At 41.5% G+C, this 115,343-nt stretch carries 92 protein-coding genes (2 of these 92 only partly in view); 41 read left to right on the top strand and 51 right to left on the bottom strand.

What is annotated here, in order from left to right; translation table 11 throughout:
• The 7 genes from ACN222_RS19215 to ACN222_RS19185 form a co-directional block, all read left to right on the top strand.
• On the top strand, positions 1-368 hold the final stretch of the coding sequence (locus ACN222_RS19215; RefSeq protein WP_010997982.1) for an NADH dehydrogenase subunit K. Its footprint begins 370 nt before the window's first position; only the last 368 of its 738 coding nucleotides appear in the window; the start codon falls outside the window, past its left edge; its stop codon occupies positions 366-368.
• Complete coding sequence (locus ACN222_RS19210; protein WP_010997981.1) at positions 361-888, top strand: NAD(P)H-quinone oxidoreductase subunit J; 528 nt, start codon at positions 361-363, stop codon at positions 886-888. Before ACN222_RS19215 ends, ACN222_RS19210 begins: the two co-directional genes overlap by 8 nt.
• 200 nt (positions 889-1,088) lie before the next feature.
• Complete coding sequence (locus ACN222_RS19205; RefSeq protein ID WP_044521952.1) at positions 1,089-2,381, top strand: ATP-binding protein; 1,293 nt, start codon at positions 1,089-1,091, stop codon at positions 2,379-2,381.
• Complete coding sequence (locus ACN222_RS19200; RefSeq protein ID WP_010997979.1) at positions 2,371-4,503, top strand: tetratricopeptide repeat protein; 2,133 nt, start codon at positions 2,371-2,373, stop codon at positions 4,501-4,503. Before ACN222_RS19205 ends, ACN222_RS19200 begins: the two co-directional genes overlap by 11 nt.
• Before the next feature lie 206 nt (positions 4,504-4,709).
• On the top strand, positions 4,710-5,540 hold the full coding sequence (locus ACN222_RS19195; RefSeq protein ID WP_010997978.1) for an Rpn family recombination-promoting nuclease/putative transposase: 831 nt from the start codon (positions 4,710-4,712) through the stop codon (positions 5,538-5,540).
• A 92-nt stretch (positions 5,541-5,632) separates the two neighbouring features.
• On the top strand, positions 5,633-6,442 hold the full coding sequence (locus tag ACN222_RS19190; protein WP_010997977.1) for an SDR family oxidoreductase: 810 nt from the start codon (positions 5,633-5,635) through the stop codon (positions 6,440-6,442).
• Positions 6,443-6,468: 26 nt separating this feature from the next.
• Positions 6,469-6,999, top strand: a complete 531-nt coding sequence (locus ACN222_RS19185) for an alpha/beta hydrolase (RefSeq protein WP_010997976.1) — start codon at positions 6,469-6,471, stop codon at positions 6,997-6,999.
• On the opposite strand, the gene ACN222_RS19180 is transcribed toward ACN222_RS19185, so the two are convergent.
• From ACN222_RS19180 to ACN222_RS19150, 7 genes are all read right to left on the bottom strand, one after another.
• Entirely contained in the window at positions 6,996-7,193 is a 198-nt protein-coding gene (locus ACN222_RS19180; protein ID WP_010997975.1) for a hypothetical protein, read from the bottom strand. The genes ACN222_RS19185 and ACN222_RS19180 overlap by 4 nt on opposite strands.
• 6 nt (positions 7,194-7,199) lie before the next feature.
• Positions 7,200-7,811 carry a low-complexity tail membrane protein gene (locus ACN222_RS19175; RefSeq protein ID WP_010997974.1) on the bottom strand — a complete coding sequence of 204 codons (612 nt, stop codon included), beginning with the start codon at positions 7,809-7,811 and terminating at the stop codon, positions 7,200-7,202.
• A 191-nt stretch (positions 7,812-8,002) separates the two neighbouring features.
• A complete protein-coding gene (gene infB, locus ACN222_RS19170; protein ID WP_010997973.1) occupies positions 8,003-11,122 on the bottom strand; it encodes a translation initiation factor IF-2 in 3,120 nt (1,039 codons plus the stop codon).
• 489 nt (positions 11,123-11,611) lie between these two features.
• Entirely contained in the window at positions 11,612-11,881 is a 270-nt protein-coding gene (locus tag ACN222_RS19165; protein WP_010997971.1) for a YlxR family protein, read from the bottom strand.
• A 148-nt stretch (positions 11,882-12,029) separates the two neighbouring features.
• Positions 12,030-13,307: a transcription termination factor NusA gene (gene nusA / locus ACN222_RS19160; protein WP_010997970.1), complete on the bottom strand. Its 1,278-nt coding sequence runs from the start codon at positions 13,305-13,307 to the stop codon at positions 12,030-12,032.
• 158 nt (positions 13,308-13,465) lie between these two features.
• Complete coding sequence (gene rimP, locus ACN222_RS19155; RefSeq protein WP_010997969.1) at positions 13,466-13,927, bottom strand: ribosome maturation factor RimP; 462 nt, start codon at positions 13,925-13,927, stop codon at positions 13,466-13,468.
• 163 nt (positions 13,928-14,090) lie between these two features.
• The gene (locus ACN222_RS19150) at positions 14,091-15,509 is read right to left on the bottom strand and encodes a hypothetical protein (RefSeq protein ID WP_010997968.1); all 1,419 of its coding nucleotides are present in this window, start codon (positions 15,507-15,509) and stop codon (positions 14,091-14,093) included.
• A gap of 253 nt (positions 15,510-15,762) precedes the next feature.
• On the opposite strand from ACN222_RS19150, the gene ACN222_RS19145 reads away from it, so the two are divergent.
• Complete coding sequence (locus tag ACN222_RS19145) at positions 15,763-16,488, top strand: peptidoglycan-binding protein (protein WP_010997967.1); 726 nt, start codon at positions 15,763-15,765, stop codon at positions 16,486-16,488.
• A 30-nt stretch (positions 16,489-16,518) separates the two neighbouring features.
• Here ACN222_RS19145 and ACN222_RS19140 read toward each other — a convergent pair whose 3' ends face one another.
• The 3 genes from ACN222_RS19140 to radA all read right to left on the bottom strand — a co-directional run bounded on the left by ACN222_RS19140 (position 16,519) and on the right by radA (position 19,930).
• Positions 16,519-17,412, bottom strand: a complete 894-nt coding sequence (locus tag ACN222_RS19140; RefSeq protein ID WP_010997966.1) for an SDH family Clp fold serine proteinase — start codon at positions 17,410-17,412, stop codon at positions 16,519-16,521.
• Between the two features lie 93 nt (positions 17,413-17,505).
• Positions 17,506-18,306, bottom strand: a complete 801-nt coding sequence (locus tag ACN222_RS19135) for a Uma2 family endonuclease (RefSeq protein ID WP_010997965.1) — start codon at positions 18,304-18,306, stop codon at positions 17,506-17,508.
• Positions 18,307-18,406: 100 nt separating this feature from the next.
• On the bottom strand, positions 18,407-19,930 hold the full coding sequence (gene radA / locus ACN222_RS19130) for a DNA repair protein RadA (protein WP_010997964.1): 1,524 nt from the start codon (positions 19,928-19,930) through the stop codon (positions 18,407-18,409).
• Positions 19,931-20,106: 176 nt separating this feature from the next.
• On the opposite strand from radA, the gene rpaB reads away from it, so the two are divergent.
• The 4 genes from rpaB to ACN222_RS19110 are packed head-to-tail and all read left to right on the top strand — an operon-like array spanning position 20,107 to position 22,934.
• Entirely contained in the window at positions 20,107-20,835 is a 729-nt protein-coding gene (gene rpaB, locus ACN222_RS19125; RefSeq protein WP_010997963.1) for a response regulator transcription factor RpaB, read from the top strand.
• Positions 20,836-20,895: 60 nt separating this feature from the next.
• Positions 20,896-21,537, top strand: a complete 642-nt coding sequence (locus tag ACN222_RS19120) for a cofactor assembly of complex C subunit B (protein ID WP_010997962.1) — start codon at positions 20,896-20,898, stop codon at positions 21,535-21,537.
• A 21-nt stretch (positions 21,538-21,558) separates the two neighbouring features.
• Positions 21,559-22,077: a DUF456 domain-containing protein gene (locus tag ACN222_RS19115; protein ID WP_010997961.1), complete on the top strand. Its 519-nt coding sequence runs from the start codon at positions 21,559-21,561 to the stop codon at positions 22,075-22,077.
• Between the two features lie 11 nt (positions 22,078-22,088).
• A complete protein-coding gene (locus ACN222_RS19110; RefSeq protein WP_010997960.1) occupies positions 22,089-22,934 on the top strand; it encodes a DUF4351 domain-containing protein in 846 nt (281 codons plus the stop codon).
• 184 nt (positions 22,935-23,118) lie between these two features.
• Here ACN222_RS19110 and ACN222_RS19105 read toward each other — a convergent pair whose 3' ends face one another.
• The 13 genes from ACN222_RS19105 to ACN222_RS19045 all read right to left on the bottom strand — a co-directional run bounded on the left by ACN222_RS19105 (position 23,119) and on the right by ACN222_RS19045 (position 43,243).
• Entirely contained in the window at positions 23,119-23,889 is a 771-nt protein-coding gene (locus tag ACN222_RS19105) for a hypothetical protein (protein ID WP_010997959.1), read from the bottom strand.
• A gap of 470 nt (positions 23,890-24,359) precedes the next feature.
• On the bottom strand, positions 24,360-25,112 hold the full coding sequence (locus ACN222_RS19100) for a hypothetical protein (protein WP_149028800.1): 753 nt from the start codon (positions 25,110-25,112) through the stop codon (positions 24,360-24,362).
• Between the two features lie 157 nt (positions 25,113-25,269).
• Positions 25,270-25,983 carry a hypothetical protein gene (locus ACN222_RS19095; RefSeq protein WP_044521948.1) on the bottom strand — a complete coding sequence of 238 codons (714 nt, stop codon included), beginning with the start codon at positions 25,981-25,983 and terminating at the stop codon, positions 25,270-25,272.
• A gap of 848 nt (positions 25,984-26,831) precedes the next feature.
• A complete protein-coding gene (locus tag ACN222_RS19090) occupies positions 26,832-29,321 on the bottom strand; it encodes a pre-peptidase C-terminal domain-containing protein (RefSeq protein ID WP_010997956.1) in 2,490 nt (829 codons plus the stop codon).
• Positions 29,322-30,241: 920 nt separating this feature from the next.
• Positions 30,242-30,904: a phycobilisome degradation protein NblB gene (gene nblB / locus ACN222_RS19085; RefSeq protein ID WP_010997955.1), complete on the bottom strand. Its 663-nt coding sequence runs from the start codon at positions 30,902-30,904 to the stop codon at positions 30,242-30,244.
• 84 nt (positions 30,905-30,988) lie between these two features.
• A complete protein-coding gene (locus ACN222_RS19080; RefSeq protein ID WP_010997954.1) occupies positions 30,989-31,447 on the bottom strand; it encodes a CBS domain-containing protein in 459 nt (152 codons plus the stop codon).
• A gap of 147 nt (positions 31,448-31,594) precedes the next feature.
• Complete coding sequence (gene mutT, locus ACN222_RS19075; protein ID WP_044521944.1) at positions 31,595-32,026, bottom strand: 8-oxo-dGTP diphosphatase MutT; 432 nt, start codon at positions 32,024-32,026, stop codon at positions 31,595-31,597.
• Positions 32,027-32,430: 404 nt separating this feature from the next.
• A complete protein-coding gene (locus ACN222_RS19070; RefSeq protein ID WP_044521941.1) occupies positions 32,431-32,775 on the bottom strand; it encodes a DUF760 domain-containing protein in 345 nt (114 codons plus the stop codon).
• Between the two features lie 272 nt (positions 32,776-33,047).
• Entirely contained in the window at positions 33,048-34,004 is a 957-nt protein-coding gene (locus tag ACN222_RS19065) for an RNA polymerase sigma factor, RpoD/SigA family (RefSeq protein WP_044523203.1), read from the bottom strand.
• A gap of 908 nt (positions 34,005-34,912) precedes the next feature.
• Positions 34,913-38,227 carry a carbamoyl-phosphate synthase large subunit gene (gene carB / locus ACN222_RS19060; protein ID WP_010997950.1) on the bottom strand — a complete coding sequence of 1,105 codons (3,315 nt, stop codon included), beginning with the start codon at positions 38,225-38,227 and terminating at the stop codon, positions 34,913-34,915.
• A 676-nt stretch (positions 38,228-38,903) separates the two neighbouring features.
• A complete protein-coding gene (locus ACN222_RS19055; RefSeq protein ID WP_010997949.1) occupies positions 38,904-39,458 on the bottom strand; it encodes a Dps family protein in 555 nt (184 codons plus the stop codon).
• Between the two features lie 667 nt (positions 39,459-40,125).
• Positions 40,126-41,940, bottom strand: a complete 1,815-nt coding sequence (locus ACN222_RS19050) for a tetratricopeptide repeat protein (RefSeq protein ID WP_010997948.1) — start codon at positions 41,938-41,940, stop codon at positions 40,126-40,128.
• A complete protein-coding gene (locus ACN222_RS19045; RefSeq protein WP_010997947.1) occupies positions 41,891-43,243 on the bottom strand; it encodes a P-loop NTPase fold protein in 1,353 nt (450 codons plus the stop codon). The genes ACN222_RS19050 and ACN222_RS19045 overlap by 50 nt, the downstream gene beginning before the upstream one ends.
• A 196-nt stretch (positions 43,244-43,439) precedes the next feature.
• Here ACN222_RS19045 and fabG point away from each other — a divergent pair, with 196 nt between their 5' ends.
• Complete coding sequence (gene fabG, locus ACN222_RS19040) at positions 43,440-44,135, top strand: 3-oxoacyl-ACP reductase FabG (RefSeq protein WP_044521940.1); 696 nt, start codon at positions 43,440-43,442, stop codon at positions 44,133-44,135.
• 232 nt (positions 44,136-44,367) lie between these two features.
• Here the strand turns inward: fabG and ACN222_RS19035 are convergent, their stop codons facing one another.
• Entirely contained in the window at positions 44,368-45,519 is a 1,152-nt protein-coding gene (locus tag ACN222_RS19035) for a homospermidine biosynthesis protein (RefSeq protein WP_010997945.1), read from the bottom strand.
• Positions 45,520-45,728: 209 nt separating this feature from the next.
• Positions 45,729-46,118, bottom strand: coding sequence for a DUF6508 domain-containing protein (locus ACN222_RS19030; RefSeq protein WP_199315744.1), 390 nt, complete (start codon positions 46,116-46,118; stop codon positions 45,729-45,731).
• Positions 46,119-46,402: 284 nt separating this feature from the next.
• Here ACN222_RS19030 and cobO point away from each other — a divergent pair, with 284 nt between their 5' ends.
• Entirely contained in the window at positions 46,403-47,086 is a 684-nt protein-coding gene (gene cobO, locus ACN222_RS19025) for a cob(I)yrinic acid a,c-diamide adenosyltransferase (protein ID WP_044521937.1), read from the top strand.
• 15 nt (positions 47,087-47,101) lie between these two features.
• On the opposite strand, the gene ACN222_RS19020 is transcribed toward cobO, so the two are convergent.
• The 4 genes from ACN222_RS19020 to ACN222_RS19005 form a co-directional block, all read right to left on the bottom strand.
• Positions 47,102-47,743: a hypothetical protein gene (locus tag ACN222_RS19020; protein WP_010997942.1), complete on the bottom strand. Its 642-nt coding sequence runs from the start codon at positions 47,741-47,743 to the stop codon at positions 47,102-47,104.
• 654 nt (positions 47,744-48,397) lie between these two features.
• On the bottom strand, positions 48,398-49,381 hold the full coding sequence (locus tag ACN222_RS19015) for an RNA polymerase sigma factor, RpoD/SigA family (RefSeq protein WP_010997941.1): 984 nt from the start codon (positions 49,379-49,381) through the stop codon (positions 48,398-48,400).
• A 554-nt stretch (positions 49,382-49,935) separates the two neighbouring features.
• Entirely contained in the window at positions 49,936-51,675 is a 1,740-nt protein-coding gene (locus tag ACN222_RS19010) for a helicase HerA domain-containing protein (RefSeq protein WP_010997940.1), read from the bottom strand.
• Between the two features lie 89 nt (positions 51,676-51,764).
• Positions 51,765-52,556, bottom strand: coding sequence for a glutathione S-transferase family protein (locus tag ACN222_RS19005; protein WP_010997939.1), 792 nt, complete (start codon positions 52,554-52,556; stop codon positions 51,765-51,767).
• A gap of 616 nt (positions 52,557-53,172) precedes the next feature.
• Between ACN222_RS19005 and ACN222_RS19000 the strand changes: the two genes are divergently transcribed.
• Entirely contained in the window at positions 53,173-53,958 is a 786-nt protein-coding gene (locus ACN222_RS19000; protein ID WP_010997938.1) for a fasciclin domain-containing protein, read from the top strand.
• A 156-nt stretch (positions 53,959-54,114) separates the two neighbouring features.
• On the opposite strand, the gene ACN222_RS18995 is transcribed toward ACN222_RS19000, so the two are convergent.
• Together ACN222_RS18995 and ACN222_RS18990 are read right to left on the bottom strand one after the other, a co-directional pair.
• Positions 54,115-54,273 (bottom strand): YqaE/Pmp3 family membrane protein, encoded by a 159-nt coding sequence (locus ACN222_RS18995; RefSeq protein WP_010997937.1) that lies wholly within the window; start codon positions 54,271-54,273, stop codon positions 54,115-54,117.
• 157 nt (positions 54,274-54,430) lie between these two features.
• Positions 54,431-54,778, bottom strand: coding sequence for a translation initiation factor (locus ACN222_RS18990; RefSeq protein ID WP_010997936.1), 348 nt, complete (start codon positions 54,776-54,778; stop codon positions 54,431-54,433).
• Between the two features lie 195 nt (positions 54,779-54,973).
• Here ACN222_RS18990 and trpB point away from each other — a divergent pair, with 195 nt between their 5' ends.
• From trpB to ACN222_RS18970, 4 genes are all read left to right on the top strand, one after another.
• The gene (gene trpB, locus ACN222_RS18985) at positions 54,974-56,215 is read left to right on the top strand and encodes a tryptophan synthase subunit beta (protein WP_010997935.1); all 1,242 of its coding nucleotides are present in this window, start codon (positions 54,974-54,976) and stop codon (positions 56,213-56,215) included.
• A gap of 287 nt (positions 56,216-56,502) precedes the next feature.
• A complete protein-coding gene (locus tag ACN222_RS18980) occupies positions 56,503-57,207 on the top strand; it encodes a CAP domain-containing protein (protein ID WP_010997934.1) in 705 nt (234 codons plus the stop codon).
• A gap of 406 nt (positions 57,208-57,613) precedes the next feature.
• The gene (locus ACN222_RS18975; RefSeq protein WP_010997933.1) at positions 57,614-58,165 is read left to right on the top strand and encodes a CAP domain-containing protein; all 552 of its coding nucleotides are present in this window, start codon (positions 57,614-57,616) and stop codon (positions 58,163-58,165) included.
• Positions 58,166-58,247: 82 nt separating this feature from the next.
• Positions 58,248-58,877: a ribonuclease H-like domain-containing protein gene (locus ACN222_RS18970; RefSeq protein WP_010997932.1), complete on the top strand. Its 630-nt coding sequence runs from the start codon at positions 58,248-58,250 to the stop codon at positions 58,875-58,877.
• A gap of 84 nt (positions 58,878-58,961) precedes the next feature.
• Here ACN222_RS18970 and ACN222_RS18965 read toward each other — a convergent pair whose 3' ends face one another.
• The 3 genes from ACN222_RS18965 to ACN222_RS18955 all read right to left on the bottom strand — a co-directional run bounded on the left by ACN222_RS18965 (position 58,962) and on the right by ACN222_RS18955 (position 61,808).
• Positions 58,962-59,417: a rhodanese-like domain-containing protein gene (locus ACN222_RS18965; protein WP_010997931.1), complete on the bottom strand. Its 456-nt coding sequence runs from the start codon at positions 59,415-59,417 to the stop codon at positions 58,962-58,964.
• Between the two features lie 90 nt (positions 59,418-59,507).
• Positions 59,508-61,214, bottom strand: coding sequence for an NACHT domain-containing protein (locus ACN222_RS18960; RefSeq protein ID WP_237087502.1), 1,707 nt, complete (start codon positions 61,212-61,214; stop codon positions 59,508-59,510).
• Between the two features lie 9 nt (positions 61,215-61,223).
• Positions 61,224-61,808 (bottom strand): hypothetical protein, encoded by a 585-nt coding sequence (locus ACN222_RS18955; protein WP_237087501.1) that lies wholly within the window; start codon positions 61,806-61,808, stop codon positions 61,224-61,226.
• 553 nt (positions 61,809-62,361) lie between these two features.
• Between ACN222_RS18955 and ACN222_RS18950 the strand changes: the two genes are divergently transcribed.
• The 13 genes from ACN222_RS18950 to ACN222_RS18890 all read left to right on the top strand — a co-directional run bounded on the left by ACN222_RS18950 (position 62,362) and on the right by ACN222_RS18890 (position 77,133).
• Positions 62,362-63,078, top strand: a complete 717-nt coding sequence (locus tag ACN222_RS18950; protein WP_010997929.1) for a response regulator transcription factor — start codon at positions 62,362-62,364, stop codon at positions 63,076-63,078.
• Between the two features lie 412 nt (positions 63,079-63,490).
• Positions 63,491-65,041, top strand: coding sequence for a YcjF family protein (locus ACN222_RS18945; RefSeq protein ID WP_010997928.1), 1,551 nt, complete (start codon positions 63,491-63,493; stop codon positions 65,039-65,041).
• Between the two features lie 165 nt (positions 65,042-65,206).
• Entirely contained in the window at positions 65,207-66,202 is a 996-nt protein-coding gene (locus ACN222_RS18940) for a hypothetical protein (protein ID WP_044521933.1), read from the top strand.
• 136 nt (positions 66,203-66,338) lie between these two features.
• On the top strand, positions 66,339-67,925 hold the full coding sequence (locus ACN222_RS18935) for a CPBP family intramembrane glutamic endopeptidase (protein ID WP_010997926.1): 1,587 nt from the start codon (positions 66,339-66,341) through the stop codon (positions 67,923-67,925).
• Between the two features lie 1,052 nt (positions 67,926-68,977).
• Entirely contained in the window at positions 68,978-69,253 is a 276-nt protein-coding gene (locus ACN222_RS18930) for a TM2 domain-containing protein (protein ID WP_010997925.1), read from the top strand.
• Between the two features lie 113 nt (positions 69,254-69,366).
• Positions 69,367-69,537, top strand: coding sequence for a hypothetical protein (locus tag ACN222_RS18925; protein ID WP_199315745.1), 171 nt, complete (start codon positions 69,367-69,369; stop codon positions 69,535-69,537).
• A gap of 198 nt (positions 69,538-69,735) precedes the next feature.
• Entirely contained in the window at positions 69,736-72,207 is a 2,472-nt protein-coding gene (locus ACN222_RS18920; protein WP_096637176.1) for a heavy metal translocating P-type ATPase, read from the top strand.
• A gap of 193 nt (positions 72,208-72,400) precedes the next feature.
• A complete protein-coding gene (locus tag ACN222_RS18915; protein WP_010997922.1) occupies positions 72,401-72,859 on the top strand; it encodes a hypothetical protein in 459 nt (152 codons plus the stop codon).
• Positions 72,860-72,931: 72 nt separating this feature from the next.
• Positions 72,932-75,115: a tetratricopeptide repeat protein gene (locus tag ACN222_RS18910; protein ID WP_044523200.1), complete on the top strand. Its 2,184-nt coding sequence runs from the start codon at positions 72,932-72,934 to the stop codon at positions 75,113-75,115.
• Positions 75,116-75,475: 360 nt separating this feature from the next.
• Positions 75,476-75,793 carry a PIN domain-containing protein gene (locus tag ACN222_RS18905; RefSeq protein WP_010997920.1) on the top strand — a complete coding sequence of 106 codons (318 nt, stop codon included), beginning with the start codon at positions 75,476-75,478 and terminating at the stop codon, positions 75,791-75,793.
• Positions 75,794-75,818: 25 nt separating this feature from the next.
• On the top strand, positions 75,819-76,010 hold the full coding sequence (locus ACN222_RS18900; protein WP_010997919.1) for a hypothetical protein: 192 nt from the start codon (positions 75,819-75,821) through the stop codon (positions 76,008-76,010).
• A 120-nt stretch (positions 76,011-76,130) separates the two neighbouring features.
• Positions 76,131-76,373, top strand: coding sequence for a hypothetical protein (locus tag ACN222_RS18895; RefSeq protein ID WP_010997918.1), 243 nt, complete (start codon positions 76,131-76,133; stop codon positions 76,371-76,373).
• A 295-nt stretch (positions 76,374-76,668) separates the two neighbouring features.
• The gene (locus ACN222_RS18890) at positions 76,669-77,133 is read left to right on the top strand and encodes an FHA domain-containing protein (protein ID WP_010997917.1); all 465 of its coding nucleotides are present in this window, start codon (positions 76,669-76,671) and stop codon (positions 77,131-77,133) included.
• A 287-nt stretch (positions 77,134-77,420) separates the two neighbouring features.
• Here the strand turns inward: ACN222_RS18890 and ACN222_RS18885 are convergent, their stop codons facing one another.
• A complete protein-coding gene (locus ACN222_RS18885) occupies positions 77,421-77,768 on the bottom strand; it encodes a hypothetical protein (RefSeq protein ID WP_010997916.1) in 348 nt (115 codons plus the stop codon).
• A gap of 284 nt (positions 77,769-78,052) precedes the next feature.
• Positions 78,053-78,748, bottom strand: a complete 696-nt coding sequence (locus ACN222_RS18880; protein ID WP_010997915.1) for a rhomboid family intramembrane serine protease — start codon at positions 78,746-78,748, stop codon at positions 78,053-78,055.
• 124 nt (positions 78,749-78,872) lie between these two features.
• On the opposite strand from ACN222_RS18880, the gene ACN222_RS18875 reads away from it, so the two are divergent.
• Complete coding sequence (locus ACN222_RS18875) at positions 78,873-80,996, top strand: serine/threonine-protein kinase (RefSeq protein WP_010997914.1); 2,124 nt, start codon at positions 78,873-78,875, stop codon at positions 80,994-80,996.
• A gap of 461 nt (positions 80,997-81,457) precedes the next feature.
• The gene (locus ACN222_RS18870) at positions 81,458-82,393 is read left to right on the top strand and encodes a hypothetical protein (protein WP_010997913.1); all 936 of its coding nucleotides are present in this window, start codon (positions 81,458-81,460) and stop codon (positions 82,391-82,393) included.
• A 21-nt stretch (positions 82,394-82,414) separates the two neighbouring features.
• Here ACN222_RS18870 and ACN222_RS18865 read toward each other — a convergent pair whose 3' ends face one another.
• From ACN222_RS18865 to ACN222_RS18855, 3 genes are all read right to left on the bottom strand, one after another.
• A complete protein-coding gene (locus ACN222_RS18865) occupies positions 82,415-83,911 on the bottom strand; it encodes an aldehyde dehydrogenase family protein (protein WP_010997912.1) in 1,497 nt (498 codons plus the stop codon).
• A 411-nt stretch (positions 83,912-84,322) separates the two neighbouring features.
• A complete protein-coding gene (locus tag ACN222_RS18860) occupies positions 84,323-85,036 on the bottom strand; it encodes a cyclase family protein (RefSeq protein ID WP_044521926.1) in 714 nt (237 codons plus the stop codon).
• A gap of 258 nt (positions 85,037-85,294) precedes the next feature.
• A complete protein-coding gene (locus ACN222_RS18855; protein ID WP_010997909.1) occupies positions 85,295-86,017 on the bottom strand; it encodes a response regulator transcription factor in 723 nt (240 codons plus the stop codon).
• Between the two features lie 440 nt (positions 86,018-86,457).
• Between ACN222_RS18855 and ACN222_RS18850 the strand changes: the two genes are divergently transcribed.
• The 4 genes from ACN222_RS18850 (at position 86,458) to ACN222_RS18835 (ending at position 91,374) form a co-directional block, all read left to right on the top strand.
• Positions 86,458-87,984 carry a PAS domain-containing sensor histidine kinase gene (locus ACN222_RS18850; protein ID WP_044521924.1) on the top strand — a complete coding sequence of 509 codons (1,527 nt, stop codon included), beginning with the start codon at positions 86,458-86,460 and terminating at the stop codon, positions 87,982-87,984.
• Positions 87,985-88,221: 237 nt separating this feature from the next.
• Complete coding sequence (locus tag ACN222_RS18845; RefSeq protein WP_010997907.1) at positions 88,222-88,653, top strand: response regulator; 432 nt, start codon at positions 88,222-88,224, stop codon at positions 88,651-88,653.
• Positions 88,654-88,903: 250 nt separating this feature from the next.
• Positions 88,904-90,235 (top strand): hybrid sensor histidine kinase/response regulator, encoded by a 1,332-nt coding sequence (locus ACN222_RS18840; RefSeq protein ID WP_010997906.1) that lies wholly within the window; start codon positions 88,904-88,906, stop codon positions 90,233-90,235.
• A gap of 29 nt (positions 90,236-90,264) precedes the next feature.
• The gene (locus tag ACN222_RS18835; RefSeq protein ID WP_419756868.1) at positions 90,265-91,374 is read left to right on the top strand and encodes a hybrid sensor histidine kinase/response regulator; all 1,110 of its coding nucleotides are present in this window, start codon (positions 90,265-90,267) and stop codon (positions 91,372-91,374) included.
• Positions 91,375-91,612: 238 nt separating this feature from the next.
• Here ACN222_RS18835 and ACN222_RS18830 read toward each other — a convergent pair whose 3' ends face one another.
• The 4 genes from ACN222_RS18830 to ACN222_RS18815 all read right to left on the bottom strand — a co-directional run bounded on the left by ACN222_RS18830 (position 91,613) and on the right by ACN222_RS18815 (position 99,553).
• On the bottom strand, positions 91,613-91,789 hold the full coding sequence (locus ACN222_RS18830; protein ID WP_158303719.1) for a hypothetical protein: 177 nt from the start codon (positions 91,787-91,789) through the stop codon (positions 91,613-91,615).
• A gap of 151 nt (positions 91,790-91,940) precedes the next feature.
• Positions 91,941-93,707, bottom strand: coding sequence for a peptide ABC transporter substrate-binding protein (locus tag ACN222_RS18825; RefSeq protein WP_010997903.1), 1,767 nt, complete (start codon positions 93,705-93,707; stop codon positions 91,941-91,943).
• A 739-nt stretch (positions 93,708-94,446) separates the two neighbouring features.
• Positions 94,447-99,099 (bottom strand): GAF domain-containing protein, encoded by a 4,653-nt coding sequence (locus ACN222_RS18820; protein ID WP_010997902.1) that lies wholly within the window; start codon positions 99,097-99,099, stop codon positions 94,447-94,449.
• A 37-nt stretch (positions 99,100-99,136) separates the two neighbouring features.
• Positions 99,137-99,553, bottom strand: a complete 417-nt coding sequence (locus ACN222_RS18815; protein ID WP_010997901.1) for an ATP-binding protein — start codon at positions 99,551-99,553, stop codon at positions 99,137-99,139.
• A gap of 149 nt (positions 99,554-99,702) precedes the next feature.
• Between ACN222_RS18815 and ACN222_RS18810 the strand changes: the two genes are divergently transcribed.
• A complete protein-coding gene (locus tag ACN222_RS18810; protein WP_010997900.1) occupies positions 99,703-100,893 on the top strand; it encodes a SpoIIE family protein phosphatase in 1,191 nt (396 codons plus the stop codon).
• A 24-nt stretch (positions 100,894-100,917) separates the two neighbouring features.
• Here the strand turns inward: ACN222_RS18810 and ACN222_RS18805 are convergent, their stop codons facing one another.
• The 5 genes from ACN222_RS18805 to ACN222_RS18785 all read right to left on the bottom strand — a co-directional run bounded on the left by ACN222_RS18805 (position 100,918) and on the right by ACN222_RS18785 (position 109,567).
• Positions 100,918-101,256, bottom strand: a complete 339-nt coding sequence (locus tag ACN222_RS18805; protein WP_010997899.1) for an STAS domain-containing protein — start codon at positions 101,254-101,256, stop codon at positions 100,918-100,920.
• 334 nt (positions 101,257-101,590) lie between these two features.
• On the bottom strand, positions 101,591-103,582 hold the full coding sequence (locus ACN222_RS18800; protein WP_044521920.1) for a glycosyltransferase: 1,992 nt from the start codon (positions 103,580-103,582) through the stop codon (positions 101,591-101,593).
• 55 nt (positions 103,583-103,637) lie between these two features.
• A complete protein-coding gene (locus ACN222_RS18795) occupies positions 103,638-106,457 on the bottom strand; it encodes a DUF3131 domain-containing protein (protein ID WP_010997897.1) in 2,820 nt (939 codons plus the stop codon).
• Between the two features lie 241 nt (positions 106,458-106,698).
• Complete coding sequence (locus tag ACN222_RS18790) at positions 106,699-108,186, bottom strand: DUF3131 domain-containing protein (protein WP_010997896.1); 1,488 nt, start codon at positions 108,184-108,186, stop codon at positions 106,699-106,701.
• A gap of 79 nt (positions 108,187-108,265) precedes the next feature.
• Complete coding sequence (locus ACN222_RS18785) at positions 108,266-109,567, bottom strand: BCSC C-terminal domain-containing protein (protein ID WP_010997895.1); 1,302 nt, start codon at positions 109,565-109,567, stop codon at positions 108,266-108,268.
• 686 nt (positions 109,568-110,253) lie between these two features.
• Here ACN222_RS18785 and ACN222_RS18780 point away from each other — a divergent pair.
• The gene (locus ACN222_RS18780; RefSeq protein ID WP_010997894.1) at positions 110,254-111,045 is read left to right on the top strand and encodes an SDR family NAD(P)-dependent oxidoreductase; all 792 of its coding nucleotides are present in this window, start codon (positions 110,254-110,256) and stop codon (positions 111,043-111,045) included.
• A 107-nt stretch (positions 111,046-111,152) separates the two neighbouring features.
• Here ACN222_RS18780 and ACN222_RS18775 read toward each other — a convergent pair whose 3' ends face one another.
• Together ACN222_RS18775 and hemH are read right to left on the bottom strand one after the other, a co-directional pair.
• On the bottom strand, positions 111,153-111,704 hold the full coding sequence (locus ACN222_RS18775; protein ID WP_010997893.1) for a DUF2808 domain-containing protein: 552 nt from the start codon (positions 111,702-111,704) through the stop codon (positions 111,153-111,155).
• 272 nt (positions 111,705-111,976) lie between these two features.
• Entirely contained in the window at positions 111,977-113,143 is a 1,167-nt protein-coding gene (gene hemH / locus ACN222_RS18770; RefSeq protein WP_010997892.1) for a ferrochelatase, read from the bottom strand.
• A gap of 93 nt (positions 113,144-113,236) precedes the next feature.
• Between hemH and ACN222_RS18765 the strand changes: the two genes are divergently transcribed.
• Positions 113,237-113,860 (top strand): class I SAM-dependent methyltransferase, encoded by a 624-nt coding sequence (locus ACN222_RS18765; RefSeq protein ID WP_010997891.1) that lies wholly within the window; start codon positions 113,237-113,239, stop codon positions 113,858-113,860.
• A 177-nt stretch (positions 113,861-114,037) separates the two neighbouring features.
• On the opposite strand, the gene ACN222_RS18760 is transcribed toward ACN222_RS18765, so the two are convergent.
• On the bottom strand, positions 114,038-115,343 hold the 3' portion of the coding sequence (locus ACN222_RS18760; RefSeq protein WP_010997890.1) for an amidohydrolase. It continues 95 nt past the right edge of the window; the window shows 1,306 of its 1,401 coding nt (coding positions 96-1,401); its start codon lies beyond the right edge, outside the window — the gene reads right to left on this strand; it ends in the stop codon at positions 114,038-114,040.

The raw sequence follows: 115,343 nt of genomic DNA, 5'->3' as shown, positions 1-115,343 counted from the left end.
CAATTACAGGCGGTATGTTTAGCGTTGATTCGCCTACGGCTGTGCGGGGAGTTGATAAGTTAATTCCCGTGGATGTCTACTTACCTGGTTGTCCTCCCCGTCCGGAAGCAATTATCGACGCAATTATTAAGCTGCGGAAGAAGATTGCTAACGACTCTATGCAGGAACGGAGTCTGATTCGGCAAACCCATCGTTTCTACAGCACGACTCATAACTTGAAGCCAGTACCAGACATCTTAACTGGTAAGTATATGCAGTCAGAGACTCGCTTCAACCCACCAAAAGAGTTGACAGAAGCGATCGGTCTTCCTGTTCCCCCAGCACTGCTGACATCACAAACCCAGAAGGAGGAACAAAAACGTGGCTGATGAAGAATTACAACCAGTACCCGCAGCAGAAGCCGCTATAGTTCCATCTGGGCCGACTTCCCAGTGGCTAACGGAAAATGGCTTTGCTCATGAATCTTTGGCAGCCGACAAAAACGGCGTGGAGATAATTAAAGTGGAGGCAGATTTCTTGCTTCCCATCGCTACAGCCCTGTATGCTTACGGGTTTAATTATCTCCAGTTTCAAGGTGGTGTTGACCTTGGGCCAGGACAGGATTTGGTTAGCGTGTATCACTTGGTGAAGGTGAGTGACAATGCTGATAAGCCTGAAGAAATCAGGGTGAAGGTGTTCTTACCACGGGAAAATCCGGTAGTTCCTTCGGTGTACTGGATTTGGAAAACCGCAGACTGGCAAGAACGCGAATCTTACGATATGTTCGGCATTATCTACGAAGGACACCCCAATTTGAAGCGGATTTTGATGCCGGAAGATTGGGTAGGTTGGCCTTTGCGGAAGGATTACATTTCGCCTGATTTCTACGAATTGCAGGACGCTTATTAGGCTGAGTACTAAGTGTCAGCTTGTGAGAATTTTCATATCTCATCTTTAACCCCTTTCCGGCGGCGGAGAGGGGTAATGTTTTTTATACGCAAAGTGGCGCGGAGGTTGGCGCAGAGTTTCGCAGAGAATAGTTCTATTTTTGCGAGGATGGGTGATGATATAAGTAAGTATGAAAAATGTTATGTTGCCATAGTTTGTTTATGTCTAAGGAATTATTAAAATCTTTCCAGGAAGCTTATAGCAATCTCGAATTGTTTCCATTGATGGGAGAGAAATTAATGGAGCAGTTTCGTGTAGATTATGGTGATGATTTAATAGCAGATTTGCGGCAATTAGTTGAAGATAGCCCTAATGGTGATGGCAAGTTTGTATTTACTGGACATCGAGGATGTGGAAAGTCTTCTTTATTAGCCGAATTTAGTAGACAAGTTCAGGATAATTTTTTTGTAGTTTTATTTTCTATTGCTGACACTATTGAAATGTCGGCTGTTAATCATGTCAATATTCTGTTTGCGATCGCTCTTAATTTAATGTACGAGGCAGAAGCACGCAAAGTACAAATTCCTCAAACTACTAAAGATAAACTTTATGGATGGTTTGCAACTCGTACTCGGACTACAGAGGCAGAGTTGGGAGGTGGGATTGAAGCTAGTGTTAATTTGCTCACTTTCCTGAAAGCTCAATTAAAGGCTGACGCAAAAGTTAGAGAGGAAATTACACAGGAATTTGAACGGAAAATATCAGATTTAGTTGCCCGAATTAATGAAATTGCTGCATTGATTCAATTTGCTACTAAACAAGAAGTTATAGTCATCATTGATGATTTAGATAAACTAGATTTGGGAAGAGTTAATGATATTTATCGAGATAATATTAAAGCTCTGTTTCAACCTAATTTTCGGATTATCTATACTATCCCTATTTCGGTAATGTGTGACACTTTTCTCTGGCCACTTATTGGTGCAGAAACTAATTATCAAACTGTGGTGATGCCTGTTATCAAGATTTTTGCTAAGGGTGACAATCGTTTGCCTGATGCCCAGCCTCGAAGTGAAGCCAAAAATATTTTATGTGAAATCTTACAAAAACGCATTTCTAGTGAATTAATAGACAAATCAGCAGCAGAGAAGATTGTTGTTTACAGTGGTGGAGTGCTGCGTGAATTAATTCGTCTGGGTAATGTGTGTTGTCGCATTTGTTTGCGGCTTATCAGGCAGAAACCAGGAGAGAAAATTGTTATTAATGACCAAATTATAGAAGAAGCCATTAAGCAAATTCGTAATGATCTTTCTCTGCGTCTAGGAAGAGACGATTTTGAAATTTTGAAAACTACTTATGAGCAGTTCGAGCCGGAAGATGTACAGCAACAGGAGTTTTTAGAATTACTGCATGGGTTGTATGTTTTGGAATATCGTAATGATGAAACTTGGTATGATATTCACCCCATTCTTGTAGAGACTCTGAGACGCAGGGGGTTAATTAATGGTGAATGAAGACTTATTAGCAGATGGAGAAAATCGAGATGCTTATGATGATTTAATGGTTTCTATTGAGGCTAAAGCACATCGATTAAATTTGCTAATTGCCGTTTGTGATGATGCCAGTTTCCGAGATGAGATTATTGCTCAGTATGAGGCAGAATTACAGCCAGAAATTCGTTGCTATCGGGTGACATTAGCGCGGGGTGAACCGAGTTTGAGGGCTGCTGTTGCTCAATTGGTGGAAAGAGAAGAATATTTGCAGCAACATAACCCAGCAGTTATTACTGTAACTGGTGCAGAACAGCTTTATTTTCTCAAGCTGGGGAATGAGCGTTCAGAACAAGAGATTTTTTTCGGTTACTTGCAGTGGACTAGAGAGGGGTTAAGGGAATTTCCTTTTGCTATAGTTCTCTGGGTGACTAATCAAATATTGGGTGATTTGAGGAAGAAAGCACCTGATTTTTGGAGTTGGCGCAATGGTGTTTTCCGGTTTGTGTCTAGAAGAAAAAATACTATTTCTGGTAGAGATATAGAAGCAATTCGTTTTGCTTTCAGTGACGATGAGATTTCAGGTTTTGATGATGAAAATGATTATTTATTACCCATAGAAGATTTGCAAGGATTTATTCAAGATTTAGAACAGCGCGGTGTGAAAGATGCAACTTTAGCGACTTTATACTTTAGCTTAGGAGATATTTATAGAAAAAGACTCAACCGGGGAGAGTTTCAAGATTATCAGCAAGAGCAAGACTTAGGCATTAAGTATTTAAGCAAGGCTGTTGAGTTGCAAAAAGAGTTAGGTTTAGATCAAGACTTAGCCACCAGCCTTAATAACTTAGCATTGCTTTACCGTTCCCAAGGCAAATACAGCGAAGCTGAACATTTGTACATAGAAGCCTTGGCACTCACACGCAAACTACTGGGTGAAGAACATCCCGATGTTGCACAAAGTCTCAACAACCTAGCAGTACTCTACCGCTATCAAGGCAGATATAGTGAAGCTGAACCTTTGTATAGCCAAGCTTTAGCACTATACCGTAAACTGCTGGGTGAAGAACATACAGAGGTCGCACACAGTCTCAATAATCTTGCCAGACTATACCAGTCCCAAGGCAGATACAGTGAAGCCGAACCCTTATACATCCAAGCATTAGTACTGTACCGTAAACTGCTGGAGGACGAACATCCTGATGTCGCTGTCAGTCTCAACAATTTAGCCGCACTCTACGATTCCCAAGGTAGATACAGTGAAGGCGAACCTCTGCACATCCAGGCTTTGGCATTGTGGCGTAAATTGCTGGGGGAAGAACATCCCAATGTTGCCATCAGCCTCAACAATCTAGCAGTACTATACCAGTCCCAAGGCAGATACAGTGAAGCCGAACCTTTATACATCCAAGCCTTAGTACTGTACCATAAACTGTTTGGTGAAGAACATCCAGATGTCGCCACCAGCCTCAACAATTTAGCAGGACTCTACAAATCTCAAGGTCGATACAGCGAAGCGGAATCTTTGTACATTCAAGCTTTGGCACTGAGTCGCAAACTCCTGGGTGAAGAACATCCCGATGTTGCACAAAGCCTCAACAATTTAGCTGCACTCTACCGTTCCCAAGGCAGATACAGCGAAGCGGAACCTTTGTACATTCAAGCTTTGGCAATGAGGCGCAAACTCCTGGGTGAAGAACATCCCGATGTTGCACAAAGCCTCAACAATTTAGCTGCACTCTACTTTTTTCAAGGCAGATATAGCAAAGCGGAACCTTTGTACATTCAAGCTTTGGCACTGTGGCGCAAATTGCTGGGGGAAGAAAATCTTTCAGTCGCACAAAGCTTCAACAATTTAGCCACACTCTACCACTACCAAGGCAGATACAGCGAAGCCGAATCCTTTTACATTCAAGCTTTAGCGCTAACGCGCAAACTATTAGGTGAAGAACATCTTTCAGTCGCACTTAGTCGTCGCAGTTTAGCATTACTCTACGATTCCCAAGGCAGATACAGCGAAGCGGAACCTTTGTACATTCAAGCTTTAGATATTTTAGAGAGAATTTTAGGGGCAAACCACCCAGATACTGTTACTATGCGTGAAAATTTAGCAGAGTTGCGCGATCGCCTCTCCTCAGAACAATAACAGCGATCACCTAAACATAAAGTTTTATGTTTTGAGGTGGAATGATGGGGTTGTGGAGGCGATCGCTCACCCTTTTTACTTGAAGTTTCGTGTTTTGAGGTGGAATGATGGAGTTTTGGAGGCGATCGCTCCAGTTTAAAACTTGAAGTTTCGTGTTTAGAAGTGGAATGATGGAGTTGTAAGAACGAAATTACGAATTATTCCAGGTGCAAACAGACAAAATATTCTACAGCTTGTTTCAAGCGTTCCCCAGCATATTTTTTGCCATCATTGGGGAAACAGATATTAATCCCAGTACCTATGAGTTTGTCTCAGTGGAACTAAAGGAAACTGCTTTTCGCATTGATGGGGTATTTAAACCTGTTAATGAAAGCACAGAAGAACCCCTATATTTTGTTGAAGTTCAGTTTCAACTAGATCCTAAATTTTATAGACGCTTCTTTGCCGAAATCTTTCTTTATCTCCGTCAAAACCCATCTGTTAACTTTTGGCGTGCTGTTGTCATTTATCCCCAACGCATCATAGAACCGGATGATCAACAACCTTATCGTTTGATTTTGGATAGTTCCCAAATACAACGCATTTATTTAGATGAGTTAGGGACGGCTAGCGAAAACTCTCTGCAATTAGCGATCGTGCAACTAATTATTGCCAGTGAAGCAACAGCTATTGACCAAGGTAGACAACTGATTATACAGGCAAGGCAAGAACTGACCGATGAAGCAAACAAAAAACAAATTGTAGAATTAATAGAAACTATCTTGTTGTACAAATTCACCAACTTAAGCCGAGAGGAGGTAGCAGCTATGTTGGGTATAGATGATGAATTCAAAAAAACTAGGATGTATCAGTCTATTAAGGAAGATGGACTAGAAGAAGGTAGACAAGAAGGTAGACAGGAAGGTAGACAAGAAGGTAAGTTACAAGCAAAGTTAGAGGCTATTCCTCGGTTACTGGCCTTGGGGTTGAATGTAGAACAGATAGCAGGTGCTTTGGATTTGACGATTGAGCAAGTTCAGGAAGTTGTAGAAAATTAGTAGATTTTTACTGAATATTTCTCATCAGAGATTCGTCACTTTCCAGTCACATTTGCTTGTAACCCTAGCAATGTAGGCATTCCCAAACTATTATGAACGGGTTAAAAGGTAAAAACACTCTGATTACGGGTGCTAGTTCTGGTATTGGGCAGGCGATCGCTATCCGTCTGGCTCAAGAAGGTTGTAACATTGCTATTAATTACCGCAAAAGTCCCTCAGGTGCAGAGGAAACTGAAGAAATGGCTTTGCAGAAGGCTTGTAAAAATGTTGAAATTTGCGGTGTTAAGTCTTTGTTAGTACAGGGTGATGTTTCTCAGGAAGAAGATGTTGTCGAGATGGTCAACACTGTAATTGAGGAGTTTGGTAGTCTCGATATTCTCATCAATAACGCCGGGATTCAAACTGAATGTCCATCCCACGAAATCACAGCAGAAGACTTTGATCGCGTAATTGGAGTCAATCTGCGGGGTTCTTACTTGTGCGCGCGTGAAACTATTAAACACCTGCTGACTCAAAATCGTTCAGGGGTAATTATTAATATTTCCAGTGTCCACGAAATTATCCCTCGACCAATGTATGTCAGCTATTCCATCAGTAAAGGTGGAATGGAAAATATGACCAAAACTCTAGCTTTGGAATATGCTCATCGGGGTATTCGTGTCAATTCTGTAGCGCCTGGAGCGACAATTACACCTATCAATGAAGCTTGGACTGATGACCCGGAAAAGAAAGCAGTTGTAGAAAGTCATATTCCCATGAGGCGTGCTGGTACTTCCGAGGAAATGGCGGCAGCAGTAGCATTTTTAGCATCAGATGAAGCAGCATACATCACGGGACAAACTTTGTTTGTAGATGGTGGTCTGTCGCTGTACGCTGACTTTAGAGAACCTTGGTCAGCTTGAGTTCCCAGTATAGAACTTCAGAAAATATGAGTCTTATCAGGCTGTATCGCACCTCAATATTGGTAGTGAGTGTCTGCATCCTACTGGCTAGCAACTCTGCTTTAGCTGCTGAAAGAGTAGTACTGAAGTACAAGGTCTTCCGTGAAACTATTGTTGTAGAAGAATTGTCAACCTTTGCTCAAACTGGCGCACTCTCAAGTTCACTACGAATTAATTTAGCTTTGGCTCGACAAAACCCTAAAGTAATTCGTCAATATTTAACAACACCAATCAAAGTCAGCCCTGTACTTTTAGATCGGGTTTTAAACAGTCCTGTTGGTAACATTATTCTTGATGAGCTAAGTCAAGTTATCCACACACCATCCCGCAGTGCTGATAGACAAGCTTTGCGTTCCGCTTTGGTACTTTCCGCTAGTGGTGATGGACAAGTGACTTTAATAGAAATCATCCAAAATTATCCTACTCCAAACGTAGAAATTGACGGAGAGCGTTTGGGGGATGCTTACCGTCAACTTCGTAGCTTACAAGCTAGGTTAGAGAATTTATTCAGTTTTTAATAAGCTAAAGTTTCTAAAGTTTCCCGCAAATAACGTTGTACTTGCTGTTCTAAACGCAATTCCTTAAGTTGAATATTACTTTCTAGCTGCCAACGCTGGAAACCAGAAGTAGTGGCGATCGCATATTGGAGATTGCTCCAAATATCAGGATCACGAGAAAATTGATAATTACTGGTAGCTGTAATCTTAGCCATAGTCCCTCATTCCTCAGTTTTAACTTTGACAGGCAACTGGGGCAAGATTTTATTAACCCGCACCCCTAAAATTGTGAAATCCTGGTTAATCTTCTCTAAAGGTAATGGTTCTATCGCTGCAAATTCTGTGTCATTTGTGACCAAAACCCGCGCTACGCTCACGGGAATTTGCAGAAACAAATTACTTGCCAAAAAGGTTAAAGCCGCAAGTGCTAACCCCAAGATACGCCACTGGGGTAATTGACTTGTAATGTTGACAACTAAAGGCGCAGCTTGATATAGCTGCCACAATACAAAAATAGATAAAATTGCTGACAATAGAGCCAGCACACGATTTAACTTGGTATTAATTAAACAAAGGATTTTTCTTTGCTGCTCAGTCAGATTTTCTGGCTTGAGGGCAATTCCCAAAATGGCAAATATATAAAAAGGGCGACGCAACTGCATCCATAAAAGTGGAATAAGACCAGTTGCAGCTACTAACAAAAGTTCCATCCAGACTGGTAAAAGTGGCTCACCAACAGAAAGGAACAATAAGCACAATAGCAAAAAAATTGGTAGTGTCGCCAATCCAGCGACGTGAATCCACAATATTGGTTCAGAGCGAAATGAGCGCATAAAAGAGTCCTGAGTTTTGAGTTTTGAGTGCTGAGTGTTGAATTTTAAGTTTGGATACCAGCAAGAAAGTCAGGTTTAAATCTCTCCCAGGTTTGTTTCCAACTGGTATGAGTTGTGAGTTGTCGCAGTTAAAAACTGTTTTCAACTCTTTACTCTTAAATTACTTACCACTCAGCACTCGTTACTCAGCACTATCTTGTTAGTGCCAGGGTACGGCGTTTTGTGACCATTTGATAGGATTCGATGATGTCACCTTCAGCCCAATCATGGAATTTATCAACACCAATACCGCATTCATAACCAGCGTTGACCTCACGCGCGTCGTCTTTCATCCGTTTGAGGGAGTCAAGCACGCCTTCATAGATCACCTTACCGGCACGACGTACCCGCACTTTGCAGTTGCGGACTAGTTTGCCAGACTGAACGTAACAACCAGCAACAGCACCACGACCAACTGGGAAGACAGCGCGGACTTCTGTTTGACCAAGGGGTTCTTCTACCAACTCTGGTTCTAACAGACCTTCCAATGCGCCTTGGATATCTTCGATCAGTTTGTAGATGATGTTGTATTCCCGCACGTCTACTCCTGCTTCATCAGCAGCTTGTCTGGCTCCACTGGCGAAGGTGGTGTTGAAGCCGATAATTACAGCTCCACTGGCTGCTGCTAAGTCGATATCTGTTTCGGTGATTTCGCCAGCCGCAGTTAACAGCATCCGAATCTGTACTTCGTTTTGGGGGATTTGTTTGAGTGATCCCACAATTGCTTCTACAGAACCTTGTACGTCGCCTTTCAAGATCAGGTTGAGTTCTTTCAACTCGCCTTCTTGAGCTTGCGCCGATAGGGTTGTGAGGGTGACACGTCCTTGTAGTAGACGAGATAGACGTTGCTTGTCGGCACGATCTGAGGCCAGCGCTCTGGCTTCTTTTTCGTTGTCGAATACCTCAAATTCATCACCTGCGGCGGGTACGTCACTTAAACCCAGTACCTCAACTGCAAATGAAGGCCCAGCTATATCTACTCTTCTGCCGCGATCGTCAACCATTGCCCGGACTTTACCAAATGCTGAACCAGCAAGTAGTATATCTCCTACATGGAGTGTACCGTTCTGAATCAATAGGGTAGCAACTGCGCCCTTGGCTTTATCCAGGTGGGCTTCAATGACTGTTCCTCTGGCATTCCGGTCTGGGTTGGCGGAGAGTTCACCAACTTCTGCTACTAACAGAATCATCTCTAGAAGGGTATCGAGATTTTCACCCCTGATGGCGCTCACGGGAACCATGATTGTTTCACCACCCCACTCTTCTGAGGTCAAACCATACTGAGTGAGTTCTTGTTTCACTCGGTCTGGTTGTGCGCCTTCTTTATCAATTTTGTTGATAGCAACAACAATTGGTACTCCGGCTGCTTGAGCGTGGCTAATTGCCTCCACTGTTTGGGGACGAACACCATCGTCTGCGGCCACAACTAAGACGGCGATATCTGTTACCCTAGCGCCTCTTGCTCTCATGGCTGTGAAGGCTTCGTGACCGGGGGTATCTAAGAAGACAATCTGCTGTTCTTTACCGTCATGGACGATATCAACGTGGTATGCGCCTATATGCTGGGTAATCCCGCCAGCTTCACCGGCTGCTACTTTGGTTTTGCGAATCGAGTCGAGGAGGGTAGTCTTACCGTGGTCTACGTGACCCATGATTGTCACTACTGGCGGACGACGCAGGAGATGTTCCAAGTCGCCAACTTCGATCATTTCCGTGACTTTACGGGCTTCTGCTTCTGGTTCAGCAGTCTCGACTTCTATCTCTAGCTCTTTGCCTACCAAGGTAATTGTCGGAATATCCAGATTTTGGGTGATACTCACTGCCATGCCTTTCATGAACAGGATTTTCACTATTTCTGTGTCAGCAACTGCCATAAGGTCAGCTAACTCTTGCACTGTCATTGCCCCTGTGACCGCAACTTTTTCTGGCCGCTCACGTTTAACTTCTGTTTCTTGGCGGCGGTTTTGGTCACGGTTGTTATGACTAGACCTCTTACCACGAGTGGTAGGACTACTAATTGGTGCTGCCGTTGCTGCACTGGCGGATCTGGCTGCTTTGGGTTTGGGAGGACGAGCAATGGAAAGACTAACTTGGACGGTTGCGGGTATTTCTAATCCCTCTTCATCTAGTAAATCTTCATCTTCAAAATCATCTTCCACCAATGGCTTGACGCGTTTGCCTTTAACGCCAGCCTTGCCAGCTTTTTCTTTGATTTCGTCGATGATTTCTTCTTCCTGCCACTTCTTGCCACCTTTGGCGAGACGGGGTGGTGTCGGGCGTTTCAAATCGAGTAGGTCTGGGGCGATCGCTGCTGTATCACCTGCCTCTCCTCTGCCGCCGCCGGGAACTCCTCTAGGTGGGGTGGCAACTGGTGCGGCATCTGCTGACGGGCGGACTGGTCTTTGGGGACGTATGCCGTCACCCGATGGAGCGCCTGGTCTGTTGACACGTTGCTCTGGTTTGACTAGACCTTGGGCGGGGCGAGCCTGTTTTTGTACAGGAGCGGATGAGGTTTCTCCCTGTGCAGGTTTGGCGACTCTTGGTTTAGCTTGGTCGCGCTCATCTTCACGGCGTGGGCGATCGCGTTTGAGAATTGGTTTTTCGCCCGGCGCACCTGTTATTTCAGATAGATCCAGTTTTTCTGCTGTAGGTCTACTGGGAGGCGCTACCAGTTGAGGTTTTGGTTGTCTCTCTGGTTTACCTGGTCTGGGCTGAGCTGATTTTTCTGGCTTCTCTACTGCGATTTTCGCTGGAGCCTGTGATTGAGCTTCCGGCTCTGCTTCTGGTGCAGCAGGTTTTTGCGGGGTCTCAGATAGATTCCTTGGTACGGGTCGAGATGGTGCCGTCGGCTTCATGGGCGAGACTGGTGTAGCGAAGGGCCGTGGAGGTGCTGGAGAATTGGCTTCAGAAGAAGCAATCTGGTTATTAGCAACTGACGCTTCAGGAGCGTTGGAGGTAGTGTTTCTCAATATTTTGGGTTTACGGATTTCCAAAATTTGTTGTTGTTTTTGTGGGGGCGCAGGTCGGTTGCGCGAGCCAGCAGGTGCTGAATTTGGTTTATGGCTGGTTGCGTTTAATTCTTTTTTAGATGTTCCATTTGTAGCTGCAAGTTTTTCCGCAGCTGCCCGGATACTTTCTGCCTCTGATTCTGAAATTGTACTGCTATGGCTTTTGACCGCAATATTGAGCTGGTCGCAAATTGCTAATAGCTCTTTGTTATCCAAATTCAATTCCTTTGATAATTCGTAGATTCTAACTTTGCCGTTGTTCATCCACTCTTCCCCTTTAATTTACAGTTTTTTTGCGGATGGTTGCCTGGAAGTGCGACATCTCCATCCTTTGATTACTGTTTTAGGTTGCCCTTGGTGATTTTGCCGGTGCCTCCAATCAGGAAAGAGAGATGTTTCGGGTTAATGCTGGCATCTCCACCAAAATCGATGGTTAGCGAACATCCTTAAAAGTTTGTTAAATAAAACGTTTTTCTGATGTTCATTGATGCCGAACTGCGCCTGAGCGCTACCAGGTTGCCATTTTGTCGTTTTTTGTTTTGCTGTTTCTGAGCCTTCCACAACACAATGAGAGTGAATTTGTTGGGAGTAATGCTTCGCTCCTCTTAATATTTTGTCAGAGCCGCTTGCTAACTACACCCATTTACTATTTTGGCACTAACCCCAAAAATTGCAGAGGGTGTGGTCATAGCTCAAATGTTTTGGCTGTCACCACTATTCCCCTGAGGATTACCACCATGAATGTTTTGTAGCCTAATTTTGATTTTGGGGATCGTTTTGGGCTAGATTTTGCCACAATGTTTGGTACAGTGTGTCTGGCACCGATGCTTGTAGCGATCGCCCTAATCGATTTTTTTTCTGAGCCACTTGTAGGCAACTCATCTGCGGACAAATATAGGCTGAACGCCCCATGCCCTCATTCAATTGTACCTTTCCCGAAGGAAAGACACGGACAATCCGCCAAAAGTCTTGTTTTAGTCCTACTTTACGGCAACTAATACAACGTCGGTAGTTGGGTTGCATCTGTCTTCTGTAACTTTAACAGAACTATTGATGGTGACAACCAAGTTAGACTTGCCAACTCTGATTGATTTTTATGTTGCCTGATTTTTAGTAATAATTAAGACTAATACTAATGTCTATCTTACCAGAAATCCTTAAGGCTAAGAAATTACTCTTCATAGTTGGGGTCAAAAGATTCGTCTTCTAATTCTCCTTGTTGATTTTCTTCATAGTCTAGCTCGTCTGATTCGATGTCATCTTCCTCTAGTTGATATTTTGCACGCGCCGCCACAAATTTAGCATCTTCGGCTACTTGGTCATACTTGGCTTTATCTTTAATATCTATTTTCCAGCCAGTCAATCGGGCAGCTAATCGCACGTTTTGCCCTTCTTTGCCAATAGCCAAACTCAGTTGGTCTTCCGCGACTAATACGTGAGTTTGTCGAGTTTCTGGGTCCATGAGGCGCACTTCATCGACTCGCGCCGGGCTGAGGGCATTCGCAATATATGTTGCCGGGTCTGGAGACCAGCGAATCACGTCAATTTTTTCGCCGCGTAATTCGTTGACTACTACCTGAATGCGTGATCCCCTAGCACCAATACAAGCTCCTACGGGATCTACATCACGATCAAGGGTATCTACTGCTATTTTAGTCCTTGGGCCTACATAGCGGGAAGGGGGGTTTGCCTCCCTGGCTACGGCAACTATCCGTACCACTTCGTCTTCAATTTCTGGTACTTCGTTGGCAAATAGATAAACTACTAAACCTGCATCAGCACGGGATACTAATAACTGTGGCCCTCGTTGCTGACCTTGAGAAACTTTTTTGAGATAAACCTTAAATGTGGCATTTGCCCGATAATTGTCATTGGGCAATTGTTCGCGCTTGGGTAATTCGGCTTCTACTTCTGGTTGTCCAAAGGTGCTGCTAACTGCCAGAATTACTGATTGGCGCTCAAATCGCAAAACTCTGGCCTGGAGAACTGTGCCTTCTAAGTCTTGGAACTCTTCTTGCACCATCTGGCGCTGTTGATCTCGTAGTTTTTGTGCCAGTACTTGCTTGGTTTGCATGGCAGCCATGCGCCCAAATTCACCTTGGTCTGGAGTGACATCTAGTACCACTGAGTCCCCCAATTGGGCTTCGGGAGCTACTTGCTGCACTTCATCTAAGGAAATTTGATGGTCAGAATTATTAACTTCTTCAACAATGGATTTTGTGGAAAGAACGCGAAATCCTTCCTCATCAATATCTAGCTCGACTTCAAAGTTATCAAAATAATCTTCATCAAACTGTTTGCGCTCGATGTTTTGAGCGCGACGATAACGTTCATAACCCTTAAGTAATGCTTCTCTAATAGCAGCCTGAACCGCTAATCGGGGCAAATTCCGCTCACGACTAATACTTTCTATTAAATCTTTTAATCCTGGTAAACTAACCATTGACATAAGCAATCTCCTTTATATATTCGGGACTGGGGATTGGGTATTGAGTACTGGGCATAGGGAAAATAAAAAGATAGGGTAACAAGGGAGTCGGAGGAAAATTATCCTTCCTTACCTCCTTCCAGTCCCCAGTCCCCAGTCCCTAATCTCTAGTCCGTCGTCTATTCGCCGTCATATAGCAACACCCTAGTAATTAGGGGGCGAGGAATTTCAATGACGCGACCTTTTTGATTTATGTAAACTTTTGTCTCGTCCCGGCGAATCAACTGACCAATCCACTCTTGTTGTTCTTCGTGGGGTGGGGAAGTGGAAACAATTACAGGAAACCCTTTAAAAGAGATAAATTCCCGATCAGTTACCAGTTGCCGCGAAATACCAGGACTCGACACTTCCAAGACATAGGCATCTGGAATGATTTCCGTTGCATCTAAGGCAGCTTCTAAAGCACGGCTCATGCGCTCACAATCATCCAGACCAGTATCCTGTTGAGGATTACGGATATCTATCCGCAATACTGGTGGTCGTTGGTTGGTGTGAAAAACGATGCCAACGACTTCCAATCCCAGTTGTTCTGCCACTGGTATTGCCAAATCTGTAATTGGTGGAACTAAAGGATGAGTCATGTGCAAATACAATAAAAAAAGTGGGCATTAACCCACTTCCTGCGATAGGTATATCTTCCAAGAAGTCTTGTGACGAACCGATGATGGTTCGCCGCTAACATGAGTGTAGCGCATTTCTTTATTAGTCAATACTCATTTAGTCAGTGGTGATTGGTTGTTTCCTCTACTCTCTACTCCTCAGCATCGAATTGGGAATTGATTTGATTTGTCTAGTTTGTTCGATAATTTGGTCGATGTCTTCTTGGGATAAACGCTGGACGTAGTTGAGTTTGACTTCTTCTAGGAAGTCAACTAGTAAACTTTGGATTTCGGAGAGTACGTGCTTTTGCTGTATTTCGTTGCCTAAGGCTTGGGTAAAGCTATTGGCAAGTTGGCTGGAGAGTTTTGCACCGACGGGATCTTTGATAGCACTGGCTAGGACGTTGTAGAGATTTGTGGTAATTTGGGTGGCTAGTTGTTCGCTGAGTTGGCTTTGAGCTTGTCCAACTCCGGGTAAGGCTTGTAGGTTCTTGTAGATGGGGACTTGGTGAAAGGCGCTGTTGATACTGTGCTGTAATAAGGCAATGAGTTCTGGTTGGATTTTTGGCAAGACTTGATCAACGATAGTTTGAACTAAAAGACCAGCGATCGCTTCCACTTCATTGATATCGTTAATGTCTATGTAGGGACGCAATTTGTCGTTTTGCAGCAACCAGCGTGTAATTTCACCCTTTTGAATTGATCCCTGAATCTGGTTAATGACGCGAATGATGACAATTTCTGTGAGTTCTTCAGCAAAATTAGCGACAACTACTTGGTGAATTTGTTTATTTATGGGTTGTAGGTTTATTAAATGGGCATGATCTAGGCGAATCGCTACAGGTATTATCCGCAACCAGCGCCAGAAGGGAATTAATAGGAATAAATCATACCATCGCCACAAAATAGCATTTAACCAGCTGAACCCTGGATGCCTACCTCTGATATAAATTACGCGTCCTAGTAACTCTAAGCCAAATAAGCAAACAAATGGCAAATCTATCAGCCAAAAATAATTAATGAATTCGTTGTTTTCCCCGATTTGGCGGTAATAATTTGTAGCAATTAAAGGACTGATTTTCTGGTTAAAAAAGGTAATTTCTTGTAACCAGCCTTTTTGAGATAGGTATGGCTGGCTCCAAAAGGTAGCAAATGATTGTTTGGCTGAATCATTACCGATGCGATCGCGCATTCGCTTTTTGATTCTTTCTAAAGTCCCACTTTTACCTGCGGCGGCAAATGGGTTACCTTCAATCATCTCGTTGCTAAGACGACTGATCTCTTGTAATTGAGTTTTTACTGCTGGTGATGTAATACCTGTTTGACTTACCTCTGCTTTTAAAAGGTTGATTTTATTTAAATAATTTTGCGTTTCTCTGTGCTGTTCAATACCCTTAATGGGGTCATAAATTTTAGTTATTTCTGGTACTTTCCGTAAGTAAAAATCCCGCCACGGCACATAGCTCAAATCAAATAAAACTAAGAATAAGTTTAATGTGGCAATAGTTGCCATCAATCTTTCAAAGTATAAATTCTGCTTTTTCGGTAATTTTCGATTAGCCATTTTTAGTTTTAGATTATACAACTTCCTATAGCTAAACCATTTTTAATTCTTATACATTGCATAATAATCCAACTAAGATATTTCCTGTGGCTGAGGAAAAACTTTCTATTATATGTTAGTTAGATTAAGACTAAAAAGCGTTATCATTCGTCAAAAATTATGAACAACTTAGACAAATACTGTAAAGCAAAGTAAAATTGTCCTCTTGTTTACGTCTATCAATTTTTTGGTTTAACTCAAAGGAGTTTTAAATATGTGGTGTGGGTTTGGAAAATCAAGTGCAGTAATTGCTACAGCTTGTGTAATTAGTGCTAGTTTTGTAATTTCAAATACAACTTTTGCAGATCGTCAGCGTAATTATACGCCACAGGAATTTCGTACAGTTTTACGAGGTTTAGGCTATAACGTCAAGGTGACAAACACGCCTCTCAGCGACGCAGAAACTAAAAAAGCTATCAGTGAATTTCAAAAAGGTTACAAGCTTACCCCAGTTGATGGGATTGCAGGGCCAAAAACCCAAGACTTTGCTGCAAATATCGTTCAAATCTTGCAAGCAAACTTAAATGCAGTCCTAAAAACAAATCCCCCTTTACCTCGTGATCAATTTTACGGCCCCAAAACTGAAGCAGCTATTAAAGAATTTCAGAAAAAACATCAGCTAGAAGCAACTGGTATTGCTAATTTAGCTCTTCGTCAAAAGTTGGACGAAGAAGCCAAAAAAGTCATCAGTAAACCGAGTACTCAACCAACGGTGAAGCCGTCGCCATCACCGACAGCCAAACCTACAGCATCACCGACAGCTAAACCAGCAGCATCGCCAACATCTAAACCTACAACATCACCTGCGCCAACGAAATCGCCGGCAACTACACCAACAGTATCACCCTCACCAACGGAATCGCCAACAGCTAAACCGGAGGCATCACCCTCGCCAACGGAATCACCCTCACCAACAGCATCGCCGACAACTACACCTTAAATAACGCTAAAAACCCCCTATACCCAAACCTCAGTTCTTTTGATTTGGTTCTTCGAGGGGTCTACCTTTTGGTATAGGTAAGATTGGACGGCGATCATCATAAGGCATAGGAATATACTGAACGCTGGGTCTTCCTCCTTGGGATTGGGGATATAAATCCATTAGTTCGTAGATAGAACGGGGCAGTCCTACAGTTATGGGCAGCCCCATTTCTGTAGCTTCTTCGACGGTGATGGGGTAGTCATGGGTTACTCGCCCAGTGGTCAAGGCTTCGATGATAGATTCGATATTTTCAGGGTTAACTTTTTGTTTGGGTATATTATCTTTGAGCAGAGTTCGCACGAAGCGTTGTACTTGCTGAATAGCTTTGCCAGCTAGGTCTGCCATGATTAAAGTCTGGTCATCAATCTCCCCGATTGGTTTATCTTTGACAACTTTAAGAATGCTGGCGGCGGGGAAATTACCCAGTTGGGGATCAACTGGACCTAAGACAGCATTGGCATCCATGACGATTTCATCGGCGGCGAGGGCAAGCATGGTACCGCCGCTCATGGCATAGTGGGGTACAAATACGGTAACTTTGGCAGAGTGACGAATTAAAGCTCTGGCTATTTGTTCGGTAGCTAAGACTAAACCCCCTGGTGTGTGTAGAATCAGGTCTATGGGTACATCTGGGGGTGTGAGGCGAATTGCCCTAAGTATTTGTTCTGAGTCTTCGATAGTGATGTAGCGTGAGATGGGAATACCCAACAAACTGATGGACTCTTGACGGTGTATGAGTAAAATTACCCGGCTTTTACGTTCTTGTTGAAACTCTTGTAAAGCCCGGATGCGGCGATATTCTACTTGGCGTTTTTGCCAGAGGGGTTGTAGAGAAGAAAGGAGGAGAAAAATCCAGAATAAATCACCAATACCAAAACCCATAGTATTTATTGTCCCAAAATTGCGATCGCAATATATTGTGACAAGTTTTAGGCGATCGCAATTCTATCTACAGGTTTATCTGAAAAGCATAGTTTACACTAGCTCATCAGGATTCACTCCTAGTTGTCGCAGACGTTCTGCTAGTTGTTCTGCTTTTCTTTTTGCCTTTTCAACTTCCTGTTCAGCAATCATTGCTCGTTCCGTAGCTGCAACAACTTCTTCTGTCGGCTCAGAAATTAATTCCCCTGTTAAGGTGAACCAACGTAGCCACAACCTGTTAATATCTCGAAACGCTCCTTGCCATACACCCAAACTTAAACCCAACTCTGGCATGAGTATACGTCCCTCAGTTAAATTTATCGCTTCATAATGACCACCTACTAACTGAAAAGCTCTCAGTTCATTGGTGTAGCGACTAAACACAATATAGTAAGGGATTCGCAAAATTCGCTCGTAAACTTCCCATTTGCTAGGAGGTTTAGCTGTTGGCTTTTGAGTAATGCCTAAATCTTCATCTTCTGTACCTGGGGATAATAATTCCACGACGACAAAGGGATTTGCGGGTTCTTGCCAAGTGACATAACTTAAACGCAAATCTTCACCTTTGTAGAGTTTTTGTACTCCCACAACGCCAAACCAATCAGGGCGTTTGTACCATAGTGGATGATCAAGATCGTAATAAAGATTCAGGTCAGCCGCACTGTAAACTAATTCGGGATTCCAGTTAATTGGTTGAAAGGTTAAGTATAAAAGTAAGGGCTGTAAAAAATGGAAATCGTCTGGCAAGCCTGGCTCCTCTGGGTTGTCGCTAGGTAAATCATACATTGTTGGTAGGGTTTCCCACGGAGGACGCGGCGGGTCAGATTGGGGGACGTAGTTAGAGAAAGTAGTCATAGTCAAAAGTCTACTCTTGTGGTTCAATACCTGCTGCTCGTAGTTGCGCTGCTAATGAAGTAAGGGTGTAAAGGAAATTTTGTCACCTGTCCCCTGTTACTTATTCATCCTCATCTGGGTTGAAGTCCTCTTCTGTTAGTTCTTGGTGAGGGATGGCGGCAATAATTGCATCTATGACTTTGGCAACTGGGATAATTTCTATGTCAAAGTCGGGAAATTTTTGACCTTTAGGAACGATCGCTTTCTTGAATCCCAGTTTAGCTGCTTCTTTTAATCGGAGTTCCATCTGGGAAACCGATCGCACTTGTCCACCCAAGCCGACTTCCCCAATCAAGACTGTACCGGGATCAACAATGCGATCGCGGAAACTGGCAACGATAGCAATGGCTATCCCTAAATCTACGGCTGGTTCTTCTACGTTTAATCCTCCAGCCGAAGCGACGTAAGAATCTAATTTGGACATGGGGATTCCCACGCGTTTTTCTAACACAGCGAGAATTTGGACTAATCGGTTATAGTCTATACCTGTACCTGCACGGCGGGGAGAGGGGTAGCTGGTGGGACTGACTAAGGCTTGTAATTCTACGACAATAGGGCGTGTACCTTCACAAGCCACAACAATGGCTGTACCAGGAGCAGGATCATCACGATTACCTAGAAATAGCTCACTGGGATTAGGTACTTCTCGCAATCCATTCGCCACCATTTCAAAGATACCGATTTCGTGAGTTGCACCGAAGCGGTTTTTAACTGTACGTAATAACCGATGAGAAGCAAAGCGATCGCCTTCAAAATAGAGTACTGTATCTACTAGGTGTTCTAAAACTTTTGGCCCGGCGATCGCACCTTCTTTGGTGACGTGTCCGACAATTAACATGGTGATGTCTTCGTGTTTTGCCACTTTCATTAAGGCGGCTGTACATTCCCTGACTTGGGCGACTGAACCAGGCGCAGAGGTCAGGGCGGGAAAAAACACGGTTTGAATACTATCAATCACTGCCACATTGGGCTTGAGAGAATCCACCTCTCGTAATATTTCTTCTAAATCTGTCTCTGGAAGAACATATAAATCTGCACCTACACTTTCAGCTATTGATACTGGAGACGTCTGTTCTGACTCTTCTTGCTGATCATCTCCTACAACACTTAGGCATTTTGCCACACCTAAGCGAGAAGCTCTTAACTTTACCTGTTGCCCAGATTCTTCGCCAGTTACATAGAGAATCCGATATCTCTGCGCCAATTGATTTGAAACTTGTAGTAATAAAGTAGATTTACCGATACCAGGATCGCCACCAATCAACACCATCGAACCCGGAACCACACCACCACCAAGTACCCGATCCAGTTCCCCATAGCCAGACTCCCAACGTGCAATTTGGCGATCGGTAATTTGGTCAAATGTTAAAGAAGCTCGTGCTTTTGGCGGCTTAACAGGTGCTTTGCCATTATTCTGAGAAGCGTGCCAACCACTAACTCCCCCCTTAGGTACATCTACGGAAGATTGAATGGTAATCTGTTCTTCTAAGGAATTGTAAGTACCACAAGCTGGACACTTACCAAACCATTGGGGAGATTCTGCTCCACATTCGTTACAAATGTAAAAAGTTTTGGGCTTTGCCATTATTAAATGTTAACTAATATGAAATATCTTAATTTTTCCTTAAGTATTGCTCAAATTGAAAATCCGATTAATAGCAAGAGTTAGAGCATTTTCCAAATCATTTGAAGGAATGATATCTTAATATTATGGTATTAAAAATTAATCATGAAAAGTTTAGTTAAGGAGCATTGAAAAACTTGGAAAGTCATAAAGAAAAAATCCTGGTAGTAGACGACGAAGCTAGCATTCGCCGAATTTTAGAAACGCGCCTTTCAATGATTGGCTACGATGTAGTCACAGCAGGGGATGGCGAAGAAGCTTTAGACACATTCCGCAAATCTGACCCCGATTTAGTGGTTTTGGATGTAATGATGCCAAAACTAGATGGTTACGGTGTTTGTCAAGAACTACGTAAAGAATCGGATGTCCCCATAATTATGCTAACAGCCTTAGGGGACGTTGCCGATCGCATCACTGGTCTAGAGTTAGGTGCTGATGACTACGTAGTTAAACCATTTTCACCCAAAGAACTAGAAGCAAGAATTCGCTCAGTATTACGACGGGTAGATAAAACTGGTGCCTCTGGTATTCCCAGTTCTGGAGTGATTCACGTTGGCAATATCAAAATTGATACCAACAAGCGCCAAGTTTACAAAGGCGATGAGCGTATCCGCTTGACAGGTATGGAATTCAGTTTACTAGAGTTGCTAGTCAGCCGTTCTGGAGAAGCTTTTTCCCGTTCGGAAATTTTACAAGAAGTCTGGGGTTATACTCCCGAACGCCATGTAGATACCCGCGTGGTGGATGTGCATATCTCCCGCTTACGGGCAAAATTAGAAGATGACCCCAGCAACCCAGAATTAATTCTCACAGCAAGGGGTACTGGTTATTTGTTTCAACGCATAATTGAGCCAGGAGAAGAATAGAGGAACAAGTGTTAACTGTTGACTGTTAACTGTTGACTGTTGACTATGGACTAACGACTAATGACCAAACCTGATCCCAATCGAGTTTTGCGGCGCTTACCCTTAGTAGTAGGTGGGTTAGGCGCTATACTTTTGCTAATTAACCGTTTATTGACACCAGAATTGACAAACTCTCAAGCCCGTGGTGATGTGCTGGGAGTGATTTTGAGTGCTGTGCTAATTTTAACGGGTTTAATTTGGCAGCAGGTACAGCCGCGATCGCCTGATTCTGTAGAACTCATTGGCGAAGAAGGTTTTGCTTTAGCAGCAGATTTACCAGAAGCCGTGAAAACAGAACTAGCCTGGGCATCTCATTTATTGTTGACTAACACAGTAACGCGATCGCTGGTGGTTTACTATCAAGGTAAGGTTTTGTTACGTCGCGGTATTCTGGCACCAAAGGCAGAAGTTACACCAGGCGCGATCGTTAAACGAGTTTTGGAAAAACAACAGCCTGTTTATTTAGTAGCTTTATATGTCTACCCAGGACGAATTGAATTTGATTATTTACCAGAAAATACCCAAGGCGTAATTTGTCAACCAATTGGTAATGAAGGGGTATTAATTTTAGGGGCAAATGCTCCTAGAAGTTACACCAAACAAGATGAAAATTGGATAGCAGGAATTGCTGATAAATTAGCTGTAACCCTCAAATCTATATAAAATTTTACAAAAATATCAATCATGCAAATTCTTTATTGGCTACTCATTGCCTTAATGCTGGTAGGTGTTGTTGGTGCAGTAGTTCCTGCTATCCCTGGAACCAGTTTAATTTTAATTGCCATTATCATTTGGGGAATTGTTAGTAGTTCCTTTGCAGCGATTAAAATTCCCTTGATTGTGACAATTATTGTCTTAATTTTAAGTATTGGAGTTGATTTTCTAGCTGGATACTTGGGTGCAAAACAAGCAGGTGCTAGCAAGTGGGGTCAAATTGGCGCATTTGTGGGTTTGGTTTTGGGATTTTTCGGATTATTACCAGCTTTGCCTTTTGGCGGCCCATTGTTGGGGATTTTATTTGGGCCGTTGTTAGGGGCGATTGTGGGTGAGTATATTTACCGAAGGGAATTTTGGTTGGCTGTGAAGGCTGGTATTGGTATTGTTGTCGGTACGTTGGTAGGAAATTTAATTCAAGGAGTTTTGGCGATCGCTACAGTTGCAGTATTCTTATTTACAACTTGGCCACAAGTATTTGGTAGCTAAAATTATCATCAATGTCATTTGATAATCTCTGCAAGCTGTTATCAGAAAAATATCCCGAAAACTTTGCTAGTTGGGTTCTCGGAACACCTCAAACAACTGTCAAAGTCCTCAAAACCGAATTAAGCATTGAACCAATACGCGCTGATTACGTTACCTTCTTACAATTAGAAGGACGTATCCTCCATCTTGAATTTCAAACCAAACTCGAATCTAACCCACCACTACCTCTGCGGATGTTGGATTATTGGGTGAGGCTATATCGATTGTATCGTTTACCAATCACTCAAGTTGTGGTTTTATTGCTTCCTCCCGCACCAGGGACAGTGATTGAAACTGTTTTTTCAGTAGAAAATACACGTCATGAATACAGAGTAATTCGGATGTGGGAGGAAAATCCAGAATTATTTCTCAATGACTCGGCTTTGTTACCTTTAGCACCACTTACAGCAACAAATCAGCCACAAGTTTTACTACAACAAGTTGTCGAACAAGTTAATCAACTAGAACCTACACAACGCTCAGAAATATCGGCTTATACTCAAATATTAGCAGGGTTAAAATATAGAAAAGAATTGATTAAACAACTATTCCGGGAGGGAATGATGCGCGAGTCAGTGATTTATCAGGAAATTTTGGCTGAGGGTGAACAACGAGGTGAACAAATAGGTGAACAACGGGAGCGATCGCTCGTTCTCCGACTATTAACACGACGAGTAGGAGAATTACCCCAAGATATGGGCGATCGCCTAGAAACTCTCTCCCTAGAACAATTAGAAAATCTGGGCGAAGCGCTGTTAGATTTTACTAACTTGGCTGATTTATTCTCGTGGTTAGATACGCATTCGGAGAGGGAATAATGCGCGAGTCAGTGATTTATCAAGAAATTCTGGCTGAGGGTGAACAAAGAGAGCGATCGCCTGTAGGGAATTTAATTTAAGGACTGTTGGCGATCGCTACACTTGCAGATTTCTTATTTACAATCTGACCATAAGTATTTGGTTCTTAGGGTATGTCTGAAAATCAAGATCTTTTAATTACAAATTATTTTATTTCATTCACATTGGTAATTTTTAATTTCAGCTTTTTCCCTATTACCATCAGTCCCAAACCGCCCAAAGTAACAAGCCCCGGAACTTGACTCGGTTCGGGAATCGATATACATCCACTGCCACATAAACCGTAGAAAGTGGTTTGATCTAAAAATGAGATACTTGCTTCTCCAGATGTGTCATTCCCACTCAACACAAGATCCTTACGAACTGATAGAGTAGTAAGACCTGGCACACCAAAAGCTACCGAAGTAGGGTTCAGGTTGGGAGTACCAATCGTATCACTTGCAGTCCGAGTTGTACTATCGGGAAGAGTAAATGTATCTGTAACTACTATACTTCCAGGAGGACGTGCGGCAGCACCAGTGAGTTCTATGCCAGCACCAGCAATTTGCAAGGTAGGATTAGTCGCTGTAACATCATACGCAAAGCTGGCGCTGATCGTCTGGTTTCCTACAACATCCAACAAGCCAGACTGAAAAATTAGTCTGTAACTTAATGGATCATCTTGCACTCCTGTGACGAAAATGTCACCAATACTAATAGTATCAGCACCACCAGTTGAGTTACTGAGAAAATTCCGGAAGTTAGTGAAATCTTTGTCACCTATTCTATAAATATTACCTGCAACGAATAAATCAGCCAGAGAGACTGTCCCACTTAAAATCGCAGCTTGAACAGATCCGGAAAGCATACCGAGACTAGTAATAACTGTTGCAGTCGCGCCCAATGTCATGGATTTGATTTGACTGTTGAATTTCATAATTCGGCTACTTTTGATTTTAGTTATGTACGCCAGGAAATTTTATGATGAAAACTGTCTCTTCCTTATTTCAAGGGAAGAATTTGCTTCATTCACAATAGTTTTTTGCACATATCCTGATTAATCACTTAATTGATGGTATTTTAAAACCATTACAGTTCAGAACAATAAAAATTCAGAACTCTGGCTTTTTTAAAAAACTTAAGTTTTTCTACACCAAAGTACTTTTAAGTAAATTTAGGACTTTATCTGACGTGCGTCTAAATTTTACATTTTCACATTAATATTTTTCTTTTTTCTTTGTACTTTGAAACACAAACAATAAATAACAAAAAAGTCCTGAGTTCAATTCAGGACTTTTCAGTAGTGATTTTGAGCAATTTTGGCTAGGATATAAAATATTGATGGGTAGACTTTATTATCTACTTTTAAGATACCCAGCAATTAAGGCTCAAGACAGTTACCAGTGTTTAGCCGACATTGGTAGCTCTTGACTTTAGTTTTTTACCTGCTAGTGTCAAGCCTACACCGCCTAGAGCAAGAACACCCAAGACAGAACCAGATTCAGGAACTTGTTGTTGACGAATACTTTGAAAGACAGTTTGATCTAAAAATGAGATACTTGCTTCTCCAGATGTGCCATTCCCACTCAACACAAGATCCTTACGAACTGATAGAGTAGTAAGACCTGGCACACCAAAAGCTACCGAAGTAGGGTTCAGGTTGGGAGTACCAATCGTATCACTTGCAGTCCGAGTTGTACTATCGGGAAGAGTAAATGTATCTGTAACTACTATACTTCCAGGAGGACGTGCGGCAGCACCAGTGAGTTCTATGCCAGCACCAGCAATTTGCAAGGTAGGATTAGTCGCTGTAACATCATACGCAAAACTGGCGCTGATCGTCTGGTTTCCTACAACATCCAACAAGCCAGACTGAAAAATTAGTCTGTAATTTAATGGATCATCTTGCACTCCTGTGACGAAAATGTCACCAATACTAATAGTATCAGCACCACCAGTTGAGTTACTGAGAAAATCCCGGAAGTTGGTGAAATCTTTGTCACCTATTCTATAAATATTACCTGCAACGAATAAATCAGCCAGAGAGACTGTCCCACTTAAAATCGCAGCTTGAACAGATCCGGAAAGCATACCGAGAGCGGTAATAACTGTTGCAGTTGCTCCCAATGTTAGGGATTTAATTTGACTGTTGAATTTCATAATTCGGCTACTTTTGGTTTTGGTTGTGTACACGGGGGGATATTTCGGTAAAAATTTGCTTTTCCTAATTTCAAAGGAAGAATGTTCACCAATCATTACGTTATTTTTATACGTATCCCAATGGAAAACTCAACGTAATAACGCTACTTTCTACTGTTTAATTCAGAATAGTAGTTTTTAACTTGAGCTTTTTCCCCACTACGGCCACCCCTATACCACTGACAGCAAAAAGCCCCAGAAGATTTCCGGATTCAGGAGTTCTCTGAATAACAGATTGAGTCACCCGTCCAAGATTTGCAGTGCCTGTACCTCCTACAATAGCAATATCCTTAGCAACAGATATTTTAGTTTGAGGAGGTAATAAAGCTACTTGCTCAGAGTCACGTCCGGAAACTGAGCGAACCAGTATATTCTCACTACCAGCAACAAATGGATCAAGTAGCCTAATAGTATCGGTTACAACGACTCTGCCAGTACCAGTGACAGTATACGCATCTTTGATGGATACACCAGCACTAGTGATGGCTTGTGCTGGGTCAGTGACAGTAACGTCATATCGAAAACCAGTATCAATAAATTGACCTGCGGTTACATTCCATCTGTCGCTTTCAAAAAGAAGATCATATGAACTTCCGTTGATAGCTCCCGTGACAAATATTTCAGCCGCAGTGGGAGCAACCGCCCCACCTGTTGCGATGCGAACGAAATCACGGAAATTATCAAATAGTTTGTCACCTAACACATAGGAATTACCAGCAAGTAAATCGCTGAGAGATACTCTACCGCTTAGAACCGCAGCTTGAGCAGAAGCAGAGAGCATACTGATACCAGCCATAACGGCTGCCGTAGCTCCAATAGCGAAAGATTTCATTTGCCTGTTCAGTATCATAATCAGGTAGCTCTTGAATTTGGTTATGTTGAATGAGAAAAGTTTTTTTGAAAATTTGCGCCCTCTGAGTAGTAAGAGGGAAAATTTTCGTCTGAAACTTAAGGATTCAATCAGAGAATCACTAATCGCCAGAAACAGCAATCAAAAAGTAAAACTCAGTACAGATATGTTTATGTATGTACTGACTAAGAGTTAAGCCAAAATTAGTGTAGTTAAAATGCTTTTAAAAGCATTCCAGCTTGTGTGTAACTTCTAGGTTACAGGATTCAATTAATTTTGCAAGTATTTACTTAACTAAATCAGGTAATCTTTACCTAAAGTTCAAGTATTTGAGTACAAAAATAAACATTGTGTTAAGTAATTTCCACTTTAAAGCATTCAAAGATTTTTGTAAGTATCGATTTAATTAAATCAAGTAATCTTTATCTAAACTTTAATTATTCGAGTAAATAAAATTTAATAAATCATAAAGCGACTCACGCCAAGTCGGGGAATTTGCACAATGCGCTAGGTCACAAGATATCATGAAAAAACTGCGTCTATGTCTTTTCCTGTGCATCGTTACACTGAGGATCAAAACTTAAACGCAGCTTAAAAATATCTATCAATGGTTTGATGGAATTTTGATTCCTAAACGAGAAGAGGAGATAAGTTCTAGCGTGTCAGACTTGGAGTAAAGAAACCTCTCAAGAGTTGTCTTAAGATTACTGTCAGTTAGGAAATAAACACTACAACCCCTATTGTCCGGTTTTGTCTAGACCTTAGTAATTTTGGATAGCTTTTACAGAACAGAGTCCGCTAGTTATCAAAATCGCGATTGGTTAGCCTAGTTATGCAGAAACAATACTAACCCCATAATTAAAAGACTGTTTGAACTCGTCTAAGGATACGTCAATAAATCCGTCATTAGCTCCGCGCACGCTTCGCCCATCAACACCCCAGGGGTTACGCACTACAAATCTTTTTTCACCGCTACTATTTGTGTAAACATTTGTTACAGAATAGGCATGACCACCTATGGCTAGACTATCAGTACTACTTATTCTTGCTGTGGCTACAGCTCTACCGTTCGCTAAAGCAGTCTCAATAGCAGAGTAAAGATTAGTGCTACTAGAGCTTACATATGTGCTTGCTTGGCCTGTAATAAATCCAAGTGGGCGATTAAGGGTATCGCCATTACCAATGAGGTTATAACCAGGAGTATTTTCTCTCCATTCCCGCCATTGGGCATAAGCTTTTTCAACTAAAGCAACCCAAATAACACCATCATTTCTTTTAGCAGATATGCTGGTAGCAATACGACGGTCAACAGTAACATATTCTGCTACACCATTCTGATAAAAGCGCATGGTGTATGTATTGTCACCATTATCTGTAATCATACTGTTAATTACAGAACTAGAAGTGTTACCTGCATCATTAAACTGACGACCAAAAGTTGCACCTAAAGCAGCTAAAAATGCACAATCACCTAGCCCTCCTTGGTCAATATCACCAATTCGCGCTTCGCTAGCGCTACCGAAAAGATTACCTGTAACTGTGGTGTAGGTGAGAGTCTTACCATTAAAGACGGGTGTTGGTGCTATTGTACCTAAGAACCAGCGACCAACTAAACTAGATTCAAAATTACTAGCCGCCATATCTACAAACGCACCATTAGCAACCTGTGTGGATAGCCACTTCACAGGGTCTTGCATACTAAAACGAGTGCTAGCACCCACCAATGTTCTGAGGTCTTTTACTTCATTAGCATCAACCTTAGAATCATCTTGAACATTTCTGAAGATATCCAGCATATCCTGGCGGCTTAAGTTACCGTCAGATGCTAAGTTGCGGGTTAATGTAATGAGTTGTTGGTCGAGAAGATTTTGGCTGAACCAATCTTGAACAGTCGTTGGTGTTGTGGTGATTGGTGTTGTTGTGGTTGGTGTGGTCGTTACTGTAAATGTCTGGTTGACTGTATTACTAGCAGCACCGGTCTTGTCGTAAGCTATTCCTTGGAGAGTATAAGTACCAACTGCCAGATTCAAACTGCTTAAAGACAAACTGTAGCTGAAACTTGCCTTATTTGCATTGCTAGAATCAGGAGTAAATTTAGTAGTATCAGCTACATTTATCCAACTTCCGTCTGCTCTTTGAATGCGGAAATCTACTTTGGAAAGGTCACTCGCACCGTTGCTATCCGATACCCAAGCACTATTGATACTGAGGGTGTCTGTTGGTTTGAGGCTGGTGTTATTCAGCTTAAAATCTAGTGCAGTTGGGGCAAAATTCTCAAATACCTTGAGATTGTAATTAGTATTGCCACTTTGTGAATAGACTCTAATGAAATAATTTCCAGCATCTAGAGTTCTGCGAATGGATTCACTACCGCTTCCAGTTTTGTAAGCACCAGTAACAACTTCACCACCATCAAACAAACCATTGCTGTTGGAGTCTCTAATAATCTGTACATCTGCATTGGCACTCAAACCATCGACAACGAGATTCAAGTTACCACGAGCAGACAAACTGAAACTGTAGAAATCGTTGATATTTGTTGAATCCACCCTATCTGCAAAAGTCTGGGTCTTTGCAGATAAAGTTATTTTTTTCGCATTAGTTAACGTGAGTTCAGGATTCTCAATTGTCAGGCCTAACCGTACTGTATTACTAGTAGCACCAGTCTTGTCATAAGCTATACCTTGGAGAGTATAAGCACCAGCCGCTAAATTCAAGCTGTTGAGAGACAAATTGTGGCTGAAACTTGCTTTATTTGTATTGTTAGGATCGACAGTAAATTTAGTAGCATCAGCTACATCTATCCAACTTCCGTTTGCTCTTTGTATACGGAAATCTACCTTGGAAAGATCGCTGACACCGTTGCTATCTGATACCCAACCGCTATTAATGCTGAGTGTATCTGTTGCTTTGAGGCTGCTGTCATTCAGCTTAAACTCTAGTGCAGTTGGGGCGAAATTTTCAAATACCTTGAGATTGTAGTTAGTATCGCCAGTATTGGAATAGACTCTGATGAAATAATTACCGGCATCTAGTGTCCTGCGAATTGATTCACTGCTGCGGCCAGTTTTGTTAGAACCACTGATAACTTCGCCGCTATCAACTAAACCATTGCTGTTAGTATCTCTAATTAACTGCAAATCTGCATTAGCACTCAACCCATCAACAGCAATATTAAGACTACTACGAGCGGACAGACTGAAACTATAAAAATCATTAGGATCTGTCGAATCCACTCGGTCTGCAAAAGTCTGGATATTAGAGGATACAGAGAGTTTTTTAGCAGTAGTTAATGTGTTACCTGCATTATCAAGAGTCATAAGCTATGCCTGATTATACCTGGTTCAAAAAATGTCGCCATGAGTTTCCGTAGGGACACAAAGCATTGCATCCTTACATTTCATTGAATTGATATGTTGTAAAAACTTTTTGATTTGTTATTTATTTGCTAGTCAAGACAATTTGGTAAAACACACCCTGATGAATAATTTAAAAGTTCAATCCCAACCAATATTTAGATAGAGTGCAACTTAATGTTGCTTTCAAATATTCGTGTTTAGCTAGGGTGCATTTACCCAATGTAAAATTACAGTACAAACACTGAATTTAAGAATAAATATGTAATTAAGTTAAAATAAATATTTTTAAGTAAAGAATAATTACTTATTACGGAGAAGTAGCTTTTTCTGCGTGAAGTTTTAGCTGTTTGTAACATAGGGAAACCTTAGCCGAGTAGTAGTAGACGGGAACTTAGTTAGCAGCAAAAAAGACTTGGATAAACCATCCAAGTCTTTTCTTTCGATATTCAAGAGAAATATTAAAAAATATTTCAGGGATATAATAACACCAAACGCGGATAATCTAGGTTTTAATGCCTTCTGGAGTAATATTTTTCTGAAATAAATAAAAAACCTGTGATTTTCAAAGGTTTTTTCTGTCTAGGGCTTACGTAATCAATTAAGAACCCTGATCTCTCCTCACCTTCCGGCCTCCTTATCCTAGAGGTGGGATAGGGAAAAATGGAGGTTTTATTCTCCTTTGTCACTAACAGAAGGTGAGTTTGACGGAACCTAACCCCAACAGTATCCGACACGGGGAGAGGTACTCTACGAGAAGCGCTCCGCGCTATGGAGAGGGGTTGTTCTCAGGTCACCTTAACAGGGATGTTGAAGATGAGGCTACAAGCGGCTGATGTCTACACTTTATCCTGACTAAAAAATGGTCTAGGGCTAATCGCCCATTAAACTGATTGCAAAGATTGTTGAGCTTCCAGAGCGATCGCCTCTACTTCATCATTAACCAAAGTCTCTAAAATAGATTTAGCTTCTGCACCACCCAAACGAGCTAAGGCTTGTGTGACTCGATAACGAATTTGCCAATCGGAACTGCTGGCGTAGGGAACTAACAGAGGGACTGCTTGCAAATCTCCCAACTCACCCAGAGAACTAATAGCAGCAGTTTGGACTAATTCCACCTCTGAAGATAGTGCTTCTTTGAGTAGTTCAAACGATCGCGGATCTCCCAATTCTCCCAATGCAGCAATAATGCTAAATTGCACCAACCATTCAGGAGTGTTGTGATAAAGCTGTTGTAGGTCTTCAAAAGCAGCGTGTAATTTCAACGCACCTAAACAATCTGCGGCGGCTGCTTGTACATCAGCTTCCGGATCACTTAATAAACCCCGCAATATATCTAACGATAAATCTAAATCCTGAGTGCCAAGGGTATCAAACTGACTTACTGCTGAGTACCTAACACGGGAATTACCATCAGTAATAGCAATTTGTACTAATTCAAAAGCGATCGCTTTATCTAATTCCCGGATGTGATTTACCGCACGTAGGCGATCGCCCAAATGTTCTGAACTGAGTGCTTCTCTTACAGACTCAGGAGTAATACTCATTTAATTATCCTAATTTACAAAGGGTTTTAAAAAACTCATTAGTCTATAGTCAATAGTCCAAAGTAAAAAACTGTTGACTGTTGACTAACTAGTAGCCATTGCTCGGATAATATCACCACGGGTGAGGATACCAATCACTTGACCCGCATCATCTAATACGGGTAGACGGTGAACGTTGCGATCGTGCATCAATTGAGCAGCTTGTTTCACAGACTTTTCAGGGGAAACGGTAACAGGATTTTTACTCATCACTTCGCCCACAGTCTGTCCTAAAGCCTTATGCAAATCGCGTTCATAAACAGCAGGATTCTGTAAATAGATGACACTATCTAAAAACATGATGTACGCAGGAGGAGTCACACCAGTTTCTTGCCACATCAAATCAGTCTCTGAGATAATGCCCAACAATTTACCGTCATTATCCACAACAGGTAAACCACTGATGCGTCGTTCTGCCAGAATCTTAATAGCTTCTTGTAGCGGCGTTTCTGGCTTGACAACAACTGGGTTGTGACTCATTACATCGGCAACGGTTTTAGGCATTGGTTTACTGACACTCTTTTCCAAAGTCTCTGCGATTATTGTAGAAAATTCAGGTACTCTACTGAATTTGGTTAATAGATTGTTACGGTATTGGACAGTTAACAGTTAACAGTTGACGGTTGACGGTTGACGGTTGACTGATGACTGTCAACCGTCAACAGTCCTCATCTCCCCCACTCCCTTCAATGCAGCAATAATTTCACTATTCGCCTCAGGAAATGTAAAGTCTTCTAGCTCATCTACAGTTACCCAGCGAACTTCGTCACATTCTAGAGGCTGAGGAATACCTTTCAGTAAGCGACAATGATGCACTGTCAAAGTAACACGCAAGTGAGTATAAGTGTGATCAATAGTTATGAGACATTCACCCACTTCAATAAATATCCCTAGCTCTTCATAAATCTCTCGTTGAATACACTCTTCCACGGTCTCCCCTGGTTCGATTTTCCCGCCAGGAAATTCCCACAAACCCCCCATCACCCCCCCTGGACGACGGCGGTCAATTAATATTTGCTGCTGGTCGTTCCAAATGACAGCAACACCGATAATTTTGTGTGGTGGAGTAGTGGTTGTGTTCATATTGTTTGGTGATGGAGAGATTGGGGAGTGGGGAGGTGATGACTGATGACTGATGACAGTTAACTGTCAACTGTTAACTGTCAACTGACCAATAACAAAACTCGGCAGATTTGTTGGCTATCTACCGAGTTTTTACTTATTAAAAATATAACTTAAATACTGCTCATATATAGCTGTCGCCAGTAGTGTTAGGACACCAATAGATAATACAACCTAGACATAACAAGACTTTTAACCCAGTCCCCAGTCCCCGTTACCCAGTCCCCAGCCCCCAGCTATAATTTGCCTGTTTGTAGTTGACCCTACGAACAAAGTAAGTTCGCGCCAGCTTTTCGTAGGGAACAGGGAATTTATCCTTGTCTATTTAATTAAGCACTGAGGTGCTGACTACAAACTAGACAACCTTATTCGGCTTCGTTGTGGTTACTCTCAATTCCTTGTAGGACTGTTTCAAAGCTCATTCTCTGTTCAGCGTTCCGCAAGAAGTAACCACTAATCATTGCTGAGGCTAGCAATCGTCCCAAATGTTCGCGGCTGGTAGTAATGGTGACTCCAAAATGTTCTGGAGGTAGGTTGCCCAATAATCCGATGATATTGCGTTCCATTACCTGAAAAACTTCTGGTGATGTGGGTTTAGAGAGTTGGGTAACAGTTTCTGGACTTAATGACTTAACATACTGCCACAGCAGATTGGCTGTTTCTGAGTCGCTATTAAAAAATTCTGAAACTCGGTTAGATTGATTACTCACTTTTTCCTCCTGCAATAATACTGGTGGGTGTGATGATAATGGCTTTAAATATATGATTGATATATGTCTGTTATCTGACTGCTTTAACCATTTGGTGTTCCTGTCAAATAATGTAACAAACTCATTCATACATCAAAGTGGGCGTAACCGTACCATAAGCAGGGGATTTTCTCACCTGTTAGTCAATAGTAAAAAGTCAGCAGTCAGATGTAAACAGAGGATTTACATCTGACTACTGACCAATGTACAGACGCGATTAATCGCGTCTCTGACTAACTTGCCAAATACTCACCCATGTTGGCTTTAGACTTACGCAATTTGGTAAGCGCTTCTCTTTCGATTTGTCTGACTCGTTCGCGGCTGATGTTAAGTATTTCGCCGATTCTTGCTAGAGTTAGGGCTTGCCCATCGATTAAGCCAAAGCGGAGTGTGATTACTTCTTTCTGCTGGGGCGTTAATTGCTCCATCAGTACCTCTAGGTCGTTGGATAGGGAAGATTGCATAACAAAGTCTTCCGGAGAAGCGCCTGGATCTTCCAACATTTCTCCTAGTTCGGTGTCGTAGTTGTCCCCTAAGCGTAAATCTAAGGATAAGGGGAGACGGGCTTTTTCTAAATATTCCCTAACTTGTTTGGGTGTTAGTTCTAATTCGTTGGCTAGTTCACCGGCTGTAGGCGCACGTCCCAATCTCTGGGAGAGCTGACGCTGGGCTTTTTTAATTTTGTTCAGCTTCTCGGTGATATGGATGGGTAGGCGGATAGTACGCGCTTTTTCAGCGATCGCCCGCGTGATGGCTTGACGTATCCACCAGTAGGCGTAGGTAGAAAATCTATAACCCTTGGTGGGGTCAAATTTCTCTACACCCCGTTGCATTCCAATACTACCTTCTTGGATGAGGTCTAATAAATCGACGTTACGTTTAATATATTTTTTGGCAACGGATACCACTAGCCGCAAGTTGGCTTCTACCATTTTGCGCTTGGCTATTTCGCCATCGGCGATCGCTTCCAGCAAATCTGCTGGGTTGAGATTGGCCGCTTTTGCCCACTCTTCTACGCTTGGTTCACGCCCTGACTGGGTTGCCAATTCCTCTCGCATTTCTTGCAACGTTGTGGAACGCTGTACCTGTTTACCATAACGAATTTCTTCTTCATGACTTAAAAGTGGTACACGTCCTATCTCACGCAGGTAAGTCCGCACGAGGTCTGTGGCTGTTGGAGCGGTCTTCATGGCGCTACTCTTTGGTGATGATGTTTCTGTTGGTAGGGTCATTAACTGAATAGATGCTCTTTGCCGTTGCTACCCAGTTAACCTGGGATGTTGTTGTTTGATCGTTTAGGGTTTATACATCCGATGATGTCGGCTGTTATAGGAGTTTCAATAGGTCTTTAACTGCTAGACGTTACAGTTATTCCGTATTTCGCACAACTATCTTTAGTTAGATAAAAGGTGTCGAAAATAACATTTTTGCGTTGAACCTTGTATTAACAATTGTAACATTTATGAGAAAAAATGGTTAATTTGGAGACTAAAAACTTTATAAATTCAGCAAATTGTAGCTTTTGTTACCTAAAATTAAAAAGAATTACAGTTTCGCTCATTCATAATTCGACAACACCTTGAGATTAAGATTTGGTTATGGAAAATTTTTAGCAATAGCAATTGCTATCAACAGCTTTCTAGCAGATTGTTCAGGGACTGAGTAGAATCGTTTAACTCTTGACAGAAGGCTTTTTCAAGACACAAAAGAATATCCTGTTGCTATTTGTCTAGCTTTCTAGAAGTATATTCGATTAGCTTTTTCGCAGAGAATTACTATTGCCTCATATTTGTTAAAATATCTCAATGAAAACCATAATTATTTTTCTATAATAATTACTTAATTTTTCTTGTAAATACTGCTTAATGCAGATTTCGGATCTTGGGGATTGGGGACTGGCGAAAGTTAGGAATTGGGGCAGGGGGCAGGGAGAAAGTTTTTGATGAAGTACCTAACCCCCCCAACCCCCTTCCCTACGTTCGCGCAGCGTGTCGTTCGCGTTAGCGTTGCGTAGCAAAGACAGGGAAGGGGGAGCCAAACTCACCTCTCCTTGTAGGAGTGGGGGGAGAGGTTCTTTCAAGATTACTGAATTGGTGTTCTAGAAGTTCGGGCAATACTCTTGGATTGTTTTTACGTCCAAGGTGGTATTCTGCATGGAACGGATGGCCGCGACAGTTGCTTTAGCCCCAGCGATAGTTGTAATGATGGGGATTTTATAAGCTAGACCTGTCCGGCGGATTAATCTGGCATCGGTTTGTGCTTCTTCTCCAGAAGGTGTGTTAATAATCAGTTGGATTTTTTGGTTTTTGATGGCATCAATAACGTGGGGACGGCCTTCATGAAGTTTCAAGACTAATTCCACATTCAAGCCGTTTTCTAACAAAACTCGACGCGTACCAAAGGTAGCCATCACTTTAAAGCCTAAGTCGATAAATTCCCTAACTACGGGTACGGCGGCGGATTTATCGCGATCGCTCATCGATACAAAGACAGTTCCTGTTAGTGGCAGACGTTCTCCAGCACCTAATTCTGCTTTGGCGAAGGCGCGACCAAAGTCGCTGTCGATTCCCATAACTTCGCCAGTGGAACGCATCTCCGGGCCTAATATTGTATCAGTTCCTGGGAATTTATTAAAGGGTAATACAGCTTCTTTAACGGCAATGTGACTGGGGATAACTTCTTGGGTAAAGTTTAACTCTTCCAAGGTTTTTCCCGACATAATTAAGGATGCCAATTTTGCGAGAGGTACGCCAGTAGCTTTGGATACGAAAGGTACGGTACGGGAGGCGCGGGGATTGGCTTCTAAAATATACACTTGGGGTGAATAAGAGCTAGCACCAATGACGGCGAACTGAATATTCATCAATCCAACCACAGAAAGCTCTTGTGCTAGTTGTACTGTCCAAGTACGGATTTGATTGAGAACGGCTGGTGGTAGGGAAATTGAAGGTAGAGAACAGGCGGAATCCCCTGAGTGAATCCCCGCTTGTTCGATGTGTTCCATGATGCCACCAATTACGACTCTTCCTGTATGGTCGGCGATCGCATCCACATCGACTTCAATGGCATTTTCCAGGAACTTGTCAATTAAAATTGGGTGTTCTGGTTCCACCTGTACCGCAAAGGTCATGTACCGTTCCAATTCTGTATCAGAGTAGACAATTTCCATTGCCCTACCACCCAACACATAACTTGGACGTACCACCACCGGGTAGCCAATACGCTTGGCAACAATCAGTGCATCTTCGTAACTCCGGGCAATTCCGTTTGGTGGTTGGGAAATATTCAACTTCTGGAGGATTTTCTCAAATCTTTCCCGGTCTTCGGCACTGTCGATTGAGTCGGGGGAAGTACCCCAAATCTTGGTAATTGGTAATTGGTCATCGGTAATTGCTGTTTCTTCATTCCCATTACCTATTACCAATGACCCGTTACCAACCTGCCTGAGATAGTCCTGTAAAGGCAATGCTAACTTCAACGGTGTTTGTCCACCAAACTGGACGATGATACCTACGGGGTTCTCAGCTTCGATGATGTTGAGGACATCTTCTTTGGTTAATGGCTCGAAGTAGAGGCGATCGCTGGTGTCATAGTCGGTGGATACTGTTTCTGGGTTGGAGTTGACCATGATTGTTTCGTATCCAGCCCCTTTGAGTGCATAGGCGGCGTGACAACAACAATAGTCAAACTCGATTCCCTGACCGATGCGGTTGGGGCCACCGCCCAAAATCATTACCTTGGGTTTGCTCGCGGGGATAACTTCGGTTTCTTCTTCGTAGGTGGAGTAGTAATAGGGTGTAAACGCTTCAAATTCAGCCGCGCAGGTATCGACGGTTTTGTAAACTGGTGTGACTCCTAGTTCTTTGCGGTAGGCGCGGACTTCATCTTCTGTGGTTTTGGTGGCAAAGGCAATTTGGCGATCGCTATATCCATCCCGTTTAACTGCATACATCTGCTCTCGCGTCAACTGTTTTAGAGGTGTGCGTTTGAGGAATTTTTCCACCTCCAACAGTTGCTGCATTTTATCTAGGAACCAGGGGTCAATAGCTGTGAGTTCGTAGATTTCTTCCGGACTCATCCCTAATTGCAACGCATGACGCACTGCAAAAATCCGGTCTGGGTTTGGTGTCCGCAGTTGGGCGCGAATTTGTTCACCACTGGGTAATTTTTCGGCTTTATCGCAACCCCAGCCGGCGCGGCCTGTTTCTAGAGAACGCAGGGCTTTTTGGAAGGATTCGTTAAAAGTCCGACCGATAGCCATTGCTTCCCCGACGGATTTCATTTGGGTAGTCAGGACTGGTTCGGAACCGGGGAACTTCTCAAAGGCAAAGCGGGGAACTTTGGTAACTACATAATCAATAGTCGGTTCAAAGGATGCGGGGGTTTTCTTGGTGATGTCGTTTCTAATTTCATCTAAGGTGTAGCCCACAGCCAACTTAGCCGCCATCTTGGCAATAGGGAAGCCGGTAGCTTTGGAAGACAAAGCCGAACTGCGAGAAACGCGGGGGTTCATTTCAATGACAACCACATCCCCATTTACCGGATTGACTGCAAACTGGATATTAGAACCACCAGTTTCTACGCCAATCTCACGGATGATTTTAATCGCCATGTCCCGCAGGCGTTGGTATTCCTTATCGGTGAGGGTTTGGGCGGGGGCGACGGTAATTGAATCGCCGGTGTGGATACCCATCGGGTCGATATTTTCGATGGAACAGATAATTACAACGTTATCTGCAAGGTCGCGCATCACTTCCAACTCGTATTCTTTCCAGCCGAGTAGGGACTGGTCAATAAGAATCTGGGAAACGGGACTTGCATCTATCCCGACTTGCGCCATTTCCTCAAATTCTTCTTGGTTGTACGCAATACCACCACCCGTACCACCCATAGTAAAAGCTGGGCGAATAATTAAAGGATAAGTGCCAATGCGACGGGCGATCGCTTTCGATTCATCCAAAGATGAGGCTGTACCACTGGGGCAAACTTTGACCCCAATCTTATCCATTGCTTCATTGAATAATTTTCTGTCTTCGGCTTTCTCAATTGCCGGCAACTTAGCACCGATTAATTCAACATTATACTGATCCAGTACGCCATTTTTTGCTAAAGCAACGGCGATATTCAAGGCAGTTTGTCCGCCCATTGTGGGTAGTAAAGCGTCTGGACGTTCTCTAGCGATGACTTTCTCTACTAATTCCGGTGTTAGTGGTTCAATGTAAGTGCGATCGGCTGTTTCCGGATCGGTCATGATGGTCGCAGGATTGGAATTCACCAGCACTACTTCATAACCTTCTTCTCGCAGTGCTTTACAGGCTTGAGTCCCAGAGTAATCAAACTCACAGGCTTGTCCGATCACAATTGGGCCAGATCCCAATAATAATATCTTCTGGATGTCTTGACGGCGGGGCATAGTCGTTGGGTTGGAGTACGAGAATACAAATCCTGATTATTTTAAGGGTCTTTCCCCCTATTCATGTTGTTTATTATCAAGTTTTCTAGGTTTGATAACACAATAGCTGCCAGCTAGTACAACAAGGCAAAAGTCAAAATGATCATATCTCTATATAGTGCGCTGGTTAACGATTTCAACGCGTCTGTATATTTTTGCATCCATCACGCTGAATTATATACTCATCCTTTAGTGGTATCCCAATACTAATCCTTGGGGAGATACGTAAATTTCATCAGTACTATCAGTAATAAAATTTTTCTATTTTCTTTGCTTAAAAACCTTGATGCTTTACCTTATTCATCGCATAGATAAGAAACCTTAATTATTCCGTAGTCTCGCATTGGCGACGTAAATTTAGATTAATACAAAAACCCCAACTTACTGACTATGTCCTTCACTGCATGATACTTAATTAAACGAATAAAAATAATTTAAAAAACTCTTTCATTTTACGATGGCTGACAATGCCCACCATATCATGATTTGACTGTGTATTGTCTAATCTACATATCAATAAAAAATGGCAGATGAGTATCAACTCTCTCTGCCATTTTTCACATTTTCTTAAGATTCCTTCTTGTTAAGACGACATTATCTCTAAAGCAGAATTAACTACATTGAGATTAAGCCAAGGTTAATTCTGAGCAGGCTGAACAAATCCTAAGGTTAAGCTATCTTTAGCTAAGAAGTGAGCTAAATGATAAGCTCTTTCTTCGGTTTTTAACAGAATTTTTTCGTAGAGGTAGCGTGTACCGCGATCGCCTAAACTTTCAGCCTGAGCCGCTTGGCGACGAATAACGTTGATAATCGCCTGTTCTGCTGCTAGGTCGTTTTCTACCATCTTACGGGAAGAATATACGCCATCAGATTCTTGTTCAAAACAGGTTAATTCTGCTAACTTGCTGAAAGATGCAGCCGGTACGCCACCCAATCCATTCAACCGTTCGCCAATTTCATGAACGTGGTCTTGCACTTCATTGTAGCTGGAGTTAAAAAACTCATGCAGTGAGTAAAATTCTGCGCCTTCAACTACAAAATGATGTTTTTGGTATTGCAAATAAAGTGCTTGAAAGCTAGCTAGAAGAACATTTAGTCCTTCTGTGACTGGAGCAGTTACACTCCGATCCAGTAGCACTGGATTGTCGTATACCTGACCAAAATTTTGTAACAAAGTTTGTGTATCAGCCATTGTTCTCCTCGCTTTTGGGCAGTTATATTTGCTAACTGCTTAGTTACTACATATTAACATCTAAAAAATTAAAGCAAGCCTAATCAATACCACAAATTTCTGATTTTTCTGTTGTGAAAATGCCAATTTTTAGCTTTTAGTATAGTGAATTTATACTCATTATTTAACGTTTAGTTACTACTCTTATTGCAATAATTTCTAAACATTACTTTGCTATCTCAGAGTCGCTCCGCCTTGCTAGTAGAGGAAAGAGGTCTGATTCATCAAAGATTGGCTACAAACTAGAAATAAAACAGAAAAATTGTCATTTCCTAGACATCACACTCTACTTGTAAATAATGGTGTTCTCAGGAAAAATTATCAGAAAATTTCCCTCACAAGGTATAGAAGGGTTTTCATTTCATAGGAAAGCGATCTGATGAATAAGAGAAAGTGTTAAGCAAAGGTGGAAATAAAAACGAGCAGCGTATAGTGCTTGGTGCGATCGCACTAGTAGCATAACCGGACTAAACTAGTACATTAAGATAGGATAAAACCCTGACAACACAAGGCTTTTAAGTCTGTTAACAGTCAACAGCCAACAGCCATATCAGGGTATTGGGTTACGCAAAGCCTCTACCCAACCTAAATTTTAGGCTTGTCACACCACTGCTTTTACATCTCACCATCATTCTGGTAATTCGTCTAAAATTTTTCTTGCTATCCCTGCCCAATGTTCATCTTTATACTCAACGTATATTTCTAAAGCTGTCTGCAAATTCAGCCTCGCCTCTACATAATTTTCCTGCGCTTCTGCAAGCGTTCCTAATTGTCCATAGGTGCTGGCTTGGCTATAGCGATCGCCAAATTCAATTTTGAGATCCAACGCTTGTTGGTAATAGGTTTTGGCTTGTTCCCATTCCCTTAAATTTTGGGCTACTATTCCCAACTGGTGGTAAGTGCTTGCTTGGCTATAGCGATCGCCAAATTCGATTGTGATATCTAAAGCTTGTTGATAATAGGTTTTGGCTTGTTCCCATTCCCGTAAATTTTGGGCTACCATTCCCAACTGGTGGTAAGTGCTTGCTTGGTTATAGCGATCACCAAATTCAATTTTGAGATCCAAAGCTTGTTGATAATAGGTTTTGGCTTGTTGCCATTCTCGTAAATTTTGGGCTACGATTGCCAACTGGTGGTAAATTCTGGCTTGGTTATAGCGATCGCCAAATTCGATTGTGATATCCAAAGCTTGTTGATAATAGGTTTTGGCTTGTTCCCATTTCCTTAATTTTTGGGCTACCATTCCCAACTGGTGGTAAGTGCTTGCTTGGTTATAGCGATCGCCAAATTCGATTGTGATATCTAAAGCTTGTTGATAATAGGTTTTGGCTTGTTCCCATTCCCGTAAATTTTGGGCGACTCTTCCCAATTCGTGGTAAGTGCTTGCTTGGCTATAGCGATCGCCTATCTCTTGCTCAATGTCTAAACACTGCTGATAAAATTTAGCAGCTTGTGAAAATTGCCTCAAATCTAAATAAGCATTACCTAGTTTAAATAAAGCATTAATTTCACTAAGGCGATTCTCTAAGCGTCTAGCAATTAGTAATGATTTCTCATAATACTTGATTCCTAGATTAAATTGCCTTTGTAGAGAGTAGGTATCGCCTAAAGTGTTAATAACTTCTGCTTGAAATAACTCATCTTGTAAATTTTCAGAAATTCTTTCTGCTTCTTCTAAATATTCCCTAGCTTTTTCTGGTTTTATATGACTTAAATAAGCCTGTCCAAGTTGATGTAAAATATTACTATAGCTGCGGAGATTACCATCTGTTACCTGTTGTCCAGTTGGTTTTTCTTCCATTAACAGGCGGTGTAATAAATCGATGCGTTCTTGCTTCTCCGGCGGCTCTATCCTGTCTAATATCTCGCTATTTTTAACCTGATTAATAGCATTTTCTTTTGTTATTGCTGGTGTTTTAAAACGAAATATTCCTGAACGCCAAGCCCAAAAATCTGGTGCGAATTTAGCTAGGCGAGTGATGGCATAATCTGGCAGAATAAATAATATGGGATGAGGGACAGTTCTTTTATACGCATCCCGCACAAAGTTTAAGTCTTGTAATACTGGGGGATATTCACCGAACACCCCAATGGCGTTTTCTAAACCTCTGACAATCAAGACTAACTTTTTATTAGATTCTAATTCAATCTCAGATAATCTTTTAATAATTTCATCTCGCAGAAACCGCAGATTAGCATCGACACATTTAAGAATAAAAAATTGAATATTCTCACAGTCCGGGTTGTTTTGTAACGCCGCAATTAATAAATCCACATCGGGAGGAAAGTTAACTTCCACCAAACCAAGGGTAAACTTTTCTGCAAAGTCGATGAAAGTCAGTAACTCAGCAAAAGCTTCTTGATTTAGGCTGATAAATTGCCCAATTTCTGCACTAAGATTTATCTGCGAGGGCTGCTGTGAGGGCTTTTTGGAAGAACTCATTTTGTTTTACCACGGGATTGGGGTAATTCCAGCGTTTATTGCCGTTATATTCTAAAACTGAAGTGTTAAACAGCATCAATTGACCAATTTCATCTTTGCTCACATCTTTATTGATGCACACTTGAGCTAAATAATGATAATGTTCTTCAGGGATAAACCTCTCAAACCCAAATTGCTGTTGTTTGATAGCATATTCCACATCTTCAGCCGTAATTTTTGGATGTTTTTTAGTGCTAGCAGTTTGACAAGCACTCCGCATCATCTGCATCAATTGACGGACATGACCACCACTAGCTTTAGTTAACTCTAGCAATTCTTGGCGAGAAGTAAATACAGCATCAACATCTACTCGCTTCTCAATCAAACTAGCAACCGCATCTAGCCCAGCTTGATTGTAATTTAAATGGCAGACATCACGTTCAAATTCATAAATATTCACCATTGGTACAATATGAGGATTCCCATCAAATTGACAAAGGGGATTTTTGGGTGAACAAAGAATAGAAATTGGGACTGTATAAATAATTGTACAGTGCAGTTCTTGTAGCTGCGCCGCATAATCGAAAAATAAGTGGTCTGCAACCGCAGGCGGAACTCGGTCTAAATTATCAAAGATAACTAATAGGCCTTTAAACTGGGGAAATTTCTTTCTGAGTTTAATGTAAGCATCACCCAGTAATAAATTAATATCTGCCTTCAGGCGCGATAAGTCCTTTTCTAATGTTTGGCGAATTGTAGTTTTCTGTTTATCAGAACCTTTAATCTGAGCCAGCAATTTCACCATTAATTTAGCAATAAATGGCGCTTGGGGCTGTAGCGTTGCTTCTCCCTCAATGCTGACGGATTTTTCTACACTTTCCTCAGTTTCTTTCGTAATTTCCTTAAACCAAGACTCAAAACTTTGCAATAGTTGTTTATCAAAGCTTAAGTCTAATTTTCTCAGTTCATATTCTACTTGTTTAATAACTATTAAATATAAATCTGTATAACTAGCATCATTAATATCTGTTTCTTCATTCACTTCTAAATAAATCACATGATAATTTTCTTGCCAAAGCTTTTGGATTCGTTTTAACTCTGTGCTTTTGCCACAACCACGATGTCCAGTAAATAAAATCGTGGTGAAATCCGCAGGTTCTTGAAAGTCTAAAATTGTACTAACATTATCAACGGCTGAAGTTTTACGGACTGCTGATAAATCAACATAGTATTTTTCAATATCTTCCCCTTCCAAGGGTTCCACACTACAAGCTTGAAAGGCTGATTTCAAAGTGTTAGCACGTTGAAAATTAAGTGTAGTCATATTTGATGTTTAGTTAATTAATATAGATTCATCTCTTAAGAATTGTAGGCGATCGCCGTACCAACTAGAAGCGACTGGGGAAGTAAGTATTATTCCCCTACACCCCTAAACCCCTACACCCCTAAATTTTACTCCGATGCAAGCAATACGCCCACGCGTTATCTTGAATCATGAAGCTCTCTGGAGTTCATACATCATGAAAGGTAGACAAGTTCTACTTACAGGCGGTACTGGTGGACTAGGTTTAGGAGTCACACCAGTCGTCCTCGCCCAAGGTGCAAATCTGACCATTACTTACCGCAATCTCAAGGAAGTTGAACGCCTCAAAGAGGTTCTCCCGCCGGCGGATTTTGCCAGAGTTAACTTTCTTCCCGCTAATTTGGAAGAAGAATCTTCTGTTGATAATCTCATCACCCGCATCGGTAGGGTAGATGTATTAATTCATCTTGTGGGTGGCTTTTCGATGGGCAAAACTCACGAGTACAGTTATTACAGTTGGAAACGAGAATTTGAGATCAATTTAAATACAACTTTTTTGGTTTGCAAATATAGCCTCAAAAGTATGTTAGACCACGGCTACGGACGTATTATCACTATCGGTTCTAAGGCTGCTGTGGAACCATCCGGAGGATTAGCCGCCTATTCTGCGGCGAAGGCGGGTGTGGTAGCTTTCACAAAAGCGATCGCTGATGAAACGAAAGGTACAAACATCACCGCTAATGTTATCCTCCCCACAGTTATTGATACCCCCGCTAACCGTCAAGCAATGGGTACAGAAAATGCCGACAAATGGGTAAAGCCTGAGTCTATTGGCGAATTAATCTGCTTTTTAGCCTCGGAAAAAGCCAAAGATATTCGCGGCGCGGCTATTCCGATATATGGAGGGGTGTAGGGGTTTGGGGGTGTGAGGGTGTAAGAGAACAATTTTTTACTCCTCACTCCCTACTTCCCAGGACTTACGCACAGAGGTTATTTGTTCAGAAGGGGTATAAGGGTATGAGGGTGTAGGTGTGTAAGGGTTTTGAACACCTACACCCCTACACCCCTATACCCCTATACCCTCGCCCAAACCCTTGATTCTTCGTATCACTGCGTAAGTCCTACTTCCTACTTCCTACTCCCTACTATTGCCTAATAGGTGTACCGCAGGGATAAGTAGCAACTTCTCCATTAGTTGCTACTTTTTCTACTGGTTTATCTTTCGCCGCTAGGTAGTCTGTGCGGAGTTTATCGTATAGTTCTTCGCGTCTGTCATACAACCGCTTCAGGGGACGGGGCGGACATTGGTTGAGGACGTATGCTGTTACCAAAGGTAAGGCGATCGTGCTATCTGTGTAACAAACAATGGTGCTGGGTAGTTCGTCTGGGTCGATCTTACCCCAGCTTACTGCCTCTGCTGGTGTCGCCCCAGATAAGCCACCAGTATCAGGACGCGCATCTGTGAATTGAACGAAGAAATCATGTCCCCGTTCTTCTAAACCCAAAACCTCGTGAATTTGCGGTTGGGTTTGTAGCAAAAAGTTTTTCGGACTACCACCACCGAGAATTACAGCCGCGCTTTTGCCTTCTCCTTCTCTGGCATTGTAGGCGATCGCAGCTGTTTCGTTCACGTCAATGGCTGGATCTAATATCAGTTGTGAACCTTCTAACGCTAACGCCGCTACGTTCATCCCGATGGAACTGTCACCAGGGGAAGAGGTGTAAATGGGTACACCATACTCATAAGCTGTAGCCAGCAAGCAGGAATGTTTCACCCCTAATTGCTTTTCAACTTCCCTCACATACTTACCCAACAAATAATGAAACTCCGCCGTTCCCATCCGTTTTTGAAAGGGTTCTGCTTGCAAAATCTTGCGGATGAAAGCATCAGTTTCTAGCAGGACATCATAACCAAAGATGATGTCGTAAATCCTGATAGTTCCTTCTTCACGCAGCTTGACATCATCTAAAAACGGGTTCCCGGCGAACAACTCAAAACCTAACCCATAGTGCATATCATGGTAAAGATTTGCACCAGTGCTAATCATCCAATCAATAAAGCCATTGCGAATTAGGGGTGCAAGTGCAGACACCCCAAAACCAGCAGGTGTCATCGCACCAGAAAGACTCACACCAACAGTTACACCATCTTTGAGGATATCACAAGCCAACAATTGGCTGGCTTCCCGTAAACGCGCCGAGTTGTAGGCGGTGAAGTAATTATCAATCAAATCCACCACACTGATATCGGTTGACATCGGTATAGGTGCAATTTTCTTACCCAAATGTTTTGCCATTTTCAGACTCCCGAATCGTAACCTTGCCGAATCTAATGTTAACTATGTTTCAGCAATTTCTCGCATCCCCTGAATGTACGAATCGTACGCGCTTTGTGCAGAACATAGGAAAACTACGAATTTTTTTTAACTTGCACAATCCATAGTGATGACTGTTGACCGTTGACAGTCAACAGCCCTTATTCGTAGTTATGCAATTTAGACGTGCATTAGCTTATGCGAATTGCTTGTAGTCGCTGCAATATTGTCAACAAATGACCATTATCTATCATTTGCGCTAGATGACCACTACAAAAACGTTCTTTACGAACGTGGCTAGTCAATAATTTCTGTATTGTAGAAATATCAGCTAAATTTAATAGTTCCGGATTAGTTACAAAACGATTAGCCTCATCCTGCCAATTTGTCCAATCAAAAGATATGACAAAATTTCCTGCGTAAAGTGCTGTTATGAATCTATTAAATTCCTTAGAATAGTAGTAAGGGTCTAAGGTTAAAGGTTCAGTTTGTATGTCATATAGTTGGCAATTTTGACTGGAAAATAATGTTAAAAAAGTGAGTACATTATCAATGTTCTGTAGCGTAACTGAACTGGACATAACCACAACCTAAAGACTGTATAAATTGCGTGCTAGAAAGCAATTAGAGAGATTTACTAGATATATTTTTATACACATTACAACGCTAAATCATTCGCGCAACATTGTTCATAGAAGAAGATTTAGTCAAGTATCAAACTCAATAGGTGAAAACATTAGTCTTTTTCACCAACTCTTTTTATTTTCTCTGCCAGATTCCCCTCAACTTCTCATCAATCTAACCACAAGTTTTTCTTGGGTTTGTTCGTTGTAACATTTATTTTCTGTATTTCCTGATGAATTTGATGACAAGCGATACACCAGAAGCATTAGAATCAGATAAGGAAATTGAGCGTCTCATTGATGAAATAATGGCATCAACCCAAAACCTTTCTGATGAACAATACCGCACCAAAATGCAGCGCCGCAAGGAAGTACAGGAGCGCCGCATATCTCAAGCTGTGCCAGAAAAAGGGTTAATTATTGTTAATACTGGTAACGGTAAAGGCAAAACCACCGCAGCACTAGGTATGGTATTACGATCGCTCGGTCATGGGTATAAAGTAGCGATCGTCCAGTTCATCAAGGGTGCTTGGGAACCTTCAGAAAAAAGCGTATTTAGCTATTGGGAAGACCAAATCGAGTTTCACGCAATGGGAGAAGGTTTCACTTGGGACACCCAAGACCGCGATCGCGACATTGACAAAGCTCAAGCCGCATGGGAAAAATCATTAGAATTCATCCTTGACCCCCAGTACCAGTTAGTCCTACTAGACGAAATTAATATTGCCCTGAAAATGGGCTATTTAAGCATAGATGAGGTTCTGGCAGGCTTGGCACGTAAACCCGCTAGTAAACACGTAATTCTCACAGGTAGAGGCGCACCAGCCGCCCTCATTGAACGCGCAGACCTAGTTACAGAAATGACCCTGATTAAGCATCCTTTCCGTGATCAAAACGTTAAGGCACAACCAGGGATTGAGTATTAGTTGTGTACAATGTCTCTATTGACTACACATTTGCAGAATGCGGCGATCGCCAGGACTTATTCTATTGATGGGATGATAATCTTGCAATGCTAGAGAGTAAGCATAGCTCATTGGCGCATCTTCAGAAAATTTGGGTAATGTACTAGCTGTAGCTACTTCAGGTGAAATACCAGCATCTGGTGTGGCTGTAACAGTCATTGCCAACTCTCCAGATGTATCAAGTTTGCCTTGAAAACAACTAAACTCAGAATTAGGCATATACAATGCGCCTACTAGTCTACCTTGCTGTTTTTTAAACAGAACATAACCTTGTCCTATTTGGTCTGGTTGTGGCGATTGACCATAAAGATAAATGCCATCTTTTTTTGGTAAACTAAATTTCGGCGCGATCGCTGTTTCTTTTTCGGCTTTCTGATTCTTTGTCTGTGCTAAAACGCTTTCTTTCTCTTCACTAACTGGGGTTAAGCTCATCAGACGAGGAGTCAGGGAACTATGTGGCTCGTCATGCGTCGATAGGGTTGTAGAAGTAGGTACCGATACTTCCTTACTCTGTACAGGACTGATTTCTGCGCCCACGATGGAAAGAGTAAAAAGCAGACCAATCGCGGGAATTCTTAACTGACGCAATGGTGAAAATTTAGAAATATTGTTAAGCACCCGACTCCTCCTGTGACAAACTTATACGACTGCCTCGGCAACTTGTCTTAAACCATAAGTAAATTTGCAACCTTTAAGTCTCGGTCAAAGGTTTGATATATAGTCTCTAGAAAAAATATTTTTTAAAAACTCAGGTTTTCTAGATTTTTTCGCAAGTGATCTTAAACTATCAGTGATTATGAAACTTTTGCTTCCCCCAGCAGATTCATCCTAATAGGTGATGTAAACTGCAATTTAATCATCGATAAAGATTAAAGTCTTGCTGTGACATTTCTCGGTCAGAGAAATTCATCTTGCTAGGTACATAGAGATATACAACAGCAAGTATTTTCATTTCGGAAAAGTCATACCAATTCAAAATTCACTCATAGCCTACGGTAAGACTTCGTCAACAAAATTCAAAATTAAGAATCAAGACAGGACAAGCCTTTGGGGCATCAAAATGTTTTTGTCGGTTCTCAAAATAGGACTTACTCACTCAGGTTATTTGTTGAGACTGGGTGTGAGGGTGTGAGGGTGTAAGGGTGTAAGGGTTGCTAGCATTTATACCCCCTAAACCCCTAAACCCACACACCCATAAAAAAAATCGCCCCCTGAGTGAGTTCAGGAGGCGCTGGGATTTGCACAGACGTAGCACCGCTACGTCTTGATAATTTAGCTAGCGACGTATTCTTTAACATTGGCTCGACGGCGACGCAGATGAGCTAGTGCTTGATGTTCTAATTGGCGGACGCGTTCACGACTGAGGTTCAATCGTTCACCGACTTTCGCCAAGGATAATTCGTTACCGTCTAACAAACCAAAGCGTAAGGCTACGACTTCTCGCTGTTGGGGTGTGAGTTCTGCCAAGAGGGTATTCAGGTCTTGGCGCAAGAATTCTTGAGTGGTGTAATACTCAGGGGATGGCCCATCATCTTCGAGCATTTCTTGCAGTTCTGTATCCTGGTTGTCACCAACTTTCACATCTAGAGAAACTGGTTGACGCGCCATGTTTAGATACTCACGAATCTGAGCAGGTTCTAGTTCTAGTTCTTTGGCGATTTCTGCCGGTGATGGAGAACGCCCCAAAGTTTGAGCCAGTTCGCGCTGAACTTTTTTGATTTTGTTCAGTTTCTCGGTAATATGGATAGGTAGCCTGATAGTCCGACCTTGTTGAGCGATCGCACGGGTAATCGCTTGGCGAATCCACCAGTAAGCGTAGGTTGAAAATTTATAACCCCTCATTGGGTCAAATTTCTCTACGCCTCTTTCTAGTCCTAGAGTTCCTTCTTGGATTAAATCCAGGAACTCCATATTCCGCTTTTGGTATTTCTTGGCAATCGCCACTACCAAACGCAGGTTCGCTTCAATCATTTTTTGCTTGGCTCGCTTACCCTGAGTTACAGTCTGTTTCACCTCTGTTTCAGACTTTTGAACGTGGTCAGCCCACTCTGGTAAACTCGGTTCCCGATCCAACTTTTTCGCTAAAGCCTCTTTAGCGTCAATCAGCGACATCATTTGCTGCACCTGCTTCCCGTAAACAATCTCTTGCTCACGGGTGAGCAGGGGTACACGACCAATTTCGCGCAGATAGGTTCGCACCATATCAGCCGTGAATTTGGTGTTTGTGTCTTCTGTGTGGGTGTTAACAGTAGGCATTGGTGCGTTGTCCTCTACTCCGTAAACACAATCAATATTGAGTAACAAATTTAGCTAGTAAACATCGTCCGCATCTCACAGAACTCAAGGCGCTACCAAACTTAAACAATGTTATGTATCCGTTTTCTAGAAGGCGCTGCCTTGAGATAGGTTCCCCTACCATCCGACAATGTTTTAATGTCTTACAAGCACAGTGGTTGATTTTCCAGAATTCTTTCTCTATTTCAGTTACTGGCAGCAACTGTTCAATACGAAGTCAGTATGAGTTCCACTTAGTTTTATATTAAGACAAATCAGGTGGATAGTAAAGTAGCCAAAAGAAGGATATGGATTATAGTGTAAAATTGCTTTTTTTATAAAAAGATTTTTAAGTTCCTTAGAAAAGCTAACTATACCTATAGTGACGCGAAAACTCCCTCTTCTGTTGCCTGCCAGTAGGGAGATAACCGAACTGTATGGGGTAAGACTTTACTACTTACGTAGTTAGTTGTCGGTTGTCAGTTGTTAGTTGTCTTCCCCTGCACCCCCTGCATCCCTGCTCCCTACTTCTCACACTAAAATCCCAAATCGGCTTTGGCTAGTTCAGCAGCCGCGAATACTTCTGCGTCTGGTTTTTCTTCCCAGGCTGTATCACCAATTTCTGCGTAAAAGGTTGAATCATAGGGACGGGTTCTGACTACCACGGGCATAGGTACGGCATGACCTAAAATCAAAGCTTGTTGCTTGGAGTCTAGCTTGGCTAACACTGATCTGAGACCACCAGCCCCTGATACCCCGGTGAAGATGGCATCAATGTCTTTGTCGTCATTCAGTAGGGCGGTGATGCGTGTCCCAATTTGGGACATAACTTCATTATCTATGCCTGAAGGTCGTTGATCAACTACCAAAAGGGTTACGAAATATTTACGCAGTTCACGGGCAATTGTGCCGAATATAGTGCTTTGAACGATCGCTGGGTCTAGGAAGCGATGCGCTTCTTCTATTGTAATCATTAATGGCGTTGGGCGATCGCTGGGATTTTTACTTTGTAGGAACTTATCAGCTTTGCGGACGTAATGCTCATGAATCCGTCTGGTGATCATGTTAGTCACCAGCATATAGGAGAGCATATTCGACTGGGAACCAAATTCTATAACGACATTTTTGCCGGCTTCTAAAGATTGTAAAATGTTATTAATATAATTTTGGGGGCAAACTGCCCGCATATACTTAAGACCATCTAAGCGTAAGAGTTTACGCTGTAACGCCATAATTGAGCCTTTGTGTCCCCGCTTCTCGTCACAAAACATCTCAATTTCTTCATTAGTCATATTCAGCAATTGGACAATCCAAGATTTGCCGAACTCACTATATAAAATGTTGGCATTATCTAAGGCTGCTTCCGATAAGCCTAAATCTCGACTACATAATTTCACATCTTCGACTTCGATTTGCTCATAACTCAAATATAGTTCATGGGAATCTCTTACACCCCGGCGCTTGCTTGATTCCGGGTCGAGGGTATATACTTCGACTCTTCCCGGAAACAGTTGCTTGAGTCCCTTAACGGTGTTGACGTTTTTTCCTTCCGCTACTGCTTCCCAGCCATACTCGGAGTGCATATCAAAAATCAAGTTAACCGCCGCATTCTTGCGAATTACCCCAGCTAAGAGTAAGCGTGTAAGGAAAGATTTACCCGTACCCGATTTACCAAATACCCCGTTACTACGTTCAACAAAACGGTTTAAATCAATACAAACAGGGACATCCATATCTAAAGGTTTACCAATGGAAAAGTTTTTCCGTTGGATGTCGTCTTCCCAACCAAATACCCGCCGAAAATCATCCACGCTGGCTTCATAAACTTGGCTGAAGTGGCTGGGGATAGTTTTGACAGGAAGTAATTCCATTGTCGTACTGGTTTGGGGTTGAAAAGAAGCCAAACCTGTGGAGGATGGAACAAAAGGATTCACAGATTTATTATCTGTAGTTGTCACAGACTCATTAGATTCAGGAGTGAACATCAGCATCGGTGAGAGGTTAATCGTTCCGTAAGTCCCACTCCCGGCTAAAACGTCCCGTAAAAAAGTGTCCTCCCAACTGGGGGGACTAGCAATAATGCGCGCGTTAGCAGTTCCCAAGGCTACATCTGTCAGCATACAGAAAAAGCGCGATCGCATCCCTTGGACTACCAAAAATTTACCTACCCGCATATCCTCAACGGAGATATCCGGGTGTAAACGCACTTCCAAACCCTCAGTGAGAGAACCTTGAATTACTGAACCTAATGGTTGTTGTGGATTGTCAGTTGTCATTAGTCAGTTGTCAGTTGTCATTAGTAAGTTGTCTTCCCCTGCTTCCCCTGCTTCCCCTGCTCCCTACCCCCTGCTTCCCTCCCCACTACCTAATCAATTTGAATAGAGGTTGGCGCGCCACCGATGGGTGATTTACCAATTAATGGTTTGCGGAATTGGGTGTAGATGCGATCGCGCCAGGCAAAAAAGGCTGCATAATCAGGGTTATCGGCTAATGATGGTACACCTTTACCTGCAATACTGGCGGGTAGGTCTAAATAAGAACCCTCTGGGAATTTTAACAGTATTGATAAACCAGCTACGGCTAAATCAGCTAGAGTGGGTTCGTCTCCAGTTAAATAAGGACTGTCTGCTAACAATAGTGTAAGTGCTTCTAGGTCTTGTTTTAAATCTGCGATCGCTGACTTAACCGCATCTGGACTGTAACCAACACCAAAACCCAACACTGTCAGAAAATCGGTGGGTACGCCTTCAACTAAGGTTTTAAGAACGTCTGGTGTTGAGGTAGGTAATAAGGCTTTGCGGAAACTTTGGTCTTGACTGATAGCAGAAAATAGTGCTTTTCTCCCTTTAATACCGATGGACTCATCAGCCCATTCTTCTATTAATAAAGTTAAACCCCTTTGTTTGGGGTCTTGTGGTATGAGGGGACGGTCTGGATATTCTAAGTCTAAATACTTGGCGATCGCTGTCGAATCGGCAATATATCTGTTACCATCTTTCAATACTGGTACTTGTTTTTGTCCAGTTAACCTGAATAATTCTACTTGTCCAATTCCTGGTGTAACCTCAATTTTGCGGTATTCCAATCCTTTGTAATCGAGAATTAGCCGCACTTTTTCTGAGTATTGAGATAATTCCCATTGGTATAATTTTAACATAATTTATCTCTTTTTACGGATTAATCAATCAACTTCCTAATTGTAACTGTACTTTCAGTAAATTTCCGGTGTAAATCATTAATTTCCCACCTCATTTATCAGCTAGATAGACTCTATTTTTTCCTATTTATTTTTGTCAAATATCAATTTTTGTTCTATATTATTTTTTGCTCGCTTATTTGCACTTAATAATCGTTTGCACGGTGCTTATATTTTATTTTTGCTGGCAGAGTCTCAGCTTGTGCTGAAAAAATCAAATAGTTTTCTTTATCTATTACCTAAATTCAAAAAGTGTAATTAAGCTATGCTGCATGAATGAAAATCAAAGCAGACTGCTATACACGAATCCTATTTGATTATTGAAAAATTTAAGTATCTGTAAGCTGGGCATTGCCCACCAGAAAAGTAATACGATGGACAATGCCCATAGGCATATTTCAGAAATCCAGCATGAATTTTATATATTATTTCTGTGTTAAATACAAATTAGTTATGAGATTTTCCCACACACAGCATATTTTTGAATACAAATCTTACTTCCATGGTTAGATTTTGTTGGTTGTAAAATGTTATAAATCTTTATGTAACCTAATTCTAATCAAAACAAACAAAAATTATGAGGGTGAATCAAAGCAAGCTGCTGACCAATTTGGTAGGTGTAGTGACGTTAGCAGGCGTTAGCCTCTCAATTACCTTACCATCGGGAGCAAGAGAAGTATTAAATCCCAATCCAACTATTTTCCAAGAAGCTCACTATAGTCGTGGTCAACGGATTCAAGCAAATGTTAACCAGATAACAAAAGAAAATAACAAGAAACAGATAGCACAAAATACAGGACGTACTAATCCTAGACCAAGTATTTTTAACGAGCCTCCCTATAACCGTGGTAGCCGTACTTCACCCACTCCAGTTACTCCTCCAGAAACCCAACCCGCAACAGAAACACCTACAACAAAACCACCAGCAGCAGAAACAACTAACACAGACTCGAAAAATTTGTTAGAATTGGTGGAATCAAATAGCTCTTTCACCACTCTCAACAAAGCATTACAAGCAGCCGGACTAACAGAAACTTTAAAAGGCAAAGATAACCTAACAATTTTTGCTCCCACCGACGCTGCATTTGCTAAATTGCCACAAGATGCTTTACAAGCATTATTACAACCAGATAATAAAGAAGTATTACTCAAGGTGCTAACTTACCATGTTGTCCCAGGTAATGTTTTATCCACTGATTTGAAATCTGGTGAAGTGAAAAGCGTCGAAGGTGGCACAATTAATGTAAAAGTTGATACGCAAGGTGTCAGCGTCAACGATGCGAAAGTAACACAGGCAGATATCAAAGCCTCTAATGGCGTAATCCATGTAATTGATACAGTGATTCTGCCTGCTGACTTGTAGAATTTAGATAGCTCGGATTTATTGGCTAACAATTAAGCTTTTAGTAAAAAAATCCCCCTTCAAACTAATTTTTGAAGGGGGTTCATCATCTCAATGTCTTGTATGGCTAATTGCCATATCATGGGGAAACAAATCTACTGTAATTAAATCCCCTAATTATTTCCTAGCGATGACCCACACCGCGTGTACAATTCCCGGAATGTAACCTAAAAGCGTCAAAAGTATATTAATCCAAAAATCCTTACCTATCCCAACTTGTAAAAATACTCCCAAAGGTGGGAAGAAAATAGCACATAAAAGCCGAACTAAATCCATATTGACCTCCTTGTAATTAACCTTTATTAAGGAAACTTAAGAAATTTGCTTTGAGAGTTAAACCTTAAATCTGAATACCAAAGTACAGGAGTAAGCCTTTTAGTTCTGGGTTTTGTCAAAACTAGAGTGTTTACTACAAAGCATAAAAACTAGCCAGTTAACCGCCACTAATTTTGGCTTTGTAGCCTAGCTTAATCAAAATCTCTAAAATTTTCTGTTTATGTTCGCCTTGAATTTCAATTTCGTTATCTTTAACTGTCCCACCTGTACCACATTGAGTTTTCAACTGTTTTACTAAATCTGCCAATACTTCTGGTTTAGTTTGAAACCCAGTAATCACCGTGACAGTTTTTCCTTTGCGGCCGGCGCGGGTAGCCTGTACTCTGACATTTTGTTGTTGTGGTGGTAATTCGGTAGTTGGTCTTTCTAAGGCGGCAGAGTTGTCGTTGCCAAATTCACGATAAATAAAGCGCTTGTCAGAAGATTTGGAATTGGAAGAAGACATAAAATTTACTGAATACGAGAAATTAGATTTGTCAGTGGTCAGTTGTTTTGAGGTCTTGCACCATATATTTATTACAGATTAGAAATTATAAATTACGAACTGGTTTAATGTTTTCCTTGTGGAGTCACATTGCATTCTCTGTGCCTCAGACTTTCCTATAATAATTAAGTCTATCCCATCATCAAAAATCATTCCGTGACTACCACTCCCCTTTCTCCAAGTACCCCCTCAAATGTTCAGGTTCCCGATATCCAAGGACGCTTTGGACGCTTTGGCGGTAAGTATGTGCCGGAAACCTTGATGCCGGCTTTAGCTGAACTAGAAACAGCTTATCAACAATACCGCAATGACCCCGGTTTTCAAGCAGAACTGCAACAATTGTTGCGTGACTATGTAGGACGCGCCACACCATTGTATTTCGCTGAACGCCTCACCGCTCATTATGCCCGACCAGATGGTACAGGAGCGCAAATTTATTTAAAACGCGAAGATTTAAATCATACAGGCGCTCACAAAATCAATAACGCCCTTGGTCAAGTATTATTAGCCAAGCGCATGGGTAAGCAGCGCATTATTGCCGAAACTGGTGCCGGACAACATGGTGTAGCAACAGCCACGGTTTGCGCTCGGTTTGGGTTGGAATGTGTGATTTATATGGGTGTTCACGATATGGAACGCCAAGCTTTGAATGTGTTTAGAATGCGGCTGATGGGGGCTGAAGTTCGTCCGGTGGCGGCTGGGACGGGAACTCTCAAGGACGCTACATCTGAGGCGATTCGGGATTGGGTGACGAATGTGGAAACTACTCACTACATTTTGGGTTCCGTTGCCGGGCCTCATCCTTACCCAATGATGGTACGGGATTTCCATGCAGTCATTGGACAAGAAACTCGCGCTCAAGCTTTGGAAAAATGGGGTGGTTTACCCGACATTCTTTTAGCTTGTGTGGGTGGCGGGTCTAATGCGATGGGATTATTTTACGAGTTTGTGAATGAGTCATCCATTAAGTTAATTGGAGTAGAAGCAGCAGGAGAGGGTGTCAACACAGAAAAACACGCCGCCACCTTGACAAAAGGACGAGTTGGTGTATTGCACGGGGCGATGAGTTATCTACTGCAAGATGAGGATGGCCAGGTAATTGAAGCGCACTCGATTAGCGCGGGGTTAGATTACCCTGGTGTGGGGCCAGAACACAGCTACTTGAAAGATGTTGGTCGTGCAGAATATTACAGTGTGACGGACGAGGAAGCTTTGGCTGCGTTCCAGCGATTATCCCGCTTGGAAGGAATTATCCCAGCCCTGGAAACAGCCCATGCGATCGCTTACTTAGAAACCCTCTGTCCCCAACTTGACGGCAGCCCCCGCATTGTGATCAACTGCTCTGGACGTGGTGATAAAGATGTCCAAACTGTAGCTAAGTTTTTAATCCCACAATAAATCTATCTTTAGACAGATATTTTGTCGAAGATTTATAAATTTACACAGGCTGTTTTGCCGCATTTTTCGGGAAAATTTAGGGAAAAATCAGACTAATGAGAGAAGGCGATCGCTCAGATCGCCTTCTCATTTATGAAAACCTATGGATTTAAAAGTTATCAGAGAATATTTAAAGGGATAGGGATATAACCAAAGATATACAAAGCCACAGCAAATTTGTTCAAATCCAGGCGGTTTGTTTAGATGAACAGGAAGTTTACTCTCAGCAACTACGTCTGTGATTGAAAATGCTTAAAACAACAATTTACGCCGTTGCGTTAGGAACTTTCGCCTTCACCAGTGGGGCGAGTGCAGTTTCTCTCCAAATTCAATCTCCTGCACCCAAGTCTTCATCTATTTCCAGCGATCGCCTTCTCGCACAATACAGTTTTCCGAGACAATATAATCGTCGTCCCATGAGATATCCTGGGCAATCTTCCCCCCAAAGACCCTATAATCCCTCTGGTGGGCAAAACAACCCTCAAAGTCCCTCAGGTGGACAAAATAACCCGCAAACTCCTTCAGGTGGACAAAATAATCCTTCCAGTCCCTCAGGTGGACAATCGGATAGCAACTCAGCTTCTATAGAACAGGCAGTTTTCGCGCAAGTTAATCAATACAGACAATCTCAGAACTTACCAGCACTAACCCGGAACGCTAGTATTGACGAGCAAGCCAGGATTCACAGCCAAAACATGGCTAGTGGTCAAGTTCCCTTTAGCCACCAGGGATTTGATCAGCGTGTGAAAGCGCTGAATATGCCCAACAAATCCGCAAGTGAAAACGTTGCTTATAACCAGGATAGAGACCCAGCAACACGCGCAGTACAAAGCTGGCTCAAAAGCTCAGGACACCTAGCCAATATTAAAGGTAGTGCCAACTTGACCGGGATTGGTGTTGCCGTCAATGGTCAAGGTGTAGTTTATTTAACCCAAATTTTCATTCGTTCTTAGAACATTGAGGGTGGGGGGTGATGAAGCAAGTTTCACCGTCAAGTCGCTTCTCTACGAGACGCTACGCGTTAAGCGTTGGCGCAGCCTCTCCGACAGGAGAAGCTATGCCGCAGGCTTTACGCTCCAATTCAAAATTCAAAATTCAAAATCCCCCTACACCCCTATACCCTCTTTCAAGCTAGAGGGTTCCATCGAATTCACCTTTTTTGAGAAAAATTTATCCATAATATAGTTTTTTATGCTACAAATAGCGAACGAAATCGTTAGATTGTTAGCTGCGTGTGTATTTTTAGTAATTCGTCCCCAATTTTAAGGCTGATTAAACTGCAAAAGTATCCTGTTATATAACTTAGAAAGTAGAAGTTAGAGTATAGGTCTTATAAGTATGTACACAAAGTAATTCTTCATGTCCCGACAACCTGCTTTTGGCATCGCTATAAGTATGCTTGTCCTTGCCGGAGGATTAATGGCTCCTCTAATACCAGGTCACTCTTCTACAAAACACGCCACTGGTGATTCACCGTTGTCGATTTTTTCTCATCAGGTTGCTACAACTACTACCACAACCTTTCAAACTACTGATTTGGAAAAATCAGTATTTGAGCAGATTAATCGGTATCGGACAGCTAGAAGACTACCAAAGTTGACCTTAAATGCGAGGATCACTCAGCAAGCAAGAGTTCACAGTCGAAACATGGCTAAAGGTAGAATTCCGTTTAGCCATCAAGGATTTGAGCAACGGGTTAATGCTATCCCTCTTCGCTACAATAATGCTGCCGAAAATGTGGCTTTTAATCGGGGATATGACGATCCCGCAAACGAAGCTGTGATTGGTTGGATAGATAGTCCTGGTCATTTAAAGAATATCAAAGGCAATTTCAATATGACTGGTATTGGCGTTGCCACTAATGCCCAAGGGGAAGTCTATCTAACACAAATTTTCTTGCGTACTAGATAGATGGAATTGTGGATTTTTTAGACAATAATAGTGTAGTGTCGGTGACTCGTCGGCAGATACTGCATATATTATTGAGTAATTCATGACATTACAAGATTTCCAAGTTGGCGATCGCGATCTTAGTGACGCGACTGTAGCCCAATATTTACAATCCGAGGCGATCGCTGTCGATACAGAAACGATGGGATTGTTACCCCAGCGCGATCGCCTGTGCTTAATTCAGCTATGCAACCCAGAGGGGAAGGTAACTGCAATCCGTATAGCCCAAGGACAAACCGCAGCCCCAAATCTCAAAAAACTCCTAGAAGCAACAAACGTCCTCAAAGTTTTTCACTTCGCTCGGTTTGATGTTGCTACCTTGCTTCACCATCTAGATATTCACGTCCAGCCAATTTTCTGCACCAAAATCGCCAGTAAGTTAGCCCGCACTTACACCAATCGCCACGGACTTAAAGATTTGGTGCATGAGTTAGAACAAGTAGAACTAGATAAAAGCGCTCAAGGTTCAGATTGGGGAAACGCAGCGAATTTAACTGAAGCACAACTCAGTTACGCCGCCAATGATGTCCGCTATTTACTTAGCGCCCAACAAAAATTAGTCGCTATGCTCAAACGCGAAGAACGCTGGGAACTAGCACAACAATGCTTTCAAGTCCTACCAACAATTGTTTCCCTAGACTTATTACAGTTCAAAGATTTGTTTGAACATTAAACTAATCGTTAGTCAACAGCCAACAGTTAACAGTTAACTGTCAGCTGTCAACTGTCAACTGTCCAAACAAAAAACCAATGACTACTAAACTTCCTTCTTCTGATTCTCTAAATGATTTTGCATTCGAGAAACAACGTTGTAGTCATCCGCACCTGCGGGAGTTCTGGATTCAATGATTCCTTCGGTAGGGCCGCCAATCGCCTTCCATGCAGCTAAACCACCCTTGAGTTCAGAGACGTGTTCAAAACCAGCCGAACGCAGGAGATTTACCGCTTGGGAGGTTTGCTCATCACCTGCGCCATAAACATAAATATCACGGCTTTTTTCTAAGGACGATGAGGCTCTGTCTACTAAGTCCTCGATGGGCATTGCCATCGCACCCATAATATGACCATCATTATAGGTAGAGCGATCGCGTACATCGAGTATTGTAAAAGCTGGTTCGCCCCACTCTAAACGAGACTTGAGTACATGAGCATCAGACTGTGGTTCAATGGGTGGTTGCTGAGGAATAATACGGCCTAATGGATTATTAGTCATAACCTAACTATTAACTGCTAATGGAATTAATAGCAATTTAGCTAAGTTTATCCGTTTATTTTCTCTGGCTGTGGTATGAATATTGTCTATTTATCTCTTTTGGTAGATTAGAAATAATTCATCCTCAATTTTTTGTTTTAATCCATCATTCAAAGCATATCTTAGACAATCCATTAGTAATTTATTAGCTTTAAAATATTGTTGTAATAACCTAACTTGTTGCTTCTCAAATTGCCAATTGTGACCAATGTTACGATATTTAATTATCTTAATACTCAATTGTTGGTTCCATGACTTACCATTTTCATCCCACCAAGATACTAATTTTTCAAAATTACTTTCTGCACTGGGTAATCCTTTCTTGAGCTTTTGTAATTCTTCTCTAAATTCGGCATCACTAACTATATTAATAGCTTCATCGAAATTAATGTTGAGAGCGTAGATATAATTAAAAGCATGAGCGTGATGAAGATTTTGTTCAAAACAAATTTCTAGCTCACTCACACAGTTCAGAGTACTAAAAAGCAACTGATCCAGAGCTAATTCAGCATTAAAAGATATATCGTTAAATAAATCTCCTGCTAACACATTGTTGTCACTATCGGCAAAAAAGTAACTACAAATCATGTAAAAGGCACGAGTAGCAAATACTTGCCCTGAATTAACAACTTCATTAGTTTTTTGATGCAGCCAAACTAAATAACTTTGAATCTTTTCATCAGCAGCTACAAGCTCATCAACTTTATCTTTCATTAATTGGAGTATGTTGTCAGGTTTATCTAACATACTGACGATTAACAAGAACAAGTTATGCCAACGCTCTTCGCCTATGTGGTTAATTAACAACTGCCAATTATAATTTTGAGCATCATCAACAATATATTTTGCAGTGAGATATTCTTGAAATGCCAAATGGGAAAAAGAATCAATCCCCCTAGCTCGTTCTACTAATAAACCATCTTGTGCTTCAATTCCTTGCAGAATATCTATACTATGTTGCTGTAAATCAATGGTATTTGATTGGTTAGATAAATAATCACATATTAAGTCTTGAATTTTATCTGAAGTAAAGAAATAATCTCCTTTCACAAAAGTATTGACGGCAAGATAGCAAAGTAGCTTCTTTTTATCTGCTAAATTTAAATGTGCATAAAAATCATCTCTTTTAATACCTCTAGTTTCATCCCATCTAGCCAGGAAAATATTCAGTGCCTGTTCGTATAAATTTGCCGATTTACAGGGAAATTGCATCTTAACTTTAAATATTAAACACAATAGATGCAATAAAATTGGTGTATTCGCTAATTCTCGGATGCGCTGATTTTCCGGTAAGTTCAGTTGCTGGGTAAATATATTGCAAGTTGATTCACCTTCTTTGCTTGACAGATGAGCCACTGCCATAAACCATTGCTTGACAAAAACATCTCTTTGTTGTTCTTGAAAATCTGCAATTTCCACCTCAGTGAAACCTTGAAACCTATATTTTTGGGCAGAAACTCGGCAAGTAATTACAAATTGATTTTTATAAAATGTCTGAATAAACTTGCGGATTTCTCTAATAACTTTATCTACATGACTCAATGGCACTTCATCTAAAGCATCAAGTAAAATTAGTGCTTTACCTCCCGTAAGCACCGCTAAAGTTGATTCTTCTTCAACTCCATTGCAACGAAATTCTTGAACTAAGTACTGTAAAAGATTTAACTCACTCTCACGTTGAGTATCTTCAGCAAATTCCTTTAACCTAATAAAGATAGGTACTTGATTGGGTCGTAATTTACCATAATTACATTCCATTGCTAGATACTATAAAAATGTTGTCTTCCCAGACCCAGGTTTACCCAAAAGCATCAATTTTGAATAGCGCGATATAGCATCTAACCCTGGTAATGCTCTTTGATGTTTTCCTTGCCCAAACCCCTGAAAGTTAGATTCAATACACCAATCATTCATCAGGTCAGAAATTTCCCGCCATTGCTGACTGGTTATCTCCTCCAAAATACTCACAGGAGTGTAAATTTCACTTAAGGGAATTGCCTGAGCAATATCTAACATTTGCAGAGTACTGCAATGGTCTTGAATTTTCTCCTGACGCTTTTGGCGTACTTCCCTTACCAACGCATCAAGGTCAATTCCTTGGGATTGTAATTTAGTCTCTGATATTGCTTCTTCCGCTAAACCAACAACTTTTTGCCAGGATAGTCCTAGTTGTTGGCAAATTTGCACAAAACAACTGCGAGATACCGGCTCTCCCGCGAAAAACTTGGAGACTGGTTGGCGTGTAATCCCTAACGCAGCTGCTAGTTTTTGTTGAGTCAAGGTTTTGTCGGTTAGGGCTGTTTTCGCGGCTCTAATACCTTCAGGCGAGGCTCTCAGTCCTTGGCTGGTCATACTCTCAGCTAAAATGTGTTATTAAATACGATTTTTTTGGTAGCTGCACGTAGACACACTCCGGACAAATACTCATATCTCCCCGTAGGTAGTTTTTCCATGAGTTAAATCAGAGTAGACTATACTACGGATTTTTTAAATGGATTGTTTCGTCGCTTGATTTTGAAGCCGACTAGATTGATTTAGAGAAGTTCTACAAATCGGGAAACACACTGAAAACTATCGACTTCTCTCAACAGTGAAGATTCGTAATTTTAGCACGTAAGCAGAAAGACATACCAAGGTTATACAAAAGTCATACATTTTGTTTGCATAATCATGGCTGAACTTTTCAGAAATTTAATGGAAAATTAAGTGTAGCTAAGTAATACAGAAATAATGTATTCCTGTCAGATATTGTTGGTCTACGTATTCACTAGAGGTAGACCTCAACCAACGCTCCTTACTAGAAGCGCTCATAACACAATCACCTTAACGGCTGTCTCTTGTGTAGGAGCATAACAAACAGCAAAACGCTAGATAAACAATAGGCCATAACAATCGCTGAAACAATATGGTGATGCTTTCCGCTACAAACCCCAAAATTCTTGTTGTAGATGACGATTTTGGAGTCCGTAACCTCATATATCGCTTTTTAAGCCGCAAATATCAAATAGAGTCTGCGGCAGATGGTAAAACAGCTTTGTCATTGTTTGAGCAATTTAACCCAGCCTTGGTGATTCTTGATTGGAATCTTCCAGACACCAGTGGCTACAGTCTTTGCCAAGAAATGCAGAGCCGTAATAACGTCTTGGTGATGATCTTGACTGGAAGAACAGAGGAAGCTGACAAAATTAGAATCCTGGCTGCTGGTGCTGATGACTTCATTACGAAGCCATTTAGTTTGGCTGAAATTGAAGTTCGCGTCCAAGCTCTTTTAAGACGTATCCGCTCTATTAAACCTTCTCCTTCACAACGCTTGATATTTAAGCAGTTAGCAATTAACCCAGAAGGAAGAGAGGTAACTCTTAACGATAAACCTCTGAATCTCACCGCTTTGGAGTTTAATATTCTCCATTTCTTAGCTAGTCATCCTGGTCAAGCTTGGAGCCGTCCTCAATTAATTCAAAAAATTTGGGGTTGTGACTATGTAGGAGATGGACGGGTGGTTGACGTACACATCGGACAACTACGTAAGAAGTTAGAATCTGATACCAGTATACCGGAGTTTATTAAAACTGTTCGCGGTTACGGTTATAAGTTTGAAATACCAGAATCTACAGCAATTTAAGCTGGGAAAGCAAGAGTTTACCTGATCAAAAAGTTAACTCACACACTTCTATCAGGGTGTGGCTATTTAAAATTTGACTGTTTATTTACATCTTCTTTTTTGATAATTGCGATAAGGGACTTCCAGATAAAAAAATATCCAAAATGTAGCGACTGTCTTGTGGAATTGGCATCTTGCTCACACCACAAGAGTTATTTTTATGCACTATTTTAGTCTAGACACGCCACTACGTATAGACGTAAGGGTCTTAAACCCTTTTATTTACACTGCTTTTAAAATCCTCACCTACAGGGAAGATGGGTAATGGGTAATGGGTAATTGGATTGTATCTCTAGCGAGAAGGATATATCAGTCTTAACTCATCTTATAAGATCAGAAGCATCTGCCTATTTAATCTTTACCGCCCTCACCCATGCCTCTGTCGCGCATAGTCACGCTGATTGTTGGTTTAATTGTCATACTGGGACTTGCCCTGTGGCTGATTGATTCCCTCTCACGTCTTTACTGGCAATTATCTTATTCCCCATTACTGGGCAATTTGCTGTTATTACTGCTGATTGTCCTCATCGGCTGCTTAGTTGCGGCTTTTGTCTATTATGTGATGGTGTTGCAGGCTGGTGAACAACGTTCCCGCCGTAACCGTCGCCGCGTGACAGCAGCGCAAATCCCGGCTGCTAAATCTGATGCGGCTTCATCTACTTTACAGGCGGTGCGGCAACAGGTGTCGCAAATTCAAGATGAAGTAGCGCGCCAAGCTTTATTAAGTCGTTCCAAAGAGATTGAAGCCAACTTAGCACGGGGTGAAATTCAAGTAGTGGTGTTTGGGACAGGGAGTGCTGGCAAAACTTCCTTAGTCAATGCAATTATGGGACGAATGGTAGGCAAGGTAGATGCACCAATGGGGACAACCCAAGTAGGAGAAACTTACTGTTTGCGCTTGAAGGGGTTGGAAAGGAAGATTTTAATTACAGATACGCCAGGGATTTTAGAAGCTGGGGTGGCGGGAACAGAGCGGGAACAACTAGCCAGGGCATTGGCAACAGAGGCAGACTTACTATTATTTGTGGTGGATAATGATTTAAGACGCTCAGAATATGAGCCTTTGAAAAGTTTAGCGGAAATTGGTAAGCGATCGCTCCTAGTTCTCAACAAAACCGACTTGTATACAGATGAAGATAAAGAGGCGATTTTGGCACGGTTACGCCAACGAGTGCTGGGATTTATTGCTACAAATGATGTCGTAGCGATCGCAGCTAACCCCGAAGCGGCACAATTAGAAACAGGGGAACCATTCCAACCAGAACCAGATATTGTCCCCTTATTGCGGCGGATGGCGGCGATTTTACGGGCTGAGGGTGAGGATTTGGTGGCGGATAATATTCTTTTACAATCTCTGCGTTTAGGAGAAGAAGCCCGCAAACTCATAGACGCGCAACGTCGCCGCCAAGCTGATAAAATTGTCGAGCGTTTTCAGTGGATTGGGGCGGGTGTGGTATCAGTTACACCTTTACCTGTAGTAGATTTACTGGTAACTGCGGCTGTGAATGCCCAAATGGTTGTAGAAATTGGTAGAGTCTATGGTTGTGAATTGAACATGGAACGGGGACGAGAATTAGCCCTTTCCTTAGCCAAGACGATTGCTAGTTTAGGTATTGTCAAGGGAGCAATTCAATTACTAACCACAGCCTTACAACTAAATGTTGCCACTTTTGTGATTGGCAAAGCCATTCAAGGGGTAACAGCCGCTTATTTAACCAGAATTGCAGGTAAAAGTTTCATTGAATATTTTCGTCATGACCAAGATTGGGGCGATGGGGGGATGACGGAGGTAGTGCAGAAGCAATTTCAAATGAATCGCCGGGATGAGTTTATTAAAGCATTTGTGCAGGAAGCGATCGCACGAGTTGTCAAACCATTAACAGAGAAATCGGAAGTAGTTGAACATGATGAACAGGCTAAATAGTTAGAGACTATTCATAAAGTCAATCTTAAGTAGGGGAGGCAACAAGCGGGTAATGTGCTTTGTCCAAAAAGTCTTCAATAATTGATGATTTTTATGAAACTAGATAGCCATTAGGTGTTTATTATTCGTCTTTTAGTCAAGATACGAATCATATCAAGAGGTTTTATGAAACCCATCATTGAATTACCCCCTGTAATTAACAGACATCATCAGTTCGCTAAAAAGTTAGTTTTGACTCTGGCGTTAACTAGCCTGCTATCTTCTGGACTCAGTTTGGCTGGTGACTATAGAGCTACAGCTACACCAGCAACAGAATCGATAGAACTATCTCAAAACTCTCAGAATCGCTTACCTGGTTACGTCGCTAGAGCAGTACTCAATGATGCTTCCCGACGTTCTGGAATCAGAATCACTAATTTAAGAATCACTCAAGCCACACGAAGAACCTTTGGGAACCCCTGTGAGTTTAACTTTGGGGAAATCTGCACCAAAGAATATCGACCAGTCCAAGGTTGGGAAGTGGTGGTACGAGTGGGGAATCAATCTTGGGTTTATCATGTCAATCAATCTGGCTCCCAAATAGTCCTCGATCCTAAAGCCAATGTAGGTGAAAATAGCCAACTACCGCGAGCGATCGCTAATAATATTCTCACAGATGCAGCTAGACGTTCTCGTGTACCCAGACGGAACATAGAAATTACCAAAGTCACACGCAGAACCTTTGGGAATCCCTGTGAGTTTAACTTTGGGGAAATCTGCACCAAAGAATATCGACCAGTTCAAGGTTGGGAAGTGGTGGTGCGAGTGGGGAATCAATCTTGGATTTATCACGTCAATCAATCTGGCTCCCAAATAGTCCTCGATCCTAAAGCTAATGTAGGCGAAAATAGCCAACTACCGCGAGCGATCGCTAATAATATTCTCACAGATGCAGCTAGACGTTCTCGTGTACCCAGACGGAACATAGAAATTACCAAAGTCACACGCAGAACCTTTGGGAATCCCTGCGAGTTTAACTTTGGGGAAATCTGCACCAAAGAATATAGACCAGTCCAAGGTTGGGAAGTGGTGGTACGAGTGGGGAATCAATCTTGGGTTTATCACGTCAATCAATCTGGTTCCCAAATCGTGTTAGATCCGAAAGTTTTAGGCAAATCTTGAGAGGATCTTTGTCAATTCATGTATCCATAGAGTTATTCACGCCAATCTTATTGAGCGAATCTATCCACCTATTACTTTTTCTTGCGATAATTCCTAAGGGGAGTCAGCTCCCTACTGGTTTGTCAAAGGGGGATAGATGACCATCAAGCGGTTGGTTTTATTTTTTGTACTCACGCCGATAGCGGCTTTTTTAGCAGTTTCGTCTTTATTTGGTAGTTTGCAAGAACCACAGTTTCAAAGTCGTTTGGAACTATACCAAACTAATATTGCCCTGCAAGCACAAGCTTGGCAACCAGAGGATAGCAACGATGATAGCCCCCAAGTAATTCAAGAGGCAATTTTGGGGGAAAAACCTCTGGAAAACGCTACCAAGGAATATGAAAAAACCCGTCAATCTGTGCAAACCAATTTGACGAAAACTCAAAACCAACTTGCACAACTGCGTTCTTCATCCCAAAATCCTGCACCGCCTAAACCCTTACCAGACGTTCCTCCTACCACAAATACTTCTCGTAATGACAAAGAAAAGCAATTGCAGAAATCTCTCCAGGAACTGCAAAAATTTTCGGCTGAATTAGACTTAAAACTAGGAATTTTGCAGGCAAAGCAAGGACAGATAGAAACAGCCATCAAAACTTGGAGCGAATTACAAAAGCGTTCAGACACTTTAGAACTCAGCACAGAAATTGAGCAAACTGCGGCCGTGTTGAGTGGACTGTGGAGTGATCCCCCACGACTGTTTCCCGATGCTCAACAGTTAATCCAGCATAATTTAGAAGGCTGGTTTCGCTCCACAGCTTTGATTCAGCTTTACCAACTCCAGCAACGACAAGACGCTTTAACACAAGTACAATCGACACAGCAAGAGGCTGCGGCTCAAGCTGTATTTAAATTAGCGGCGATCGCAACTGTTCCTAGCCTAGCAGCGTTAGTAGGAACGATACTGTTAATTTTCTTAATTGCTCAACGTTTGATCAAGGGAAAAGAAGCCTTGTTGGGACAGAATGCTGAGTTAGCTTGGTCAACACCTTGGGATGTAGAAACAATTCTTTTGGTTTTTGTTGTGGGCTTTTTCTTCATGGGGCAAATTTTTGTTCCTTCCTTGTTGGTGCTACTCCCCATACCTCGCCCCATCGTTGATGTCCGACTACAAGCCATTTCCGTCTTCATCAGTTATCTATTGGTAGCCTCAGGCGCGCTATCAGTCTTATATTTCTCAATTAAACGTTTTTTCCCGTTACCCCAATATTGGTTTCGTTTCCGCCTGCGAGATAATTGGTTTCTCTGGGGACTAGGTGGTTATTGTGCAGCTTTACCAATAGTTGTGATTGTGTCTTTGATTAATCAACAGCTATGGCAAGGACAGGGTGGTAGCAATCCTCTATTACAACTGGCACTGGAAAGCCAAGACTTTACAGCATTGAGCATATTTTACGTGACAGCTGCGATCGCTGCTCCTTTATTTGAAGAAGTTCTGTTTCGCGGATTCTTATTACCTTCCTTGACGCGTTACATACCCGTTTGGGGAGCAATCATAGCCAGTGCTGTATTGTTTGCCGTCGCCCACCTCAGTTTGTCAGAAATACTGCCACTCACAGCTTTAGGTATCGTTTTAGGAGTAGTATACACGCGATCGCGTAACCTCCTGGCTCCTATACTTCTCCATAGTCTCTGGAATAGTGGCACACTACTCAGTCTGTTTCTCTTAGGTAGTAGTAATTAGACAACACCAAAAAATAAATTATCCGAAATAGATGGTTTGCTAGGGTGCGTCAAAGAAGAGGAACAGGGATCTGTGAGACAAGGGTAGGGACTTCTCCTCTGTTCCCTTCCCCCTGCTCACCTGCCTCTTTGGTCAGTATGAATAATGTCTGAGTATAGTCAGATTCTATCTTACTGACGCACCCTACATGGCGTAACAAAACTATTACTACGCATATTGTTAAATAGATTACAAAACTCTGGATGGACTTTGAGTATCATTTAGATAAATAGACATAGTTATTCATTAACTTACCCATTCAATCCTCACCTGACCCTACAGCAGCTGACAACTAAATAAAGATTTAAGTTATATCTCTCCCCATAAGTAGTTAGATGACTTAATTTTAGCTGAATCATTGATTTGATACTATACCAAACAAAGGTAATTTCTATGAGAGATTATCATCTTACTTGTAACAGTCTCCAAAAAATCCGGAGATAACACTGATGTACTTGTAGAAAGTGATATATTACAGGCATTTTCACTGACTAATGTGAATTAATTCTCTCGAAAGATTAATTTTTCTCAAAATACTGTAATACTTATGTTTTAGTTTATGTAATTAGCATTATATCTAGCTATGTAGGAACACTATAGAATCAGGCGATGTCTCATATCATAAAGATGTCACCTATGTTTATGGCAGATGACTGTTTTCTGGCGATATAGCTAGGGACTGGGGACTGGGGGAAAAGTCTTTTTGTGTCTAGGTTGTATCATCTATTGATGTCCTAACACTATTGGCGACAGCTATATAGTAAAAAAGCCAACTAATAACTAAGTAAAAATATGTTTACTAGGTGAGTATGTTTTTGAAAAATTAATACTATAACTTACGCATGAAAATAAAAATTTAAGGCTTTGGACAAGGGTTTAGGCAAGGGTATAGGCGTGTAAATGTTTAAAAACCTTACACCCTTACACCCAGTCTCAACAGACAACTTGGGTGCGTAAGTTCCAAATGCAATAAAAACTGTAATTTTATACTATTTTTTAGGAGTAACCTACCTATGGCAAATCTTAACCCTACTCAAACCAACAAACAATTACTAGCTGGTTACTGTGGCATTATTTTTGGTGGCTTTGGTATTCATAAATTCATTTTAGGCTATGCCGCCGAAGGGTTCGTTATGTTAGTGATCACCTTAGTTGGTGGTTCTTTTTCCTACGGAATTACTTTGTTAATTATGCAACTGGTAGGATTAATTGAAGGCATGATCTACTTAAACAAAACCCCTGAAGAATTTGTCAATACTTATTTAGTGAATAAACAAAGTTGGTTTTAAATTAGTCAGTGGTCAGTTGTCCGTTGTCATTAATCATTAATCTTCCCCTGCTCCTCACTCTTTTTTTGAATTGTTCTTCCCCTGCTTTCTTCATCCCAATCAATATACTGATAATGAAACGGAAACACATGATTTGGGCTATGTGCTTGTTGGTGGGTGTGGGGTATTTCAGTGCTATGTCTAACTTAGAAATTCACTATTTTTGGAAAAGCCTGATTGCCTTTATACCAGTGCAAATGGTAGCGATCGCCTACGTAAAAACGACAAAATGGAGTCGTAATTAACACCAAACAATAGTCATTGGTCATTAGTTCTTCCCCTGCCTTCCCCCATCCCCAGACCCAAAAACGTGAGATGAGTGCCATATCTTAATAAAATAAATGGTAATGACAATCAGTCATAGTTCAAAATTTCGCCTACGCTCGAAGTAGAGATGCTTATCATCAAGTGTCTAATCTTCGTAGCGAATCTCAACACTTGCCATGCAACTTGTCCCACAAACTCAGCTTGACCCAGAACTCACCCCCACACTAGAGAAAATTATTCTGGATGTCGGAGGGATGAAGTGTGCTGGGTGTGTAAAGGCAGTAGAGCGACAGCTCACCCAATATTCAGGTGTGAAGAACGCCTGTGTGAATTTGGCTACAGAGGTAGCGGTGGTAGAGTCGGAAGTCGGTCTGGTAGATCCAGATATGTTGGCACAGCGATTGACATCTGCTGGATTTCCTACTCAACCGCGAAAAGCCAACAGTAAGGCAAGTGAATCAACAATAGAAGACTCAGCCGCAAGACAACGCCAACAAATGCAGACAGCATTCCGGCAGTTAATGATTGCTGCTGTGCTGCTGGTCTTTTCGGGGATCGGGCATTTGGGCAACATTGGCAATTCAATTCTGCCCATATTAAATAACATTTGGTTCCACTTTGGACTAGCAACAGTTGCCTTACTAATTCCCGGTCGCCCTATTTTAGTTGATGGGTGGCTTGGTTGGCGGCGGAATGCACCTAACATGAATACCTTGGTGGGATTGGGAACGCTGACAGCCTACACAGCCAGCGTTGTGGCGCTGCTGTTTCCGCAAATGGGTTGGGAGTGCTTCTTTGATGAACCAGTGATGATGCTGGGGTTTATTTTGTTGGGCAGAACCTTAGAACAACAAGCCAGAGGTAAGGCGGCGGCGGCATTTAGACAACTGTTAGCACTGCAACCACAAGTAGCACGATTGATTGCTAACCCAGACCTAGAGAAGATGGGGCTGGGAACAAATACTGTAGAAATCCCGGCTGAACAGGTAAGGGTGGGAGAATGGTTGCAAGTATTACCGGGTGATAAAATCCCCGTGGATGGGGAGGTACGTTTTGGACAGACAACTTTAGATGAGTCGATGTTGACTGGGGAAGCTGTGCCGGTCATGAAGCAACCAGGGGATATAGTCACAGCCGGAACGATTAACCAATCAGGGGCGATCGCTATCCAAGCCACCCGCACAGGTAATGATACCACCCTCGCCCACATCGTCGCCTTGGTAGAAGCAGCCCAAACTCGCAAAGCCCCAATCCAAAAATTAGCCGATACAGTAGCAGGTTACTTTACCTACGGCATATTAACAGCATCTTTATTAACATTCATCTTCTGGTATTGCTTCGGCACTCACATCTGGCCAGATATCACCGTATCCGGTGGTGATATGGAAATGATGATGAACCACGCCGCTCATATTACCAACAACTCCCCACTCTTAATTAGTTTAAAACTAGCGATCGCCGTCATGGTCGTCGCCTGTCCCTGTGCCTTGGGACTAGCCACACCTACAGCGATTCTGGTAGGCACAGGTATAGGTGCAGAACGGGGTTTATTAATCAAGGGTGGCGATGTTTTAGAAAAAGCCCATCAACTAGACACCGTAGTTTTTGATAAAACCGGCACTCTCACCACAGGTAATCCCGTTGTCACCGATTGTCTTGTATTTGCAGAAGGCAGTCCCGATGAAATAAGTTTCACAGCCAAACAGGAAAGAAGTCTTTTCCCCACACCCCCACACCCCCACACCCCCACACCCCTACACCCCTCTCATTCCCTCATACAACTAGCAGCCGCAGTGGAAAGCGGCACACATCACCCCTTAGCTAGAGCGATTCAGCAAGCTGCACAACAGCAACAGTTATCGATTCCAGAGGCTGTAGACTTCCATACTGAACCAGGAATGGGTGTTTCTGCTGTCGTTGACGGTCAAACTGTGCTGTTAGGTAACGGGGATTGGTTGAGTTGGCATGGAATTACTTGGAGTGAAACTGCTCAACAGGAAGCGCAAAAGCTCGCCACCCAAGGTAAAACCGTCGTTGGTGTGGCAATTGGGGAGAGTTTGGCGGGATTGATTGGTGTACAAGATACTACCAGACCAGATGCCCAAACTACAGTAGACAAATTGCGTCAGATGGGTTTAAGGGTAATACTGCTAAGTGGCGATCGCCCAGAAGCAGCGCACGCCATAGCCCAACAACTAGGTATAGATAGGGCTGATGTGATGGCTGGTGTTCCTCCCGCCAAAAAAGCCGCCTTTATTCAAGAACTACAAACAAAATCTGGCGCTAAAGTGGCAATGGTTGGCGATGGTATCAACGATGCCCCGGCGTTATCTCAAGCAGACGTAGGTATTGCCTTACACTCAGGTACAGATGTAGCAATGGAAACCGCACAGATTGTTTTGATGCGCGATCGCATTAGTGATGTCGTGGAATCAATTCATCTCAGCCGCGCCACCTTCAACAAAATCCGCCAAAATCTATTCTGGGCTTTCGCCTACAACACCATCGGTATCCCTCTAGCCGCAGGTGTTCTGCTGCCCAACTGGGGTTTTGTCCTCAGTCCTTCCGGTGCAGCTGCACTGATGGCATTCAGCTCAGTTAGTGTAGTGACTAACTCTCTGTTATTGCGTCGGTTAGCTCATCGGTAGCGAAATTAAGAACCCCTCTCCAACCTCTCCCCGACGCGGGGAGAGGCTTAAAACCGTTATTTTTTCACTAAATTCTCCACTTTTAGCCCCTTCCCTTGTAGGGAAGGGGTTGGGGTTAGGTTCCAAACTCGACGTTTCTTAATGCGCTAAACTGTGAAACATAAGTATAATCTCGTATTATTATTGTTAAGTTATGGAACCAGTAACCTTAACAGCCGTAGGAACTGCGATCGCTACTATAGTTTTAACTAAGGCTTTAGAAAAAACAGGCGAAAAGCTGGGGGAAGCAGCATTAGAAAAAAGTAACGAGTTAATCGCCAAGCTGCGCCAGAAAAATAAGCTGCCCTTGTTAGCCAATACGTCACAGGAAGACACACAGCAGGCGTTAGATTATGGTCAAGCTGTGTTGGAGTTGAAAGCCGCAGCCGATAAAGACACCGAAATTGCTCAATCAGTGCGGGAAGTAGAAGCCACAATCAATCAAGATAAATCCCCCAAGGCTGAGGAAATTCAAAAATTATCCGCAGAAATTCAAGCGCAGCCAGCAATTGTTAATAACTTTGCCAAGTTAGCAGAAAGTATCCAAGCGGAAAAAGGGGCAATGGTTGCCCAACAAATCACAATTCAGGAACAGCACAACACATACAACTGACTACAGTCGCCCGAACAGGAACGGGTAAGGTTAAATCCTGAAATACCGCAAAATTTACCCCTGAGTGGGGTGGTGAAATTTGTGGGACGCGATGAAGAACTGCAAGAACTCCATAAACTTTTGCAGGAAAATAACCAAGTAGCGATTGCGGCTATTTTGGGAATGGGTGGACTGGGTAAAACAGAACTCGCCTTGCAATATGCCATGACTCAGCGCGAAAACTACAAAGGTGGACTGTGCTGGTTACAGGCGAAAGCTGAGAATGTGGGCTTGCAAGTGGTACAGTTTGCCAGAACTCAGCTTGATTTAAAGCCACCAGAAGAATTTGATTTACCTGCACAAGTACAATACTGCTGGCGGAATTGGCGTGAGGGTAATGTGCTGCTAGTGGTGGATGATGTTACAGATTATCAGCAAATCAGACCTTACCTACAGGGCGCATCTTCCAGATTTAAAGTGTTGATGACTACCCGCCAAAAGTTGGGTGCAGCCATCAAGCAACTATCTTTAGATGTATTACAACCAGATGCAGCGTTGCAGTTGTTACGGTCTTTGCTGGCAGAAACACCAGAGCGAATTGAGAGAGAATTAGATGTAGCAAAACAGTTGTGCGAATGGCTGGGGTATTTGCCTTTGGGTTTAGAGTTGGTGGGGCGATATTTGGCGCGAAAACCAGATTTATCCTTATCAGCAATGATGCAGCGTTTGGAGAAAAAGCGATTAGAACAACCTGCACTTGTCAAGCCAGATGCTGATATGACAGCACAAAGGGGAGTGCAAGCCGCCTTTGTGTTGAGTTGGCAGGAATTAGCAGAGGATGATAGGTTATTAGGCTGTGTACTTAGTTTATTTGCAGCCGCACCCATACCCTGGAACTTAGTAGAACAGTGCTTACCAGAGAAAGATGAGGATGAGTTAGAGGAAATTCGGGATGATAAATTATTGAATCTGCATTTACTCCAGCGCAAAGGTGAAGGAATCTATCAACTACATCCCCTACTGCGGGAATTTTTCCAATCTAAGTTTACAGGTTTAGAGCAAGCGGAGGAATTTAGGCGATCATTTTGCGGTGTAATAGTAGCAGTTGCTAAACAAATTCCTCAGACTCCTACCCTTGAAAAAATTAACGCTGTTTCCCTTGCCATACCACACATAGCTGAAGTAGCAAACAATCTCATTCAATACGTCAGTGATGAAAATTTCATTTTGCCTTTCGTCGGCTTGGGTAGCTTCTATCAAGGACAAGGGCTATATAGCCAAGCCGAACCTTGGAAAACACAGTGTTTATCAACAGTACAAAACCGTTTGGGAGACAATCATCCCGATGTCGCCACCAGCCTCAACAACTTGGCTGAACTCTACTATTTCCAAGGCAAGTACGACCAAGCCGAACCCCTGTATCTCCAAGCTTTAGAACTCCATAAACGCCTGCTGGGAGACAATCATCCCGATGTCGCCACCAGCCTCAACAACTTGGCATATCTCTACGATTCCCAAGGAAAGTACGACCAAGCCGAACCTCTGTTTCTCCAAGCTTTAGAACTCCATAAACGCCTGCTGGGAGACAATCATCCCGATGTCGCCACCAGCCTCAACAACTTGGCTGAACTCTACGATTCCCAAGGAAAGTACGACCAAGCCGAACCCCTGTATCTCCAAGCTTTAGAACTCAGACAACGCCTGCTGGGAGACAATCATCCCGATGTCGCCACCAGCCTCAACAACTTGGCATATCTCTACCGCACCCAAGGAAAGTACGACCAAGCCGAACCCCTGTATCTCCAAGCTTTAGAACTCAGACAACACCTGCTGGGAGACAATCATCCCAATGTCGCCACCAGCCTCAACAACTTGGCAAGACTCTACGATTCCCAAGGAAAGTACGACCAAGCCGAACCCCTGTATCTCCAAGCTTTAGAACTCAGACAACGCCTGCTGGGAGACAATCATCCCGATGTCGCAGCCAGCCTCAACAACTTGGCATATCTCTACTATTCCCAAGGAATTTACGAGCGAGCCGAACCCCTGTATCTCCAAGCTTTAGAACTTAAACAACGCCTGCTAGGAGACAATCATCCCTCAGTCGCTATCAGCCTCAACAACTTGGCTAAGCTCTATGATTCCCAAGGAAAGTACGACCAAGCCGAACCTCTCTATCTTCAAGCTTTGACTATTTTCGAGGGAAGTTTAGGAGGGAATCATCCTAATACTGTGAGAGTGCGTGAGAATTTAGCAAATTTACGCGATTCTCTCTAACGAGAACACGAAAATTTACCTTCCCAACCGCATCAATCAAGCTTTTATCTCCAAGTTTCCTGTTTTGAACTCAAAGTTTCATGTTCAGAACCCGAACTTTCGTGTTGCAAACGAGAATGTTTCTGTTTCAAACGAGAACTTTCCTGTTTCCAGTGAGAATGTTCTTGCTGCAAAGGAGAATCTTCTAGTTCTGAGGTCGAATGATGGTGTTGTGAAACGTGAGTTAGATGACCTCTCCCCAACCCCTCTCCGACGCGGAGAGGGGCTTAAATATCTTGAAAGCTCAAAACGAAAAATGAAGGTTTTGAAGCCTCTCTCCTTGGAGGGGAGAGGTTTGGAGAGGGGTTTTTTATAGAATTAGTGAGTTCTTCAGTTCTAGAATATGAAAATAGCCGTAACCCTTTTGTGGTCAATCAACAATCAATGGATCGATACTTACAAATAGCTGCTTTGAGAGTATTGGTAGATGAAAATATTAGAAACAGGGCAGAACAGCTAGAACAAGAAGGCGTTAAAGCTATTGATGCACTTCATGTAGCTTGTGCAGAAGCTTCTCAAAGCGATTACTTTATCACTTGCGACAAGAGACTAATCAACCGAGGTCAGAATTTATCAATCACAGTCATCAATCCAAATAATTTTATTTTTGAGGTAGAAAATGACAATAAAAGTAATTAATGAACAGGAAAACTTATAAGAAGTAATGCAAGTTTTACTCACTCACTTAGAACCATCTAAAGTAATGAAGTTTTGGGCAACCTGTAAACTAAGTGAAGGCGATTATTTACAAGTGAAAGAAAAGCTGTTTTCTCAAGAAACAGTTACTAGTTTATATGCCAAAATTCAAGATTTTCAGGATGTAAAGAGTAAACAATCCTCAGAATCCAATCTATAGTCATGAATCAGAGATAATTAGACGGCGATCGCTCTGTTAAAGGTGGCGATCGCCTTGATATGATGATCTCATGAGAATGTGCTATGTCTCATTATTATTGAAGCTTGAGGTACTAAAAACATGGCAACACTTCAACTTAATATTGAGCAAGTTATATCATTGGTAAAGCAATTAGCAGTTCCAGAACAGCGTATGATATTACAAGCCATCAAAGCAGAACAAGATGCTTGGTGGCAAAGTAGACTTGATGACGGAGAATTACAGATGCGCTCTTTGAGTTCGTCACGCGGGCTTAATTGGGATATTATGACCGAACAAGAGCGAGAAGACTTTATAGATGATTTGACGCACGAATCAGAATGATATCTTATATAGTTGTTTTTGATACAAATACGCTCTTTTCAGGTTAGGCTGGCGAGGTAGTCCTTATAGTTGTTTAGAACTTGCAAGAAACGGACAGATTGAATCTGTAACTTGTCGAGAGATTTTATTGGAAGTATAAATCTAAGTGCGCTGGCGTTCTGGCCAGTGGAGCGATCGCTAATCAGTGTCATTGTGCAGAGTATAATTAGCTTGCTCCAATGCAGGCGATACCCACGGTAAGCTATGCTAACGCTGGTGTGGAAAAAATCAGCTAGGATAAATCAAAGCAACTTGGATGAGTCCAACTTCAACTGACTGTGGCAAAGATGTATCAATGACAGCAGAAACTCTTGAAAGTCATCTATTAATTCTTGAAGACGACCAAGGTCGTAAAGAATTTTCTTTAGACCAGCCTTTATACTCCATTGGCAGAGACAAAGAGTCCAACATTCGTTTAGTGTCGCAGTTTGTCTCTCGTCGCCATGCTACATTAGTGCGACTGCCAAAAAATAATAGTTATTATTACCGCATTGTCGATGGTGATGGTAAAGGTAGAGCAAGCGCCAACGGTCTGATGATTAATGGCCGCAAACTCCCAGCCCATGATTTAAAAAACGAGGATGAGATAGTTTTTGGCCCGAAAGTACGTGCCATTTACTACTTGTTAAAGAATACTCAGCGTTCAGGACAAACAGATGCTAGTGAATATGACATCACACTTATCAATCCTGGTATGACTGAGGATGTAGAAGAACTATGAATCAATTCAAAATACCCTACGGGAAGCAAGCTACAAAATTCGCGCATTAAAAACAGCCACCCACAAGGGGGAGCTAGTCTTGTGGGCGGGTTTCTCGACTTGAAAGAACTGGCGCTGGGGCTTCTACCTACCTTGCGATACAAGGAATGTTTCACCAACCCAAATTGTGATATGGTGGGCGCTGCCCACCCTACAGATACTTAAATTTTGGCAACGCTCAAATTGGTTTTTACCAATTACCAATTACCAACTCCACAGATATCAATTTTTAATTTTGAGCCGCAATGTTAGCCAGCCAGACTTTCGAGAAGATGCCAATGGCGACTACGTTCAATGGACTGCTTAACAAGGTCAAATATTTGCCGGCAGTGATTATCTAAGTAGAGGGGTAATTCTTCATTTTTAATCACAATACTCATCCGGCTTTCTGTCTCGGTAGCTGTTGATTTATCAATCAGTACTTCCACTTTTACCAATTTAGGAAAAGGAACAGTCCCAGGAATCTCACGGGCCAAAATGTAATCAGGTGTGTGGTATTGAATTTCTAAATCACAGTCCTGTAACAAGTCTAGAAGTAATTGCTGGAGATAGTCGAAACGGATAGAAATCACAAATGAACACGTATAGCGAGCCATAATAGCCCCAAGCCCCTTACAACACTCCGTCCATCCTATAATATCGAAGTAGCAAAACGGTAAGTAATTATAGATTCCTTAAACAAAAATGCTGATTTTAGTGGGGGGCAAATTTCATTGAAATGCTTGACTACAAAGGGATAGGGATTTTGGTAACAGGTAATGGGTAATTGGTAATTGGATTATTATCCATTACCTACTGCTAAAGTGTATTTAGCAATAACCGTATGTTTTTATACGGATGACAGGGAGTATCAAGGGCGGAGTTTATCAGAAAAGGTGTTTCAGAATTTTTTTCGGATATAGGCTGCGCCAATAGTCATGGCTACAAGCTGCATCCAGTAGGCTAGGCTGGGTTGATTGACTCCCATTGGTGGAATGTTTAAACTACCAATGCCATAGAATAACTGTTGAATATACCACCATAATGAATAGAAAGAAGCAGGTAATTCAATGGGAATATAAATAAGAATTAACGGTAAAATGGTGTCTATTTTAACATTAGGAAACTTGATTATATACGCTCCCAAAACTGCGGCGATCGCTCCATTTGCACCAACAAGTGGTACAGTCAAATTTGGTTCAATGATAATCTGTGCTAACCCTGTGACAACGCCAGCGACCAGATAAAATCCTAAATAATGCTTATGTCCTAAAATATTCTCTACTGCTTTACCAAACACCCATAAAAATAACATATTCCCCAATATTTGGCTAAAACTGCCGTGGAGAAATATGGCAAACAACAAAGAAAATAAACGCCCAAACACTACTACCCAAGCCGCAGGATTTATCAGTGCATTATGAAGCGCTGTACTAATTTGGGATGGAACTAAACCCCAAGTGTTAATGAAATAGCCTAATTCACCACTCAGTTCTAGTTTTATTTCCCAGAGGAAGATAAAAATATTAATACCAATCAACCAATAATTAATAATCGGACGTTCACGAAAATGTAAGTTATCACTAATAGGAATCATTAAATTTGTTAGTGGTCAGTTGTTATTAGTTCTTCCCCCATACTCCCTACTTCTTCTCCCCGCACCTTAAAGAATCTGTGGCAAGATTGGAATCAGACACAATGCACTCAAGTAGGTAAACTGGATGCTGGGAAACACACTTGTTGGAAGATACCAAATTATTAGCCACTTGGGAGGAGGGGGATTTGGTGAAACTTTTGTGGCTTGTGATACTCATCTACCAGGGTTACCTAAGTGCGTAGTGAAAAAACTCCAACCCCAAGCAAATGATCCGGCTACGTTGGAAATAGCCAGGCGATTATTTGATACAGAGGCGCAAGTTTTATATAAGTTGGGAAGTTGCGATCGCATTCCTCAGCTTTTGGCTTATTTTGAGGAAGATGCAGAGTTCTATCTGGTACAAGAATTTATCCCTGGTCACGACCTGAGTAAAGAATTAACGCCAGGAAAGGTCTTTACTCAAGATGAGGTAACAATACTATTACAAGAGATTCTGACCATCTTGGAATTTGTCCATCAGCAAAATGTAATTCACCGTGACATTAATCCGCGAAATTTGCTTAGGCGACAGGATGGTAAGTTAATTCTCATCGACTTTGGGGCAGTGAAGCAAATCACCACCCAAATAGTGACCCCCACTGGTGAAAATAAATCTACTGTGATTATTGGTACACCAGGTTACATACCCGGAGAACAAGCGCAAGGTAATCCCAAATTTAGTAGTGATATCTATGCTGTGGGGATAGTTGCAATTCAAGCACTCACGGGATTATTACCCCATCAACTAGAACATGATGCCGATACTCATGAAATTATCTGGCAAAATCATGCTCAAGTCTCGTCAGAGTTTGCCAGATTTATAGACAAAATGGTGTGTTATGATTTCCGCCAACGCTATGCGGCGGCGACGACTGCATTACAAGCACTCACAGAATTAACACAACCTGCTTCTAATACGATCGCCATAACTCCCACTTTACCACCTGCCAAATTTAGATTTAATCACACTAAAAAAAGTATATTCATCAAACTATTATTAGCAATTTTATTAACTAGTGCAACTGGTATAGCTTCAGTATTTGTTGTCAATAGTATTAATAGTAATAATGCTACAGACCTAGCGAAAAAAGGTAATACTTTTTTTGAACTACAACGATATAAAGACGCGTTATCTGCTTATGAACAAGCGGTTGATATCAGACCAGATTATGCTCCTGCTTGGCAGGGCAAAGGTAAAACTTTATTTCGGCTCAAACAATATCAAGACGCATTGACAGCTTATGATAAGGCGATTCAAATCCAACCAGATTATGTAGAAGCTTGGAGTGGCAGGGGTTTTAGTTTGCAAAATTTACAGCGTTATTCAGAAGCGATCGCCTCTTTTGATAAGGCTTTACAACTCAATGAAAATTATCCAGAAGTCTGGAATGCTAGAGGGGAAGCTTTTAGTAATTTAAAACAGTATGATCAAGCAATTAAATCTTATGATAAAGCCATTGAATTTAACTCAGATGCTTATGAGAGTTTTTATAACAAGGGATTGGCTTTGCAAAGCATGAAAGAATATAATGAAGCCATAAACGCCTATAATAAAGCCATTGAAATTAAATCAGATTATGAGAGAGCTTGGTATAATTTAGGAAATTCATTAGTTAATTTAAACCGTTACGAAGATGCTTTTAAGGCTTATGATAAGGCAGTACAATATAAAACAGATTATGCTATAGCTTGGTTATCAAGAGGTAACGTATTAATTATTTTACGCCGTTATCCCGAAGCCCTTGAATCTTTTAATCAAGTCATAAAATTTAATCCTAATAATTATCAAGCATGGTATGGCAGAGGTTGGTCACAGCATCAAAATCAACGCTATGCAGAGGCAATAGAATCTTATAAGAAAGCGGCAACAATTAAGCCTAGTAATTATGAGATTTGGTATAGTTTAGGTAACTCCCAATACATTTTACAGCAATATCAAGAGGCGATCGCATCTTATAACAAAGCGGTGCGTTACCGGCCAAAACATATTGAAAGTTGGTATAGTCGGGGAAATGCCTTATTTAGTTTAAAACAATATAAGGAAGCGATCGCATCCTACGAGCAAGCCATTAAACATAAACCAGATTATAGCCAAGCAATTAACGCCCGTGACGAAGCCCAGCGTCAACTCCAAGCCGCAACACCAAAACCTGTAGTTATCCCAGTCATGCCTACTCCAGAATTTACTAATCCCCCGCAAGACAATTAACTTATTCTCTGTGAGAATAAGTAATGGGTAATGGGTAATTGGTAAAATACATTATAAAATTTTATCTGCAATGGAATAGGGTGTTAAACCATATCAAAAACAATTTAGAGACAATATACTTATTAGTTATTACCGTTTTTTTAAGTTGCACGGGTGTTTAAATTATCCGTTATCTGTGTGTATATTCTTACTAAATGAATTAACTACATTGTAAATAATAAATACGGATAAAATTGTTATTTAGAAATCTGCCAAAATGGCAACTTAACGAATAATTGCTAAGTTATCTTTAACGGACATCAACCAGCTTGAAACTTTTGTTATCGCAGTCTACCGAGTATTTTAAAAGCATTATCTCTTATATCTAAAATCTGACTAAGAAAGTGTGTGACTAGCACATCAAGATCACATACTGAGAATATTTTCCTTCATCATAAAGTTCATATACCTTTAAACCCATCATGCTCACAGCTATTTGTACTTTATTTGAAGGTGATTACCACTACGGTGTGGGAAACCTGGTAAATTCTCTCTATAACCACGGTTTTCGTGGTGTAATTTGGGCAGGATATCGGGGTAATTTACCACCTTGGACTGAATCTGTTAAAAACGCTGAAAACTATCAGGAATTTACTGTTTCTCCGGATTGTGTAATTCGCTTTATTAAGTTAGATACTTACAAGTGTTTTACAAACTATAAACCAGATTTTATGCTGCAACTCTGGGAAAATTACTGCCCAGAAATTGAAGCAATATTTTATTTTGACCCTGATATTGTCAACAAAAGACGCTGGGCTTTTTACGAAGAGTGGGTTGGTCGAGGCATTGCTTTATGTGAAGATGCCTATGATTATATGCCTGCCAATGATCCTAATCGCATCGCTTGGAAGGAACTGGCAGAGCGTCACGGTTATCCTTCTCTTCGGGAACTAGATAGATATTACAATGCAGGTTTCATTGGAGTAAAACAGAATCAAAAAGACATACTAGTATTGTGGAAAAATTTACTAGAAACTTTTGAATCTGCGGGATATTTTGACCTCCATAATTTTCATCTTTATTCGGAGCAATATCCTTATTTTTTAACTGATCAATGTGTTTTGAATTTAGCAGTAACATTGTCTCATGAACCCCTGAGTACTGTTAGCCGATTGGGTATGGATTTTGGCAATGCTAGTACTTATCTGATGTCCCACGCATCAGGGGCAGCAATCAAGCCGTGGCGCAAAAAATTGCTTTTAAAAGCTTTGGGTGGCGTTCCTCCAAGCTTGACTGATAAAGCCTATTGGCAACATACACAATCACCAATTCAACTTTATCCAAGACGGTCATACTTGACGAAAAAAATTGAGTTACGGTGTGCATCCGCGATTGGACGCTTTATCAGACGTTCTTAGTTTAATTCTTCCTCCAGTCCCCTAACTCCTGTTATCAATTTGCGCGCGTTGTAAACTGCCGGAAAAATCTACATAAACGCTTTTCCATTCTGTAAACACATCTAAAGCGGTGGTGCCGGCTTCCCGGTGTCCGTTACCGGTTTGTTTGACACCACCAAAAGGTAAGTGTACTTCTGCGCCAATGGTGGGGCCGTTGATGTAGGTGATACCGGCTTCGATGTCGCGCATGGCAACAAAGGCGCGATTGATGTCACGAGTGTAGACTGAGGAGGAAAGACCATATTTGGTATCGTTAAGGATAGCGATCGCCTCCTCAAAGGTGCTAACCTCAATCAATGCCACTACAGGCCCGAATATCTCTTCACGGGCAACGCGCATCTGTGGGGTGACATTATCTAAAATCGTGGGTTGAAAAAAGTAACCCTGTTGTAATTGTCCCTCGGTGGCAATTTCGCCACCGATTAAAATTTTAGCTCCTTCCTCACGGGCAATATTCATATATTCATGTACCCGTTGCAACTGTCGGTTATTAATTATCGGCCCGATATCTGTCTCAGGCTCAGTACCCGCACCCAAGCGTAATTGGCTGGTACGTTCACGCAGCATGGTTGTAAATTTTTCTTTGATGTCACGATGTAAAATTAAGCGGCTGGTAGCTGTACAACGTTGTCCGGTTGTGCCGAAGGCTCCCCACAATGCCCCATCAAGGGCAAGCTCTAAATCTGCATCTTCCATCACCACTTGAGCATTTTTCCCGCCCATTTCCAAACAGACGCGCTTGTGGGTACGTCCACAAGTCTCACCAACATAGGCACCAGTGGCGGAAGAACCAGTAAATGAAACTAAATCAATATTTGGATGTTCGACTAAAGCTTTCCCTACTTCCTCTCCAACTCCATGCACCAAGTTAATTACGCCCGGTGGTAAACCTGCGGCGGCGAAAATCTCAATTAATTTAGTCGCACAGGCGGGGGTGTCTTCCGCAGGTTTGAGAATCACCGTATTGCCACAAACCAAAGCTGGCATGGCTTTCCAGCAAGGAATGGCTACGGGGAAGTTCCAGGGAGTAATTAAAGCACAGACTCCAATGGGCATTCGCATAGTCATGGCGAATTTGTTGGGCATTTCGGATGGTGTGGTTTGCCCAAACAACCGCCGTCCTTCACCAGCGCTATAAAAAGCACAGTCAACACCTTCCTGCACATCGCCCCTGGCTTCAGTTAAGGGTTTACCCATTTCCCGACTAATTAACTGGGCTAGTTCTTCTTTATGCTGGAGTAATAATTCACCGACACGAAAGATATATTCGGCTCTGGCTGGGGCTGGGACTTTGCGCCAACTGCCGTAGGCTTGACGGGCGGCGGCTACGGCTCTATCTACATCGTCAGCCTGGGAACGGGGGAAAGTAGCAACGATTTCGCTCTTATCCGCAGGGTTGTGACTGTTGAGGGTGGTTTCTGTGGCGGCGTTTAACCATTGACCATTGATGTAATTTTGGCAGTTTAGGGGAGTTTTCATTTGGGGGATAGGGGTATAGGGGTGTAGGGGTGTAGGGGTGTAGGGGTAAAGCTCTTACACCCTTAAGCAGTTAAATAACGCCGTGTGCAACTTTCTCTCAAACCTAACCCCCAAACCCTTCCCTATAAGGGAAGGGGAGCAAGATTCAAAGCCTCTCTCTGCTTGCCTAACGGCAGGCTAACGCCAACGGGGAGAGGTTTGGAGAGGGGTTTCAAAAATAAGTCGCACATCGCGTTAAATAAGTTTTAAATAAGTTTGGCTTGACTTCTAGGTTATCGTCTAGTTTGCGGAATGGACGGGAAACATCAAGACAACCAATCACAGGCAAATTACACAACCAAACATGAAAATATTTTTCCCTTACACCCCCACACCCCCACACCCCTACACCCTCACACCCCCACACCCCTATCAAGGCACTAATGCCAAAACTCCCACTGGCGAACCTGAGCCACCGCGTAATCTGAGGATTGCGATCGCCAGATTACTACCTTTTGCTGGTAGTTGATGCAAATTTGTCAAATTTTCTAACACAATACCTTGTTGCGCCAATACTAAGCGGTTGGTAGCAAAACTGGCATCTTGTCCAGGGTCTACACCATGAGTATCAATTCCTACGCCTGTAATTTGCCGTTCATCCAAGAGAAACTGGGTTGCATCGCTACCAAAACCCGGAAAGTGCATGATTCCTTCAGCATCTTGGTTGAGAAAAGCGTGTTTATCAGACCATTTATTCTGCCAACCAGTATGTAATAACACTACGTTACCAATAGGAATTTCACCGTGTTCTGCTTCCCAGGTGAAGATATCATCAATTGTGAGTCTATAATCAGCGTTGACGGCTGCGGCTGCTTGGATATCTATAACTACCGCAGACACAATCAACGACTGAGCCGGGTATTGGTCAATTCCTATACCTGCTTGATAAAAACTATTAGGAGCATTGATATGAGTGGCGCTGTGTTCCCCGATTGAGAAGCCCCGTAGATAATAGCCATCATCTGGGAGTTGGGCAACAGTGGTAAATTCAATGGGAGGGTCGCCAGGCCATTGGGGAATATCTGGGTCAATTATATGACTTAAGTGAATCACGCGGGAGTATGCGATCGTTTTTAGGCTTGACACTCTAATCACCCACTTCAGAAATTTCTCACCATCAGAACCAACTACTTATCTTGGCAGACCCTATCGCTCAGGAGTTTGGCATGATGGCAGCTCTTCTAACACCTGTGGATGGGCTATAAGGTAATTATTCAGCAACTCGCAACCATTCCGTAATAACCGTTAAGGAAATTAGCGCAAAAAGCTAAAACCTTGATTGCCGGAGAAACCAAGGTTAGGGTATGGGTGTTAAATTTTGGTAGGTGCGTTATGGTTTCATGTTTAAGCTACTAACCCAGAACGCAAAGCACGTACAGCCGCTTGGGTACGGTCATCAGCGCAGAGTTTATTTAGGATGTTGCGGACGTGGGTTTTAACCGTACCAACAGTAATATAAAGTTTCTCCGCAATTTGACCGTTGCTACAGCCAGCAACAATCAACTCTAGAATTTCTAATTCCCGTTGTGTAAGGGGGTAGGTTTCTAATACTTGTTCGTATTCAGAAGGCAGAGCCTCAATTTTGACGGTTTTGGGCTTATCAGATGATTGGCTCTCTCCGGGGATGCCTTGGCGCATCTTCTGTAATACTACATTAGCGATCGCTGGATCAATCCATGAGTTACCACCAAAAGTAGCTTGAATTGCTTCTGTTAGCCTACTAATGCTGGTTTCTTTCATGTAGTAAGAATCTGCCCCAGCCGCAAAAGCCGCCAGTACCGCATCTTCGGTATGATCCATTGTCAGGATGAGAATCTTGGTGTGGGTTTGCCCACTCTCAGCTTGATAACGCCTAAACTTGCGAGTGAGTTCAATACCATCCATGTCCGGCAAGCCAATATCTACCACCGCTACATCCGGCTTCGCCGTTTCCAAAAGTTTCAGCCCTTGAGTGGCGTTAGCCGCTTCACCAATTACTTTGATGCCAGTGTTGGCCTGTAACGCAGCTCTTAGCCCCATTCTGGTTAGGTCATGATCTTCAATTAAAATAATGCTGATTTCACTCATCGTTACACTCACTCTTTGTCTAATTGCTTCTTGCAAACTAAGCTATTTTTTCAGTCACTTCTATTATTTTCCCAAACCAAAGATAGATGATATCTTGATGCGCCTGCATCCACCGATAGAAATAATAAATCTATTTTTTTTGGGTCTAGATAGAGATAAAAATCTGGCTATAGATATATCGCTATTTTACAAGAAAATATAGAATACTGTGACAATATATTGGTTTTGGCAAAGGTAAAATCATTTCTGGGTAGTAATGTTTTAAATTTAATTTCATCTTATGACGAAGTATTGTCAACTTTATGAAAGTAAGGTAGTAAATATTAATAGGTGGATAATTTGTATCAGGAATATAAACACAAAGTCTGATTACTCAGATCCCCGACTTCTTGAAGAAGTTGGGGATATTGTCTTGTCGAATTTTTATGAAGGATGTTTGTATGATAACTACAAGCAATCAAACAACTCCAGAGAGCGATCGCCACTCTGAAAATATAGCAAGAATAGCCCCCGTTGGCATATTGCGTGCAGACTTATTGGGTAATTGTCTTTATGTCAACGAGCGTTGGTGTGAAATGTCTGGTCTTTCTAAAAAACAATCATTGGGTCGAGGTTGGCAAGTAGCTATTCATCCAGATGATTTGAAACTTGTAGAAACGCAAGCCCAGTTAATTTTGTCAAAGCAGAAGTCAGATAAAACTGAGTTGCGCTTACAAGATCCTCAAGGCAAAATTACTTGGGTACTGTCAGAAGCAGTAGTAGAAATTGATGAAGATGGGCGGATAGTCGGCTATATCGGCACAGTAGTGGATATTAGTGAACGTCACCAGATAGAAGAAGCATTGCGCGAGAGTGAAGGAAGATTCGCAATTATGGCGAATAGCGCGCCTGTGATGATTTGGATGTCAGGACTAGACAAACTCTGCAATTTTTTTAATCAAGGCTGGCTAGACTTCACAGGACGCACAATGGCAGAAGAATTAGGTAATGGTTGGGTAGAAGGGGTACATCCAGAAGACCGAGAACGTTGTATTCACACATATACTACAGCTTTCGACCATCGAGAAGTTTTCATGATGGAGTATCGCCTCAAACGTTTTGATGGTCAATATCGCTGGATTTTTGATACAGGTACACCCAGATTTAATTCAGATGGTAGTTTCGCTGGTTATGTAGGTTCCTGCGTTGATATTAACCCACGTAAGCAAGTAGAAATTACACTCCAACAACGAACTAAACAACTGACACGCTTAAACACTATCCTGGCGAAAACTACCACGTTGTTGCAACAACGCAATCAAGAATTAGACCAGTTTGCTTATGTTGCATCCCATGATTTAAAAGCGCCTTTACGGGCGATCGCTAGTTTATCAGAATGGTTAGAAGAAGACCTCGCCGACCAGCTTCCCGAAGAAAATCAACATCAAATGCAATTGTTGCGGGGTCGGGTGCGGCGCATGGAAGCCTTAATTAATGGTCTACTGGAATATTCGCGTATTGGCCGCGTCCACACAGAATTAACACAGGTCAATGTGGACTCATTACTCAGGGAAGTAATCGACTCGTTGCAACCACCGGCAAGTTTTCATATTCAAATCCAGACAGAAATGCCTACTTTAGTCACAAAGAGAGTTCCCTTACAACAGGTGTTCGCTAACTTAATCGAAAATGCAATTGAACACCACACACGGGTTGATGGTAGGGTAAAAATTTCGGTGCGAGATTTGGGCAAATACTACGAATTTAGTGTAGAAGATGATGGCCCTGGCATACCTGTAGAATATCACGACAAGGTTTTTGTAATTTTCCAAACTCTCGAACCGCGCGATCGCAAAGAAAATACGGGAATTGGCTTGGCGATCGTCAAAAAAATTGTCGAAACGGAAGGGGGTTCCATAAATTTGCAGCCTGTCTCCGGGCCTGGTAGTACATTTCGTTTTACTTGGCCTAAACGTTCTCTTGAGTAAAATAGCTCAAGCTTATGGTACACAATGATTTTCTCCAACTCTCACTAATGGGTGAGGACGTGCGTTCAGTCGCTCTTTTACAATTGGGTTGAAGCTTCACTCAAGTATTGTATTTTACTTAGTAAAAGCTTAGTCTGCACAAGCACTCAGCATTTTTATAGTACTCATTACTAATTCATGAATAACTATTCACGAATTAGCTAGCCTCCCATAAAAAGCATAGTTTAAATACAAAAAATGCAGGAAAGAGTGATTAACATACTATTAGTGGAGGATGATGAAGTTGATGTCATGAATGTCAAACGAGCATTCAAAAAAGTTAATATTACTAATCCTATTTATTTAGCAAATAATGGCTTAGAGGCTTTAAAGATTTTGCGTGGCGATCATGCCCAAACGCCAACTTTCCCCCATGAACGTCGCCTAATTTTGCTAGACTTGAATATGCCTAGAATGGGTGGTATTGAATTCTTGCAGGAATTAAGATCCGATCCCCAACTACGACTAACGCCTGTAGTTGTGATGACGACATCAAACCAAGATAAAGACCGTGTGGAAGCTTACAACTTAAACGTTGCTGGTTATATCCTCAAGCCCGTCACATTCTCCAATTTTGTAGAAATAATAGCAGCACTCAATAAATATTGGGTATTCTGTGAAATGCCTTAGTCTGTGTAACAACAGATTTTGTGAGCCGAGACTATCGTATTTTTCAGTAACATGAATTATGCCCTATTAAATTGATCTAAACAAAATGAGAAACACTAATTTTTATCTTTGATATTGAGAATCAGCCTTGCTCAAATCAAATATAAGAATTAACCAAGACTATATTCAAGAGGCTCTAATTTTTAGTTGAACAAGTTGAACCGAGAAATGTTTGAAATCAACCTGTATTTGGCAGCAAATATAAAAACCGATGGAAGAAACGCTCAAGATTTTGGTTGTAGACGATGATGAAGTAGACCGTATGGCAGTCCGCCGTGCCTTGGTTAAAGCTGGGGTACGCATGGAAATGTCAGAGGTAAGTGATGGAAGTACGGCACTCTCTATCTTAAGACATAGGTCTTTTGATTGTGCCTTTATCGACTATCGTTTACCCGACCAAGACGGTTTGAACTTAATCGAAACAATTCGTGGCTTAAATATCAAAATTCCTTTAGTAGTTTTGACTTCTCAAGGTGATGAACAAATTGCTGTGGAGTTAATGAAAGCTGGTGCAACAGATTACCTATCTAAATTTAGAGTCTCATCAGAAACTTTAGCTCAAGTTTTACGCAATGCGATACGGCTTTATCGTGCGGAAATGCAGACTACTATTGCCTACCAACAACTGAGAGAAAGTCATGAGCAACTGGTGCGAAAAAATCAAGAATTAGAACGACAACGGCAACAAATCCAAATTCAAAACTTAAAATTGCTCGAAGCATCGCGGCTGAAATCTCAATTTCTCGCTACCATGTCCCATGAATTAAGGACACCAATGAACGCGATTATCGGTTTTGCTCAGATACTATCACGCCCTAAATTCGGTAATCTCACAGGTCAGCAAGCCGACATGGTAGAACGTATTTTGAATAACGGCAAACATTTACTGATGCTATTAAACGAAGTTTTAGACTTCTCCAAATTGGAAGAAGGAAGATTAGAACTGAAGCCAGAATTATTTGATTTAACTAAAGTCATTAACGCCGTAGTTATGGAAATGCGTTCTCTAGCTGAGGCAAAAAAGTTGTCTTTGCTAGTGCAGATTGACTTACAAAATTCTTTGCTAGTAAATGATCCAGTACGAATTAAACAAATTTTAATAAATTTATTATCTAATGCCATTAAGTTCACAGACTCTGGTAGTATTTGGATCGACGTAAAAGACTTACCAGGAAGTTGGGTGGAAATTAAAGTAAAAGATACAGGTATTGGTATAGCAGCTAAAGATTTTAAATATATTTTTGAGGCTTTTCGACAAGTTGATCAAAGCATTACTCGCAAGTATCCAGGGACAGGTTTGGGATTGGCAATTATCGACTCATTAGTGCAAATGATGAGTGGTAAAATTTTCCTAGAAAGTCAATTGGGAGTAGGTTCAATTTTTACCATTACATTGCCAAGACAATTGCCATTATCAAATTCATCTCTATCTTCATCATCTGTGCAAGATGCGAAAGAAATGATGCAGCCAGATCACAAAGTACACCACCCTACGGCTAAATCCAACCCAACCGCCAGAAAATATCATAATCTTAAGTTATAAATTTATATATATAAAACAAATTTATTATCATGTCTGTTGTGGAAAATCATCAAATTGATCGAATTTTGGCTGTTGACGACACTAGAGATAATCTGATTTTAGTGCAAACAATTTTAGAAAGTGAAGGCTATGAAATTGATTTAGCCAGTGATGGCATTTCAGCTTTGCAAAAAGTAGAACAGTCTCCACCAGATTTAATCTTATTAGATGTAATGATGCCGGGGATGGATGGTTATGAAGTGACGCGACGCATTCGCAATAACCCAGCCCTCAGTTATATACCAATATTGTTGATTACAGCTTTTCACGAATCGAGTGTTGTGGAAGGTTTGGACGTAGGCGCGGATGATTTCATTCGCAAACCATTTGATACAGATGAACTATTGGCTAGAGTGCGATCGCTCCTACACCTCAAGCACAGTCTGGACGAACAAAAGAAAATGGCACGCCAAAGGGAAGACTTTGTGTCACGCCTGACCCACGATTTACGCACACCGCTAGTAGCAGCCGATCGGATGTTGGACTTGTTTCAACAAGAAGCTTTTTGCAAAATTTCGCCAGAAATGAAACAGGCGATCGCTGTCATGATTCGCAGCAATCAAAATTTGATGCAGATGGTTAATACCTTACTAGAAGTTTATCGCTTTGAAGCCGGTAAGAAAACATTAAATTATGAAAGCTGTAACTTAAAAGAAATCGCTCAAGAAGTGGTTAGCGAACTCACAACTCTAACTAATGAAAAAGGTATCGCCTTAAAAATAGATAGCAGTCAGATAGATAACTTAGGAGAAAAAGCAGGTATAGTCATGGGCGATACCCTCGAACTACGCCGCGTGTTGTACAACTTAGTAGCAAATGCCATCAAGTTTACAGATACTGGCGGCATTGAAATTCGCTTTTTTGAACCCAATAATCATTGGTTAACAATTGAAATTGAAGATACTGGTTATGGTATTGCTCCCGAAGACCAAGTAACCATTTTTGAGCGCTTTCGACAGGGAAGGAATAAACGTTCAGGTAGTGGTTTAGGTCTGCATTTGTCCAGTCGTATTGTTGAAGCCCACGAAGGTATGATTAGCTTGGTTTCTGAAGTAGGTAAAGGTAGTAAATTCACAGTCAAACTGCCTAAAAATATTTGAGGAAGAATTTCTCGGACTTCTGAAATTAAGTTATTGTAATTTAAAAAAAAGAATGCAATAAATACGATAGTAGAAGGATAATTCCATACCCTTCTACTATCATCCACTTGCCGACAGGATTATAGAATTTGGTGTTATAGCTGTAGCCAGATAGATCAAGACATCAAGCTAAGATAAAATCCTGACAATCAAAGGATTTAAAATCTGTCAACAGTCAACACAGCTATAACTAACAAGTTTAGTCACGGCGACAATCATAGCAGTAGCGACAGAAGTATCTATTTCTTCTATCACCTCTATCACCTCTATCTCTTTGGAATTCTTCATCTCTACGGTCTTGACCCCCAGCAAGAAATTGCTGTTCCTCTGCGGATAAATCCATGAGTAAATCTGATACAAAAATTTGATTTGACATGATTGTTAGCCTCACTTACGTCAATAGGTAAATAACACCTATGGTTTTATATAAGTAGGATTTTGCAGAGATTAAATTATACTCAAGCTATAAATTAAAAAATTGAATTTCTAGCTTGAGATTGATGTAATAAGTAATGAGAATATTCCAATTACCTGTTACCAAGAGGCTGGACTTGTCGCCAATCTTTAATATTCCACGTATCGGTATCCCAAGGAGTTAAATCTACACCGACTAGTCTATTGCTCACGCCATTGACATCAGCACGGGCAATCAAGGGAATTAGGGCAATATCTTTGAATAGCAAATCATTCATCTGAATAAATAGCTGCCGACGTTTTTCAGGATTTAATTCTGTGTTGGACTGTTGCCAGAGCTTGTCATATTCAGGATTACAGTAACGTGAATAATTGGATTTTGACCAGTTATTCTTTTTCTGGGAAATCTCGCTACAAGTAAAGCCTTTCATATAAGCACCAGGGTCTACATTCGTACTACCTGTACTAAACATTTGTAAATCAGCTTGAAACCTTCCTAAGGTATCTGGGTTCGATGGATCTCCAGAAAAGAAGATACTACCATCAATACTTTTTAGTTCCACCCCGACACCAATAGAGGTTAATCCTTGTTTAATAATTTCCTGAGTTTTTTGTCTTACTGGATTTACAGATGTCTGAAGTAAAACATTCATCTCTATACCGTTTTTATCTCGAATGCCATTACCATTTGTATCTTTCCATCCAGCTTCATCTAATAAATCAATAGCTTTTTTGGGGCTAAATTCATATTTAGTATTAGGTGAGTTATAAATCTCTGGTGCTAATAGGATATTGGCAGCAGGACGACCACTTGATCCGTATAATTGCTGATTAATTGTGTCCCGATCAATTGCATAGTTAAACGCTTGACGCACTTTGATATCTTGGAAAAAAGGATGAGGAAATTCAGTGCTGGAACGTTCGCCGTCTTTTGTTTGTTTATTCGGATCGGTATGATTGATAGTAATCCGTTCTAAAAAAGAACCAAAACTAATATCTAATCTCCCTTTACCGGCTGCTTCTAGTTGCTTGAGGATTGGGGCTTCTACTTGCAAGTTCCAAGCGTAGTCTACATCTCCAGTTTGCAGTACTGCTCTAGCGGCTGATGTCGCATCACCACCTCCCTTGAGTTCTACTCGCTTAAAGAAAGGTTTATTGGCTTCACGGAATACAGAATTAGCCTCATAGATAATGGTGTCACCGGGTTTAAATTCTCCGACTTTATAAGGGCCTGTACCTACAGGAATTAAATTCCCTGGGGCTTCCCTGGCGTTACTACCATTAAATTTCTCGAAAATGTGACGGGGGATAATCATTCCATTTAAGCCCACGAAAGGTAGTGACCAAGCTGGGTTAGGACTCTGGAAATTAACTTTGACGGTGTAATCGTCGATGGCTTCGACGCTTTTCACGACTTCGTAATTAGCCGAGGTGGTAGCACCGACAGCCGGATTGGAGAGAAATTTGTAAGTAAATACCACATCCGCAGCCGTAAAAGGTTGACCATCAGACCATTTGATTCCTTGCTTGAGTTTCCAGGTAACTGATTTGCCATCTTTGGCAATACCACCATTTTCTAGAGTAGGTTCCTCTGCGGCTAAAAACAGCACTAATTTACCGTCTTTATCATGGCTGGCCAGGGGTTCATAGACGATACGACTGGCTTCAAAGTCTTTAGATCCTTGTGCTAGGTGAGGATTGAGTATAGTTGGTGCTTGCCAATAGAGTAGACGTAAGGTTTCCCCTGCACTAGAGTTTGTTACGGGTGTAGAGTTTGTAGGAGTTTCCCCCTGAGGAGAAGAACAAGCAGCAAGCAAAAAGATATTGAGTAACGACCAAGTAAAAATTTGACCCTGACAAAATTTATTCAAGATACCCATGTTGGATTTTCTCTAGCAGTATTAGTTATTGGCTTGATTGATTACAGGTGTAGTAACGGTAAATCCTCAAGCTTTAAATGTAATAAATAGTACTACTATTTTTGAATGTTGTTTTAAAATACTCAGAAACAGCATTTTTTTATTTTGAATTTTGTAGCTTGCTTCCCGTAGGGTACTTTGAATTGATTCATTTTGTCAGTTTTGGCATTTTGGCAACTGATGCAAAATTGCCTATGATAACTTGATGGGAATTGTGAGGATAGAAATGATTAACAGTCCAAGTACGGCATAGATCAACGTTCTTGTTGTTCACATCATTGATATTCCTTTCAATCTATTAAATTTTATTTTTCCTATTTTCCAGAGTCCAAGGTGTATTGCCACTTTCAAGCTACTTCGACGGGGTAAAACCCGTCTTTTTTTTGGCAATCAATGGAAAAAACGGATTAAATTGCCTTAAATGTAATTATTAATACTAGTTTTGGCTAAAATCAGGTTTTTTGACCCTTAGCTACATCCTATAGGAAGATGCGATCGCCTCAAAATAACAGGTACATTATTTCGGGATGTTGTTATGCACTGGATTTATAGAGAGGTTTGGTGGTGAGCCAAACCTTTTTTTGCACTGTGTGTCAGTTGTCAGTGGTCATTTGTTAGTTGCTTTTGATCTGGTTTAACAATCTTGTCTCAAGACCAGAGGGAAGAACTGCGTATACGACTAACTACTCATAAAACATGGTCAAACAATTTGGCTTCTAGTTAGAAAGGCTTGAATCTGGTTGACACCCTCTTCTATTTCTGTAATTAACTCCATGCTGCCTCTACGCTCTTGGTTTTGAGCTAGCTGTTCTAGCTTTTCAGCAGCTAGATACATAGCTGTAGCGCCGATATTGGTACTAGCGCCTTTCAGCTGATGGACTTGTTGAGCCATCTGTTGAAAGTCAGTGTTAGCGATCGCCTCTTTAGCTAACTCTAATCTAGCTCGGACATCCTCAACGAATATTTGCAACAAATGTAATTCAAATTCTGTATCGTTTTCGGAAAGTTGATGTAAGTGTTCCCAGTCAAGAGGAAGACTATTTAGATCAAACTCTACTGCCTGTCGTGAATTTAGTATTAACTGGCACCAATATTCTAATGCTGTCGCCAATTGTTCTTTCATCACAGGCTTGCTCAAATAATCATCCATGCCGGCATCTAGACACATTTGTTTGTCTTCTTTCATGGCATTAGCTGTCATCGCAATAATCACAGGACGACGACAGCTAGCAAAGGAGCTTTCTGCCCAACGATGAATTTCTTTTGTGGCTTCCAAACCATCAAGAATTGGCATTTGACAATCCATTAAAATCAAATCGTAGGGAATTTGTTTTAATAGTTGTAAAACCTCTTTGCCGTTAGCAGCAACATCAGCTGTATAACCAAGGCTTTGGAGTTGTTTAAGAGCCACTTTTTGGTTAACTAAGTTATCCTCAGCCAGTAGGATTCTAGTTTTTGTTGAAACAGAATTCTGAGCCTGGGTAGCAGTAAAATTATGGTTGCGGCTGTGATCTAAATTGTTCTTTTCTAACTCTTGACTCTTTACTTCCAACTTCTCTGCTTCCAATTGTGACGGAGTTTTTAAAACACTCATTATAGTGTCGAGCAACCGAGATGATTTTACAGGTTTGACCAAATAAGCAGCAAATCCAATCTTAATTGCCTGTTGCACTTCGTCACGTTGATTAGTAGAAGTGAGCATAATTAAGGGTGTTGGAGGAATAGCAGAATTGGCCTTAATTTGTTTTCCCAAAGCCATCCCATCCATTTCAGGCATCTGCATATCGATTAAGATGACATCGTAGGGCTTATTCTGCTGACAAGCTTCCACAATCATACTTAGAGCCGCAACAGCTCTATCAGCTTGATCTACCTGCATTCCCCATCGACTAACTTGGTGATAAATAATTTTTCGATTAGTGGCGTGGTCATCCACCACCAGTAAACGGCGATTGTTTAATAGTCCGCAATCTTCTACAAAAGAAACAGGCTGGAGTTGTTTGGCGAAAGGAATTTCAAACCAAAATTTAGAACCTTTGCCTAACTGACTTTCTACACCAATTTCTCCTCCCATTAATGTCACTAATTGTTTGCATATTGCTAATCCCAAACCAGTACCACCATACTTACGCGTGGTGGAAGCATCTACTTGAGTAAAAGGGGTAAACAGTTTGTGTTGGTCTTCTAAAGTAATGCCCAAGCCACTATCTGTAACGGCAAAGTGGATAATAGCTGTAGTAGGAGTTTCCGATCGCAATTCTACTCGCATGACTACTTCCCCAAAACTAGTGAACTTGATAGCGTTGCCAATCAGGTTCATGAGAATTTGTCGCAGACGGCTAGCATCTCCTTGGAGTTGGATAGGAACGTGGCGATAGATTAAAGCAGCAATTTCTAATCCCTTACTATGAGCTTGGGGGGCTAATAAATCTAAAACTTCTTCCACACAGGTTGATAAATTAAAATTCAAATTTTCTAAAGCCATTTCCCCAGCCTCCAGTTTGGAGAGATCCAATATCTCGTTAATGAGAGTTAAAAGTGCATCGCCACTAATGCGAATAGTTTCCATAAAATCTCGCTGCTCTTGGTTGAGAAGAGTTTCTAGCATTAAGCCAGTCATCCCCAATACAGCATTCATGGGTGTGCGGATTTCATGACTCATATTCGCCAAAAAAGCGCTTTTAGCATGAGAAGCTAATTCAGCCTGACTACGGGCAACTTCTAGTTCCTGTCGCTGTCGAGTTTCTACTTCTAAGAGTTGGGCTTGGGCTACAGCGATACCTACTTGGTCTGCTATTTGTCGTAAAAGATGGGTCTCAAAACTTGTCCATTGGCGGGAGGTGGCGCACTGATGGACAATTAGTAAGCCACAGAGTTCATCTTTGACAAGAATAGGTATAACTAAATTAGCTTTAACCCCAAACTTTCTGAGTAATTCTAGATGGCTTTGTTGAATCTCTCCCAAATCTAGGTTAGCGATCGCCTCCAGATGCCTGAGGCGATACTGTTGTAGACAATACTGCTGTTGATATTCTGTTTGCAAATAAAAATCAGTAATATTTTGTCCTTTAATTGCTGCCCAACCAGCCACGACTGCCTCAATGATCAGACTTCCAGAACCATCAGGCAGTAACTGATAAATTAAAACTCGATCAGTCTGGAGAATCTTTTGTACTTCTTTGACAGTGATTTGTAAGATTTCTTCAATTTGCAAAGATTGGCGAATTTTGAGAGTGATTTCTGTGAATAATTGCGATCGCAGGTTTTGCCGTTGCAGTTCCTCCTCTGCCTGTTTACGATGGATAAACTGCCCTACTTGTTCGCCAATAGAATCCATGATTTTTGCCAAATCTGGGTCATGCGGCTGAACTTGATGACTAAAGCAGGTAATGACTCCCAGAATTTTTTGCCCACTCCGAATCGGAAAACCAAAAGCACCACGCAATCCTACTTGCGCTGCTAATTGGTTTCTCAGAAAGCTGCCATCATTGACGATATCGGTCAGCCAAATGGGTTGACCACTAGCCCAAATCCGTCCTGGCAATCCAATCCCCGATGCAAATGTGATTGGCTGACTTTGGGTTCTAAACTCCTGCATTTCCAAAGATGTGTGATGCCACAGGTCGAAAAAACTCAAGAAATTTGCTTGCTGATTTACCATCCAAATTTCACAGACATTCCATCCCAAGGTTTCACAAATGGCTTGCAAAATTTGGGGCGTAGCTTCGGTAATCGTTGTAGATTCTGCCAAGACACGAGTGATGGCATATTGTATTGTCAAATGCTTGTCTGCACGTTTGCGCTCAGTAATATCAATGCCTGTACCAATAATGTATTCTACCGAACCCTCATGGTTTTGCAGGATAGTTCTCGACCATGCAATTAAGCGCCGACTACCATCTTTAGTTACCCAATAGTTTTCAGACTCCTGAACACTGGGTACTGTTGGATCTGCTGGGAACTTGGCAAAAAATTCTTTGCTTGACTCTACGTCTTCAGGAAGCAAAAACAGATTCCAAAAATGCCTACCCCTGACCTCATCGAATGAGTAACCAGTTATCACCTCACAAGCTTGATTAAAGCGAACAATTCGCCCTTGGGAATCTAGGACGATGACCAAGGCGCTGACTGTATCCAGTACTGCCGAAATAAAATTACGCTCTTCGTTGAGTATATTTTCCATCGACTGGCGGGCAATAACTTCACAATAAATTAGGTAGTAAACAACAGCGAGAATGATAAAACCTGAGACGATAGCGATCGCCAAGATGAAAATAACTTTTTGCTCACTGGCTTTTACCGCTTGTAATTGCTGTTGAAGGCGCACCTTGTTCTCTGTCTCCATTTCACGCATCACTTTGCGGATGTCATCCATGAGAGTTTGCCCTTGATCGGATTGGATGACCTGTAATGCTGCCTGGAAGCCTAGATTCTGTCGTAGTTTGATAGTTTGATTCAGTTCAGTAATTTTTGCGGTAATCAGAGGTTTGAGTATGACAAGACGCTGTTGGCGGACTGGATCAACTGTGGCATTTCTCAGTTCATCAAACTTCTGATCAATGTTTGCTAGCGCTGTTTGATAAGTTTGCAGATAAGGGTCTTTTCCTGTCAAAATGTAACCACGTTGTCCAGTTTCTGCATCCTTCATTTGAGACAGCAGTTGTTCTAAGTTATTAATGCTTTCTTGGGTTGTTTGGACTTGATTGCCATTATGAATTAATTCGATTTCAGCCTGATAGGAAGCCAAGCCAAGTAAGACTAAAAAGACTGATGCCAATCCAAAGCCACCAGCAATTTTTTTAAAAAATGGATGGCGGATTTTTTGTGCTTGTTTGTGTTGATTATTTACCAGTACTAAATTCGCTAAGTTACGCCGCAGTTCCAATTGCTTTATGACTTGGCGACCTAGAATTTGTAGCGCCTCAATCTGTTCAAAACTTAAGTTCCTGGGTATGTAATCAATAACACAAAGTGTTCCCAAGGAATAGCCTTCAGGGTTAGTGAGAGGTACACCCGCATAAAATCGAATTTTGGGATCAGATATGACTAATGGATTTGTAGCAAAGCGTTCGTCGGCTGTGGCATCAGGTACGATAAAGGCTTCAGATTCTAAAATAGTATGAGCGCAAAATGCCTCATCTCGCGGTGTTTCTCGCCTCTCCAGCCCAAATGTTGCCTTAAACCATTGACGATTTTGGTCAATTAAGCTGATTAAAGCAATCGGAGTTCCACAAATATATGATGCTAAACGGGTGATATCATCAAATGCTGCTTCGGGTGGAGTATCAAGAATTTTATACTCTAAAAGTGCTGCAATTCTCTGCACTTCGTTATCAGGCAATTGTGCTTTCATCTTTAAATTACAGATGAGGGTGTGATAATAAATAGGTTTAATAGTATTTACGAATAAATAAACAGTGGCGATTATCTGCTAGTTTTTCATAACTTAAATCATCGGCGATCGCTTCCATAATTCTTAAGCCGCGACCGCGCTCTTGAATATTTTCTTCCAGTTCAGTTGTTTTTTTTAATCGCTGTTCTAAGTCAAAGGGTTCACCTTGCGACCATATACGTATTTCTATATAATCCTGTGTTCGTGAAACTTCTATCTCAATAGGTGTTTCTATTGGTAAATGTTTGTGTGAATGTTCAACAATATTAGCAAATCCCTCCATTAGTAATGTTTGACATTGCCACCAGATTTGCTGATGAGAAATAACTGGTCGATTTATCTGCTCGAACCATGACAACACCTCAGTCGAGGCTGCTAAGTCCGTATTTAATTTTAAATAAATTTTATTATTCACTTCTTAGATAAGAATAGACTTGAATCAAGCATACACAATGATCATTTTATTTAATTTGAGTATTTTCACTGTACATTATCAACTCGATTATAGTTAATTTGAAATAAATACAATACTCAATTGAGATTATATTTATTAGCCCATCACTTATGGTAAAAATTTTAGTTATTGATGATGATCCGGTTGTACGGACGGTGCTAAAAAGAACTCTTGAGAATCAGGGTTATGAAACTACTGTTGTCAACAATGGGAAGGAAGGAATTATTCAAGCAGAACTGCTCCGTCCCGCATTGATTATCTGTGATTGGGTAATGTCTCCGTTAGATGGATTGGAAGTATGTCGTCAAATTAAAGCAAATCCAGAGTTAGCAACTAGTTTTTTTATTTTGTTAACGGCTAAGGGAGCAGCGCCAGGAGAAGAGAAAGACAGAGTTAAAGGACTGGATGCTGGAGCTGATGAGTTTATCTCTAAACCAATCGAAATGATTGAATTAAAAGCGCGGGTAAGAGCCGGACTCAGGTTACATCAGCTCAATCAGGATTTACAAACCCAAAAGCAAACTTTAGAAATACTCAACCATGATTTACAAACCCAAAAGCAAACTTTAGAAGCAGACTTAGCCGAGGCTGCTGATTATGTGCGATCGCTTCTACCTAAACCTCTAGAAGGAAGAGTAAATACAGAAGCCTTATTTATTCCTTCAACCCAGTTGGGGGGTGATTGCTTCGATTATTACTGGCTGGATGACGAGCATTTAGCAATTTATCTATTGGATGTATCAGGACATGGAATAGGTTCTGCCCTATTATCTGTCTCTATCTTGAATATTCTGCGATCGCAATCTTTACCTAATACTAATTTCTACAAGCCTAGAGAAGTTCTCAAGGCACTAAATCATGCTTTCCAGATGACAAACCACGGTGATAAATACTTCACAATTTGGTATGGAGTTTATCACTGTATTCAACATCAACTCGTCTATGCTAGCGCCGGACATCCCCCGGCTGTAATTTTATCTGGTACATCTGAAACTGGTTTTCAAGTTAAACAACTCAATTCTTTAGATTTACCCATAGGATTTTTACCTGATGTGCAGTTTGAAGATGCTGCCTGGGAAGTAAAAAAAGACAGTACTCTGTACATATTTAGTGATGGCATTTATGAAATTAGAGAGCCAGATGGCAAGATTTTAGGACTCGATGCTTTTATTGAAATACTAATTAAATCTAGCCAGGCAGAACCCTGTAATATTCATTACATATTAATGCAAATAATGACATTAAATATTCAACAAATAATTGAAGATGATTTGTCATTATTAAAAATTACTTTGGGTTAATAGAGTTATATTGATTCTTTTTAATTAGGAAATAACCCTTGTGGCTGTCAGTACTTGCCGTTTAAAGTCATCTTGATCGATAAAGGTTTGAAAAATCCTATTCATTTTAGTTAATTCAAACAACATCTTAACTTGGTCATTCATAGAGCAGATAAAAAGTTGGGAATTAACAGAACGTAGCATTTGCATTGCCGATACTAAAGAGCCTAAGCCAGAACTATCCATAAAAGTCACTGAATTCATGTCCAGCAACACAATATTGTTACCATCAGCAATCAATTCGCTAATTTCACGACGTAGTTGATTACCCCTAATTCCATCTAAAATACCCGATACTTCTATGACTTGAAAGTTTGTATTCATAAGCTGTTTTTTTCTTTAAATAAATTGTTAGATTACTATCGGTTTGCTATTTAATTATTGTTTTATACATTCTGGCATTATTATATTGAAACGGCAAGGTAGTTAAGCAGACAAAAGGAAACTTTAACAAAAATATTAAAATTATAATTGTTGAACAAATTTAACGTTATCTATATGAATTTTTATCAGCATTGCCTTGACTATAGAATTTCTCGAATCAGTATTTTTTCATACAAATAAAATTTAATTATTGGATGAGATTAAGTATTTTTGTGGATAATATCCCCTGCCGGACATCAATTTTGTTTGTAAAATAACGACCAATAAATAATATTTACACTTTCTTTGAATCATATTTTGGCATTTGCCAAACAGATGCACGAATGATACCTGATAAGAGTAGCAAGTTATAGACAGCCCAGGAACTATTGAGCAGGTTTACCCAAGGATGATTGAGACGACCAATCGCAAAGCTATAAAGACTCCAAAATATGCCTATAATAGTTAAAAAGAAGATTAATAATTGTGGCCAAATCATGCTCAGATAAATACCTGATTGCCGTTCTTTAGGGGTAACTTGAAAGTTCATCTTCTGTCCAGTGAATACACTCCAAACAGCTTGAATAAATATGGGAAATAAAGCGATCGCATATTGTTCAGAACGCCAGATTTCACTAGCTGGAATACCCCATATTGCTACAACAAACGTTAGACGATTGATTATAAAGGTGGGTAAAAAGTGTAGAATGAAATCAGTACCGTATGTTTTTACAGGAACAATTTCTGTAAAAAAATAAATAATTGGACAAGAAATAAAAATAAGCGTAGCAAAACCGGAAAAATAACTATACATCGTCTTAAAATATTGCAGACGTTGCCAAAACGTGAGTCCTGATTTCCTCAGTGGGTTTTCTTTAACTAGTACTTGGATTGTTCCCTGCGCCCAACGTAGTCTTTGTTTTAAAGTAGAACTGAGGTCATCAGGTGCTAAACCTTCTGCCAAAAGTTCATGATGATAAACTGATTTCCAACCAGCACCATGCAAACGCATAGCGGTATTCATATCTTCTGTAATACTGTTGCTAGATAGACCACCAACCAATTGAAATTCATCTAATCGTTTTTCATCTTTGGTAAAATCATCGGCAAAATATTGTAGTCCCACATTAATTAAGGCCTCACGTCGCAAAATAGCGTTAGTACCTGTATAAAAGGCCGCATTCATCCCATCTTTACCCTGTTGTAGTGGCCCATAAAATAAACTGGCTCGATGCCCAAAGGGATCACTGGGAGGAATATTATAAAAGTCCTGAGGTGTCTGTACAAAAGCAATGCGGTTTTGCTCATACTTGCCATTAAACAGATTATATGTGTAGAAATATGGCAAAACCCGCTTGAGAAATTGGGGTTTGGGAATATGATCAGCATCTAAAGTGAGAATAAATTCTCCCGAAGTTTCACCAGAAAAAATTGCGTAATTGAGGTTTCCTGCTTTCGCATGGTGGGGTACACCCGCAGGTTTGGGACGAGCAATATAACGAAATCTAGTGAGTTCGACCAATTCCAGTTCTTTTTGGCGAATAGCGCCTGCTAAAACTTGGCGTTCAGTTTTGAGGCGTTCAGCAATACTGTGATGTTTGGGAGATAACCAACGAATAAACTGTTGCAAACTCTGCGCTAAAACTTCATCTGTGGTTTTGTCCTGGTTGGGAACTGATGACGATTTTGACAACCATTCTTCAGCCACTTGAATATTAGAGGTGAAACTTTCTAACTTTTGCAGACGTTCTACCAAGTGTGAGCGTTCTGCATCAATGCGGTTGGCTTCTTGCTGTAGTAGTGGTGACTGTAAATCTGCAATACATAACTTTTCCGTCATGGCTCGCATAGCAGGGGAGTTACCATCATCCAAAACATAAACATACAGCTTAGTTGGTGGATAATCTATGGCTAAAGCTGCTTGGGCCGTTTGTTCGACCATCTCCGGCGGTTCGTTGTAACAGGTGATAAAGACATCTACAATTGGCCAATCTGTTTGCGGTAGAGATGGAGTCAACTGGTCAAGTGACTTAATCTGTCGGACTAAAGGTCGCCACAAGCCAATGACAAACATCACTCCGCCAAGGTAGCTATAAATTTCCGCCAGCAACAACGGAATCGAGAGCCATAACGCATCAAAATTGATGGAGTTGGTAATGCGCCATTGTAAATACCACAGACCAAAAATTAAATTGATTTCTGCGAGGTAACGAAATAAAAGTGTTCTTTTTTTGAGGGTGGAGCGACTATTGCCAGAAAAAGTTGGATCATGATTAATAGAAGTCATTTTGACACTGGTAATAAAATTCTTGTCGGAGACAGGACTCCCAAGTCCTGTTACATCACTGGGAAGCACCAGACATCCAATAACTGCCATAACTATCAGAAATTAATCTGACTTTTGATTTAGCAATTCTCGGTAAGCCTCGGCCGGAGTCCCCTTGAGCCACAGCTTGCCACCAAGGTGATTGCATGGCGCTTGATGGACGAATTAAGGGTTGGCGATTCGTGACCTTGTACAGTAAAGATTGTAAAATCATGCTGTTGGTGCTGCTGGTGAAACCAACGGCTGTTTTACCTGTGGTTTCATAAAAGCCCTCATAAAACCCTGCTAGTGGGTTATATAAGTCTGTGGTTCCTGCAAATAACTTTTGACTATATTGATTTTCTGGTAGGAGTGCATGATAAGCAAAACCTACTGCTGTACTTACCATTCGCCCTTGAGGTACAGTTTTTCCGTCATCTCCTAAGGTTTGCCAAGGTTCACCCTTACCAGTAATCGTGCTGTGGACGGTGTAAGGCTTGCGGTCTATGAGAGTGGTAGCTGAGGCTGTGAGGGTATCGGTGCGGCGATAACGCTCTGCCTGTGCTTGGAAAATGGACTCAAAGAGCGATCGCATTTGGGGATCTAAACCAAATTCCAGGGCGTAAAGTAAGAAAGGATTACTGACTGTATATTGGTTAACTTTGGAGTTAGTATCTGTGCGGTGGCGTTGGGTAGGAACCTTTACCCCTTCCACCAGGGTAGTTTGATATTCACCACCAACAGCCGAACCCTCTACCTCAAATCCCCATAGTTGAAAACCACGAGCAGCGTATTCTTCATAACCCAAGCGGGTTTCTAGATTAACGCGGGTAAGATATCGTCCTTCCTTACCTGGGGTAACTGTGGCGCTGGAAAGAACTCCATCCCGCACCACCCGCAAGTATGACCAATCTAAAACAATTTGATCAACTGCTTGAGTATATTCTGGGTGACAGCTTTTTAAGTTATACAGCGCTGCTAGTAGCCTACCAACATCTAAAGCTGACCAGCCGTTACCTTGGGGAACAGGATTCCCACCATAATCAATTGGTTGGAGAACTCGCGTATCATAGCCTCGATTCGGTAATTCTCCCGCAAATAAGGGTAGTTGAGCTAAGGCCGCTAATAAATGGCGGGTACGCTGGTCAAATTCCTTCGGGGAAATAATCTCCAGCGATCGCACCGCATGAAGCGCAGCTAAATAATCTCCCAATCCCCAAAGAGTAGCACCCTGAAAATCACTGCGATCGTCGATTAACCCACTACGAGCATGATAATTGGCTTGAAAATACCTCCATGCTGCTTCTGCATAGCGTCGTTCCACTACCGTTAGGGGTCGAGCGAGTTTCAGGGTAGAGGATGGGTCTGGATTACCCACTGGGGGAATGGGTGCGATCGTCACTTCCCCAACCTGAGGAGTATTTCCTGGTGCGGGAGGGGTAGAATTTGTTGGGGTTGTAGATGTTTGCGCCACCTTGGGAGTCTCTCTTGGTGGGGGAGTCGCAGCAGAGGAAGTATTGTTGTTTGTTGGTTTGCTTGGTTGACTAACAGCACTCGAACCAATTAAAGGACGATTCCCTCTGGCTTTGTAGTATAAAATCTCCAAAATTAGCCCATTGGTATTGCCAGTTAAAGCTTTATTCGGCTGTTTCGATTCCTCATAAATACCAGCGTAAAAACCACCGCCATCGGGACTGCGGAGATCCTTTACCGCATCAAAAATCTTTTGTGCATAAGCATTATCTGGGAAAAGATAGCGCCAACCAAAAGCCGCTTTGCTACTAACACTACGAAACTGAGGGTAAGGTTGATTTGTATCGGTGATAGTTGCCCAGTTTTTACCGTTGGCGTAAACAGTGTTGTAAAGAAAATAAGGTTCTTGGTCGATGTTGTCTTCCGTCACCGCAGTTAACTGACCTGTCGCATCATAGCGCCGCTTCTGCACCTCCAAAACCCTAGCAGCAAAATCGCCTAACTCTCCCTGAAAACCAAATTCGATACCCTCAAGAATATAAGACTCACTCACAACATAATTATTGGCATTGGTGCTTTGGAAATCACGGGTATCAACAGGAATCTGTACACCATTAATTTCCACCATTTTATATGGTTCTAATGCCAGAGCTTTTGGTGCGGCAAAACCCCAAAGTTGATAACCCCTAACGGCGTATTCTTCATAGCCGAGTCGTCCTTCTTGTACCAGTAATGTGGTGTTATCCGGGAGGACTGTTGCGCCAAACAGTTGTTCATCTTTAAGCGATCGCCCTACTTGCCACTTAGTGACAATCCCTTTGAGCCAATCATTATATTGAGGGTGACAAGTGCGAATCACATCAAAGGCCGCCAATATCCGACCGACATCTAAAGCCGACCAGCCAATACCCCGTTCGATGGGAGTATTAGTGTAATCTACCATCTGTCCGGTGGCTGCGTTGTAGACTTTATTAGGTAAAGCATCCTCAAACAACTTCAGATTTCCCAGACCAGTCAAAAACTTATTCAGGCGAGCGTCAAAGTCTGCTTGATCGGTGAGATTCAACCACCGCGCCGCATTCAACGCCATTAAGTAGTTCCCCATATCCCACAGCGTACCGGAAGGATAACCCCCTGTAGAATTAGTAAATCCTGTTGCTGGCTGATAGTTTTTGACAAAATATTGCCAAGCCGCACGAGCATAAGTTTGTTCCTCAGGGCTGAGAGGAGATGTAATACTGCTACAACTGGCGGAATTAGCAGCAACATTAGAACTCTCTGCCAAGGTGCGTACTGGAACATAAAACAAAAACTGCAACAATGTCCCAACTAGGAACAATGCCATCCATTTCCACAGCTTTTGTTGGCGTTGCTTGTATAGCATATACGGAGAGTTAAAAATCAGTACATTGATAGCACTGCGGTAGAAATGAATTGAATCGCATTAGCGAATAACATGAAGTCGGGGACTCATGAATTTAGATATTAGGCGGAAATCTTTGCTATATCAGCGAGGAATACACTGAATCTCTTGTACTTAGGTACAAAATACAAGTTAATATACTGATATATTCTGGGTAGAATGCTTTATTTACTTTTAGTTCACAGTGATCGTGACTTTGAAACTATTGCTCAGGTGCGATCGCTCCAACACCTCCGCTTTGAACCTTAACTCCTGCCCAAACAGTGAGGGGTTTGCCAACTTGCTTATACAGAAAACTTTCTAAAATTACGCCGTTATTGTTAGCTGTGAGGGCTTTATTTGGCTGACGTAAAGATTCGTACAATCCGTTGTACCAGCCTTTCTCAGATTTCAGTTGCTGGAAGACAGTGTGAGATAAAGTGCTTGTGTAATCAGTGTTGTAAAGTATATGCCAGCCGATCGCTGCTTTGGCACTGAGAAAGCGTAAATCGTTGTACTGTTGTCCAGTATCTGTAATTGTTGCCCAAGCTTTGCCGTTCACAAACAAGCTGTTGTAAACAAAGTAAGGCAGACGGTCTACATTGTCTTCTGTCAAAGCGGTTAACTCTTGTGTTGCTTGATAACGGGCGGCTTGAGCAGCTAAAACTCTATCAGCATAAGCTTTAGGCAAAGCCTTAAACCCAGTTTCTATGCCATCCAGAATATAGGGTTCGCTGAGGACGTAGTTATTTCCGCCTGAGTTGGTAGCGTCGCGGCGATCGTAAGGAACACCTTGTCCGTAGAGATTGACAAAAGCGGTTTGCGACCGATAATCTAAGGCTTGCTTGACATCTAACCCCCATAGTTGCAAACCGTAGGCGGCGTAGCTTTCATAGCCTAAGCGCCCTTCTTGGTGATATTGTTCTTGACCTTGAACAACGCTAGTGCCGTACATTTGCCCGTTTTTGGTGAGGCGCTTAACTTGCCAATGCTTCCAAACAGCTTGCACAGGCGATCGCATTTGGGGATACTTGGCTTCGACGATCTTTAGCCAAATTGCCATTCGTCCTAAATCAATAGCTGACCAGCCAATTTCTTCTCGTTGATCTAATTTTCCATAATTAACAGGAAGGAGAGTTTTGGCGTTGTAGACTTTGTTGGGTAGCTCACCTTTATATAAAGGTAGGGTTGCTAGAGTCTGCAACGTTTTACTCATCTTCGCCTCAAATTCTGCCACTGGAATGAGATTAAGTTCTCTAGCACTCACCAAAGCAGCGATCGCCGCCGCCTGATCCCACATAGTTACAGAACTAAAGCCATCGGCGGAATTAACTAAGCCGGTTTCATCGTTCCAGTTGTGTTGAAAATATGACCAAGCTATCCGAGCGTTAGCCATATCTGCTGCATCCAGTTTGCCAATTTTCACCCCGATGTAAGGTGTTTTAGTTTTAGTTAATTCACTAGCAGGAACAGAGGTTCCTGGTATAACTACAGATTTAGCATCAAGTTTTGCTACCTTTTGTGCTTGTGTTTCCACATTAGCTGTAGGAGAGATAGTTTGAGGTGTTGATATTGCAGATATTGAGGTATTTTGAGCCAAACGACTAGACAAAGAATTTAACCCAGCGATCGCTATCACTGCGGTAACCACCCCTCCAACAGCGACTAGTATAGATAAGCCTGGAGGTGGGGGTTGAAAGTCGGAACTCATGCTGTATCAAACCCTATTGTGTAATTTACTCAAAGCTTCAACAAAGTTATCTTTCCCAACTCCCAAATTTAACTAACATCTAAAATCTCATCCTTAACTGTCCCGTTAAAGAACCACCACTATAATCACTTCCATCTGTATCTTGATTTCGCACATTGCTGAAGCCATAGCCTATATCGGCCTCTATTTTTGGCGATAACTTGACTGTACAAAGACTTTGATAAGTGTTGGCGTTATCAGTTTTTCCATTAATGCGCTGTTGTCCCAAGTTAGCCGACAGCCGACACTGCAAGAAATTAGCAATATCCCCCTGCCAAGCAACTTCAGCGTTGTATGCGAGAAAATCTGGGGGAGAAAAATAGCCGCTAGTGCTTTCCAGATTGCGACTGTAACTCCAATTGAATAAGTTAGCCGCCAAAGAAAATTGTCCAAACTTGCGTTCTAGCCGGCTAAAAGACTGAACTTCAAAATTGCGATCGCTGTAATTACCCAAACGCAGCGATGAGAATAAACTAGTGTCACGATCAATTTGCCAATATAAATTAGGCCCAAACCGCCAAGCTGTAATTTGATTTTCTAAGGTTTGAACATTAGATTTATAAGGGCCTTGTTCTAAGTTAGCTGATATGATTAAACCCGATACTAATTGACCTGAAGAAGAAACTTGTAGTGGTATAATAGGAGCTTCCATCTGAGCATTGAAATTGATAACTGTAGGTAACCGATTAAAAACATCAACTCCTACTGTTGTTTGTAGAGTTATTTCATCTAATTTTCCTTGCCAACCAATTTCCACAGGAATGTTAGTGACCGATTTCATATCCCGTTGCTCAAAAAATTCTAACCCTGTTTTGAAAAATATTTTATTCCCATTAGGCAATTTAAATTGAATTATTGGTTCAACAAGTAAGTTACTTTGACCAAAATTATTAGTATCATTACGAAAGTCTGTTTGAATACCTTCTAATACTGTCACTGGCTTAACCGATTCGGTGGGTTTTGCGGGTGGAATCAGGTTAGGCTGTCTTGTGGGTGGTATTGGTATAGCTGGAGGTAATCGTAATCCAGGATTGAAGTTTTCCGGGGCAGCAATTAAGATATGTTTTTTATTTAATTGATTTAAAAGTATATTGAGTTGGCGTTGATTGTTCTGGATAAAGAGTAAATTAACATCATCTCCAGGATTATTAGAAGTGATATTTTCTAGCGATTTTGAGGGCTTATCCCAATTTCTGTGTATTGGAGCAGCTTGTGAATTCGCTGTTAATAACGCCCAAATACCCAAACTCCAAAATAAAATAAGCTGAATCTTTAGTCCTGGCGAAAAGTGTTTAGCATACTTGTATCGATATACAAAGTTATAGTAGGCGCTAATTTTCATAATGAAATATCATACTTTGTAGTATTAGCAACAATCTCAGAATTATTTTTCTGCTGTTGCCCACTTTAACTTACTCGACACTATAGAAATTTCTTTTAATGTTTGAAAAAATTAAATAAAATTTAACTTCATTTGAATACCAATTAAAAATTAAAAAATCCATACTTTACAAGGGTTTCTAGTTTCATAACCACCGTAAAGTCGGAGATTAAGTATGATATTTGTCCAGCACATACTACACAAAAATTCATCCAGTCAGATATACATATTTAAACTTTTGCAAGCATTACTCTAAATAATATAGTTTTAATTCCGAACAAAAATTATTTTTTAGATAGAATATATATATACAAAAATGACCCAATAAGTTGAATATAATTTTGGACGGCTCGTTCATATTTATCAAATAAAAATTAGAATTCAGGAGCCTGAAATCAGCAAAAATTATGTGCAAATTACGGATGCAGCTAGCTTCTCCTGATCCTTAACCAAAACAAGAGGATTTAAGCGCACACTAACTAAGTTCGATTGCTGAAATTTATTTACCCTGATAGTTATCGCAGGCTGCTGAATCATATTTAAAGCGTTATCATTTTGGTTTTTAAAATAGGTCAATTCCTTAATTATCAAGTCTCTTTTGATAAATACAGACCTAGTTAATCTATTGAAATCACCCAACATCAAACATGAACACAACACATAAGCAGACTGCTCTAATTACTGGTGCAGCTAGTGGTATTGGTTATGAATTAGTGTGTATTTTCGCTGAAAATGATTACAATCTCGTATTAGTAGATCGGGCAAAGGAAAAACTAGAAGAAATAGCGATTGAGTTTCAAGATAAATTCGGAATTTCTGTTAAGCCTATTGTCCGAGATTTATCTAAAACAACATCTCCTGAAGAAATTTTTCAAGAGGTAGAACAGGCAAATATTAAAGTTGATGTGCTAGTCAATAATGCTGGGTTTGGTACTTATGGATTATTTAATGACACTAACCTTACTGATGAACTAGAAATGCTACAGGTAAATGTGGTATGTACTACCCATTTAACTAAGTTATTTCTCAAAAATATGGTTCAGCAAGGTGAGGGAAAAATATTAAATGTCTCTTCTGCTGCGGCTTTTCAACCAGGGCCTTTGATGGCCGTTTATTTTGCGACTAAAGCCTACGTATTATCTTTTTCTGAAGCACTCGCCAATGAATTAGACGGTACAGGTGTCACTGTGACGGTTCTTTGCCCAGGAACAACACAGTCTGCTTTCCATCAAAGAACGGGGATGGCAGATTCTAAACTAGTCAAAGGTAAAAGGATGATGGATGCGTCAACAGTAGCCGATATTGGTTATCGTGGTTTAATGCAGGGTAAAACAATTGTTATTCCTGGTTTGATCAATAAAATCATGGCGAAAAGTATCAGATTTATCCCCAGGAAACTAGTAACTAAAATTGTCAGGAATATGCAGGAAAATAAATAATGATCTATTTGGTCGATAGTTATTAATAATTAAGTGTTGAGTTGAAAATTAAGACTTCCAACCCAACACTTCCTAATTTTCTTGAGACATTGAATTAACAAATGGAGTTAATATACTTGAAACTGAGCTAAACCATAAGGAATCTCTCGGTTGAAGCCAATATGTCCACCAGCTAATTCATAATTAAAAGTACTCTTGGAGGGATACGGATAACCAAATGCCAAATCTGTGAGAACAATTTCTAGAGTGCTTCCTGGCGCTACTGGTTGAGCAAAGCTAATTCTCATTTTCTCTCCTTCTCTGGTAACGTTGGCATTGATGCTTTGACCAGATTGATCTGTAACTGTAATATTGTCACCAATACTGATATTTTCTTGCGGTAAAACCGTCACGTAGGCTAGAGGTTGACTACCTGTGTAGAGACTGATGTAATTAGTAGTACGAGATGTACTTGTATGTTTAATTCGAGGTGCGCCAAAACTATCTTGAGTTATTGGTGTAGTTTGTGGAATTTGAGTTCCTGGGGTTTGAGTGTTGGGAATTTGAGTCCCTGGGGTTTGGGTGTCGGGTATTGGATTTACGGGTGTTTGAGCTACAACGGGTAGAGTAGTTGCAGCGATCGCCAAGCCTAATGTGGATAACCAAAATAATTGTTTCATGGTGAGTTTCCTGTAACTAACGTAATTTATTAATCAAATCAAACTCACTTTAAAAAATATCAGTAGCCAATACGTCCCACTAATGAGATATTTAGTTGATTTTTCTCCAGTTTTTATTCCTATCTTTTGAAGGAATTGCTACTATTCATTAGTTATAAAAAATCGGGCATTGATCAAAATTCAATGCCCGATTTATCACTCCAATTAATATTTTTTTGTGATAGAAATGTTACAGCGACGCTCTTTTAGCGGATATCATCGCTTTTCTCTCACTACTGCAAAAGCCCAATCATGTGCAGTAGACCTTGGCCTGTAACCAACTCGATAATTAGAGCAATGAAACCTAGCATTGCAATCCGTCCATTCCAAACTTCCGCACTAGAAGTCATACCCCATTCCCAACTCTCAGGAGGATACATTTTGACCATTTTCTTGATTTGGGCGGCTTGCGAAAGCTTGAAACTGGGTTTGTTGAGCGCATCAATTACCAAATCAGCCAAAGCTCTAATAAATACTGGATGGGTATTAGGTGCAGGGACACGACGGAAATTGTGGATTCCGGCTTCTTCTGCTATTTCCCGATACTCGATATCAATTTCCTGTAGTGTCTCGATGTGTTCGGAGACGAAACTGATAGGTACAACAACTAAATCTTTGACACCTTGCGCGCCTAGTTCTTTGAGTGCATCTTCAGTATAGGGTTGTAGCCATTCAACCGGGCCGACGCGACTTTGGTACGCTAAAGTGTGAGGGTTTGGTCGATTGAGAGTCTGCATAATTAATGCAGTACATTCCTCAATCTCCTGCTGATAGGGGTCGCCTGCTTCTTCAACATAGCTTTTGGGTACACCATGAGCGCTGAAGAACACATGAACCTGATCAGGATGAGGAAATTGCTCTATTTCTTGGCGGATGAGTTCCGCCATCGCCTGTAAATAACCTGGTTCTTTATACCAAGAAGGAATGACTGTGTATTCCAGACGTTGTAGTTTGGGATCTTCTTGCCAAAGTCTTTCTAGTAGACGGAAGCTAGAGCCACTAGTGCTGATAGAGAATTGGGGGTATAGTGGCAAAATCACCAAGTTATCAAGGTTATCTTGGGTCAAAAGAGCGATCGCCTCTTCCGTATATGGGTGCCAATAACGCATTCCCACATAAATATTCGCTTCTTGACCCAAATAATGCAACTGTTCCTTTAAGGCTTCTCCTTGGGCTTCCGTAATCCTCCGTAGTGGGGAGCCACCGCCAATTTGCTTATAGTTCTCTTGGGAGGTTTTGGTGCGTCGAGAAGCAATAAACCAAGCCAAGGGTTTCTGCAACCACCGGAATGGTAAGCGTATAATTTCCGGATCGGAGAATAGGTTAAATAGAAACGGAGCTACATCCTCCAGCTTATCGGGACCACCGAGATTGAGTAATAATACGCCTACACGACCCATAGCAGTTATTTTCCCCCAACCTTTTCAGATTTTTTACTAATGTTAACAATATATCTTTATTAAATATAAAGCTTAACAGTTAGGAATAGTACAATGGCAACAATTTTCAGAGATTTAAGTTATCGCTACCAATGGCTCTATGATTCCATATCTCGTGTAGCTGCGCTCACTGTGGGTGGAGAAGCTAGATTTCGGAAATTAGCTTTGCAAGGATTAACGATTCAGGCAAATACTTCTGTGTTAGATGTTTGTTGTGGTAGTGGTCAAGCAACGCAATTATTAGTGAAATCTTCACAAAACGTAACAGGATTAGATGCTTCTCCCTTATCTTTGCAACGGGCTAGACAAAATGTTCCAGAAGCTAATTATGTAGAAGCTTTTGCGGAGAAAATGCCATTTCCTGATAATCAGTTTGATATAGTGCATACCAGTGCTGCTTTACATGAAATGGAACCGCAACAATTGCGAGAAATCATTCAAGAAGTTTATCGAGTCTTAAAACCGGGAGGAGTGTTTACATTAGTAGATTTTCACACTCCTACTAATCCCATCTTCTGGCCTGGTTTAACAGTATTTTTACTGTTATTTGAGACGGAGACAGCTTGGCAATTATTAAAAACAGATTTAGCTGGGTTACTAACTGAAATTGGTTTTGAAGCGGGTCAATCAATTTTATATGCGGGTGGTAGTTTACAGGTAATTCAAGCCAAGAAATAAATTTGGCTTCTCCCAATTCAAAATTCAGACGTAGGTTGGGTGAAGGCTTTGCTTAAACCAACACCCTCATATGTTTTGGGTTGCGCTACGCTCCACCCAACCTATATTTTTTTACTGTTGAAAGTATCTGTGCCACTATACTTATGTGTAAATAGCTCTCTACACTTCTGTGTGATCCTAAGTTAAACCCATGACTGTGCGGTAATGAAGCTCGAATTTTTCCACTGTTTGAGATTGGCGATTAGTAGCCCATTCACTGAGGTGGAATAATTCTGCTCGCAATTTCTCAACGTCAATTGTATTTACTTGACCATTTGTGATGATTGGCTGACCATTTACCCAAGCACTATCGACAACGTTTGTAGGACGACCTAAAACTAATAAACCAATGGGATCTGTACGGGGAACCAATGATAAATTAGTCAGATCATAAAGTATTAAATCGGCTTTTTTGCCAACGGTAATTGAACCGAGTTGATCCACCAGATTTAGTCCCTTGGCAGCGCCCAAAGATGCCATTTCTACTGCTTGTCTGGGGGAAATCCAAGAGCGATAATCAAAGTCGGTGACGTTATGCAAAATAGACCCAATTTTAATAGCTTCTAACAAATCTTGCGAGTCATTACTAGAAGCACCATCACAACCAAAAGTTACATTTACTCCGGCTTGACGATATTTTAAAATTGGGGCAATTCCACTCCCTAAACGTAAATTACTTAAAGGATTGTGAACGACTGTCGATTGGGTTTGTGCAAGGATATCGATATCAGCATCATTTAACCACACACAATGAGCTAAAGAAGTGCGATCGCCTAAATAACCAATGCGTTGCAAATGGGTAACAGCACTACAACCGTATTTCTCTTGGGCGAGTTTTTCTTGGGCTTTGGTTTCTAATAAGTGAGAGTGACGACATAAATTATAGCGATCGCTTAATTCAATACAACCTGTGAATAAAGCATCTGTACACAACTGTATCCCCGTAGGGGCAACTAAAATACTCACACCTGCATCTGGATGATGAAACTGTTTCACCGCCTCCTCAATCAAGTCTAAAGTGGCAGCAGTGGAACGGAAAAAAGGCTCATGGGTCTGGGTAGATTCCCCAGCAGGTAGCCCGGCGGAGAGGGATTGGTCTTGAATGAGGGGGGCGATAAAAGCCCGAATCCCCACTTCTTGATAAGCGCGGACTGCACTGGCGATAGTTTCCAACTCTTGCCCAGGAATTAATACCAGATGATCTACTACACTCGTTCCCCCAGACAGTAAAGTTTCTACCGCCGTACCCAAGGCGCTGAGATAGACCTTCTCCGTATCCAAAGGCGCAAAATCATACAGTTCCGCCAGCCATAACTCTAAAGGAAAAATAGAGATTAAGCCTCTTTGCCACATTTCCGATGAGTGGGTATGAGCATTGACAAAACCAGGTAATAAAAGCTTATGTTTACCGTCAATGGCAGTACCGATAACATCTAAATTGGGG

The sequence above is a fragment of the Anabaena sp. FACHB-595 genome (assembly GCF_048568275.1).
Lineage (GTDB): Bacteria > Cyanobacteriota > Cyanobacteriia > Cyanobacteriales > Nostocaceae > Trichormus.
This window is presented reverse-complemented; position numbering and strand designations above follow the sequence as displayed.

What these genes read in the sequence shown, in the direction of transcription:
- nblB (WP_010997955.1), bottom strand. Translation starts at nt 30,904, where the DNA reads ATGAGTATTACTCCTGAGTCTGTAAGAGAAGCACTCAGTTCAGAACAT.
- ACN222_RS18825 (WP_010997903.1), bottom strand. Translation starts at nt 93,707, where the DNA reads ATGGGTATCTTGAATAAATTTTGTCAGGGTCAAATTTTTACTTGGTCG.
- ACN222_RS19010 (WP_010997940.1), bottom strand. Translation starts at nt 51,675, where the DNA reads ATGACAACTGACAATCCACAACAACCATTAGGTTCAGTAATTCAAGGT.
- ACN222_RS18990 (WP_010997936.1), bottom strand. Translation starts at nt 54,778, where the DNA reads ATGTCTTCTTCCAATTCCAAATCTTCTGACAAGCGCTTTATTTATCGT.
- infB (WP_010997973.1), bottom strand. Translation starts at nt 11,122, where the DNA reads ATGAACAACGGCAAAGTTAGAATCTACGAATTATCAAAGGAATTGAAT.
- ACN222_RS18865 (WP_010997912.1), bottom strand. Translation starts at nt 83,911, where the DNA reads ATGAAAACTCCCCTAAACTGCCAAAATTACATCAATGGTCAATGGTTA.
- radA (WP_010997964.1), bottom strand. Translation starts at nt 19,930, where the DNA reads ATGGCAAAGCCCAAAACTTTTTACATTTGTAACGAATGTGGAGCAGAA.
- ACN222_RS18895 (WP_010997918.1), top strand. Translation starts at nt 76,131, where the DNA reads ATGGCAACACTTCAACTTAATATTGAGCAAGTTATATCATTGGTAAAG.
- ACN222_RS18850 (WP_044521924.1), top strand. Translation starts at nt 86,458, where the DNA reads ATGATAACTACAAGCAATCAAACAACTCCAGAGAGCGATCGCCACTCT.
- ACN222_RS19100 (WP_149028800.1), bottom strand. Translation starts at nt 25,112, where the DNA reads ATGAAATTCAACAGTCAAATTAAATCCCTAACATTGGGAGCAACTGCA.
- ACN222_RS19150 (WP_010997968.1), bottom strand. Translation starts at nt 15,509, where the DNA reads ATGGCTAATCGAAAATTACCGAAAAAGCAGAATTTATACTTTGAAAGA.
- ACN222_RS19110 (WP_010997960.1), top strand. Translation starts at nt 22,089, where the DNA reads ATGTCATTTGATAATCTCTGCAAGCTGTTATCAGAAAAATATCCCGAA.
- ACN222_RS18810 (WP_010997900.1), top strand. Translation starts at nt 99,703, where the DNA reads ATGGTAAAAATTTTAGTTATTGATGATGATCCGGTTGTACGGACGGTG.
- ACN222_RS19175 (WP_010997974.1), bottom strand. Translation starts at nt 7,811, where the DNA reads ATGCGCTCATTTCGCTCTGAACCAATATTGTGGATTCACGTCGCTGGA.
- ACN222_RS19015 (WP_010997941.1), bottom strand. Translation starts at nt 49,381, where the DNA reads ATGCCTACTGTTAACACCCACACAGAAGACACAAACACCAAATTCACG.
- ACN222_RS19095 (WP_044521948.1), bottom strand. Translation starts at nt 25,983, where the DNA reads ATGAAATCTTTCGCTATTGGAGCTACGGCAGCCGTTATGGCTGGTATC.
- ACN222_RS18915 (WP_010997922.1), top strand. Translation starts at nt 72,401, where the DNA reads ATGGAACCAGTAACCTTAACAGCCGTAGGAACTGCGATCGCTACTATA.
- ACN222_RS18845 (WP_010997907.1), top strand. Translation starts at nt 88,222, where the DNA reads ATGCAGGAAAGAGTGATTAACATACTATTAGTGGAGGATGATGAAGTT.
- ACN222_RS19035 (WP_010997945.1), bottom strand. Translation starts at nt 45,519, where the DNA reads ATGGCAAAACATTTGGGTAAGAAAATTGCACCTATACCGATGTCAACC.
- ACN222_RS19005 (WP_010997939.1), bottom strand. Translation starts at nt 52,556, where the DNA reads ATGTTAAAATTATACCAATGGGAATTATCTCAATACTCAGAAAAAGTG.
- rimP (WP_010997969.1), bottom strand. Translation starts at nt 13,927, where the DNA reads ATGACTCATCCTTTAGTTCCACCAATTACAGATTTGGCAATACCAGTG.
- ACN222_RS18890 (WP_010997917.1), top strand. Translation starts at nt 76,669, where the DNA reads ATGAGTCCAACTTCAACTGACTGTGGCAAAGATGTATCAATGACAGCA.
- ACN222_RS18765 (WP_010997891.1), top strand. Translation starts at nt 113,237, where the DNA reads ATGGCAACAATTTTCAGAGATTTAAGTTATCGCTACCAATGGCTCTAT.
- ACN222_RS19080 (WP_010997954.1), bottom strand. Translation starts at nt 31,447, where the DNA reads ATGCCTAAAACCGTTGCCGATGTAATGAGTCACAACCCAGTTGTTGTC.
- hemH (WP_010997892.1), bottom strand. Translation starts at nt 113,143, where the DNA reads ATGGGTCGTGTAGGCGTATTATTACTCAATCTCGGTGGTCCCGATAAG.
- ACN222_RS18950 (WP_010997929.1), top strand. Translation starts at nt 62,362, where the DNA reads ATGGTGATGCTTTCCGCTACAAACCCCAAAATTCTTGTTGTAGATGAC.
- ACN222_RS19205 (WP_044521952.1), top strand. Translation starts at nt 1,089, where the DNA reads ATGTCTAAGGAATTATTAAAATCTTTCCAGGAAGCTTATAGCAATCTC.
- ACN222_RS18775 (WP_010997893.1), bottom strand. Translation starts at nt 111,704, where the DNA reads ATGAAACAATTATTTTGGTTATCCACATTAGGCTTGGCGATCGCTGCA.
- ACN222_RS18965 (WP_010997931.1), bottom strand. Translation starts at nt 59,417, where the DNA reads ATGACTAATAATCCATTAGGCCGTATTATTCCTCAGCAACCACCCATT.
- ACN222_RS19135 (WP_010997965.1), bottom strand. Translation starts at nt 18,306, where the DNA reads ATGACTACTTTCTCTAACTACGTCCCCCAATCTGACCCGCCGCGTCCT.
- ACN222_RS18975 (WP_010997933.1), top strand. Translation starts at nt 57,614, where the DNA reads ATGTCCCGACAACCTGCTTTTGGCATCGCTATAAGTATGCTTGTCCTT.
- ACN222_RS19180 (WP_010997975.1), bottom strand. Translation starts at nt 7,193, where the DNA reads ATGGCTAAGATTACAGCTACCAGTAATTATCAATTTTCTCGTGATCCT.
- nusA (WP_010997970.1), bottom strand. Translation starts at nt 13,307, where the DNA reads ATGTCAATGGTTAGTTTACCAGGATTAAAAGATTTAATAGAAAGTATT.
- ACN222_RS18980 (WP_010997934.1), top strand. Translation starts at nt 56,503, where the DNA reads ATGCTTAAAACAACAATTTACGCCGTTGCGTTAGGAACTTTCGCCTTC.
- ACN222_RS18800 (WP_044521920.1), bottom strand. Translation starts at nt 103,582, where the DNA reads ATGACTTCTATTAATCATGATCCAACTTTTTCTGGCAATAGTCGCTCC.
- ACN222_RS18920 (WP_096637176.1), top strand. Translation starts at nt 69,736, where the DNA reads ATGCAACTTGTCCCACAAACTCAGCTTGACCCAGAACTCACCCCCACA.
- mutT (WP_044521944.1), bottom strand. Translation starts at nt 32,026, where the DNA reads ATGAACACAACCACTACTCCACCACACAAAATTATCGGTGTTGCTGTC.
- ACN222_RS19200 (WP_010997979.1), top strand. Translation starts at nt 2,371, where the DNA reads ATGGTGAATGAAGACTTATTAGCAGATGGAGAAAATCGAGATGCTTAT.
- ACN222_RS18835 (WP_419756868.1), top strand. Translation starts at nt 90,265, where the DNA reads ATGTCTGTTGTGGAAAATCATCAAATTGATCGAATTTTGGCTGTTGAC.
- ACN222_RS18945 (WP_010997928.1), top strand. Translation starts at nt 63,491, where the DNA reads ATGCCTCTGTCGCGCATAGTCACGCTGATTGTTGGTTTAATTGTCATA.
- ACN222_RS19045 (WP_010997947.1), bottom strand. Translation starts at nt 43,243, where the DNA reads ATGACTACACTTAATTTTCAACGTGCTAACACTTTGAAATCAGCCTTT.
- carB (WP_010997950.1), bottom strand. Translation starts at nt 38,227, where the DNA reads ATGCCCCGCCGTCAAGACATCCAGAAGATATTATTATTGGGATCTGGC.
- ACN222_RS18885 (WP_010997916.1), bottom strand. Translation starts at nt 77,768, where the DNA reads ATGGCTCGCTATACGTGTTCATTTGTGATTTCTATCCGTTTCGACTAT.
- ACN222_RS18880 (WP_010997915.1), bottom strand. Translation starts at nt 78,748, where the DNA reads ATGATTCCTATTAGTGATAACTTACATTTTCGTGAACGTCCGATTATT.
- ACN222_RS18830 (WP_158303719.1), bottom strand. Translation starts at nt 91,789, where the DNA reads ATGTCAAATCAAATTTTTGTATCAGATTTACTCATGGATTTATCCGCA.
- ACN222_RS18940 (WP_044521933.1), top strand. Translation starts at nt 65,207, where the DNA reads ATGAAACCCATCATTGAATTACCCCCTGTAATTAACAGACATCATCAG.
- ACN222_RS18930 (WP_010997925.1), top strand. Translation starts at nt 68,978, where the DNA reads ATGGCAAATCTTAACCCTACTCAAACCAACAAACAATTACTAGCTGGT.
- ACN222_RS18820 (WP_010997902.1), bottom strand. Translation starts at nt 99,099, where the DNA reads ATGAAAGCACAATTGCCTGATAACGAAGTGCAGAGAATTGCAGCACTT.
- ACN222_RS18925 (WP_199315745.1), top strand. Translation starts at nt 69,367, where the DNA reads ATGAAACGGAAACACATGATTTGGGCTATGTGCTTGTTGGTGGGTGTG.
- fabG (WP_044521940.1), top strand. Translation starts at nt 43,440, where the DNA reads ATGAAAGGTAGACAAGTTCTACTTACAGGCGGTACTGGTGGACTAGGT.
- ACN222_RS19050 (WP_010997948.1), bottom strand. Translation starts at nt 41,940, where the DNA reads ATGAGTTCTTCCAAAAAGCCCTCACAGCAGCCCTCGCAGATAAATCTT.
- ACN222_RS19190 (WP_010997977.1), top strand. Translation starts at nt 5,633, where the DNA reads ATGAACGGGTTAAAAGGTAAAAACACTCTGATTACGGGTGCTAGTTCT.
- ACN222_RS19185 (WP_010997976.1), top strand. Translation starts at nt 6,469, where the DNA reads ATGAGTCTTATCAGGCTGTATCGCACCTCAATATTGGTAGTGAGTGTC.
- ACN222_RS19145 (WP_010997967.1), top strand. Translation starts at nt 15,763, where the DNA reads ATGTGGTGTGGGTTTGGAAAATCAAGTGCAGTAATTGCTACAGCTTGT.
- ACN222_RS19055 (WP_010997949.1), bottom strand. Translation starts at nt 39,458, where the DNA reads ATGGCTGATACACAAACTTTGTTACAAAATTTTGGTCAGGTATACGAC.
- ACN222_RS19065 (WP_044523203.1), bottom strand. Translation starts at nt 34,004, where the DNA reads ATGAAGACCGCTCCAACAGCCACAGACCTCGTGCGGACTTACCTGCGT.
- ACN222_RS19105 (WP_010997959.1), bottom strand. Translation starts at nt 23,889, where the DNA reads ATGAAATTCAACAGTCAAATCAAATCCATGACATTGGGCGCGACTGCA.
- ACN222_RS18795 (WP_010997897.1), bottom strand. Translation starts at nt 106,457, where the DNA reads ATGCTATACAAGCAACGCCAACAAAAGCTGTGGAAATGGATGGCATTG.
- ACN222_RS18870 (WP_010997913.1), top strand. Translation starts at nt 81,458, where the DNA reads ATGCTCACAGCTATTTGTACTTTATTTGAAGGTGATTACCACTACGGT.
- ACN222_RS18995 (WP_010997937.1), bottom strand. Translation starts at nt 54,273, where the DNA reads ATGGATTTAGTTCGGCTTTTATGTGCTATTTTCTTCCCACCTTTGGGA.
- cobO (WP_044521937.1), top strand. Translation starts at nt 46,403, where the DNA reads ATGACAAGCGATACACCAGAAGCATTAGAATCAGATAAGGAAATTGAG.
- ACN222_RS18875 (WP_010997914.1), top strand. Translation starts at nt 78,873, where the DNA reads ATGCTGGGAAACACACTTGTTGGAAGATACCAAATTATTAGCCACTTG.
- ACN222_RS18790 (WP_010997896.1), bottom strand. Translation starts at nt 108,186, where the DNA reads ATGAGTTCCGACTTTCAACCCCCACCTCCAGGCTTATCTATACTAGTC.
- ACN222_RS18785 (WP_010997895.1), bottom strand. Translation starts at nt 109,567, where the DNA reads ATGAAAATTAGCGCCTACTATAACTTTGTATATCGATACAAGTATGCT.
- ACN222_RS19140 (WP_010997966.1), bottom strand. Translation starts at nt 17,412, where the DNA reads ATGGGTTTTGGTATTGGTGATTTATTCTGGATTTTTCTCCTCCTTTCT.
- ACN222_RS18805 (WP_010997899.1), bottom strand. Translation starts at nt 101,256, where the DNA reads ATGAATACAAACTTTCAAGTCATAGAAGTATCGGGTATTTTAGATGGA.
- ACN222_RS18935 (WP_010997926.1), top strand. Translation starts at nt 66,339, where the DNA reads ATGACCATCAAGCGGTTGGTTTTATTTTTTGTACTCACGCCGATAGCG.
- ACN222_RS18840 (WP_010997906.1), top strand. Translation starts at nt 88,904, where the DNA reads ATGGAAGAAACGCTCAAGATTTTGGTTGTAGACGATGATGAAGTAGAC.
- ACN222_RS18855 (WP_010997909.1), bottom strand. Translation starts at nt 86,017, where the DNA reads ATGAGTGAAATCAGCATTATTTTAATTGAAGATCATGACCTAACCAGA.
- ACN222_RS19165 (WP_010997971.1), bottom strand. Translation starts at nt 11,881, where the DNA reads ATGCAACCCAACTACCGACGTTGTATTAGTTGCCGTAAAGTAGGACTA.
- ACN222_RS18960 (WP_237087502.1), bottom strand. Translation starts at nt 61,214, where the DNA reads ATGGAATGTAATTATGGTAAATTACGACCCAATCAAGTACCTATCTTT.
- ACN222_RS19000 (WP_010997938.1), top strand. Translation starts at nt 53,173, where the DNA reads ATGAGGGTGAATCAAAGCAAGCTGCTGACCAATTTGGTAGGTGTAGTG.
- ACN222_RS18970 (WP_010997932.1), top strand. Translation starts at nt 58,248, where the DNA reads ATGACATTACAAGATTTCCAAGTTGGCGATCGCGATCTTAGTGACGCG.
- ACN222_RS19030 (WP_199315744.1), bottom strand. Translation starts at nt 46,118, where the DNA reads ATGTCCAGTTCAGTTACGCTACAGAACATTGATAATGTACTCACTTTT.
- ACN222_RS19115 (WP_010997961.1), top strand. Translation starts at nt 21,559, where the DNA reads ATGCAAATTCTTTATTGGCTACTCATTGCCTTAATGCTGGTAGGTGTT.
- ACN222_RS18900 (WP_010997919.1), top strand. Translation starts at nt 75,819, where the DNA reads ATGCAAGTTTTACTCACTCACTTAGAACCATCTAAAGTAATGAAGTTT.
- ACN222_RS18780 (WP_010997894.1), top strand. Translation starts at nt 110,254, where the DNA reads ATGAACACAACACATAAGCAGACTGCTCTAATTACTGGTGCAGCTAGT.
- ACN222_RS18955 (WP_237087501.1), bottom strand. Translation starts at nt 61,808, where the DNA reads ATGACCAGCCAAGGACTGAGAGCCTCGCCTGAAGGTATTAGAGCCGCG.
- ACN222_RS19120 (WP_010997962.1), top strand. Translation starts at nt 20,896, where the DNA reads ATGACCAAACCTGATCCCAATCGAGTTTTGCGGCGCTTACCCTTAGTA.
- ACN222_RS19090 (WP_010997956.1), bottom strand. Translation starts at nt 29,321, where the DNA reads ATGACTCTTGATAATGCAGGTAACACATTAACTACTGCTAAAAAACTC.